This is a genomic window from Flavivirga rizhaonensis (assembly GCF_004791695.1).
In the GTDB taxonomy this organism is placed as follows: domain Bacteria; phylum Bacteroidota; class Bacteroidia; order Flavobacteriales; family Flavobacteriaceae; genus Flavivirga; species Flavivirga rizhaonensis.
On the sequence record NZ_SRSO01000001.1, the window covers coordinates 57672 to 173014 of the forward strand.

Here is a 115343-nt window from a genome sequence, read left to right on the forward strand (position 1 = left end):
GCGGGATGGCCGGCAAACCGCCTTGTAAAACTATTATCTCGGTGGAGTTTGTGTTCTGAAAGCAAAAATAATAAGGATACTGTCCCTATACCACATACCATGCAAGCAGAAAGGATAGTATATGCTTTTTTATGTATCATATGTGAAGTATTGTTATTCTTTTTTTGGTTTAATATCATAACGCCAATAAGGGCAAGAGCGACAAAGATGATATTGAATATTAAATGTTCGGTCCAACTTAATTTTTCCAAAACACCCCCACAAGAACAGGGAATAAAATCACTAAAATTTAAAATGATAAGAATATAGGATGTAAACATGATCATAAGTGTAAAGGCAGCATACAGGGCCAATAACTTAAATCGTGGAATGATTAACATTAACGAAATTACGATCTCAATAAAAGGGACTCCCCAAGCAACCCAGGCAGTATAAGTAGTAAGCACGGGAGATTGCCCTATTTGAATCTTAAATTGGTCAAAAACCAAAAGTTTACTTACTGCTGCATATACAAATAACAGTATGAGCAACATACAAATAAATTCTAATAAAATCTTTTTATACTTACTATAGGTTTTCATAGCATTTGTGGTGAAAATGATTTATTAACGGCATAAAATATAGCTAGGAATTCGTTTTTTTATGATGATTGATTGTACAAGAAATGTTTACAAATGTTGTTGGAAGTTGGTTTTCTGATACTCCTTAATGTTTAGATCCATTTTATCAATGAACCTTGTCGATTTTTTAGTAATATCATCATACTATTATAATACGGTTTTGAGTATTTGTCTATGTTGATATTTAAATACTTACAACAATGCAAATAAGAGGGTGGCTAAAAAGTAAGTTCGATGTCATATTGAGTTCTTCGACTACGCTCAGCACAGACTTTGTTGAAATATATTTAAATTGCTGATAATCAATAATTGGTTTCGACAGGCTCGACCTGACAAATAAAAATTATAAAGACTTTTTAGACACCCTCCATAGTAAGACTTTACAATTTTAATCTATATGCCTCCATACATATAAGACCCCAGGCTCTGGAATGCAGGTCATGGCTTATCCCTAAAACGGATATCGTGCAATTTGCCCCCCAATTGTCAAGTGAACAATTATAAGGTAATGACATTGTGATTAGATCACATTCAAGAGGACTACCTCTCTGGATATATACATCATCCGGTACATCATTTGGAGAAGGCTTAAAAGCAAAAGAAGCTACAATGGCCAGCGTAAAAACAAAGGCGTACAAAGTTGTTTTTAAAGATTGACGTTTCATAATATAAATATTTAAAAAATTAATGACCTACTCGTTTTTACAGGTTTTCGGTCTTACCCCTGACTATATATTATATCTTTATCTCGAATTTGCTATTCGTGAGTCCAATTCAGGGGTAGTTTTGAAGGGTAAAATGATTTTTAAAACAATTTCTGTTTATATTGACACTAATAAATCTTATAAATTTATCTTGAGTGCTTGAACTATTTTGATTTTTTCTTATACTTCGGCACTAAAGTTAAATAACTTGAATTTTGATATTGTAAACACCAATGGAGATTACGGTTTTGATGGTAGAACAATCTGGTTAGCTTGTCTATTTAAATATGTTTACCCCAAAGGTTTATATTATTTTATTCAAACATAGAAGAAAAAACTTACCTTAAAAGGAGGAAAACTTGTCTGAGAGGGATTAATATATTTAAGAGGAAACTGTTTTGGATAACGAATAGGTCTAAAAAGTAATATATTTTATCATCAGAGTTTAGTGAACCTGCCTGTCATGTCCTTGGCTTGATAAACCGGCAGGCAAGGAATCTTAATATTTTTTGTAAATACATTTCGATATTATCGAAATTTAGTAAGGTTTTAATATACTATGTAGAAAACGGTTTTTTATTTAATTTTTGTCATGTACTAAAATTCAATTGGTATTATCTGTGATGATAAGGTTCATTCTTTAAAATAGTAAAGCCTCTGTAAAGTTGTTCAATAATAAATAAACGTACCATCTGATGGGAAAATGTCATTTTAGATAATGATATTTTCCCATTTGATTTGTTATAAACATCTTCAGAGAACCCATAAGGTCCGCCAATAACTAAAACCAGCTGCTTAATACCAGAGTTCATATGTTTTTGTAGATAATTGGAAAATTCAATAGAATCTAATTGTTTACCGTTTTCATCTAATAAAATCAAAACATCACTCATATTAAGTTTATTTATAATGAGTTCACCTTCTTTTTGCTTTTGCTGTTTCTTACTTAAATTTTTAGCATTTTTTATATCAGGAATGATTTCTAACGAAAACTTAATATAAAAACCTAAACGCTTTGTATATTCATCAATTAGCGATTGAAGGTTTTTGTTATCAGTTTTTCCAATGGCGAGAAGTTTTATAGTCATAAAAGCAAAATTACTGTTTAGTATTTGTGAAAAACATATTTTAAATATGAAAAAAATAAAAATTTCATAAATGTAAAATTTAATTTAGTAAATCAATTTCTTATTTTTGTTGCAAACTGACTAATTATATGATAACACAAGAGCAATTTGATACAGAAGTTAAAGCAATAATTTCAAACGCTATAAGAGAAGATGTGGGTGATGGCGATCATAGCTCTTTGGCTTGTATTCCTGAAAATGCTAAAGGTAGAGCAAAGATTTTAGTTAAAGACAAAGGCGTTATAGGTGGGGTTAATTTTGCTAAAAAAGTACTTGCTTATGTAGATAAAAACCTAAAATTGGATGTTAGAATTGAAGATGGTACAGAAGTTACATATGGAGATGTGGTTATGTTTATTGAAGGGTCTTCACAATCTATTTTAAAAGCAGAACGAACGGTGTTAAACGCTATGCAACGTATGAGTGCGATTGCTACTAAAACAAGAATGTTTGTTAATTTATTAAAAGGAACTAACACTAAAATTCTTGATACTCGTAAAACCACTCCAGGAATTCGTGTATTGGAAAAATGGGCAGTAGTTATTGGTGGCGGAGAAAATCACAGATTTGCATTATATGATATGATTATGCTTAAAGACAATCATATTGATTTTGCAGGAGGAATTACAAAAGCCATTGAAATGACTAAGTCGTATCTGAGAGAAACCAATAAAGATTTAAAAATTATGGTGGAAGCCAGAAATTTAATGGAGGTTGAAGAAATATTAAAAATTGATGGTATTTATAGAATTCTACTAGATAACTTTGACTACGAAGATACCAGAAAAGCTGTAAAAATGATTGGGAATAAATGCCTTACAGAGTCTTCTGGTAACATAAATGAAACCACTATTAGGCATTATGCAGAATGTGGCGTAAATTATATTTCGTGTGGTGCTTTAACACATTCTGTTCATAACATGGATTTAAGTTTAAAAGCTGTAAATTAGTTTTTATTACTTTCAAATTAGTTTAGGTTTTTTGTGTATTAAACAATAAACTTTTAGACGTTTATACTAAATGAATGACCAAGCCCATTGAAGACAAACTTGATAAGATTCCAGTAATAAATGTCTTGGTGCGAGTTTTCAAGAAATTAAAATTACCAGGTCTTGAAGGTTTATCGTTTTACGATTTATTAGAACTTTATATTACGGGTATTGTACGTGGTGCTTTAACAACTCGTGCAAGTGCTATAGCCTTTAGTTTTTTTATGGCACTGTTTCCTTTTTTATTATTTGTTTTAATCATTATTCCATATGTGCCGATAGATGATTTTAAAATTGAGTTTTTAACCTTTTTAGAATCTTTTTTACCACCAAACACATCCGATTTTTTCTTTGAAAATATTTTTGAAAATATTGATCAATCACAACGAGGCGGTCTATTATCATCAGTTTTTATATTATCGATAGCTTTGATGGCAAATGGTGTAAACGCTGTGTTTTCTGGTTTTGAAAACTCATATCACCAGCAATTAAACCGGAATTTTTTTAAACAATATTTGTATGCATTAAGTATAGCATTAATACTAGCGTTTTTACTTATTGTCACTATAGCTGTTTTAGGGTATTTTCAAATATATGTCGTACAAGAATTATTAGATGTTTTAGAAAATAAGGGCTATCAGGTGCAAAGTCAAAATGTATTGTGGACAGATATTGCTAAATATGCATTTTTCGTTCTTATGGTATATCTGGCAACAGCAACTTTATACTATTTTGGTACTCAGGAAGGAAAACATTCAAAATTCTTTTCTGTAGGAGCATTATTTACAACATTACTCATTATTTTATCGTCTTATTTATTTGGGCTTTATATTGAAAATTTTGGACAGTACAATAAACTATATGGTTCTATTGGAGCGTTATTAATTCTGTTATTTTATTTGTGGCTTAACGCTAATATTTTGTTGTTAGGTTACGAATTAAATGCCTCCTTGAATAAATTGCGCAAACAATGTTAAGATTTAAAAAAGTTGTAATATGATTGTAGATTAAAGCTAACCAATAATCCTAATATTTTACAAGTAAGAGGGTATATTGCCTTTTTATATGCAACCCAATATTGGGAGCGTGTTAATTAATAATTAAAAAAAACAGACATTTTCTTTGAACTTTTTTATAGACGTTATAATTCCTGTTCCGCTTAAAAAGCTATTTACTTATAATGTAACAGCGTCTGAAGCTGATTTTTTAAAAGTTGGTATGCGTGTTGCTGTACCTTTTGGAAAGTCTAAAATTTATACAGGAATAGTTTATAAAATACATCAGGAAGCTCCCACAGCTTATGAAGCAAAAGACATTCAGCAAATTCTAGATGATTCCCCTATTGTAAATGAAAAGCAATTACAATTGTGGCAATGGATTTCTAACTACTACATGTGTACGCTAGGGGATGTGATGCGGGCTGCTTTACCTAGTGCATTTATTTTAGAAAGCGAAACCGTTATTTTAAAAAATACTATTAAAAACATTGATGAAGGCATATTAAAAGATGATGAATTTTTGGTTTATGAAGCATTACACCATCAATCGTCTTTAAAAATTCATGATATTTCTAATATCCTTGATAAAAAGAATGTGTTACCGGTTATTAAGCGATTAATTGAAAAAGAGGCTATTTCTGTAGAAGAAGAAGTCTATGAAAAGTATAAGCCAAAACTGGTTCGTTATGTAAAACTAGGTGCAAGTTTTTCTTCAGAAACGGCACTTCAACAATTATTAGAAGATCTAAATAGAGCGCCAAAACAACGACAGGTGATTTTAACTTTGTTTTCTGTTTCAGCTACTACAAAAAAGCCGGTGAAAGTTTCAGATTTATCTTCAGAAAGTGGCGCATCAACGGCGATTATAAAATCATTGATTGATAAAGGGATTCTTGAGGAATACTATATTCAAACGGATCGTGTTCAATATTCTGGAGAAGACAATGAAGCTACTAAAAACCTTAATGAGTATCAAGAAACAGCTCTAAAAGAAATAAAGAACGCTTTTGTTAAACACGTAGTTACATTGTTACATGGAGTGACTTCTTCTGGTAAAACCGAAGTATATGTTAAGTTAATTGAAGACGTTTTAAACCAAGGGAAGCAAGTACTCTATTTATTACCAGAAATAGCATTAACGGCGCAATTAATTACACGATTACAGAATTATTTTGGAGAACAGGTAGCTGTTTTTCATTCTAAATATTCATCTCACGAACGTGTTGAGGTGTGGAATCATGTTTTAAATAATTCCGTAAAAGCGAAAATAGTTTTAGGAGCGCGTTCTTCTATCTTTTTACCATTTGATAATCTAGGTCTTATTGTTGTTGATGAAGAGCATGAGCAATCTTTTAAGCAGTTTGATCCTGCACCACGTTACCATGCACGCGATACAGCTGTGGTATTAGCGAATATGCACGGGGCAAAAATACTTTTAGGCTCTGCTACACCAAGTTTAGAAAGTTATTTTAATGCTAAGCAAAATAAGTATGGTTTTGTAGAAATAACAAAGCGATACAATGATGTTTTAATGCCAGATATAGAGCTAGTTGATATTAAAGAAAAGTTCAAAAAGAAACTAATGAAAGGGCATTTTAGTGATAGACTTATCGAAGAAATGACAGAAACATTAAGGGAAGGGCATCAAATTATATTATTTCAAAACAGACGAGGGTTTTCTCCCATTGTAGAGTGTAATACTTGCGGTAATTCACCACAATGCCCTAATTGTGATGTGAGTTTAACCTATCACCAATACAGAAACCAATTACGTTGTCATTATTGTGGTTATAATTCGGCTATGATAAAAGATTGTATGGCTTGCGGTAGTTCCGAATTAGATACTAAAGGGTTTGGAACCGAACAAATTGAAGAAGAGGCGAAATTATTGTTTCCAGATTATAAAGTAGCACGTATGGATTTAGATACCACAAGAGGTAAATATGGATATGAAAAGATCATTACAGCTCTGGAGCAGCAAGAAATAGATATTTTAGTAGGAACGCAAATGCTAACAAAAGGACTGGATTTTAGAAATGTAAAACTGGTTGGTATTATGAATGCAGATAATATGCTTAATTTTCCTGATTTTAGAGCACACGAACGAAGTTTTCAATTGATGTTACAGGTTTCTGGAAGGGCAGGACGTACAGATAAGAGAGGTAAAGTATTAATACAAACCTATAACCCGTATCATAATATTTTGCAGCAAGTGTCTACTAATAATTATATAGAGATGTTTAACGAACAAATGAATGAGCGTTATAATTATAAATACCCACCTGTTTACAAACAAATAAAAATTACTTTAAAGCACAAAGACTATAATAGGGTAGATACAGCTTCGGTTTGGTTTGCAAAGTCTTTAAGACAATTTTTTAAAGACAATGTCTTGGGCCCAGAATCACCGCCAATTTCTAGAATAAGAAATCAATTTCATAAAAATATTCTAGTCAAGATCCCAAAGGAACATTCATTATCAAAAACAAAAAAAGCTATCATTAAAGTAAATAATAGCTTTTCAAGTATAAAAGATTTTCGGTCGGTAAAAATAATTTTAAATGTCGATAACTTTTAATTTAATTCGGTTTGTTGGTTAGGTTAGTTAGTAGATCTTAAATATTATTTAAAGCGTCAACTAACTGAGTCTTTTTATTTCTACTTAAAGGAATTTCATAAGCTCCAACTTCAACATTTTTACTGTTAAATCTGTCTATTTTATCAAGATTAACAATGTATGATTTATGGATTCTTAAAAATTTACCTTCAGGTAATTCAGCTTCGAAAGACTTCATTGTAGATAATACTACTAAGCTGGTTTCTTCTGTAACTAGTTTTACATAATCACCAAGTGCTTCGATCCATTTAATATCTTTAATATAAACTTTACGTTTTTTAAGATTACTCTTTACAAAAATATGTTCACCTTCCTCTTCGTTAAAGTCTAAAGTCAATCTATGTTGCTCTAAAGCTTTGTCAACAGAGGTGTTAAAGCGTTCTCTTGTAATTGGTTTATGTAAATAATCGGTAGCATCATAATTAAATGCTTTAAAAGCATATTCGGTTTTACCGGTTACAAAAATAATTTGAGGTTTGTTGTTTAATACGTCTAAAAGTTCAAATCCATTTAACACTGGCATTTCAATGTCTAAAAAAATTAAATCTACTTGATGCGTATTTAAACCATTTTTAGTTTCTAAGGCACTACTGTACTCCGCAATTAAGTTAAGTGAAGGATGATTCTCTACTAACTTAACTATAGAGAGACGTTGTATTGCCGAATCGTCTACTACTACACAGTTTAATGTCATAACATTTTATATTATTTCGGTTAAGATATCGACAATAGTACAAAAAATTCGGCTAAAAACCAAAAATCATCGTTAAAGCGTTTATTTTAACATAATTTTAACAATATTTTGTTAAGATATATTATCCTAGAATTATTGTTGTTTTATATGTATATATTAACTATTTTTGCACCCAATTTTTAACAATTAAATAGATTTTTATGAATCATTATGAAACTGTTTTCATCTTAAATCCCGTTTTATCTGAAGATCAGATAAAGGAAACAGTAAAGAAATACGAAGATTTTCTTGTTTCTAACGGCGCTAAGATGATAGCTAAAGAAGATTGGGGGCTTAAAAAATTAGCTTACCCAATTCAAAACAAGAAAAGTGGTTTCTATCACTTATTTGAGTACACTGTACCAGGAGAAGTTATTAATGCATTAGAAGTTGAGTTTAGACGTGATGAGCGTTTTATGCGTTACTTAACTGTTGCATTAGATAAACATGCTATTTCATGGGCAGAGAGAAGAAGAGTTAAACTTAAACAAAAAGCTTAATTATGTCATCGATAGAACAACAATCAAAAGGAAAAAAAGACGGAGAAATTAGATATTTAACGCCGTTAAACATTGAGACAAACAAACAAAAGAAATACTGTCGTTTCAAAAAATCTGGTATTAAATACATAGATTATAAAGACCCGGATTTCTTATTAAAGTTTGTAAACGAGCAAGGTAAAATTTTACCAAGACGTTTAACAGGAACTTCTTTAAAGTATCAAAGAAAAGTATCTGTAGCTGTAAAAAGAGCACGTCACTTAGCTTTAATGCCATATGTAGCAGATTTATTAAAATAAAATACCGATAACAATGGAACTTATATTAAAACAAGACGTTGAAAATTTAGGATTTAAAGACGATGTTGTAACAGTTAAGAACGGTTATGGTAGAAATTTTTTAATTCCCCAAGGACAAGCTATACTTGCTACTTCTTCTGCTAAGAAAGTATTAGCAGAGAATTTAAAGCAAAGAGCTTTTAAAGAGAAGAAAATAGTCGACGATGCTAATAAAACGGCTGAAGCTTTAAAAGCATTAGAAATTAAAATAGCTGCAAAAGTTGGTACTGGAGACAAATTATTTGGTTCTGTGAATAATATTAATGTCGCTGAAGCTCTAGAAAAAGAAGGACAGTCTATTGATAAAAAATTCATAACAGTAACTACTATTAAACGTACAGGAAAATACAATGCAATGATACGTTTACATAGAGAGGTATCTGTTGATTTACCTTTTGAAGTTATTGCTCAAGCAAACTAAAAGTATTAACAATTAGCTGATAAAACTTTTATATAATGTAAAGCCATTCTTATGAATGGCTTTTTTTTGTTTATTTTTGTTTGAATAATTACTATGCATGCATAGTTGACTAACTTAAACTAAACTCAAATGAAAAAAACTACCCTCACAATGTTTTTCTTGTTTTTTGGACTTCTTGCGTTTTCGCAGGTTACAACATCAAACATTAAAGGTCTAATTTTAGATAAAAATTCCGATCCTCTCCCTGGTGCGAATGTCGTAGCTATCCATACACCTACAGGTACTAAATATGGAGCAGCAACAAATTTTGACGGTCGATTTAACTTATTAAATTTAAGAGTAGGAGGGCCTTACTCAATTACTATAAGTTTTGTTGGTTTTCAGAATCAGACTTATAATGATATATTCCTAAGCTTGGGGAAAACTCAAAACCTGAATGTCGTTCTTATAGAAGACAATGAGCAGTTAGATGCTGTCGTTATTCAGGGAAGTGGAGGCACAGGAACTTTTGGTAGTGACCGTACAGGGGCTGAAACTAGTGTAGGGAGACGTGAATTAACACGTTTACCTACTATTTCAAGATCGGCTGCAGATTTTACTAGATTAGAACCATCTGCAAGTGGGAATTCTTTTGGAGGTAGAAACGATCAGTATAATAACTTCTCTTTGGATGGGGCTATTTTTAACAACCCTTTCGGTTTAGATGCACCTACTCCAGGGGGACAAACGGGGGCACAACCTATTTCGTTAGATGCCATAGATCAAATATCAGTATCAACGGCGCCATACGATGTTACGCAATCTGGATTTACAGGAGCTTCGGTAAATGCAGTAACTAAGAGTGGTACCAATGAATTTCACGGTACTGTTTATGGTTTCTTTAGGAATCAGGATTTAACTGGTGGAAAGATAAAAGGAGAAGATGTTACAAAACCTGACTTAGAACAAGTACAATATGGTGTTAGTATTGGAGGCCCTATAATTAAAAATAAGTTGTTCTTTTTTGCCAATTTTGAAAAAGATGATAGAACAGATTTAGGAACCAACGGATGGATACCTAATACAGGTTCTGGAGCCGTTAATGAATCTAGAGTTACTGCAAGCGACTTAATGAGTGTATCAAATGCTTTGGCAACATTAGGATATGATACAGGTGCTTACGAAGGATTTACTTATGGATCCGAATCTACCAAAGGAATTTTTAAACTAGATTGGAATATTAATGATAATAACCGTTTAGCTATTATCTATAACTTTTTGAATGCATCTAAAGAAAAACCAGCACATCCTACCGCTTTAGGGGTTAGAGGGCCTAGCTTTACAACACTTCAGTTTGAAAACTCAGGATACGAAATAAATAATGGGATACAATCAGTACAATTAGAGCTAAATTCGACATTATCTGATGAAATGACTAATAAATTACAGATAGGTTATACTCATTTTGATGATTTTAGAGCCCCATTGTCTGCACCAGCACCAGCCATTACTATTCAAGATGGAAGTGGTTCTAATTATATTATTGCTGGTCATGAACCATTTTCTATTAATAATAGATTAGATCAAAAAGTGATTCAACTTACTAATAATTTAAACGTAGTTAAGGGGAGTCACACATTTACAATTGGATTTTCTTTTGAAAAATTTCAATTTGATAACTCTTTTAATTTGGGAGCTTTTGGTTATGATGAAGATGGTGATTTTAATCAGGAAGTGGGAGCATTTGCAGCTTATCCTGACTTAAATGCTTTTTTAACAGATGTAAATGATGGTACACTAGCAGCTGCATTAGCTAATGCTGATAATGTTTTTAACGCTAATAATGCTTTGGCTGCTGGCGACGGATGGTCTTTAGCAGAAACGAATGTTGGACAATTAGCATTTTATGTACAAGACGAATGGAATGTAAACGATAATTTTAAATTAACTTATGGTATTAGATTCGATAAACCATTATATTTTGATACCAAAGATAAAATTGATGAAAATATAGCAAGGAAGCCTTTTACTTTCGATCCTACAATTCCTTATTTTAATCCTAACACAAATCAGGAAACTTTAATAGATTCAAGGAAATTACCAGACAATAAATTTCTTATTTCTCCGCGTTTAGGTTTTAACTGGGATGTTAATGGAGAAAGTAAAACACAAATACGAGGTGGTACAGGTGTCTTTACTGGTCGTTTTCCGTTTGTATGGTTAGGAAACCAGGTACAAGGCCTAGATTTCTTCTTTTATCAGGTAGTTGATCCAGAATTTAAATGGCCACAAGTATGGCGAACTAATATTGGGGCAGATCATAAATTTGATAATGGTATCATTTTAACTGGAGACGTATCTTATACTAAAGACATCAACGGTGCTCATGTGCAAAACTGGGGCTTAAGAAATCCATCAGGTACGCTTAATGCGCCTGGTGATAATAGACCAATTTATTTACCAGCCGATAGAGGTAATAATGCCTATGTATTTACAAATTCAGATAAAGGGCGTATTTGGAATGCTAGTTTAAAAGCTCAGAAGACTTTTGAAAATGGGATTTACGCTAGTGTAGCGTATAACTATTTAAATGCTAAAGATGTAAATTCTATAGAAGCTGAAATTACAGGTGATGCTTTCGATTTTAACCCTAATTTAGGTAATGCTAATAATGATGTGTTGTCTTATTCTAAATATGGAGACACACATCGTTTTATAGGTGTTGGAAGTAAAAATTGGACCTATGCAAATGATAAAATGGCAACTACGATTTCTGCATTTTGTGAATATGCACAAGGTGGACGTTTTAATTATACCTATGCAGGGAATATAAATGGTGATAGTTCTTTTCAGAATAATGACCTTATTTATATCCCTACGGCAAATGAAGTACAACAAATGCAGTTCTCTGGACCAGGACAAGCGGAAGCTTTTGAAAGATTTATTCAGCAAGATGATTATTTAAGCGATAACAGAGGACGTTATTTTGATAGATATGGCGCTTTATCGCCTTGGAGAAGTCGATGGGATGTTAAAATTTTACAGGATTTTAAATTTAATGTAAGCGGAGATAAAACAAATACACTACAGTTAAGTATTGATATTCTTAATTTTGGAAACTTAATTAATTCCGATTGGGGCGTGGTTGAACAACCAAACAATATGTCTCCTATAGGTGTTGATACATCTGGAGCCACTCCAGTTTATACTTTTGATGAAACTTTAACGGATTCGTTTGGGTTTGATTCTAGTTTAGCTTCCAGATGGCAAATGCAATTTGGTTTGCGTTATATATTCTAGAGATTATAACATATATATTCTTAAATTTGCGCTCTTAATTTAGGAGCGCATTTTTTAATGAAACTCAAGTTTTTGGAGTTAACAAACGAACTAAAACTTGTAAGTTGAATTAATCCCGCTGAAAAGCGAGATCGTAAAGCTACCTTGTAATTGATTTTAATTTAAATGAAATATTCAAGACTTACAAAAGAGCAATTTGAAGAATTACATCAGGAGTTTATAAACTTTTTAGCAACGCAGTCTATTACTGCAGATGAGTGGACAAACCTTAAAGCTAACAAGCCAGAATTAGCTGAAATGGAGCTAGATGTGTTTAGTGATCTCATTTGGGAAGGTGTTTTAAATAAAGCGGAATACTTAGAGCACATATCTCCGCAACATATGTATTTGTTTCGTTTGGCTGAAGATAAAATGTATGTTATAGCACTTACCTTAAAAAATGATGTGGATATTACCACAAAAGAGGGGTATAATTGGCTGCGTGAAAATTTAATGGACGAAAATGTTGAATTTTTACAAGCTGATAAAGAGTATACCGACGATAAAAATTTGGACAAATTTAAAATGATTGAACAAGGTGCTGTTATTACAAAAGGCGACTTGTTTAAGTATTTTGAAAAGTTGATAGGTTAATTGTCATTGTAACAAAGGCTATTGAGAAGCATTAAAGCTACTTTAGTTTAGAATATCGAATTTTTTGTAAGATAATTCTCTTATTGTTTCAAATAAACTCCCTATATTTAGATACATAATATAGATGCTAAACTAGTATGTTCATCTATGCGTTAGTTAGATGTATTTTGAAATACATTAGTTTTAGAATCAACTTAAATATTTAATAAAAATATGAATTGGACAAAGACTAGGAGTTGGATTTACAAAAATCTTTTTTGGTTGTTGATAATCATGTCTTTAGGGATATTACTATTAGCTGGAAGTAATTATATAACAAATTTGTGGTGGAAAGATGTTTTAGAAAAAATAGGAATTGCAATCTTGTCTTCTGGAGTATTTGCATCTGTTTTAAAATCAATTCAATTTACTGGTATTTTTAAAGAGGAGGTTGGTAAAGTAATGCTCGAAACTGATTTTATAAAAAACAGAAGAGATTTACCTGATTTATGGAGTAAAATATCTAAAATAATTTATGACAGAAAATTTAAAAAAATTAGTAAAGATTTAGAACAAATCATTTTAGATAACTATTTTCCGACTAACTCAAAGTTTTATTACAAAGATTATTTTGTAACAATTAATATCGATAAAATAAATAAAGACTTTGAGGTTTCATATACACAAACATGTAGTTATGATGTAATAGTAGCTAAAAATGTAGATGAAATCACACTAACTTTGGAGACTTCAATTACGCAAGAAGATGATGCAAAAAGTTCTACTATTGTAAATGAATTAGAATATTTTACAGTTAATGGTAATCCACAAAAAACTAAAGAAGATCCAGAAACAGTTAACAATAAGAACTTTTCGAGATACTTTATGGACATAAAAGGAAAAGGACCACATAAAATAGAGTCTAAGTATAATAGAAAATATTCACTTAAAAATGAAAATTACAAGTTATTTCGACTTAATCATTTCACAAAAAACATGGATGTTGCAATAAGTTACCCTAAAGATATATGCGTATCATTTTTTAATATTGGTTTAATTCATAAATTTGATCCAGTACATGTAGAAATTGAAAATCAAATTTATAGAAAGCATAGAAAAAGTTTAATCTTTCCAAAACAAGGCTTTGGTATGAGTTTTGAGAAGAAATAAATTAAGAATTAATTCTTTGATTTAATTGAATATTATTCTATATTTGAAAAAGGACGTTGGAGTATAATCAATTTTATTAAATAAAATAGTTATGAAAATTGAAAAAACAGGAATAGACGAATTATCTTAGTTGATATTTGAAATATAATATTAATAAGTTTAATATACAAGCCTATCTAAAATTTAGATAGGCTTTTTTTATTAAAAAACTTATAAAGACATTTTCATTATATATTTTGTCACTGATTTAAACATTAGGTTGTTTTGTCATTGCGAGGAGCTATGACGAAGTAAACTGTTAATTGTCTAATCATTTTTAATTTAAAAGTTAGCATTTTTTTCTATTGAAAAAGCTCGCTATAACAATTTCATTATATATTTTTGTCATTCATCATGATACTATTATATCTGTAATCGTATCGTGAGGAACCCATTTAAAAAATAATCATTAAATAAGATACCTGCCTTCGCAGGTACTAGATATGGCTCAAAAACCAAGCATACCAAAAGGCACCAGAGATTTTAACCCAGAACAAGTCGCAAAACGTCATTATATTTTTAATACCATTCGTGGTGCTTTTGAAACATTTGGATTTCAACCTATAGAAACACCTAGTTTTGAAAACTCTGATACCTTAATGGGTAAATATGGTGAAGAAGGTGATCGTTTGATTTTTAAGATTTTAAATTCTGGGGATTATTTGTCTAAAGCCAATACTGAAGCTTATGATACAAAAAACTCTAATAAATTAACACCAAGTATATCGGAAAAAGCCCTTCGTTACGATTTAACCGTACCTTTTGCGCGTTATGTAGTCCAACACCAGAACGACATAGAGTTTCCGTTTAAGCGTTACCAAATACAACCAGTATGGCGCGCTGATAGACCACAAAAAGGACGTTTTAGAGAGTTTTATCAATGTGATGCCGATGTGGTAGGATCTAAGTCTTTGTGGCAGGAGGTTGAGTTTATTCAATTGTATGATACTGTTTTTTCAGCTTTAAAGCTTGAAGGCGTTACCATAAAAATAAATAATAGAAAAATACTTTCTGGAATAGCCGAAGTTATTGGAGCGTCTGATAAGTTAATAGACTTTACTGTTGCGTTAGATAAACTGGACAAAATAGGCGAGGAGAAGGTAAAAGAAGAAATGATAAGTAAAGGTATTTCGGAAGCTGGTATTACTAAACTTCAACCGTTATTTAATTTATCAGGTTCTTTTGAATCTCAAATAGAAAGTTTAAAAAGTATTCTTAGTACTTCTGAAGAAGGTCAGAAAGGTATTGAAGAATTATCTTTTATAAATACCGCGATTTCTGAATTAGGATTATTGACTGCAACCTTGCAATTGGATGTCACGTTGGCTCGTGGATTAAATTATTATACGGGCGCTATTTTTGAAGTATCTGCACCGAAAGATGTGAAAATGGGTTCTGTTGGTGGTGGTGGACGTTATGACGACTTAACAGGCATTTTTGGTATGAAAAACGTGAGTGGTGTAGGCATTAGCTTTGGTTTAGATAGAATTTATTTAGTTGTTGAAGAATTGAATCTATTTCCAGAAACAGTTAATAAAAATGTTGACGTACTTTTTATAAACTTTGGAGATAACGAAGCTTTGTTTAGCTTAAAAGCTATTAACAAATTAAGATCACAAGGTATAAATTGTGAATTGTATCCAGATGCTGCTAAAATGAAAAAGCAAATGAATCATGCGAACAAGCGTGCCATTCCATTTGTGGTTTTAGTAGGTGATGAAGAGATGGCTTCTAACACATATACATTGAAAAATATGATTTCTGGAGAGCAGCATAAAGTCTCTTTGGAAGCGTTAATCGATCTTGTAAAATAAAAAAAAGTCCTGAACGTCAATTCAGGACTTGAAATATAGCTAAGTATAAGAATAGGTTTATGGTTTAAGTGACTAACTCAAATAACTAACTCAACTATATCATTTTATTAATACTTTTTTAGAAATGGTGCCATACTCGGTTTGTATTTTCAAGACATAATTTCCAGTTTTAATTTGACTTGCATTATATTTTAAATGTTTATTGTTGGTACTGGTTTGAAATTTGAACAGCGATTGTCCTAATATATTGAGCATTTCAACAGATTCTATTCGTTTAGAAGCTGGGTTGTTAATAACAATACGATTTTCTTCATTAGAGAAATAGACTTCTATCTGATTGATATTAATATCATTAACCCCTAAGGTTTTTTGAGCTTTAGAGAATGTGATTTCAAAACGATTTAAATATTCTCCAGCAGCTAGATAGGTTTTGTAATTATCTTGTTTTAAGTTTTGGTACATATCCAATTCCTTATCATGTAGATAAATCTCTAAATTATCAGGTGTATTTTCTAATTTATCAATTATAATACTATTAAACCCATCTTTTTTAGTATGAAGTCCTAATGGAATAATAGTTTGATCGTTAATGTCATCAATACCTTGAATGGTGAATTTTTCGTTATTAATTAACCAATACATATCATCTATCTGAGTGTCAATGTATTTTGAATCGTAACCCCAATCATAGTTAGCAGATGCATTTTCATCAACAGTAATTAATAACTGTCTATGAATTTCATTTATAGAGTTAAAACCAATTCTTAGTTTCATCCTGGTATCTCCAGTATTGGATTTGTTACTAGAATTTGCTTTGCTTTTTTTAGTATTCGATGATTTTACAAATAATGAGTTACTACCATCTTCAATTTGAAACACGCGCTGACCGTTGTTAAATTTAATTGTACCTGCGGCTTCGGCAGTAACAAAGAAGCCTTGAGCTACCGGGATATATCTTCCAGGTGTTTTAGTAGGAATACCTCCAGTCGCTACATCAGGATCATTAGTCCCTTTTGATGCTGCTGGTACACCTCCTGAGAGTGAGTACGTGGCATAGCCACCTTGATATTCACGAAGAATATGAGAACCACCTCCCCAATGTTCCCAGAAATATAATGTTCCTGTTGTAGAACCTGTACCAGCAATGGTAGGGCCATTATCTAATATAAACTGTACAGCATCTATAGCTGATGGATAAGGGTTGCCAACTAAATAGTCATTTCCAGAACTTATGCTTAGGTTTATATCTCCATTATTAGGTTTACCGTTTAATACATAATTTTGAGGCGTACTAATAGTACCAGTACCTGGGCCTTTCATAGTAAAACCTTCGCCTGCAAGTAATGTTCCTGTACTACGTACATGCTGCCATTTGGAGTAGTTATCACTTTGCTGATTACTAAACTTCCAAATCCAATAATCTGCAATTCCTATAGGGGAAGCTGCACCATTATATCCAGAGGTCAGGAAATTAACATTAGTAAAAATATCTGGTAATTTGTAACTATTATTATTAGAAGAACTATTGGCTAATCCCACTGGAGATGACCAATAATTATATGTAAAGGTGTCTGCGGTTCCTTGTTGATCTCTTTCTAATGTTCCAGAACTGGTTGCATCTAATATACTATCATCAGTTTGAATTAACTGAGATTCCCCTTCTAAATCGATGTCTCCATCTAATTTTAAATACCAGCTGTTAAACAATCCAGAATCTCCATTTATTTCTAATTTACTTCCACTATCCAGAATTAAGCCTACAGTAGAACGATCTGTGCTTGTCTGTATATTTCCTTTTATTTGTATAATAGCACAATCTGGAGCTGTACTGCTTATATCCCATATATTACCTTGTTCCCAATTACTAGAATTGGTCCAATCGCCATTACAAGAAGACGTAGTAACATAAGGCAGTGGCGCAGTTTGCCCTTCAATAATTTTAGAATTATAAATTCTGGCTCCCGTACTCACATCTATAGAAGCTGTTGTTAAATCATCAATAATATTGTCTTTGTAAGTATCTAATCTATAATAACGCTGTAATGAAGACCAATTTAGAGGTGTAATATTTGAAGTATCAACAAAATCTGTAATATCTAATGGAATAATAGTTCCTCTGGCTATCCCTGCATTATTTTCAATCTCCTGATGTATCATTTTGTGAAGTTCGTTTTCACTTAATGCCTTATTAAAAATTCGTACTTCATCTATATATCCATGAAAATAGTTGCTATCAGTATCTGGTTTTCTACCCATTGTAAAGCTTGATGTATCCGCATTCAGCGTACCAGAAGAAGTTCCAGTACTTGCTACTTCAGAACCGTTAACATATAATTTGAATACACCATCTATACAGTCACAACTATAAGTTGCAGCAACATGGATCCATTGATTAGTTAGTAAGCTAGAACTACTGGAAATAGTATAACCATCAGCATAGGAAGTTATTGTTTTATCTGTATTTAGTTGTAAATAAAATTCATCTTGACCGACTATTATTTGATTTCCGGAAGCTGAAGGATCAATTCTTATCCAACTCATTATAGTAGCTTCATCCCAACCATTAATTACTGAACTTTCAGCTGCATAATCATTACGACCATCAAAATACAACTGTAATTTTCTGTCTAAATCTCGTGGAGAACCAAAAATGGCATCATCTGTATCAAACAAATCAATAATGCCATCTCCTTCGGCATCATTGGTATCATCTATTAAACCATCATTATTTGCGTCTAGGCTGGCATATAAAGTATGTGAAATATCAAAAGTAGAACCATCTGATGTCACATCAATATAATCAGGAATATTGTCATTATCAGTATCTACCACATAATTTTCCCAACCAGTTCCGGTTGCTCCTTGGTTTGAATTACCATAGCCAGTGGCAAATGTTCCTCCTTCAAAGAAATCATATAAATCTAAAATACCATCGGTGAAATATTCTGAAACACCATCAGAGTTAATGTCAGTTTCTCTTACCGCATCTGTATCTGTTCCATCACCAACACCATCTCCGGTAATATCGCCATCACCGTTTTGATAAGTTGCACTACTTGAGTTAGTAGCTCCAGATTCATCTACATCAAAAATAGTATCATTATCAGAGTCTAGATCTAAGTAGTTTGGAGTACCATCACTATCTGAATCTAAAAGACTGTATCCTTCACTTAGATCGTGCATGCCATTATTGTTAGCGTCTACCCAGCTTCCGCTATTGGTTAGTGTAGCATTTCCATCGCTATAATTTCCTAAACCAATTTCTACTACGTCAGGAATACCATCATTATCTGAATCTAAATCAAAGACATCTGCAACGCCATCACTATCGGTGTCACATAAAGTCTGTGATATGACTATGTCATCTATGGCCAGGTCATTACCAGCACCACCAACTTCATTATTAATAAAATAAACATAAAATTCACTGACGTTAAAAGTTAGGTTTGCAGTAAACTGGTGCCAACTGGCCGCTGCATCTCCATTAACAGAAGGTGGGATATCTCCCGTGGTTATTGATGCTAGTATATTATTATTTACATCTCTAAATTCTACTAAAATATCAGGTCTTAGTCTGGTTGCTATACCTGGTGCTGTTGTTGTATCTAAATTCAGTACCCAAAAACTGTAAGTAACAGGAACATTTGGTAAGGCTCCTACAATAGTTGCCGTGTAAAAAGTTCCAGGGTCGTAGGAGGCATTAAACATAGCCATTCGTCCGTTAGTATCTCCAGGAGTATGATCTTCACCTGTATACCAATAGTTATCTGCCCAACTTGCTACTTCTGCGTTTGGAGTGTCATCTGTTCCATCGCCGTCTCCAGCTTTATAATATACAACGTATTCGCCATCGCTTAAATCGTCATTATTTAAGCTGGGGCATGTCGTTGTATTGGTTCCGTTAGTACCATCTTCATAACAATAAGTTGTTATGGCATCATAGGTTGTGTTAATGGTTGTTCTGTTTCCTTCTCCAAATGTTTCATTTAAGAATTTATAATTTGTTGTGGAAGATATAGAAGATGCGCTACAAGAAGACTCTTCATCTGAATCTGGTATGCCATCGTTATCATCGTCGATATCAACATTATCAAGAATACCATCACCATCGCTATCGAAAAAATTTTGCTCAGAACGTGCATCAATATCAAACTGGAATGTACTTTCATCTGAATCATTATTGGTAATGGTTACGGTACATGTTTTTGTTCCTAATGTAGCTGGGGTAAATTGAACAGTAAATGTTGTAGAACCGGTAGACGGAACAACTGGGGATGAATAAAATGGTGCTACAATTGAAAAGTCTGTGGTATTCGATAAAGTTATATTTGAAATAGTTAGATTACTACCACCTTTATTGTTGATAGTATATGTTCTTGTAACCAGGATTCCTGAGTTTGATGTGCCAAAGGCAGTGTAATCTGAAATGGCAGGAGTAACATCACCGTTAGAAAAGGATATGCCATTACCTGTAACATCTATTTCTGGTGCTGAAACTTTTATTAATATATCATCAAAATAACTGTATTCTCCATTAGAATTTGCAGTACTACTAAACCTGAATTGGGAATTAGAAGCAAGTCCGCTATTTATTGTTTGATAAAACGTATAAATATAATTATTTGAAGAAAAGTCTATTCCTAAAATGTACGTTTTAATAGTAGACCAATTCGATCCATTAAAATACTGTAGAGAAAAGCCTTCTCCAGAGTCTATGCCATGGCCTATAAACGAAAAAGAAAAGTCTACAGAACTATATGTAGAAAGGTCTAAAGTAGGCGATGTTGTATAGTTTTGTGATGTGTCATTATCTTTTGAGTAAATAGACCGAGATCCATTACTGGCATATATAGAGTTAGTATTTAAACCTGAATCTGAACCACCATCAGTCCAGCTTTGTAATCCACTTTCAAAATCATAGGAAGCAATAGTCTGCGATATAGCAGTAAATGAGGCTGTGCTAAATAGCAAAAGCATTAATGAATATCTTACAGAGATATTTTTCATAAATAGGTTATTAGTTTGGGACTAAATATTTGTTATGTATGATCTACAGGACAAATATACATTTTATTTTGATAAAAAAACGATGAAATGTATTAAAAACACGATTAAAAGCAATTTTATGTAAAAAATGTCAGATAGATGCGAAGAAGTGATGACGCAAAAAAAGAACCAGTTGTACATTTTGATAAAATTCATTTAACCAAGATACTTTATGTGTAAAATTGTAAAATACACAACTGGTAATTATTACTTAACTAATACTTTTTTAGAAATTTTTCCTTTTTCAGTTACTATTTTTAATATATAACTACCTGTTTTAATTTGAGGTGTTTTATATTCTAAATAGTTATTATTTGTTTTAAGTTCAAATTGCAATAAAGATTGACCTAGGATGTTTAACATTTCAAAAGACACGATATTACTTAACGTTGGATTATGAATAATGATGCTTTCTTTTTCGTTAGAGAAATAAACTTGTAATTTATTCTCTTCAGTATCATTAGTATTTAATAATGACCCATTTTGGAAAGTAATTTCAAAACGTTCTAAATGTATTCCAGCAGTTAGATACACTTCATAATGACTGGCTCTTAAATTATGATAACTGTTTAATTCTTTATCATTTAAATAAATATCTAAATCATTACTTATATTTTCTAAGTCGTCTATTTTAATTGAAGTAATGCCTTCTTGATCAATTTTAATACCTAAAGGTAATTTTTGTTCTAAATCGAAGTTATTTACTGTTTGAATAATATATTCACTATCTGAAAAAATCCAGAACATGTCTTCTTTGTTATCTTCCACTAGTGGTGCATCATAACCAATATCAAATCCGTTAGATGTATTTTCATCAACTCCTACCAATAATTGACGGTGATAGCCTTTTGGAGAATCAAGCATGAGTTTGATTTTTTGTCTATTATCTACCTGTACTTTTTGAGTTTCGCTTCTTGTCTTTTTTGTATTCCCTACTTTAAGGAAAGATGAAGAAGCTGTAGCTTCGGTTACGAAAGTACGTTGGCTATTTTTAAAAGTGATAGTACCTCCTGTATCTGCAACAACAAAGAAACCCTGACCAACAGGGATATATTGCCCAGGTACTTTGGTACCAGATGCTCCTGTGTTATTAATTCTAGTATCATTAGATATGGCAACAGTACTTCCTAATAGCGTGTATGTAGCATAACCACCCTGATACTCGCTTAAAATATGAGAACTGCTTGCGAAATGATCCCAAAAGTATAAGGCTCCATTAATAATATTGCTTGCCGCTCTACCCAGCCCGTCACTGGTATTATCTAGTATAAATTCATTGGCATCTATGGCAGAAGGGTAGGGATTACCAATTAAATAATCGTTACCTGCAGATAAACTTAAAGTAATATCCCCATTATTTGGTTTGCCATCAAAAACATAGTTTTGGGTTAGGGTTATAGTACCGCCTGTATCTGCAACGCCTTTCATGGTGAAACCTTCGCCTATATTAAGTAAACCAGTACTTCTAACATGTTGCCAGGAAGGATAATTGTCGCTCGGCCTATTGGTGTATTTCCAGATCCAGTAATCTGCTATTCCAATAGGAGTAACTCCTGCAGTTCCCGGTGTACCATCATATCCAGATGTTAAAAAATTAATAGTAAGTGGGTTAGATGAATCTAAACCATCATTAAGTATTTCTGGAAGGGTATAATTAACATTATTGTTTGATATATTAGTTCTTCCAACTGGAGAAGACCAATAATTATACGTGTATAAATCTTGCGTACCTTGTTGATCTCGCTCTAATGCCCCTGAACTACTGGTGTCTAGATCACTATCTGTAATTTGTATTAGCTGTGATTCTCCTTCTAAATCAATGGTTCCGTCAAGTTTTAAATAATGGGAAACAGTTAACCCATAGCCCGTGGTAGAAGCATTACTCCCATTTACCTGTAAATCACCACCACTATTAACAATTAAGCCTAAAACAGTTCTGTTGCCATTTCTAGAAGCAGGAATAAGTGTTGTGTTAGAATTGTCCATAGTAATATTATGATCTATTTGCACGATGTTATAATCAATAGTTTCCAATGCATCTAAATATGAATCAACTCCCGGTAAATATTGTACATCTCCATTTTCCCAAGTCGTAGAAGTGTCCCAGTCTCCGTTTTGTGTAGTTTTGTAAGGCAATGGAGCCGTTTGTTCATCAAGATTGTCATATCTTATCATAGAAGCATCATTACCACTATTAGATTCATCTTTCACACTACCAAAAACTAAAGTGTTCATTTTGTAATAGGCGATTAAGTTATTCCACGGAATGGGAACGATTTCATTTTTAGTTGTCATAGTAGGTAAAATGACGCCATCAGCAAAATTAGAATTATTCTCGATTTCTTGGTTCATGATGTATCTTATCTGGTTAGCAGAAAGAGCTACATTCCAAACACGTACCTCATCCACACTACCTCTCATCTTTTGTTGTCTTTTAATATGGTGTGCTGCACCTATTAAGAAATGAGAATCAGAAGGTGTATTAATTGGATCTAAAGTATCATCACTATCTTCTAAATAACCATCAATATATAAGCTCACCATATTAGTACTAGAGTCATACGTTGCTGCTATATGATGCCATTCATTTTCTGGGATGGTAGCCGATGTTTGCATGACATTGTTAGAACCGTCGTTAGGGTCTCTCCATACCATTCTGAATTGACTGGTTGAATTTATTCTAAACGAATAGCCATGTGTATAAGTTTCATTCGGTGGACCAGGTGCTTCATGATAATAATTTCTTTTAGAAATGATGTCAAACTTATTTTCTCCTACATCACGTTTTACCCAGGCACTTATAGTAAAATCTTTATTATCCAGATCGTTCACATCGCCTGCATCTAAATAGCTGTCTGTTGTTGTGTAATTACCAAAATAAGCTGAACGAGAATCTAGTACAGCTTCTGGCGTAGAACCGAATGTAATAAATTTGGTGCCTTCAAAATAGAAATCAACTTCTAATTCGGTACCAACATCTTCCATAGTGGCAGATGTTACATTGGTTGTAAATAGGGCATCATCAGCAACGATCATAACATATTCTTCACTACCTGCATTAGTTCCAGAAACCATAGATTCTGGAATAGAAAGCTTTATAGTTGGTATAGAATCTGTAACAACCATTTTCCATTTTCTGGTAATAGGTGTAACACTTACGCTACTTGTTACTCCCGTGCCTGCACTAAAATCTTTAGTAATATCTGTCGTTGCAGTAGTTGCTCCATTGTCATGCCCCCATATTAAAAATGTTTTATCGGCAAAAAATGAATTGGAATTTGCACTATTTGTGGCAGCTATATCTTTAATACCAACAGTGATATCGTCTGCAGTATTAATTGTTTTAGATTGTTTTTGATTCAATCCAGAAAGGTTATCCTGACCAATACCAGTAACATTATAATTAAATCCAACATTATCCGATTGATCCCATATTGCTCTTCCATCTGAATCTACATAATCCTGAGATGTTCCATTAGCTCCTAATGTAATCCCATACTTAATAGCCAAATAAGATTCTACTTGATCTCTCTCGGTGTTTGTTATTGAACCAGTATATACAATGACTTCAGCTATACCGCCATCCCATCTTTTTGCTGTATCTGAAGGGTGTCCTCCTATATTGGCAATTGGACTTGTTGGAGCATATGTGTTTGTGGCATCCGTTCCAACAGAAGCACCATTAATAAAGAGTTCGGAATTACTGCCTGAATATACATCGTAATTTGCAATAACGTTTATTCCATTTGTCACTGCGGTTGTAGTTTGTATTTCTCCTGTATTCGCTCCATCAAACATTCTTGCTCTAAATGCGGGTGTGGCATCTTCAAATTCTATAATAATATTATCACCACCGTTTAAATTTAGTATTTGTTTTTGGACACCACTTTGTCCTTCTCCAACAGTAAATACAGTCATGTCTGGATTAGAAGTTATCGCAGCAGTTTGTAAAAGGTCATCTCCATCAAAATCAATCGTTGGGTTGAAATTTATAGCGTCTTCATCAAAGACAGGCTGATTACCAGCTACAGCTTGTGTGGCATCATAGTTATTATCTGTATTGTCTAACCAGTTTAATACAGGGTCTGCATCTTCTGCACTATCATTGGCCAATTCTTCGACTCCAGAATCGGCTTTGAGCCATAATTCCAGGTTAGCAGCTATACCGCCAGGGCTTCTAGTATAGTCGAAATTTATAATTTGCATATTGGTACCTACAGTAGATGCTCCACTCCCTGCACGATGTACCCAGTGTTCGGCTTGCGTTAAAGAATTTAACTTATAATTTCTCCAACCTCTACCATAACCAGCGCCTGTACCACTATGGTATGTTGAACCAACAACCATGGCCTGACTTAAATCTGTTAGCCCGGCTGAGGTTATATCTCTAGTAAATGAAGCTGCAGTAGAAGTATCGCTATATCTTGTTACGACTACTTCAGAGTTATTTAGTACATGTATAAAATGGCGGTTGGTACCGTCTGAGTCATGAGAACTATCAAAGGTCCAATCGACGCTCCTAGTATTGCTTCCAGGGTCCATCATGGGCCAGTTATCGGCGTTAGCATCGTTAGTGCCTCCGGTAGCGGTGTCTCCTCTGTGTTGACTAAATATAATGGCATTGGTCCAATTACTTACATCTGTTGTTGAACCAGTAGCGTCAGATCTATCTTTTAGAGTAATAGTGCCTGTATCGTTAGCAGTTTCTCCAGAGTCTCCATGCAATACAGTCCAGTTTGAACCTGTAAATTCCACCAGAGTAATATAAACCCTCACATTGGGTATATTGGTTCCTCCTTTTTCTACTCTTAAGTTGGAGCCACTTGTTAAATAGGCTATTGCGGTTGCTGAATCGGCATCATCTGTATCAGAATCATTCATGATTCCTGTAATGAATGGGATACAGTTATCTTTGTTAGTAATTCCCGATATGGCTTGATCTACTGTGTAAGTACCTCCGTTAAGGTCTATAGTATATCGCCCTCTAACTATGAATTCGTTTTTTCCACCTGGTGTACCAATATACTCCCAAATTGAAGTTTCGAACCTTGTATTTTCGTTTTGAGAACCAGATTCCCGATAGTATGTAAGTGTTCCTGTTGTTGTTAAAACACGGCCTCCTGCCATATCATTACCTTCTCTGGCTACAGTAACACCATTGGATCCACCATGTGTTTTTCTATTGTTGTTGGCTAAAGCAACAGCATTATTTAATGAAGAAACGGCTGTGAAACTTGTGTTATTGCCTCCGCCATTTCCAATATCATCTTGTAAATGTTGTATTTTGAAGTCTTGTGATGCTGCGTTAAAACAGAAGCATAAAAGTACCCATGCGAGGATAAACTTAGAAAGAGTTAGAGTCTTTTTCATAAGCGGTTAAAATTTTAGTTTGGGACTAATTATTTGAAGCAAACATACTACAAAATTCCATGAAATGCAAAAAAAACCGACAAAATACAGAGGGTTTGGAGTATATTTTGATTTTTGTTAGTTTGTAATGCTCTGTTTATTAAGAGGTTGTGCGTAATTGATTTTTTGTAATATTTGTATGATACTATGTAATATTTGGTTGATATTTTGGAGTTATTTCATAAAAAAAGACAATCTAATTTGAACAAAATGAAAGTTTTATATGATTGGTTAATTGTGGCTTTTTTTTATAATTTAAATTCTATTGGAATGCTTTTTGTCGATGTATTTGATACTTTATTTTAATTAAAATGACGAAGTAGGAAGTGTTGTTTTATTCTTTCTGTTTTTGATTTATAGTATATTGAAAATCTGTCATTTATAATAAGAAAATAGTATAATATTTTTTAAAAAGTAAGATAAAATTTATTGTTTTTATTAGAATATTCGTATTTAAATTAAAAAAAAACATTAACTTGTTAAATACTAACCAATTCTTTTAAACATGAAAACAATTAAGAGTTTATGTTTATTGCTATTTATTTTATTCTTTAATTTTCTCTCTTCTCAAAATCCCAATGTTATAGTAATAATTGCTGATGATATGGGGTGGTCACAAGTAAGCACAGGACTAACAAATTTGAATAATCCAAGTGATTTTTACGAAACCCCAACCTTGGAAACATTGGCATCACAAGGCATAGCATTTCCATACGCCTATGTAAATGGGGCCAATTGCGCACCTACACGAGCAGCATTGCTAAGTGGTCAGTATGCAGCTAGACCGACTAATAACATTTTTAATGTTTATGATTTGAACAGAGGGAATACAAGTTCAAATTCTACATTAATTGGACCAGATATGGGTTTAGCGTCTAATAATAACATAGACGAAATACCTTCAAGCGCTATAACCATTGCCGAAACCATGAAAACTGCTGGTTATACCACAGCGCATCTAGGGAAATTCCATGTTGGAGAAAATGAGTCTTCCAATACGTCTAATAATGCACCTACCGATCAAGGTTTTGATTATAACTATGGAGGAGGAACCTCTGGAGCGCCGGGAAGTTATTTTGCATCAAGTAGTGCTCCTTATACTTTTAGTAGTAATATAGGTCCAGAATTGGATGTATATGCGGCTCCTTATACCGCAGCAGAATCTTTAATGTTAGCCGGAGATAATTCATTAGAGAATACGCCAAAGCATGTTACTGATGCTATGGCAGATGCAGCGATTGATTTTATGGAAGCAGAAAAAAACAATCCGTTTTTTATGCACTTTAGTAATTATGCTATTCACGGACCATTTAATCAGGCTAATGCCAGACCTGATCTATATGCCAAATACGATACTAAAACACCTAGTCAAATGGGGCATGATAGTAAAGGACAAGCAGCGATTGCCGAAGGTATGGATCAAACTATAGGTAGACTAATAGATTATTTAAAAACGACAGCAGATCCAAGAAACCCAGGTAGTATGCTGTCGGAGAATACATTGGTGTATTTTATTTCAGATAATGGAGGAGCCATTAGTAGTGATGATGCCGGTCCATTAAGAGGCATGAAAGGTGAATATTATGAAGGGGGTATTAGATCGGTTACCATAGTATGGTCTGAAGCTACTTGGTTAGCAAATAAAGGAACTGTTAATACGACTCCAATTATTGCGTTCGATTTATATCCCACTTTAGTAGAAATGGGAGGAGGAACACTTCCTGGAGGCGGGTATGAGATTGATGGTGCCAGCCAATGGCAAATGTTAACAAATGGGACTGCTATGACCAGGGAATCTATTTTTTGGCACTTCCCAGGGTATCTTATTGACTCGAATAGAGATCAAAGACCAGTGTCCGTAATAAGAAAAGGAGATTATAAATTAATTTATAATTACGAAAGTGAATCTTATGAGTTGTATGATCTTATAAATGATATTAGTGAAGCTACTAACTTGTTATCTGGTAGTCCAGATCAAGCTACTTTAATAATAGGAAATGATATGAGTATCGATTTACGTGATCATCTTATCAATACATCGGCACCTTTGCCTACCTATAGAAGTGACGGTACAACGGTTGCCTTACCATATATTATAAACACAAGTGGAGGTACTCCTAATTCGACAGATGGTTGTCAGGCTATAAGTGGTTATGACGCTTACTGGGATTTTGATATTGCCAGTGATGCCAATGATGCTTCAGCAAATGGTAACGATCCGAATCCAATAAATGGTACATTAATGTATGATGCTGTAGATTTTAAAGAGGGCGACCAATCGGTTGTGTTTGATGGCACTGTAGATATTAATTATAGCTCTGCTACATTTATGTCTTTAGCTACATCGGCCAGAACAGTTTCTGCTTGGATTAAACCGACAACTTTAAGCGGTATTCAGGAAATTTTTGATGAAGGAGGAAATACCGTTGGTATGGCCATGCGGTTAAATGGTTCTAATCTGGAATCTGTTGTTAGAAGCTCATTAACAGTCGCAGATAGCTTATCAACACCATTTCCGAATGATGGCGACTGGCACCATATAGCACTTATTTATGATGGCGCTAATACCAATCATAAATTGTTTATAGATGGTGTAGAAGCAGTGTCTAGTAATGCTGCACCAGCTTCTATTGGTTCTCATAATACTACAGGAGGAGGAATAGGTGGTGTTATAGGTAGTTGGGATAGTTTTGCAAATGCCGCCGATAGTTATTTTATAGGTAAAATGGATGCCTTTGCAGTGTATGATGCTGTATTGAGTGACACCCAAATAAATGATGCAGCATGTGTAGTATTAACAAATTCAACAGCGGGATGCCAGCCTACTAGTGGTTATGAAGCTTTTTGGGATTTTGATTTGGCAAATTTAAGCATTGGAGAAGACGCTTCAGGTAATTTACATAATCCAATTGCTACAGTTGGTTCTATTACAGCGGATACGTCAGATTTTAAAGAAGGCGATCAATCTGCTGTATTTAATGGAAGTTCAAGTATTCAATACTCACCTGGGTCACTGGGAGGTTTTATGGAAAGTAGTCTTAATGAAAGAACGATGATGGCATGGGTAAAACCAACAAATTTATCTGGATTGCAAAACATATTTGATGAAGGAGGAGGAACTATAGGTATTGCTATGAGATTAAATGGTAGTAATTTAGAAGCTGTAGTTAGAGATAGTGGGACGACTTCTATTGAAATAAGCTCAGTATTTCCAAATGATGGCGATTGGCATCATGTGGCTTTAATTTATGATGGTATAAACTCTAATCAAAAGCTTTATATAGATGGGGTAGAGGTCGCTTCTGGTGTCGCAGCTTCTTCTATTGGTACACATACAGGTAAAGGAGGCATAGGCGGTAAGATTAGTGGTAGTGATAGTTTTAAAAATTCAGCAGATGCTTTCTTTACTGGGAAAATGGATGCTTTTGCAGTTTATAATACCGTTTTAAATGCAACAGAAATTAACAATTCTGCTTGTGTAGTGCTATCACCAGCAGTTGTGGCAGATGCTGGACCAGACGTCACAATTTGTGAAGGCGATTCAACTACATTAACCGCATCTGGAGGTACCACTTATTTATGGAGTACTGGAGAGACTACAGCGAGTATTAATGTAGGTCCAACATTAACAACAACGTATACGGTCACTGTTTCTGATGGCATTACGTCTGATAATGATGATGTCATTGTAACGGTAAACCCATTACCAACTGCAGATGCAGGGTCGGATGTTACTATCGATGAAGGTAATTCGACCACATTAACGGCTACCGGAGGTGGTACATATTTATGGAGTACAGGAGAGACTACAGCGAACATTAATGTAAGTCCAACAGCAACGACCACTTATACCGTAACGGTTACACAAAATGGATGTAGTTCAAATGACGATGTTGTAGTAACTGTAAACCCTGTAGGTGGTTGTACATATTCTGTGATAAACTCTGAAGGGTTTGAATCTGGTTGGGGGATATGGAATGATGGCGGCTCAGATTCTTTTAGAGATTCAAATGCTGCTTACGCCACAACAGGTACTTATAGTATGCGACTACGAGATAATACTTCTAGTTCTGTGGGAACTACAGATAATTTGGATTTAACAGCATATGATGAAATTACAGTTGACTTTGGTTATTATTGTAGAAGTATGGATAATAGTAACGAAGATTTTTGGTTACAAATATCTACAGACGGAGGAGGAAGTTTTATTACCGTTGAAGAGTGGAACAGAGATGACGAATTTGTAAATAATCAGTTTTACACAGATCAGGTGATCATTGCTGGTCCTTTTACTGCGACAACACAATTAAGATTTAGAGCAGATGCGTCAGGGAACTCAGATTGGGTCTATATTGATGATATTGTTATTAATGGATGCAGTTCTGGAGGTACTTCAAAAGTTAATTTCAAAAAAGAAAATACAGAAGTTGTAAATATAGAAGAGGATGAAGCGTTCGATTTATCTGAAATTGAAGTTAAACTTTACCCTAACCCGTTTAGAGAGCAACTGACGATTAAAATTCAGGCTGATTATAATCAATCTAATGTTCAGGTGTTTAATATACTTGGCCAATTGATTATTGAAAAGAACTATTTCAAAGAAAGATTAATTAAGATCCCAGCTAATAAATTAGAAAGTGGTCAATATTTAATAAATATAAATGTTGACGGAGACATAGTTCGTAGGCGAATTGTAAAGTATTAAAATAAATAAAAACTATTGTTTTTTATTACTTAAAGAGAAGGTTTATTCCTTCTCTTTTTTGTTTTTTTAATCTATTTCTTTCTGTAAAAAGTTGAATTTTAATAAAAAATTCGACAAAACGCTTTTTATTTACGTCAAAATGCAATATTTTTATCAATACTAAAATGACTAACTCAAAATCTATGAAATCAATAAGTACTTATTTATTGCTATTATTTTTTATTGTAGTTAATAAAGTTTATTCCCAATCTCCTAACGTCATTGTTATTATCGCCGACGATATGGGCTGGTCTCAAGTTAGTACAGGTTTGACAAACCTTAATAACCCTAGTGACTTTTATGAAACTCCAAATCTAGCAACATTAGCCAGTGAAGGTATCGCCTTTCCATATGGGTATGTTAATGGTTCAAATTGTGCACCAACAAGGGCGGCACTTTTAAGTGGGCAATACGCCTCACGACCAACAAATAACATTTTCGCAGTAGATAATTTAAATAGGGGAGGTAACTCAACCCTTTTAATTGGACCAGATAATGGATTGCCTAGTGGTGTCGACGAATTGCCTAAGGAGGCAATTACCTTAGCAGAAACCATGAAGACAGCTGGCTATGCAACGGTACATTTAGGGAAATATCATGTAGGAGAAAACGAAGCGACAAACGTTTCGGATAATGCCGCTACAGATCAAGGGTTTGATGTTAATTATGGTGGGGGGACTAAAGGAAATCCAGGAAATTATTTTGCTTCCAATAGTGGCGCTCCATATACGTTTGGAAGTAATATTGGTCCGGAATTAGATCCTTATGCAGACCCTTACACTGCTGCCGAATCTTTAATGCTGGCTGGAGATAATTCTTTAACAGGAACAGCGAAACATGTAACCGATGCCATGGCAGATGCTGCTATGGATTTTATTGATACCCATATTAACAGTCCATTTTTTATGCATTTTAGCAACTATGCTATTCACGGTCCATTTAATCCAAGTGATGCCCGACCGGATTTAAGAGTAAAATATGAAGCTAAAGCCATTAGTAACCCTAGCTCCATGGGGCATGATAGAAAACCAGGGCAGGCTGCACTAGCTGAAGGTATGGATCAAACTATAGGGAGGCTAATCGATTATTTAAAAACAACTGCAGACCCTAGAAACCCTGGGAAGATGCTATCAGAGAACACATTAGTGTATTTTATCTCAGATAACGGTGGTGCAGTTCATAGTGACGATGCAGGTCCTTTGCGAGGTATGAAAGGAGAATGGTACGAAGGTGGTATTAGGTCTGTTAGTATTGTATGGTCTGAGGCTTCATGGTTAGTAAACAAGGGAACTATTAATTCAACGCCTATTGTTGGATTTGATATCTATCCAACATTTGTTGAGGCAGCCGGAGGAACGTTACCTGCTAGTTATGATATTGATGGCGTTAGTCATTGGCAATTATTAACTAATGGAACAGCTTTAAATAGGGATGCATTATATTGGCATTATCCTGGATATCTGATTGATTCTAATCGTGATGCAAGACCCGTTTCTATTATTAGAAAAGGAGATTATAAATTAATCTATAATTATGAAACGGAATCTTATGAATTGTACCATTTAATAAACGATATAAGTGAAACGACTAATCTGTTAGCAGGCAGTCCAGACTTAGCGACTTTAACTATAGGGAATGGTATGAGTACCGATTTACGTAATCATTTAATAAACATATCGGCTCCTTTACCGACTTACAGAAGTAATGGACAAACGGTTTCTTTACCTTATATAATAAGTACGACAGGAAGTGGACCAAATTCAACAGCTGGTTGTCAACCTTCAAGTGGATACGAAGCCTTTTGGGATTTTGATCTTGCAAGCAATTTGAATGATGCATCAGGAAATAATCATAATCCTACCTTATCGCCATCAGGAGCTATTACTTACGACGATATAGATTTTAAAGAAGGTGATCGATCAGTGGTATTCAATGGAACAGAGGCGATTCAGTATGCTACTAATTCCACATCGCCAGATAGCTTTTTAAATTTAATAACGAATTCCAGAAGTATTATGGCGTGGATTAAACCATCTTCTTTAACAGGTATTCAGGATATTTTTGATGAAGGAGGTCAGAATAGGGGGATAGCAATAAGACTTAATAATTCTAATTTAGAAGCCATAGTAAGAGAAACTTCTAGTGTTGCAGATCAAATAAGTGCATCATTTCCCGATGATGGGGATTGGCATCATATCACATTTATATATAGTGAAGCTAGTACACTTCAAAAATTATATATTGATGGTGTAGAGGTGGCTACTAGTAGTAGTGCTCCGGCACCAATAGCCAGTCATTATAGTTTTGGAGGCATTGGTGGTAAATTGAGTGGAAATGATAGTTTTCAAAATGCATCAGATGCTTTTTTTATTGGAAAAATGGATGCTTTTGTGGTGTATAACGATGTCGTTTTAACACCAACTCAGATATCAGATTCTGCCTGTTCTGGGACTTTAAGTGCCCAAGGTTTGGATGCTAATGTTACTTCGATATACCCAAATCCATTTGAGGATCAACTGCAAGTTGATATTACAGCGTTTACAAATGATGTAAAAGTCACGTTATTCGATATGCTTGGTAAAACAATTTTGATTAAAAATTATAAAGAAAAAACATTTAGCATTTCATTAGAGCATTTAGATAAGGGAGTATATCTATTACAAATGGAAGTGAACAATAAGCTAATAACTCAGAAAGTTATAAAAAGATAAAGGTTTTCAGTTTACTATAGTTAAAACTAGCATTTCTGTAAAGACAGGAACCTAAATATTTTATTAAATTTAAAGAGGCTGTCTAAAAAGTGTCATTCTGAATGGAATGAAGAATCTCTTTAAAATATATGGCTCTGATTATGAGTGAAATAAGATTCTTCGCGTTGCTCTGAATGACAAGATTAACCACTTTTCAGACAGCCTCTTTGTTTTTGGAAATAAGATTTGAACTCGTGTTATTATCCAGCTATTTATTTAATTAATACTTTTTTAGAAGTTTTTCCATTTTCAGTTTCTATCATTAATACATAACCACCAATTTTAATTTGGTTTGCATTATGTTCTAAATAGTTGTTGTTAGTTTTTGGTTCAAAACTTTAATAAAGATTGCCCTAGTAAATTAAACATTTCTACAGATTCTATATTTTTTAATGATGGGTTATGTATAATAATACGCTCTTTTTCATTAGAAAAATAAACTTGCAGATTTGTTTTTTCAACATCTTCTGAATTTAAAGATTGTTGTTGATTTGAAAATGCAATTTCAAAACGATCTAGGTATTCGCCAGGAGCTAACAACACTTCATAGTTGCTCTGTTTAATCATGTATGAGAATAAGTTAAAAAACTCTATTACATGGTCTACGTTAGGAAACTACGAATTAGTGAATTCTGAACCCAGGCTTCTGTTTGGAGGAACTAAAGCTTCAGGATATGGTAGATAATTGTCTAAAGAAGGAGTTTTAAAATTTGTAAACAAGAAAACAGTGTACATTAAATAAAGGTTTAATACCATTTCTTGTTTGGAATTACTGTAAAATAAAATAATGATTATTTGCTTTATACAAAATATAAAAATAAAGCATAGCCGTAAGTTACGGTTTCTTTTTCTATTGAAGTAGAAGGCGAAAAAGGGTGTTTTATTACGGTTATTTCATATGAGAATTGGTATAATTAAAAATACGTATTATAAAATTTGTAAAAGAAGAAAATAAAGAAAGAAGAGATTATATTTTTCAAAAAGATAAAGTAATCAAAATAGGTACGAAATTCATCATATTTGTTTTAATATTCTTAATTGTTGGAGTGATTATTTTTGGTGTATTTCTTGAATGTTTTTAGGTAGAAAAATAGCTATCATTTACGCTTATTTAACTTAACTTGTTAATATAATTCATTTATTAATCGTTAAATTTGAAATTCTTAAAATTAAATACTACTATTGCAAATAGTTAATTTAAAAAAATTTATCAAAAAATACAATCGATTGTATTTTTGAACTAATTTATCCTTTTGTAGTATGTTAAGTAAAATAATTTTAAAGTTTTCAGTAGTTTTTTTAATAGTATTCGTAATAATAAGTTGTTCTGGAAGTAAAGAAATAGCAAATACAACTAATATATCTTCTCCTAAAGAAGTGAAAGCAATAACCCAAAAAGTAGCTGATTGGCAAATCAGAACGTTTGAAGATATGGGGACTTACCGTGCGCTTTCATCCAAAAAAGAAAGTAGGCGCAATAGAGACAAATATCATGATTTGACGTGGCATTGTGGAGCACTATATGCTGGTATGTATGAATGGAGTAAGATAGCAGGAGATACAAAATATGTAAAATGGTTAAAAGAGATAGGCGATAGAAATGAATGGAAATTACATAGACTGCCTTATCATGCGGATGATCATGTTGTAGGTCAGTTTTATCTTAATCTTTATAGGCAATTTAAAGAACCTAAAATGCTTGAACCCACTCAAAAGCAATTTGATTGGATTTTAGATAACCCTAAAACAGGTTCGTTGAAATGGGAAAAAGGAACGGATGCTCATAAACGTTGGGGATGGTGCGATGCATTATTTATGGCACCTCCAGTGTGGGCAAGATTGGCGAAAATCACAGGGGATAAAAAGTATTTAGATTTTATGGATCAAGAGTATCGTGCAACATATGATTTGCTTTGGGATGAAAAAGAAGGTCTTTTTTGGAGAGATTCCAGTTATTTTATAAAGCGTGAAGAAAATGGCAAAAAGGTTTTTTGGGCACGAGGCAATGGTTGGGTTTTTGGAGGTCTGGCACTTATGATTCCAGATTTACCGACTGATTGGGAGAAAAGGGATTTTTATATTAAGCTCTATAAACAAATGGCTAATAAACTAAAAAAAATACAACGTAAAGATGGTACTTGGTCTATGGGTTTATTGGGAGGAGAGCAAGGTTATCCTATAAAAGAAACTAGTGGAACATCGTTTTATGTTTTTGGATTAGCATGGGGCGTAAACCAAGGATTTTTAGATCGTTCAACTTTTGAGCCCATTATATTAAAAGGATGGAAAGCATTGGAGGGTTGTGTAACTAAAGAGGGCATGTTAGGCTATGTACAACCTGTTGGAGCATCTCCTGGAGATTCTTTTGCTAATTATACCGAAGTTTATGGAACAGGTGCTTTTCTGGCAGCTGGAACCGAAGTGTACAAACTATTAAACGGTAAACTAAAGAATTAAAATAATTTATGATGAAGAGAAGTTTATTTATAATTCTGTTTTTAGTGACAGGGGTTTCTAAGGCTCAAGAATTCACTACCTATATGGAAGATGGAGGATGGTGTTGGTACCAAGACCCAAGAGCAGTAATTAAAAATGAAAAGCTTATTATAGGAGGACTGAGTGGTGAAAGTGGCGATGTTAAAGTAAGTGTTTATGATTTAGAAGCCAATAACAATTTAGGGACTGTGGTACTTAATAAAAATTTTCAAGCTGATGATCACGATGTGCCAGCCTTTCATGTAAGACCAGATGGTAGTTTATTGGCAGTATATGCAAAACACGGTAAAGAACGTATTCATTATTACCGTATTTCGTCATCAAAAGATTACTTACGCTGGGGCGAAGAAAAACAGTTTGTTCATGATTATGAATCGAAAGTAAAGGGAGGAGTTACTTACATGAATCTTTATTCTATGAAAAATGAAGGTCTGCTTTATAATTTTTTCCGTGATGGTCCTAATTATAACCCAGCTTTTATTACTTCTTCAGACCATGGGGAAACTTGGGGTAATGAAACCCATTTTATATCTGACGGACTAGGTAGTAGAAACCGGCCGTATGTACGCTATTTGCAGAGAGATGATAATACGATAGGCGTATCTTTTACAGAGGCACATCCTAGAAAATATGGAAATAGTCTTTATTATGCGGATTTTCGTAACGGCACATTTTACAATGTAGATGGCACTAAGATTAAAGATCTTTCAGAAGGTCCATTAACGCCTTCAGAATCTGAAAAAATATACCAAGGTAGTGCTATCCGTAGAAAAGGAGGACACGGTGCTAGTGCAGAAAATAGTGCGTGGACCTGTGCTATTGAAAAAGACAAAAAATCAAGACCCCATATTGGGTATACTCGTTATGTATCAAATGGTGATCATCGATATCGCTTAGCTTCATGGAATGGTAAAAAATGGGTGGATAGGGAAATCGCCTTTGCGGGTAAATGTCTTTATACAAATGAAAGTAGTTATACGGGGTTATTGGCTTTAGATCCAGAAGATCCGAGAAACGTATTTATATCTACAGATGTAGACCCTAATACGGGTAAAGATCTTGGCGGCACACATGAAATTTACAGTGCAAAAGTTAAAGAAAAAGATGATATAACTTCTATTAAATGGAAAGCTATAACATCAAATTCTAAGTTTAAAAATATTCGCCCCATAGTTGTTTATGGCGAAGGATATAAAGTTTTATTATGGTTAGGTGATGGTCATTGGAATACGTTTGTTGATTACAAGGTAAATGTAAAAGGCTTAGTATTGAAACGGTCTTAGCGTCTTTTTTTGATTTAGGTTTTGAAAAACAATTAAGCCTAAAAAATAGCTTTATAAATTTTTAATAATAATATAAAGTATCATAAAACATGTCAGTCGTGATGCCAATGCAACCACAGATACATGGAAAGGATACAGACCTATTGTTAAAGCTTAAAATATCAATCAAATTGAGAGTAATAAAGGATGAATTTTAAAACTTTACAACCTACTTTGATTCCTCAAATTAGATCATGGATTAGAACAGCGTATTCTTAGGTGAGTGATTATAATATTAATAGATATTTTAATGAGTTTTGTTTTAGAATTAATTGCTCTCTCAAAGTAAAACTACGATCTTTAACAAGTTTATAACTTAAAATGGTTAGAGTATAAAATCAATCAAAACAAATTATATGCAGCTAACTAATTATAGTTAAATCCATATTATTTTTGTCTTGATAACGCTTATTTCACAAAAGAAATGATGCTTTAGAGGCTATAGAACAAAAAGGGCATACTGTGGAATTCTTACCTCCATACATCTCTGATTTGAATCCTATAGAAAAGAAATGGGCACAAGCTAAGAGTATTAGACAGAAATTTAACTATACGGATGAACTCTTTTCTTATACAAAATTATGACGTTTTATTTAGCTATATCCCTATAAATTTATACATGTACGTAAACGAAATTAAACATTTTTCTCGTTTACGTATTAAAAAATAGCGATTTAATTTCTCAGGGTTTTAATAAAATATTGAGAAACTAAAATAATTGGAAACTCGAGTTAATTAGAAAAAGAAAACCCAAGATTAAAATAAAATCTTGGGTTTTTTCTTTGCTACTAGTTGAAAGAACAAGAATTAAATTCTGGTCATTTAAAAACTATTATTTGGCTAATATTTTTTTAGAAATGGTTTCTACACCCATTTTCATTTTGATAATATAAGTACCAGCTATAATATTAGGTGTTTTGTGTTCGATATAATTCTTATTAGATTCTGTACTAAATTCATAAATAGATTGACCTAAAATATTGTATATCTCTATAGATTTAATTTGTTTTAAAATGGGATTATGAATAATTATACTACCTTTTTCATTAGAAAAATAAACTTGCAGATTAGTTTTTTCAACATCTTCTGAACTTAAAGACTGTTGTTGATTTGAAAATGCAATTTCAAAACGATCTAGGTATTCTCCAGGAACTAACAACACTTCATAGTTGCTCTGTTTTAAATCATGGTATATGTTTAGCTCAATATCATGTAAATATATATTTTGATTACTACTAATATTTTTTAAATCATCAATTTTTATAGTAGCTATGCCTTCTTTATGAATTTTTACACCCAAAGGAAGCGTTTGTTCTTCGTTAAAGTTATCTACAGCCTGAATGATTAAGTTTGAGCTATTGACATTCCAATACATATCTTCGCTATTGGTTTCGATTAACAATGCATCATAACCAATGTCAAATCCTTTTGATGCGTTTTCATCAACACCAACAAGTAATTGGCGGTGGTAACCATCAGGTGAATCTAACATCAATCTAATTTTTTGTCTGGTATCTATTTGACTATTAGTTGCAGTTGTAGTTGATTTTCCTTTAGAGTTATTTTTAAGGAATAATGATCCAGTATTGGTTCCAGAAACCGTTTCTCTTTGGAATACACGATGGCTATTACTAAATGTAATAGTACCTCCATTAACAGGTAAAGTAATTCCAGGATCGTTTGGATCTCCAACTAAATCAGTATCTAATACAGCGGACACGAAAAATCCTTGACCAATTGGAATATATCTTTCAGGTAATTTTGTTCCAATTGCTCCTGTAGCATCAATTCTGGCATCATTTGAAATGGCAACTGCCCCCCCCATGAGGGTATAAGTTGCATAACCACCTTGATATCCTTTTAAGTTATGCGTATTATTGCTGAAATGATCCCAAAAATATAAGGCGCCATTAATAATGTTTTCGGTTGGGTCTGAGTAATTACCCCCTTCAGTAACACTAATATGATCTAAAATAAATGCATTGGCATCAATAGCTGAAGGGTAAGGGTTTCCAACTAGATAATCATTATTATCACTTAATGTTAAAGTAATATCTCCGTTATTTGGTTGTCCTAGTAGCTCGTAGTTTTGATTTGGAGTCGCTACGCCAGGACCTTTCATAGTAAATCCTTCTCCTGGCAATAAAGTTCCTGTACTTCTAACATGTTGCCACTCCGAATAGTTATCACTTGCTCTATTTGCATATTTCCATATCCAATAATCTGCGACAGCAACAGAGGGTGTAGCAGTACCATTATATCCAGAGCCCAAGAAACTAATATTATTAAAGACATTAGCCAGGGTGTAACTTCCATTACTTGATGGGGCAACTGGAGAAGACCAATAATTATATATGTAAGTGTTAGAAGTTCCTTGTTGATCTCTTTCTAAAGTACCTGTACTAGTAGCATCAAAATCACTACCTGTAGTTTGGATGAGTTGAGACTCTCCTTCTAAATCTATAGAACCGTCAAGTTTTAGATAATGTGTTATAGTTAGCCCATGTCCAGTATTTGCAGCGGTATCACCATTTATGGTAAGTTCGTTGGCATTCGAAATTAATGCTAAAACATTTAAATCTCTGTCAACAGAGATATTATGATTAATCTCAACAATATTCCAATCTACTTGCGTCCCATTAATTGTCGTATTAGGAGTGTATTGTACGCCATTATTTAACCAGGTGGTTGATATATCCCAACCTGTATTGTCATTAGATACAAATGGTAGAGGAGTCGTTTGATTTTCAATAGCACTGGTAGGTGTATTAAAAAGCCTTCCGTTTTGTGTCGTGTTTGAAGATTCATTTAATGCACAATTACCTCTTATGTGAGAGAATGGATAATATGCTAATAAATCTGCTGAAGGAATGCTGTTTATCTCGTGTTTAGTTGCAGTTTGCGGAATTAGTGTACCATAGACATTGCCTCCAGAAACTTCAATTTCTTGATTCATAATAAATCTAAGCTGATCTACAGTTAAAGCACGATTCCAAATCCTTAATTCATCCATTTCACCCGAGAAGAAGTTGCTGGGTGAACTTCCAGATGCGCCAATAAGGAAACTTTCTGAATTGGCAACAGGTGATGTACTAATATTAGCAGTACCATCTTCTATACCATCTATGTAAATCTTTGTGGTTGTTCCATTATAAATCACAGCAACATGATGCCAAATATTTTGTGGCACACTATTAGTTGACGTTACGGTTTGTGTACCGGAATTAAAACTCATAACCACATTTCCTGAACCATTAATACTAAGCTCATAGCCGGAAGCACTTCCTTTAGAAACTATGGTTCTACCATTAGTATTACTTTTTACCCATGCTGAGATTGTGAAATGTCCAGTTAAATCATTATTGTCTCCAAGATCAATATATCTTGTGGTACCATTAAAACTTAAATGATAATCATCTTGATAGTCTTCGGTTATACCCAAGGTGAAATATTCTGCATTTTCAAAATTTATACCAGTAAAAGTTAAAATATCTGTAGTTGCATTATAAGTACCTACAATATTTTTATAATTATTGAAACTTGTATTATCTGCTATTAATAATTCTAAATTTGCTCCTTGTGCATCAGTGATAGGAGAGGTGCTTAAATCAAATTCCAAGGTAACAGTTCCAGGGTCATTAGTACTTTCCCTAACGATCCATCTTCTTTCTAAAATATTTGTTGATCGTATAGGAAGGCTTGTAGTAGTAAGTGCTATATTATCACCATTATTACCAACTAGTAAATAACTTAAATCGGTATTTAAAGAGCCAGTCTCAGCTTCCATTGTTAAAATAGGTTCTGGTATAACATTAACGCTTTTAGACTTTTGCTGTAATAAGTTTGAATTGTCGTCTCTTGCAATACCAAAAACATTATATCCGTAACCAGCATTTAGAGCACCGTTCCAAAGTATACTGCCATCAGAAGCTATATAATCATTACTGGTTCCTGCATAACCAAATGGCGTTGATGTATTAGTTCCAGAATCCCAAAAAGCATCATTAGAACCAAGAGTAACACCATATTTTATAGATAGATAAGACTCCACTTTTTGACGCTCCGTAGAACTTAAGTCTCTATCGTACATTATAATTTCCGCAATATCCCCATTATAACGATAACCCGAACCGGAATTTGTACCATCCCTTCTTGCTCCAACTAAAACATCAGTAACAGAGTTTCCTGTAGAAGTTCCGTCATTTCTATCGGCAGGGTCAGCTACACCATTAACATATGGTGATAACCTAGTTAAACTATTACCGGTATTAGAAACAACACCAGTTGTAATTTTAGGTTCGTTTAACGCATAAATTGTACCCCAACGTACGGCTTGATTACCTCCTTGTCTTCCTAGGGTATGGTGTAATACACGATCTGTTGTCCCAAACCAAACTTGATAATTACGTGTTGAACTATTTGATTTACCAAATACAGTTCCGGTAGTTGCCCCACCAGTAACAACAACAGTAATGATGGTCATTTCATCTGTGTTTGGTTGTAAATCAAGTTGTGATGGATTACCTAAATTATAAAATGAATTTCCAGAAAATCGCAAAATAGGATTAAAGTTAAGTCCAGAAGCAACATATTCGGCGTCTGTACTTCCTTGAGATGCTCCGGTAAACCCATTGGCAGATTGGTCTGTCCAGGAATCAACATCTGTTCCTGTTAAAGCAATACCCTGGTCTGCACGTAACCACAATTGTAAATTAGAACCAACATTTCCTGGTGAATTGGTTAGTAGCGCAGAACCTTGTACAACAAAAGTATATGGGTTTTCATCAGTATCATCATTATCAATAGAAACTGTGGCTTGTAAATTAGAACCAACTACAGTAGGGGCAAACCTAACAACAAAAGTTAGATCTCCTCCACTGGCAATAGTATTAGCGCTTGGCTGCGTTAAAATAGAAAAAGCAGCATTGCCACTAATATCTACAATAGGAGTTCCTCCCGTTAAATTTAAGGTAGAGGTGCCTGTATTTTGAATGGTAAATGTATGATCAATTGTTGTTGAGGTTATGGCTGCTCCAAATTCGGTATCATCGCCAAAAGCTGGTGTTGTATCTCCAGAAGCAATATCAATTGAGTTTCCTTGTATGTTTATTTCTGGATTCGTGTTAAATGAAGAGCCTTGTACTGTAAAAGTATAAGGGTTTTCATTACTGTCATCATTATCTATAGAAATAGTGGCTTGTAAATTAGTCCCAATCACAGAAGGAGCAAACCTAACTACGAAAGTTAGGTTTCCGCTGCTGGCAATAGTGTTTGAACTTGGTTGTGTTAAAATAGAAAAAGCAGCATTACCACTAATATCAACTATGGGTGTTCCTCCTGTTAAATTTAAGTTAGCTGTACCTGTATTTTGAATAGTAAATGTACGGTCTAAAGTTGTTGCATTAAGAATAGCTCCAAATTCGGTATGATCTCCAGCAATAGGTGTTACATCTCCTGAAACAATATCTGTTGAGTTTCCTTGAATATTTATTTCTGGAGCTGGTGTAAATGAAGAGCCTTGTATCACAAAAGTATAAGGGTTTTCACTGCCTGTAGTATCATTATTATCAATAGAGATCGTAGCTTGTGCATTCGTTACATCGGTTGTTGGTGCAAATCTAACTACAAAAGTTAAATCCCCGCCACTAGCAATAGTATTAGCACTTGGCTGTGTTAAAATAGAAAAAGCAGCATTACCACTAATATCAATTATAGGTGTACCTCCTGTTAAATTTAAAGTAGAAGTACCTGTATTTTGAATGGTAAATGTACGATCGAAAGTTGTTGAATTAGCAATAAAACCAAATTCTGTATGATCTCCAGCTATAGGAGTGGTGTCTCCAGAAGCAATATCAGTTGAGTTTCCTTGAATATTTATTTCTGGAGCTGGTGTAAATGAAGAGCCTTGTATCACAAAAGTATAAGGGTTTTCACTGCCTGTAGTATCATTATTATCAATAGAGATCGTAGCTTGTGCATTAGTCACATCGGTTGTAGGGGCAAATCTAACTACAAAAGTTAAATCCCCGCCACTAGCAATAGTATTAGCACTTGGCTGTGTTAAAATAGAAAAAGCAGCATTGCCACTAATATCTACAATAGGTGTTCCTCCCGTTAAATTTAAGGTAGATGTACCTGTATTTTGAATGGTGAATGTGCGATCTAAAGTTGTAGAATTGGCAATAGAACCAAATTCTGTATGATCTCCAACTGTAGGTGTTGTGTCCCCATTTGCAATAGTTGTAGCATTGCCTACAAGATTAATTTCTGGGGCAGATGGCGCAACAATATTAACAGTATAATCTTCTACTTCTCCAAAGGCAAAGGATTCACAGGATGTAGGGATTCCATTGTACTTCATAGATACTCTCATTCTGGTATTTCCAGTGGTTGCAGTACCCGGAATTGTAAAAGATCCAGATACTGGTGTGGTTTGAGAAGCAGCTTGAGACCATACTTGTTCACCAGGATCAGTAAAATCATCATTTTGATTATAATCTATCCAAACAGAATAGCCTTCGTCGTATATTGTACCCGTCCAGGTTGGCGTGATAGTAATAGTATAATTTGTACTCGTATTTAAATTAGTTGATATTGCTGTAAAATCTGAATAACCAGCACTGGCGCCTGATGTATTATCAATAGTGCTTAATTGCACTCTTCCTATATACTCATCAGAAGTATTATTACCGTCTGATGAGCAATGTTGAGAGTGAGAGAGAGTTGTTGATAATAGCAAAAACAAACATGTAACATATTTAATTTTTGAAAAATCTAAATTTTTCATAGTTGGTTAACTTTTAGCTTGGGGCTAATAAATTTGTTCCAAATGTATATGCTAACTCCATGAAATGCAAAAAAAATCGATGAAATACATTTTAGGTGTAACTTATTGATTTTCAATTGAATAAAAAGACAGATTTTTCAACAAACCTGTCTTTTTGTAGGTGTATATTTAGTGCTTGTAAGTGTAAGTTTATAGGTTAAAATCGAATTAACCTTTTAAGAATACTGATTCCTGTTTCTTTATTAATGATTTTTATCAGATAAACAGCTTGTTCTAAATTGTCCAACTTTGAAACTTTAATAATTCCATTGTTACTCAAAAGAATTTTATTGAATATACTCCTTCCGTTTAGGTCAAATATTTCGATATTAAATTCATTATTATCCAAACTTGAAGGCAGTCCAATATTAATAAAATCGTAAAAAGGGTTTGGGGATATTGTCACATTGTCCAAATCTATATCGTCTATTTCCAAAGTGGTTTGAGCAATACCATCACAATCTTCATCAATGGCGTTATTAAGTATTTCAGTTGCATCTGGGTTAATGTTGGGGGCATCATCATTACAATCGTTACTATTTATAGAGTATCCAGACGGTGCAGTAGGGCTGCATAACATGATACTAGTTGTAGAACCATATCCATCTAAATCGTTATCTATATAATACAGTAGACCTGTATCTACCGTCAAGTTCAATACCTGATTGGCAGTACATCCATCATTGACAATGGTCGTTCCTGTTTGATTGGTCGTATAATCGTTACCGAACCATGTAAAAGTCTCTCCCGAGCAGATGGTTTCGTTGGTAACAACATCCGCAGGCTTGTTAGGTTGGGTAACAGTTACTATAGCAACACAAGAATCTGTATTTCCAGGGTTCCCAGGATCTGTAGCAGTTAATGTTACATTATTTGCACCAAGATTAGCACAAGTAAAACTATCTATATTTATAGACAAATTACCAATACTACTACCATCATTAATATCGGCAGCCGTAATCGTAACATTGCCAGCTCCATCTAATAGAGCATTAATATTTTGGCACGATGCCATTGGAGTAAAGCCTGTAATTTCAATATTTTGAGTTTCTTTATAATAACCGCAAGTACCGACAGCATAGGTGACAACATAATTTCCAACTGTTGAGGCAGAAACATCAATGACTCCTGAAGAACTATTTATTATTAAGCCTGAAGTACTGGAAAAACTTCCTCCAGAAACTCCAGTAATACTTGGGGTTGGGTCACTACCATTAGTAGCATAACTATTTGAACTGTAAGTGAACTTTGCAAAATCATTATAATGTGTATCAATATAATCAAGTATTACAGCAGCATAATCTTTAGCAAAAGGAACTAAGGTTTGCGGTTTTGAATCAAAAAAGTTGCCTTTATAAGTGCCTAAATCCCTAACACTTCTATTTACTTCACTCATTATACCATCTATGTGTCCACCACCGCCAGTTCCGTCGCTGGCTGTTGGTCCGGAACCATGTCTTAAGTTATTGTAAAAATCGCCAGCGAAATAAAAGTTACTAAAGGGTCTTGTATCATCGCAACTATTAGATGCGCCACTATCAAAATTACTAGGAATGGCTCTGTATCCTGATGTTACTCCACAACCTGGGTTTACATTATTATTGTAAAATGTAGCAGTCGTAGCTTTTAATTTAGCACCCAGACTTTCACTACCTCTTACTAATTGCTCATGATTTAAAGAACCCAAATTGTTAGAAACAAGGTTTTTTATTGTAGAATTATTAATAATAGATGCTTCATTTAAATCTGAGCTATTTAATTCAGAAGAAGAGATGTTATAGCCTAATTCAATTCTTGCTATAGAATGGCTTTGCCCGTGTAAATCTATATAAAGGCCTTTTCCCCAATTGGCTTCGACAGCTGTACTAGCCTGGTCAATAAAACTGTGCCAGGCATTCCAATGGTCTATGGCATCTGAGTCCCCGCAAGTCGCTTCACCTATTGCTCGATTTGGATCTAGTTTTGTTCGATGTAAATTATTGATAATAACATGAGCATAACACCCTGTTAAGTTAAAAATTTCTTCTTGAATTTCTCTAACCAAAATTTCAGTATTATCATCTCTTACATTAGTTCCACCACAATTTCTATCTGGTAAAGAAGAATCATTATCTGGATAAAAAACACTACCAATAGTACTTCCAGATTGCTTTACCCCTCCATGTGGTGCAGATATAATTATAGGTAAATTACCTGGAATATATTCTATATACTCTCTAGTATCTCCAGGGCTTTGTTCATAAAAAATTGAAACACCTGGTGTTTGAGCCTGTGTATAAAATACAATTAAACAGATTAGTAGGCAAAGTAGATTTTTTTTCATGAATCATTGATTTTTAAGAAATATTTGGGTTAGGTAAAATCGTGTGTGCTAATATAAAGTATATACTTTATGAATTCTATGAAATGCATAAAAAACTGATTAAAAGCATGTTGTTTTTTCTTTATAATATGTTATGTGTTGTAAATGAGTTTGTTATGTTTTTATTGAAAGTGAGAAATTAATGAGGGATTTTACTTAATTGTAGTAATTAACTTATTCTAAAAATCAATGAATTAAAAATAATTTAGTGCTTTTCTTACGTGATAATATCAGATGATGACAATTAGGTTGTTTTTTTAGAAATTATAAGTGAATTTTTCAATTATAGTAATTTATTTAAGAAAATGGAAGTTATCAATTTGTGATAATTATTCGATTTGAAAACATCATCTTTTAAATTGGCTGTATACTGAAGTCTTAACAGTAATGTAAGGTTTTTTTATTATGTCTAGTACAAAGTAGACACAACAAATTAAAAACCTTGTACTTGAAGGTGATAGTTGCGATTCCAATCCGAGGCAAAAAAGTTTGGGTTGAATTCACGTAAAAGAGCTTATTGACGGTGGACAGGAGCTACAGGATAAAATGCAGGATGCGCTTAAAAAAGAGTTAAAATTGGTTTCTGAAGAATAACGTTATCTTCTTATGAAATGAAACAATTAAATATTCCAATACTGTTAGTCTTATTCATTTTTATACTCTATAAAGTGGAGTTAAGCAATATTTTTCATTTTGCTATAAAAATTCAGCTTTGCTATTTAAAAACTTAAGATTTCATATAAACTACACTCCTTCGAAAGTTTATTCCTAAATCATTTATATTAGTGAGTATTAAAGTATATTTAAGAGAGATATTATTACGGCAAATTAGATTAATTACCAGATTTCTTAATCATCCTCACGCTGTTATTAAAATCAAGTTCCTCGCTTTTAGAGTTATAGCGCATATTATAAAGTTAGAATAATGATTTAAAATTTTATCTAATAAACGCGCTAACTTAATTGCTTAATATTCATTTGATATTATTTTATCAGAAATTGAGACAGCCTTATAATTTTAATTGTATTTGTTAAGCTTAATTTGTAAAACAAACACAGAACTATTCTAAACATTTGTATTTGGAGATGAAGTATGGTTTGCAAAGAATACATTAGATGTTAGAATGATACCTAACTTACAAACAGGTCCAGTATTATATAATTGTTAAGTCTCTCCTTAAATAGTAGGTGATTTAATATTTTTAATTTAGTTTATTTGAGTTAGTTTTTTTAATTAAAAGGATTCTGTATACATACGCTTGTTCTCTTTGATTGGTTTGTTATTAGCTTTGCTATAATTGTACATGATATGAGTAATTTAGAGTTGTATGCGGAAGCCTTTTTTAACAAAGAACAACAGAATGATAGAGAAAAGTACATTTCTGATGATTTATAATTTAAGGTATATTTTATGTTTGGATTAACCATTAACAACAAAATCAAATTGTATACAATGATTTTCAATACAAATAACGTGATAATTAAATACGTTATAATTGGATGGTGTATCCTATTATTTTCAGGTTGCACAGAGAAGAGAATCCAAACACCATATGAGAAAGCTTCTTATGACTTGCTGAACAGGCTTTTGCCAAACCATACAGACCATTTTTACTTCGAGGAGAGTATGGATAGCTTAGTGGAGAAGGACTATTTTGAAATCAGTAGTGAAAATGGAAAGGTTGTGATCAAAGGAAATAATGCTGTTTCAATGAGCTCCGGTCTTTACTGGTATCTTAAAAACTATTGTAACGCCCAAGTATCATTAAATTATAATCAGCTTAACTTACCAGAGGTTTTACCAATAGTGTCAGAAAAAATCACTATTGAAACACCTTTTGAATATCGCTATTTGTTTAACTATTGCACGTACGGATATTCTATGCCCTGGTGGGACTGGGAAGAATGGGAAAAAATGATCGATTATATGGCAATACAAGGCGTAAATATGCCATTGTCAATTATTGGTCAGGAAGCCGTTTGGTTAGAAGTTTTAACCGAACTGGGGATGTCTGAAAAACAGATAAATGAATTTTTTGTAGGCTCTGCTCATCTTCCATGGGGTTGGATGGGAAATATCGATGGTGTTGGAGGACCATTACCTAAAAATTGGATTAAACAACGGGTAGTCTTACAAAAGAAGATATTAGCAAGAATGCGTTCTTTAGGAATGAAACCCGTATTACAAGGATTTACAGGACACGTTCCAAAATCTTTAAAAGAACTATACCCTGAATCAAATATTTTTCAAATTCATGATTGGGCAGGCATTTCGGGAACTTGGTTTTTGGATCCTACAGACGAACTTTTTCAAAAAATAGGAAAACTTTTTATAGAAAAACAAACTGCATTATTTGGTACCGATCATTTATACGACGCAGATTGTTTTATTGAGGTTGACCCACCATCTAATGATCCTGAGTTTCTTAAAAAAGTCAGTCAATCAGTATATCAATCCATGGCTTCAGCAGATCCAGAAGCAACATGGGTTATTCAAGGATGGTTCTTCTTTTTTAGAAAGGATTTTTGGCAACCAGAACAAGGGCGAGCGTTTTTAAATGCAATACCTAAAAATAAGACCATAGTTCTTGATCTATATGGAGAAAAAAATCCAACTTGGGATAAGACAGAAGCTTTTTATGGACAACCTTGGGTTTGGAATGTTATATGTAACGAGGATCAAAAAGTAAATATGAGTGGAGACCTTCAAACTATGCAAGATAATTTTCAAGAAGCATTTCAACGAGAAGGGAAAAATAATTTAAAAGGCATAGGAGTAATCCCTGAAGGAATTGGTTTCAACCCTATAATTCAAGAGTTTATTTATGAAAAAGCATGGAAAACAGAAAATGTTGATCTAAATAGCTGGATCGGTGATTATGCACAGCGCAGATACAATACCAAGAATCAGGAAGCTCAAAAAGCTTGGCAAAATTTATTGAATACGGTTTATGGCAGAACCCGCACGATGTGGTCTCCATTAATTACCACACCACGCTTATTGAAAGTAGACCAAACAAAAGAAGATATTAGGCATGTTAGAAAGGATTTTAGCATATCGGAGGAGGACCCGTTTGCATGGGATTTTGATGTGAATAAGTTTAATGAAACTGCCCGAATGTTTTTAGAATTAGCTCCAGAATTAAAAGAAAATGAAGCATTTCGTTTTGATTTGACACATATATATCGCGAATTAATGCATGCTTTTTCTCATCGCTTTATATACGATGTAAGCAAAGCGTACCATGACAAGGATTTGACTGCTTTGGAGAAATCGGAAAACCAACTTTTAAAATTACTTGACGATATGGAAGCAATTACTGGTACTAATGAAAATTTCATGTTAGGAAAGTGGTTGGAAGATGCAAAAGACTGGGGACTTACCCCAGAAGAAAAGAAATATTATGAATGGAATGCCCGCACAATTATCACCATATGGCAACCTTGGAAAGAGGGGTATTTAAGGGATTATGCAGGCAAAACATGGAATGGCATGTTCTCTGGCTATTATAAACCAAGGTGGGAATTATTTTTGAATACTCTGAAAGAAAGCCTTAAAAATAACCGCCCATTCGATCCAAGTGCTTATGATAAAGCGGTTCGTGAAATTGATTTTAACTGGACACATTCAAATGAAACCTACCCTACCAAACCAACGGGAAATGTGATAGAGGTTTCAAAAAGATTGGAAAAAGATTATCAGCAATATTTTAATGGAAAAGACTAATAAGGGACATAGTATGACCATGTATAACTTTAATTATTTAACTAAACGAGCAATGACACCTGAAAATCAAATGAATCTTCACAGTTACTTAGGCCTGTGCAAAATAAAGGAACTGAAAAATAGCATCCTTTTGTTCACCTTGGCACTAGTAGTTTTTGCCACAAGTGCTCAGGAAAAACCTGTTCAAGTTAAGATTAAAACAACTACTGGTATAAATAGTGAATCTTATAAGTCATTAACCTTTAACGGATCCTGGTGCTGGTTCACAGACCCAAGAGCGGTTTATTTTGAAGGTAAACACAAACGTACATATTCAGGGTGGATAGATAATTATGGAAACATTGTTGTTGGAAGTTATGACCATGATACAAAACAAATAACAACCCATATAGTAAAGAAAAACCTAGAAGTAGATGACCATGATCATCCTTCAATTTTATTCGATGACCAAGGAAAACTATTAGTTTTCTTTAACCGCCACGGGTATGGAACTTCTTCGGTAGCACCACCTGGGTATTTAATCAAATCCAAGCATGCAGAAGACATTTCAGAATGGCAAGACGTTCAGGAATTATATTTAAATGATGAAGCACTTAAGCCTGCTCCAAATGCGTCAATGTCCCAAGACTATAGCCACCCTATTCGTTTAAAATCTGAAAAAGGAAGAATTTATCTTTTCTGGAGAGGTATAGACGGCAAACCAAGTTATTCACAAAGTGATGATAATGGCGATACATGGTCAAAAGGTCGTATAGTGATGATGCCAGATCCTATTTATAGTTTTAGACGCCCTTACACAAAAGTATATTCAAATGGTGATAGTAAAATACATTTCACATTTACCGATGGGCATCCCAGAAATGAAAAAAATAACAGTATTTATTATACATACTATGAGAATGGAGCATTTTACAAAGCGAATGGTGATAAGATAAAAAACATTGCTGATCTACCTCTTAGACCAGAGGAGCTTGATATGGTATATGATGCAAAAAAAGGTGGAGCAAAAGCATGGAATTGGGACATTGCTGAAGACGAAAAAGGGAATCCGGTTATAGCCTATGCCAAATTTCCTTCAGATACTTCTCACTACTATTGTTATGCTAAGTGGTCCGGAAAAAAATGGATAAATCGCACTCTTATTAATTCCGGATCCTGGTTTCCTAAAACGGCAAAGAATGAAACAGAAATGGAACCGCACTATTCTGGAGGTATGAACATCGATCATGAGAATACTAATGAAATATACCTTTCCGTAAAACGAGATTCTGTATTTGAAATAGAGAAATGGGTCACTAGTAATAATGGAAAATCATGGAAAGTAGATTTTATAACCAAAAATTCTGAAAAAGATAATATTCGTCCTTTTGCAGTAAGAGGAGCGAAGAAAAATAATCCCTTACAAGTATTATGGATGCAAAACACAAGTTATCAGTTTTATGGCTATGCGTCCTGGACTAAAATACCATGGGAAGAACGTTTTCATAGTGCTATAAAAATGGATTTGCAATCTCCAGAAATAACAAACCCATTAGAGCCGAATCAGATCATTGATATTATGCGTCAAACCGCAGATTGGCAATTTGCAAATCCATATGATCTTAAAAGGCTACTTGAATGGCAATGGGGAACTTATTTTGTTGGAGTGCAAGAATTGTATGAACTCACGGGAGAAGATCGCTATAAGCAAGAAATGGTAAATATTGGACAGCATGCTAATTGGAAACCACTTGACAATATTTTTTATGCAGATCAACTAAAAATCATCTCAAATTGGGCGTGGTTGTATGATTTAGACAAAGATCCTAAGATGATAGAATATGGTAAGTGGGCTATGGATATACATTTGTCTACAAGACGAGCATATATGGCTGATGTTCGCTTTGCTAACAACCCATATTTTGTTGAGTGGTGGACTTGGTGTGACGCCTTATTTATGGGGCCGCCTGCTTTTGCTCAAATGGCAAAAGTAACGGGAGAGAAGAAGTATTTGGATTATATGGATACCATGTTTTGGATTACTGTGGATTATCTTTATTCCAAAGAGGATTCATTAATATTTAGAGATGATCGCTACTTCGATAAGCGTTCAGATAATGGAAAGAAAATATTTTGGAGTAGAGGTAATGGTTGGGTTATGGCTGGAATTACTAGAATATTAGAAGAGATGCCCGCAGATTACCCAAGCAGAAGTAAATATATAAAGCTATATAGTGAAATGGCTGCTAAATTACTGGATTTGCAAAGCGAGGATGGTATGTGGCGCGTAAGTCTTTTAGATCCTGCGCATCATGATGTTGGAGAAGTAAGCGGAAGTGCCTTCTTTGTATGTGCTATTGCATGGGGAATTAATAATGGGTTGATAGATCAAAAATATAAATCACAAGTATTAAAAGGTTGGGAGGCACTATGTGCTAATGTAAATAAAAATGGACGTTTAGGAAATGTACAACCAGAAGGTATAGATCCTCGAAAATTCACTCCTGAAAATTGGCATGTATATGGAACAGGTGCTTTTTTAATGGCTGGTTCTGAAATATACAAATTAATGGGAGGTGACCAATAGAATATCTTGAATACACAAATATGATAAAACTATTTAAAAATATTGTTTACGGTTCTTTCTTGATTTTATTTGTTGCGTGTAATGCTCAGAAAGAAGATAGTGGTGATGTTTTGCAAACAGGAGCCGAAGACAGGGAGTATTGTATAAAGCTCATGCAAAAAATAGTTGATCCTGTTTTAATAGCGGTAGGTGAACAGAAATTGAATGAAGTACTTCCCCGCAAGGATTGGGAAACCAGCAATAAAAGATGCGATATTCGTACCACAAACATACAAGCTGTTGGACGTACATTATCAGGTCTATCGCCTTGGTTATCTCTGGGAACAGACAACACAAAAGAAGGTAAGTTAAGAGCCAAATACATTGACCTGTCATTGAGCGCATTGATCAATATTACAGACCCTACTTCTACCGATTATTTATTTGATAAAGATTCTGAAACGTATGAACGCATTGTACATAACGCCTACTTAGCTTATCCATTGTTAATTGCTACTAAACAATTATGGGAACCCTTAACCACACAGCAAAAAAATAATGTAATAAATGCATTAAAGTCACACAGAAAATACAAGCCTTTCGAAAATAATTGGCTACTATTTGCCTCTGTAATAGAAGCTGCAATCTGGAAACTTACCGGTGAATGTGATATGGAAAAATTAGAATATGGTATCAATAAGCATATGGAATGGTATGTTGGTGATGGTATATATGGTGACGGTCATCAATTTCATTGGGATTATTATAATAGCTATGTAATTCACCCATTATTGTTAGAAATATTGAAAGTCTGTAAGGAAAAGAACCACCCACTTAAAGAATTATTTCCAGTTGAATTAGGGAGAGCTAAAAGATATGCTGAAATACAGGAGCATTTAATCTCTCCTGAAGGAACATTTCCTGTAATTGGTAGATCAGGAGTATATAGAATTGCAGCATTTCAATTATTGGGTTATGTAGCTTATAGAAATGAATTGCCCTCTATATTGGCCCCTGGATCAACTAGAGCAGCGCTTATGGCAGTAACCAAGAGAATGATGGAAGTTTCGGGTACTTTTGATGAAAATGGTTGGTTGAATGCGGGTGTTGTTGGTAAACAACTGAATGCACGAGACGTTTATACTGTTACAGGAGCGCTTTACATGTGCACTATGGGATTAACACATTTAGGATTACCGGCAAATGATCCGTTTTGGACACAGCCTTCCGGTAAATGGTTTCAACAAAAAGTATGGGATGGAGATGATATTCCTAAGCAGCATGAGTATTATGGGAAATAATATTGATATGGAGGTATTTCTTTAAAATAAAGAAATGCATTACACTAATAATGAAGATATGAGAATTATTAGAATACTGTTTTTAGTTACAATTTTATTTTGTGGATAGAGTTCTAACAAGCCAGCTACGGAAAATTGAAGCACTTTGGCACTGGCATCCAGATTGCACTGTTATGAAGGATGGTACCGTTGTTAAAACAGATAATGCTTTAGGTAATCTGGCGGTTGTTCCAGTTAGTAGTCAGTCGTTTAAAATTGATTTGATAAAAGGGCAGGAAGACCCAGTGCAAGGATGGTATAGTTCTGAATATAATAAAGTCGAAGCCAGCACTACAAGTAGCTATTCAACCGAAATTGACAATGATGAAACCCTGGTGTGGATGCTTATACCTGGAGAGAAAACAATACCGAATCTATCTGTTAAAATTATATCAGAAACAGCAAATGGAGTGCAAATAAAAGTAACATCTCCACATAAAAAATGGATACTTGATATACCTTATCAAAATAGCTCTAAGGCAAAACTTACTAAGCTAGAAAATCCTTAAAATATATAATGAATAGATAAACTTGACTGCTTCATTATCTGAAGCACTTGAAAATTAAAAAGCAAAAAATAACTAAATGACGTATAATACCTTTCTAAACTTATTTAAACAGTTTATGCTGCTATTTACTATAATAATAGTATCGGTGTCATGTGATAGAAGCACGGAAAAAAAACCATTTTCGGGAGATATTACAATACTTCCTTCACCTAAAGAAATATCAGAAACATCGAGCCAAGTATTTCTTTTAGCGCAAAGTGAAATGTATTCATCTAATGCCGATGTGAAACCATTACTTGAAATATTTCAAGAAGAGATACATGATCTTACAGGTGTTAATTTAGAAATTTCTGAAGAAAAAAATAAAAATACAGATGTTCTTTTTGAAATTGATACTAAACTAGCTAAGGAAGAATATCATGTAAATATTCATAAAATTATAGAAATTACAGGAGGAAGTTATCAAGCGCTTGCTATGGCACGAACAACACTTTTACAATTAGCAACAACGCAAGATGGGTTGTTAGGGTTTCCTATGCTAACTATAAAAGATTATCCAGATGCTAGTTATAGAGGGCTTATGATAGATTTAGCTAGAGGTTGGCATCCCATGGCTTCTATTAAGAAGTTTATCAAGATGGCATCATTTTATAAGTCTAATTATGTGCATTTACATTTCACAGACTATCAATCATATACATTGCCTTCATATAAATATTCAAAATTATCAACTCCAGAGAGATCATATAGTTTTGAAGAGTTAGAAGAGCTAGAAGCTTACTCTCAAGCTAGAGGCGTGACCATCATTCCGGAAATTGATATACCAGGGCATTCGAGTCCACTAGTGGAAAAGTATCCTGAAATATTTGCAATTAAAGATGTTAAAGAAAACCCGTGGATTATTAATATGGGTAATGAGGAAACTTATGAGGCTATAGAAGTCCTTATAAGTGAACTTATGACTGTTTTTAAAGCCTCTCCTTATTTTCATATAGGAGGAGATGAAGCCATTTTTTATAAAGTAACAGACGATCCAACGGTGAAAGCATATATGAAGAAACATCAGTTGGGTGATGATGTGCACGAATTATATCGTCACTTTATAGTACGTCTTAATGAGATAGTAAAGAAACATGATAAGCAAATGTGTGTTTGGGAAGGTTTTAGAAGAGAGGGAAATATAGAAATACCCAAAGATATAATTGTGTTTGAGTTTGAAACTAATAGATACCTGCCTAATCATTTGGTTGAAGATGGTTATACTGTAGTGAATACCTCTTGGAAGCCTTTGTATGTAGTTAACCAGAAAAAATGGGAGCCAAAAACTATTTACAATTGGAATATGTGGCGCTGGGAAAATTGGTTCGCAAAAGCTCCATCCATAGTTCCTATTCAATTAAAGGAGACACCCTTGGTAATTGGAGCTCAAATGTGTTCTTGGGAGCAACAGGACAAATTAGAAATTCCTAGTTTAAGAAAGCGATTACCCGCACTCAATGAGCGTATATGGAATACCACTAAAAAAGTGTCTTATGATGCATTTATGAAATATCTTAAAGTCACAGATAAGCAATTGTCGGTACTAATCAATGATAGTAGACAGGATAGCTTACTGCTTGGTTATAATTTTAAGAAGGAAAAAAACTAGTAACTATATGGTACGCCCATTAAGCATATAAAAAAGATGAAGTTCTACACTATATACCTTGCCCTTTTAATTCCTATTGTCTTTATACAATGTAAACAAACCGCTACTCATGAGATAAACATTATTCCAAAGCCACATGAATATGTGGTTAGTAAGGGAACGTTTAAGATAAATAATAAAACGAAAATTGTTGTTTTAAATAATTCTTTAACACCTTTAGCACATTTCTTAACAGATCAAATATACAAGGTATCCGGATTAACATTAAATGTAGCTGCAGAATACACTGAAAATAACAATAATATAATCTTAGGTTATGATAATAATTTAGGAGAAGAAGAGTATAAACTCATCATAGAGAAAAAGGTCCACATTGAAGCTTCAAATTACAATAGTGCTGCAATGGCAGCCGCAACATTAATGCAGCTTATTAATATTACCGAAGATCAAGTGGGTTTTCCTAATATTTCAATATCAGACAAACCAGATTATAAATACAGATCAGTAATGCTTGATTTGGCTCGTTTTTGGCATCCAATGGAAACTGTAAAGGAAATTATAGACCTTCTATGGTTTTATAAGATAAAATACTTGCATTTACATTTGTCTGATAACAGAAGGTTTACATTTCCTTTAGATGCATTTCCTAATTTAAAAACAGTCAACGAAGATGGGTCTCGTGAGTATTATACACTCGAAGAATTAGAATATTTAGTTGAATATGCCAGAAAAAGAGGTGTCACTATTATTCCAGAGATTGATTTGCCAGGACATTCTACACAGCTTTGGAGTAAGTATCCGGAAGTTTTTGGAAGTATCGATCCGAAAACCAATAAGCCTAAAACCTTGTATGTAATAAATATGGCTAAGGAGGAAACGTATAAGGCAGTAGAATTAATTATCAACCAATTGGCCAAAGTATTTTATACCAGTCCATACATCCATATAGGTGGAGATGAAGTATATCTTCAACCAATTAAAGAGCTTCCAGAATACAAAACCTATTGTAAAAAACAGGGTTTAAAAGCAGCTCTTGCTGGAAATGCAAACGAATTATTTTGCCATTTTATCAATCGTTTGAATGGAATGGTAAAGAAAACAGGAAAGAAAACAATTGTATGGGAAGGTTTTCATAATACAGGTGCCGGAGATGTTCAGATCGATAAGGACATTACAGTTATTGTTTGGAATACCACATACAATCATCCTGAAAACTTATTGAATAACGGATTTGAAATAATCAATTCTACATGGATTCCTTGGTATCAGGTAGAAGCTATGAATTTTGCACCCAATCCTGAAATCGCTTACGACTGGGATTTAGGAGATTGGACACATTGGGAAGATGATATAGAAGATATTCAACTTAGCAGTAAAAAAGGAATCCTGGGAGCACAAATAAGTTTTTGGGAACAAAACTATAACAAAGTAATTGAAGTGTTAAAAGACCGTGTTCCAGTATTGTCCGAGCGACTTTGGAACAATGAAAACTCAACAGATTATATCAACTATCATAAACGCTTTATCAGCACAAATAGTACCTATGATAAGTTATTTATGCCAATTGAAATTAAAGGAACCCAACTTATTAATAAAGAAGGTTTTCATTTTGAAGATAAAACCGATATCATCATTTCTGCTAAAGGAAAAGGGTATATTAAATATGCTTATTCCAATCAATGGGGGCTGCCATCCGAGTATTTGACCTACACAGAACCCTTTGAAATAAAAAATAGCGGATTAATTACGGCACAATTATTTGATGAAAGCAATAAAGCTATTGGTTATCCAGTGCAGCAATACATTACTAAGATAGAGCCCATTTATAACTACAAAGTCTATGAATCTACCCATGAGGCTAACAAGATACCTGATTTCAGTACAAGCCGATTGTTAAGGGAAGGCGTAACTGGAAAGATGAACAATGTCCGTTTAAAAGAAATTAATAGAGACCTGTTTGCAAAAGTAAAAAAGGAAGGCCATATCGATACCCGATTTGAAGGTTTATATAACCCTTATGGATTGGAGTTGTTGGGTAATTTAGAGATACCATCAGACGGAAGCTATCAGTGGCAACTCCAAACATGGGACGGTCTGGCTGAATTGTATATTGATGGAAAATTAATATGCAAAGGCGAAAATTTTAAAAATGAACCAGAGTTTTTTACAGTCAATTTTAAGGAGGGCAATTACCCTTTTCAAATAAAATATTTTTATAAAAACATCCAAAATCAATTGAGCATATTGTATCGTAAAGAAGGAGATGGGAATTACAATCATTTTGAAGAATTAGTTGTGCCTCTTAAATAAAATCATAAAACAATGAAACTTAGCAAAATAGTATTAACACCTCTTAGCCTATTAGTATTTGGGCTTATGTTATTTGCTTGTAAAGGAGAAAAGAGCCCTTATAAAAACACTATAGGTTCTAAACCAAACATTATTTTCATTTTGGCAGACGATTTAGGTTACGGAGATTTAGGATGCTATGGACAAATGGAAATTAAAACGCCTAATATAGATAAGTTTGCAAGCCAGGGGGTACAGTTTCTGCAACACTATGCTGGGGCGACCGTTTGTGCCCCTTCTCGAAATTGTTTAATGACCGGGCAACATAATGGGAATGCGACTATTAAGACTATGGAAAAACCAATTAAGGCAGAAGATATAACTGTAGCAGAATTATTAAAAACTGCAGGATACTCTACCGCGATGATAGGTAAATGGGGATTAGGAAATGTTGGGACTACAGGATTTACTAATGATCAGGGTTTTGATTACTCATTTGGATATTATGATCAAATTAGGGCGCATAACTATTATCCCGATTACCTTATGGAAAATTCAAAGCAATATCCTTTAGAAAATAAGGTGATCTATATCGAAGACTCTACACATTACGCTGTTGGTATTGGTAATGCTGCAGTCGAAAAGAAACAATATTCAAATGATGTTTTTACTGAAAAGGCCTTAGACTATTTAGATAAGACTGATTCAAATCCATTTTTTCTTTATCTCGCATACACGATACCTCATGCCAATAATGAAAGCTGGCTTATTAAAGAACATGGCATGGAAGTTCCAGATTTGGGTATGTATGCCAATAAAGATTGGGCAGAAGAGAAGAAAGCAGGAGCCGCTATGATTTCAAGATTAGACGGTTATGTGGGAAGTATCATGAAAAAGTTACTAGAAAAGGGAATTGATAAAGAAACGATAGTCATATTTTCATCAGATAACGGCCCTCACGGTGAAGGAGGATGGAATCCAAATTTTTTTAACAGTAGTGGAGGGTTAAAAGGAATGAAACGTGATTTATATGAAGGAGGAATAAGAGTTCCATTTATTGTCCGATGGCCAGATATAATTACTCCAAGACAATCAAATCATATATCTGCTTTTTGGGATTTTATGCCAACAGCTTGCGATTTAGCGGGTGTGCAACTTCCAGATAGTAGCGATGGTATTTCTTTTCTGTCTACTCTTCTTAATGAAGACAAAAATCAGCCTGTTCATGATTATTTGTACTGGGAGTTTCGTATTAGCAGTGTAGATAGACAAGCTGTACGCAAGGGAGATTGGAAAGCTGTGAGAATAAAAAAAGGAAATCCATTAGTAACTAAAGTAGAGTTGTTTAATTTATTAGAAGATAAAGCCGAAAAAAATGATCTTTCAGAAGAACATCCTGTAATTGTAAAAGAATTAGTGTCTATTATGAATCAGTACCCAAAAGAGTAATAGAAAATTATTAAACATAGAAAAAAACATTAAATATGCGAAGGCATTTTTATCATCAGATATGCTTATTTGGATTGATTTTGTACATAGTTTCTTGTTCAGGAAATAAAAAGAAACAAAACATTGAGAGCCAGGATTTATTAAATCTAACCCAATATGTAGATCCTTTCATTGGAACAGGCGATCATGGACATGTGTTTATGGGAGCTAATGTGCCTTTTGGAGCGGTACAATTGGGACCTACTCAGTTTTCTCAAGGATGGGATTGGTGTTCTGGTTATCACTATAGTGATTCGACCATTATTGGGTTTTCTCATACTCATTTAAGTGGCACAGGGAGTCCCGATTTAGGAGATATTTCTTTGATGCCAGCTGTGGGCGATGTGAAATTAACCCGGGGTAATCTTGAAGATGAAACATCGGGAATCTATTCTAAATTTTCACATGAAAATGAAGTCGCCAAAGCAGGTTACTACAAAGTTAGTTTGGATCGTTTTAATATTGATGTGGAGCTTACCACCACTCAACGTGTAGGGTTTCATAAATATACGTTTCCAAAAACTGATGAAGCTAAGGTAATTATTGATTTAGAACATGGTATAGGAGATGAATCTACGGAAACGTACATTGTCCAAGAAAATGACACAACTATTTCTGGGTATCGTTCTTCACGGGGGTGGATTCGGGATCATCGTTTATATTTCACAGCAACATTTTCTAAACCAATGACTTCTTTTTATACTTCCGATTCAACCAGTATGCAAAAAGGAAAAGCATTAAAAGCAAAGAAAGTGTATGGTTTAGCTCATTTCAAAACGCAGGAAAAGGAGGCTGTTCTAGTTAAAGTAGCTATTTCTGCCATTAGTATTGAGAATGCAAAAATGAATATGAAAGCCGAACTATCTGGTTGGGATTTTAATAAAACAAAACAAGATGCAGATGAAGCATGGAACAAGGCATTAAATAAAATAAAGATTACTTCCAATGATAATCATATAATGCGCTCATTTTACACATCGTTTTACCATACTATGGTAGCACCGTCAGTATATAGTGATGTAAATGGAGATTATATGGGTACCGATAAAAAGGTACACAGCAATAATGATTTTATGAGTTATAGTACATTTTCCTTGTGGGATACCTATCGTGCCGCACATCCATTAATGAATTTGGTTCATTCAGAGATGGTACCCGATATTGCTAAGACCATGATGCATATTTATAATGAACAAGGAAAACTCCCTATATGGCATATGATGTCCTATGAAACGTATGCCATGGTTGGTAATCCAGGAGCAGTGGTTCTTGCCGATATTGTACTGAAAGGATATGATGTTGATAATCATGATGCATTTGAAGCAATGAAAGCTTCAGCTATGTTAGATGAAAGAGGATTAAAATGGTTAAAACAATACGGATATATCCCATATGAAAAAGAATATTCATCAGTAGCAAAAGCTTTGGAATATGGTCTAGCAGATTGGTCCATAGCCCAAGTTGCTAAAAAACTAGGCAAACAGGAAGACTACAATTATTTTATTAAAAGAAGTAAAAGCTATAAACACTATTTCGATCCGGAAATGAAACTTTTAAGACCGATAGATTCCAATAAAATATTTAAAAAGCCTTTTAATCCAATGAGTTTGAGTGATTACATAGAAGGCAATGCATGGCAATATACTTGGCTGGTGCCTCATAATGTTAATGGTTTGGTTAATCTTTTTGGTTCAGAAAAAGCGTTTATCACGCAATTAGATTCCTTATTCTCGGTAAATGAGAAATTGGGGCATGCGCCAGATGTAACGGGATTGATTGGGCAATATGCACATGGCAATGAACCCAGTCACCATATATTATATATGTATCCTTATGTAGGACAACCTTGGAAGACAGCCGACAAAGTTAGAGAGGTTCTTAACACATTGTATTCTGATAAGCCAGCTGGTATTTCTGGTAATGAAGACGTAGGACAAATGTCTGCATGGTATATTTTATCATCTCTTGGAATGTATCAAGTAGCTCCTGCAGGTGGAGACTATGTATTTGGGAGTCCTATTATCGATGAAGCTATTTTAAACGTAGGGAATAGCAAAACGCTAAAAATTATAGCTAAAAACAATAGTGTGAATAATAAATATATTCAAGGAATCCTCTTGAACGGAGAGGATTATACCAAGTCGTACATTAGTTTTAAAGATTTAAAGGCTGGTGGAACACTTGAGTTTGAAATGGGAGCGGTGCCTTCTAAAACATTTGGTGTAGCTAAGGCGGACCGACCGGCTTCTAAAGATTGATATTGTGCATGAATTATACTAGAATAAACCAAATATTAAAACATAAATAAATTAACCAAAAAGTGAAAAAATATCATGAAAAAAAATAAAATACTAATACAAATTATATGTGCAGTATTATTTATTTATAGCTGTTCAAACCAGTCAAACCAAAAAAAAAATAAGAAAGATTCAATCATGAACGAGACTGTAATAAATAAAAAAACATTAAATATATTATATAAAGACATTCATACAGAATTTTCAAAGTTAAGCCCTAAAGTAATACAACCAGCTGAAGGATATTTAAAATATCCTTATTTAATTCCTGCTGGTTTTTACAAACAAATGTGGGATTGGGATGGGTTTTTTATGGGCAATTTTTTTGTCAGTCAAGGGAAACCTGAATATCTAAAATATTGGGCGTTAAACCTAATAGAAGGTATTGATGAGGATGGTTATGTTTCGGGTTGTGCTACTACTAAAGGTCCACGTCCAATTTTTGGTAAGTTTGCAATGAAACCATTTTTATCTCAAGGTGTTTATTTTGCATCGACTAGTATGAATGACTTTTCTTGGGTTAATAATAAATACGAAGCATTGAAAAAAGTTTTAGCTTATCGTGAACAAACCCAACAGGATGAAAAAACAGGACTTTTCTTTTGGGAGTTGGCTATGCAAAGTGGCGCAGATAATAATCCAGCTTTAAATTATTTTCAAAAAGATACCCGCTCTTTTCTAGCTTGCGATGCAAGTGCTTTTCAATTGAAAGAATATTTGGCGCAGGCAAAAATAGCTGAAAAGCTTGGTAAAACTGAAGATGCAAAGTTTTATCAAGAAAAAGCTGAAAAGTTAAAAAAGGCAATTAACGATGTTTTATGGTGTGATGAAGATAAGATTTTTTATAATGTGGATAGAGAGACAGGAACTTTTTATAAGCGAGTAAGCTATTCATCTTTTATTCCTTTAATTGAAAAAATAATTTCTGAAGAAAATGGTAAAGAAATGATAAATCGCTATTTGCTAAACCCCGATCATATGAAAGCCAAATTTGGTTTTCGCTCATTATCAAAATCAGATCCCGATTATAACAATAAAAATATTATTAAACCTTTTTCAAATTGGCAAGGACCGGTATGGCCAATTGCAAATTATCTATATTCAATAGCTTTAAAAAATTATGGGTTTGATCATGAAATAACTTGGCAAGCCGAAACTTTGGGTAATTTATTGTTAAATGATATTAAAGAATGGGATAGTATGCATGAAAATTATCATGCAGATACTGGTGAGCCTTTAGCTCCAGCTGCTTCGTATGTAGATGAGAACGGAAAATTTGTTGGTTTTATCAGTTGGAATTTGTGTATTCAAAATGTACTGGATGGTGTTGTTAATGATAGGTGGATGCTTTTGGAGCTAGAATAAAGTAATCAGCTTTGCTCTTTTGTGGCTGAGGAAAAGGTATCTAATTCTTAATGCTCTAGGTACTATTTAAAATCAGTTTGGCACAAAGAGCTAAATTTGTTAAGAATTGTAACGAATCATTAATTGTGATTTAAAATATATTTAATATGAAATTCAAGATTTTTGTTTTAACGTGCTTATCGGTTTTTATCATACAAAATTCAGTCAAGGGTCAAACTCCTAAACTTGACCCATATAATATTGTATGGACCGAACAAAGTAAAAATGCAAGTGAGTCGATGCCTTTAGTTGGAGGTGATATTGGTTGTAACGTGTGGGTAGAAGATGGCGACATACTTATGTATGTGCAACGAAGTGGAAGTTTGAGTGAAAATGGAGAATACCTTAAAATGGGGCGAATTCGCATACAATTGTACCCAAATCCATTAACATCAAATACATCTTTTAAACAGGAACTTAAACTAAAAGATGGATTTGTAGAGATTGTATCGATTGGTGAAAACGGTGATAAAAAGCTAAATACGAGACTTAAACTTTGGGTAGAAGTAAATCGGCCTATTGTTCATGTCGATGTTGATGCAAATTCTGAAATTGAGGTCGTGGCCTCGTATGAAAGCTGGAGGACAGAAAAGAGAGAGATAAAAGATAGCCCTGGCAGGCGCGAAAGATTTACCATATTCAATCTCGAAGGCTACCGCGGTGAAGTTTTTCGAGTTAAGGATGAAATTGAATTTACCGACAAAGGAATTCTTTTTTATCATCGTAATCCTGAAGAAAAGCTAGTGCCTGATATTCTTATCAAACAACAAGGTTTAGGGGCAAGTGCTGATAAAATTTATGATGATATAAAGAATAGGACTTTTGGTGGTTTATTATTAGGGGAAGGCTTTGTTAACGCAGGAAATGGTAAAGGAAAATATGAAATAACTCCCTTTAAGTCATGGAAGATTAAAAGTAAGACTCCTAGAAAAAAACATCAAATAGCTATTGTTACTCATATCGATCAGACCGAAACTATTGAAAAATGGAAAAATCAACTGTTTAAATCGGCAAATAGTTCGCTAGAGAATAGTCAAAAATTATTTGAAAAAACGATTACTTGGTGGCATCAATTTTGGGACAGAAGTCATATTATGATCTTCCCAGAAAATGCAGATCCATCGAATCCGATTTGGCAAATGAGCCGTAATTATCAACTTTTTCGATACCAACTTGGTGGAAATGTATATGGCGAATATCCGACCAAATTTAATGGTGGAAATTTGATTTTCGATCCAGTATTAGTAGCCGAAAAATTTAAATACGAACCTGATTGGAGACAATGGGGAGGCGCTGTGCATACAGCCCAGAATCAACGTTTGCTATATTGGCCAATGTTAAAAGCAGGAGATTTTGATGCAATTTTACCACAATTCGAATTATATAGAAAAGGATTACCAGCAGCAGAGGCACGAGTAAAAAAACATTTTGGACACGATGGAGCTGTTTTTAGTGAATATATGAGTGCATCAGGCGTTGCTCTAGGTTCTGGCTGGGGATGGGAAGGTAATGGTCATCGCGGTAGAGGAAAAGAGATCCCTTTTGGTGATCCGTTAGCTACTGGTGCTCGTGGTTACAATAGCTTTGCTGAGGCAGGTGTTATGGCAAACCAATCTGTGGCATACCATTGGGAATCACAAGTTGAACATGCATACATGATTTTAGAATACCATCGCTTTTCTGGGAGAGATATAACGCAGTATATGCCATTTATAAAGGCAGCCTTGTTGTTTTTTGATGAACACTATCAATTGCGTCAGAAAATGCGCAATGGTAAAGCATTGGATGAAGAAGGTAAGCTTGTTATTTATCCATCAACTTCTTGCGAATCTTATAGAGGTGCAAATAATCCTACGGATATAATTGCAGGACTTAAAGCTTGTTTGCAAAGTATGTTGGTTTTAGATGAGAAATATGTTTCCGTTGATGAAAAAAAATATTGTGCCGAATACCTGCAAAGAGTGCCTGATTTTGCATTTGATGAGGTCGATGGTTTGCGAATTATAAAGCCTGCAAAAAAATGGTTGAAGGAAGATAACTTGGAGTTACCACAATTTTATCCGCTTTTTCCTTTTGATCAGTTTAAGTTAGGTGATGAAGAATTACAAACGTTCAAGAACACCTATAAATTAGCTCCACCATATCGAAAAGGGACTATTATAAGCTGGCATCAGGATGGAATATTTTTTGCCAGAATGGGCATGACAAACGAAGCTGCCGATTATAATACAAAAAAATTGCAGGATAGCCCACGTAGATTTCCAACCTTTTGGGGACCAGGACACGATTGGGTTCCTGACCATAATTGGGGTGGTTCTGGTATGATCGGTCTGCAAGAAATGCTCATGCAAACTAATGGAAAACAGATTCTTTTATTCCCTGCTTGGCCTAAAGAATGGAATGTTGATTTTAAATTAAATGCGCCTTATGAAACCACTGTTGAGGCAACTTTAAAAAATGGAGAACTTATCAAATTAAAGGTAACTCCAGAATTCAGAAAAAAGGATGTAGTTATACACTTTAAATAAATCTGTTTAAGGGTTTTTTTATGTTTTTTAAAGAAAAATTTATAGTAAAAACGGATTGAGAACTTATTATACCAATACCAGTTTTATAGCATTAATTCTAAGCAAAGGTCAAAATTTTATGAGAAAAACATTAATACTATTTGTTGCATTCATAATGAATGCTTTACTTTTTCCATATTTACTTGCTGGACAAAATAGCCAGAAAAATTATTGGAAAATTACCGACAAAAACGAAATTCAATTCGATTTTACTCAAAAAGGCAATTTACCTTATTCCGATAATATCGAAATGGCAGGAAAAAGAGTTGCAGGTATTGTTTCTTATGCCGTTGATACTTTAGGCAAGTTAACTCTTGAAAGAGAAATTTTCTTTCCTCAATTGCACGAGTTTAAGAATTCAGAAGACACATGGTTTCATGATTACCGTGCATACCTGCAGGGAATCTATTCCGATGAGTTATTACCTAAACTATATATCAATAATGAAGAATTTGTACCAGGATCGTTAAGTAAAATTGCTATCAATGGAATTCTAAATTTTGAACATAAAACCTCAAAAAATGGTATAGCATTAACTCGAGCCTTGTTTCCATCAATGGATGAGAGACTTTTTGTAGAAATGTGGACTGTCAAGAATACAACAAATTCTACATTGAATATAACATCAGGTAATAGTAGCCTTTCTTTTGAAGACTTTGGAGCGAAAGGGAAGTACAGTAGAAAGGTAATTTCAGAAGCACCAGATAATTTCACTCTAAAAGCAGGTGAAGAAAAGAGTTTTGCCATAAAAATTATGGCAAAGATGGAGAATGAAGAATTTCCTTCAGAAAAAATTGAAGCGGTTTTAGAAAAGCGGAATGATTTTTTAGCTGAAATGAAGAAAACCTTGCAATTAGAAACTCCTAATGAGGCATTAAATACTTTATTTGAGTTTTCTAAAATTCGAGCATCTGAAAGTATTTTTGAGTCTGAACTTGGTTTAATACACTCTCCAGGAGGAGGACGATATTATGTGGGCATTTGGGCAAACGATCAGGCAGAATATATAAACCCGTTTTTCCCTTACTTAGAATATGATATAGGCAATCAATCTGCTATGAATACGTTTAGGGCATTTGCTAAAGAAACGAATCCTGAATTTAATAAAATACGTTATTCCTTTGAAATTGAGGGACTGGTAAAACCCTTTTTAAAAGATAGAGGCGATGCAGCGATGATTGCCTATGGGGCAGCTCATTATGCCATGGCTTTGGGAGATATTGAGATTGCAAATGAATTGTGGCCATTAATCCAATGGTGCCTTGAATATTGCCATAGACAGCTTAATGAAGAAGGCGTAGTATTGTCTGAGTCTGACGAAATGGAAGGACGAATTGAAACTGGAAATGCTAATTTATCAACGTCCTCGTTATATTATGGAGCATTAGATTTGGCAGTGCATTTAGGACGTTCTTTAGGTAAGCCTAAATCGGTTTTGAAGAAATATAAAGATAACGCTAAAAATTTAAATCAATCCGTCGAAAGTTATTTTGGAGCCAATGTTGAAGGTTTGGATACATATAAATATTATAAAGAACACAAATATCTTCGACACTGGATTTGTCTTCCTTTAGTTGTAGGTATAAATAAAAGAAAAGAGGCAACTATAGAGGCTTTATTTGATAGGCTTTGGACTGATAATGGTGTACATGTGGAGAAGAATAGTGATAATGAAGAAATCAGTAAAATATTTTGGGATCGAGGTACTTTGTATGCTTTAAGGGGAACGTTTTTTTCTGGTGAAGTTGAGCAATCATTAGAAAAACTTGTGCAGTTTTCTGAGAAAAGGCTCATTGGTAATAGAGTTCCGTATGTAGTTGAGGCATACCCTGAAGGGGGGATGGCTCATTTATCAGCGGAAAGTGCTTTGTATTGCCGCGTATTTATTGAAGGTATGTTTGGAATTGTACCTACTGGATTAAAAAGCTTTAAATTTACACCTAGACTACCTGAAAGTTGGAATTTTATGGAATTAAATAATATTAAAGCTTTTGGTGAAGATTTTAGTATTAAGGTGACCAGAAAAAGAAGGAAAATGGGAGTAAAGGTTATTAAAAGAGATGGTGTGCTACTTTTTAATGAGACCATATCTACTGGAAGCTCAATAAAAATTAAATTTAAGAAATAGAAATTAACAACGAAGCATTATCCATATTTTTAAATTAATTTTCAATTGTAATTATCTGGTTTTTAGCTTTTATAAGCTTAGTTTTGTTGTAAATAAAGGGAGTTCGATTTTAATGATGAAACTATTTTGTTAAAAATCAATAGGTTCCGTTCTTTGTGTTAGGTTGAGCTTTTCGGCTCCACTCAAGACAAGCTAAAGTTGAAACCCATTTAAACTTGTAGGTTTTTATTACCTTCCGACTTTAGTTTATACTGACCGTAGACGAAGTTACTCAAGGCGACAAGCGACGACAATTTGTAAATTAGTGCTTAAAATAAGCTTATAGTTACTTCGAACTCACGTTAAATAATATTATTTTAATTTATTGAAAATTTAAATAATGTTTCATTTACAAGGTTACTAAATAATTGTAATTATAAATTTTTACGTTAATTTAATGCGTGAGGGTTTGATTGTTAAAATGCTCCCTAAATATTATATAATGATTCTTTCTCAGTTCAAAAAAAAATATAATTATTTAATTCATGATGTAAGTAGCACCAAAATAACAACATTTTGTGTGTTATTTACTTTCATAGTAGTTTGCAAACAAGGTTTTACACAAAATTTCAATTATAAAATAGGGGCACTCGCTAACCAATCTAATATTACGCAGAATGTTGTGTCGTCAGTTTATGTTGATAGTATTGGAGTCATGTGGTTTGGCAAAACGGATGGTTTATATAAATACAATGGGTATGATTATGAAATTTTTGTACCTACTTTTGATAGTGAAACCGGACTTAGCAATCCCTGGATAACAGATATAAAGGATTTTGATAGTTATTTAGTGGTTGGTACTAATAACGGACTGAATTTTCTAGATAAGAAGACTCAAGTTTTTACCTATGTATTTCCTTCAGACTATAATTCTAATTACAATAATAATATTACCTGTATTAATGTTGATGAGAATAAGGAAATCCTTGTAGGCACTGGAAATAAACTTTTAGAGATATCTCCCAAGAAAGGAAAAGAATATGCTATTCGTGAGATTTATTTTGAAGGATTCCGCAGGCAGAATGAAAATATTAAGATCTTTCAAATTCTTAATATTCCAGGAGGAAACCTAATCCGTACATCAAGAGGGGTGTTTTTTTTAGAAACATCTGTTCAGCTAGCCAAGAAAGTATTTCTTAAATCAAAAAGCAATGTAGAATTGAAAAACTTCAATACTTTATACTTGACAAGGTCTAAAGTATTGTTAATAGCTACTGATGAAGAAGAATATTATATTAGTCTTAACCGTAATCAATTAAAACAAAACAATGAATATCTGGCAAAACCCTTATCTCAGTTATATCCGAATTTACCTAAAACAAAGAAAACAAATGTTTTTTTAGAGGACAACAATGATAATGTATGGATTGGCACTGAAGGAAAAGGTTTGTTTGTTTATAATAGGAAGACTTACACCTGGCAAAACTACAGCCGTAAAATGAATCTCGTAGGTGTTCTGAAAAATGATTTTATCAGAGTACTTTATCTAGATCGGTCTGGGATGATAATTGTAGGTACAGATGCCGGAATCAATACACTCAACCCTCAAGAAAATGGTTTTCAACTTATTAATAGTATAAATAGCAATGATAAAGAAGAGGAGATATTAAATGTACACTCGATTTTACAAGATCACGATAAAAATTTATGGATTGGTACAAGGGGAAAAGGACTTTTTGTAATTAGTAATAATAATAAAAATCAAATTAATATAAAACGTACTGGTAGTGTTTCTTTTGATCATATTAGATCGATAACTCAAGATAAAAAACAACAGATTTGGATCGGTACTCAAAAGGGTGTTTTTGTTATTAAAGAGTTGAAAGATAATTTAAATAACCTAGGTAGACAATTTAATACTTTGAAGCCAGAAGTTTTACCCGATGATTATATATATGCTATTTTGGAAGATAGTAATGAAAACAAATGGATTAGTACGGATAGCGGACTATATATTTATACACCCGATAAGCAATTACTGAAGATAAATAACCTCCCTGCTTGGAAACAGCTAAATAATAAAACGATATATACTTTAATACAGGACAGTGAGCAGCGCATTTGGTTTGGGACATTAAATGGGATACTGGGCTATATAAATCCTGAAGACTATATAAATAAAGGTATATCGTTGATGAATCATTTAAAAACTGTCAATTTTAATATGATTACAGTTGTATCAAAATATAAAAAGTTCTACGAAAATTATTCGGTTTTTTCAATTATTGAAACTAATAATAATGGAATATTGGTAGGAACTAATTTAGGATTGGGCAAAATAGACCTAAAACAAAATAAATTAGCCCCTTTTTTCGATACACCTATCTCATTTAATTCCAGAACGATTCAATCCAGTTATGTATATGGATTACTTTATGATAATATAAATAATATATTATGGGTTAGCTCTAATAAAGGTTTGTTTTCATATAACTTTGATAATAGTGAAGAAAATAATTACACCTTAAAAGACGGTCTACAATCTTTAGAATTTAATGGGAATGCTGTCTATAAAGGTATAGATGGGAATCTTTTTTTTGGAGGAGCAAATGGTGTAAACATTTATAATACATCCCTTGAATTAAAGAAAAGTGAATTTCAACCTAATTTAGTGCTCACTAAACTTTATGTAAATGGGAAACCTTTGTCTCCTAATGGATCTCCAAAAGAACTAGAATCAAATATATCGTATGCAAAAAAAATAGTTTTGGGCGCCAAAAAAAATACTATTGGTCTGGAGTTTGCCTCTTTACATTTACCCTATTCCTCTAATAATTTTTATAGATGTAAACTTTTAGGAGTAGATAGTGATTGGATTGATCTAGGACATAAAAGATCAGTAAATTATGTTAACCTTCCTAAAGGAGAATATACTTTTCAGTTAATGGGGACTAATAATGATGGTGTATGGAATGCTCAGGAACTGAATTTTGGAATTGAAATTTTACCTGCCTGGTATGAAACCTGGTGGATGAAAACCTTATGGTACTTAAGTATATTATTAATTATAAGTGCTTTTATTTGGATATTATTGAAGAATAGGGATAATATTAATGCATTAAAAATCAAAGAAATTGAGCGTAAAAAACTTCATGAGATTTATGAATCTAAGTTGGTGTTTTTTACGAATTTGTCACATGAATTTAGGACACCATTATCCTTGATATTAGATCCAATAAACAGTTTAATTAAGCAAAATCGTATTTATAAAAGTAATAAGGAACTATTTGACATTGTTAAGAATAATGTAGATAGGTTACGCAGGCTTATTGATCAAATAATGGACTTTAGAAAGTTTGAGTATGGAAAATTGTCTTTGAATTTTACAGAAAGTGATATTGTTTCTACCTTAAAAAATATTAGTGCCTCATTTACCTACTATTCTAAGGTTAAAAACATTGACTTTAAGATACAATTCCCTGAAAAGGGTATATTTATGTTCTATGATCAAGATAGAATTGAGAAAATTGTATATAATCTTTTATCTAATGCTTTTAAAGCTACGGCCAATGGTGGTAAAGTGAAAATTTCAATGGGCGAATTAAATGAACAGAGCATATTATCAAATTACAGACGCTACAAATTGATATGCGGAGAAAAAAACTATAAGAACCTTATAAACCATGTTTATATTAAAGTTGTTGACAATGGTATAGGGATTAATAAGGTCAATTTAGAAGATATATTTACTCGTTTTTATCAAGATGATGGTGTAGATTCAGGAACAGGAATTGGATTATACATGGTAAAACAATTTACTGAAATGCATTATGGGTCTATACTGATAAAAAGTAAAAAAAACAGAGGCACTTCGTTTATTATTGTGCTACCAAAAAATAATGACCTTTATAAATCTGCAAAAGAGGGTGATTTAGAAACACCAAATATAGAGACGAAAAAACAGCAGATTCCTCAGATAACTGAACAAGATTTGATTGTCGTCAATAAATCAAAAGATCATACTATTGTGGTCGTTGAAGATAATGATGAGTTACGTGCATATTTGAAATTAATATTAGGCAATTATTACAATGTTTACACAGCGAATAATGGACAGGATGGATTAGGGTTAATACAGGAAGAGAATCCAGATTTAATAATAAGCGATATAGTAATGCCAGAAATTAACGGATTAGAACTCTGTAAAAAAATCAAAGAAAATTTTGAAACAAGTCATATTCCAATTATCCTGTTAACAGCTAAATCCTTTGATAATCAAATTGTCGAAGGAATTGATTCAGGGGCTGATGCCTATATTACTAAACCATTTAATAAGGATATATTAATTTCAAAAATTAACAATTTAATTCAAGGAAGGGTAAAACTTCGCTTAATGTTTCAAAATGCTCAAATATTAGAACCCTCTAAAATTACAGTAACGTCAATTGACGAAAAACTACTCTATAAATTGAAGCAGACCGTAGAAGATAGGATACAAGACCAAAACCTTACACTTGAAGTATTGGCAGAAGAAATAAATGTGAGTAGAGCACAATTATTTAGAAAAATAAAGGCCTTAACAGGGTTGACGCCTAATAATTTTATTAAATCGATTCGTATCAAATATGCTGCACAGCTTTTAGAAAACGAAAGTTTTAAAATAGCGGAAATAGCTTATCTAGCAGGATTTAAAGAAGCAAGTTACTTTTCTAGGTGTTTTAAGGAAGCATATGGGTGTAGTCCAAAAGAATATAAAAACTCTCATTAATCTAAAAATTCTCCGACCCTTGGGTCGGGGTTTCCCATTCACCTTTCCTTCGAAGAGGAAAAATACAAAATTTCGATTTTTGAGCCTAAAGTCAAAACCTGTGCTCAACTTAATTGGGTATGAAACTGACGAAATACCCCTATGACTTGTCTCGGACTTGACAGCAGACAGGGATAATGGGTTTAAGGGTTTTTTTGATATTATTTTGTTAGTATTTAGTACTATTTCATAAGAGAAGTTTAAGATGGTCTCTGTACTTTTATTAATAATTTATGTTTAAAGTGATTGAACTATAATCAGGCTAGCCTCGGAATAGTCTAGTTTTGAGAAATTTTTTATTACCAATGAACCATGTTTGTTTGATAGCTAATGATAGATTTAGATAGTGTTTTTTGTACGTTTATGTGTTTTAAATTATTAGTAGTAGAACATAATCTTCATAATTGATATTATTTCATAAGTAATTGATACATGGTTATAATTATTTAACCTATACTTAAGAGTACTTTTACTGGATAGTGCTAGTGCTCCGGTCTTAACTAACAACAGGAGATATTATAATTTAAAAGAATCAATTCAAAGGATAAAAAGGGCTGTCTGAAAAACATAATATATTTATATTCATAAACAGTAATTTAAGTAATATGCCAAATTTAAAAAATGTATCAGTTAAGAAAAACAATTTAGTGCCTATTGCTATTATAGCTGGACTCTTTTTTGTTTTTGGGTTTGTAACTTGGATTAATGGAGCTTTAATCCCATTTATGAAAACTATAAATGAGCTAACAGATGCTCAATCATATTTAGTAGCATCAGCATCTTATATTTCTTTTGTGGTCATGGCTTTACCTGCTTCCTATATTATAAATAAGATTGGTTATAGAAAGGGGATGTCTCTGGGATTATTTATTATGGCTATAGGTGCTCTGGTTTTTATTCCAGCAGCAGAAGCAAGAACCTATTGGGTGTTTTTAACAGGAATATTTATTCAAGGTCTAGGAATGACATTACTGCAAACAGCAGCAAATCCTTATATTACTATTTTGGGACCCATAGAAAGTGGTGCAAAGCGTATTGCTATTATGGGAATAGCAAACAAAGTTGCTGGAGCTTTAGGCTCTCTAGTTTTTGCTGCCATTTTATTATCAGGAATCGATGAAGTCAAGAAAAAATTAGAGAATGCTTCTATAGAGGAAAAAGGAGTTCTTTTAGATACCATGGCAGATAGTATTTTTATGCCTTATTTAATTATGGCAATTGTGTTGTTTGCGCTTGGGATGTTAATTAGGAAAGCACCATTACCGCATGTTGAAGCTTCAGAATTTAATGAAACAAAAGATGGTGCTAGTACAAAAACAAATATTTTTCAGTTCCCTCATTTATGGTTGGGTGTTTTTACCTTATTCGTTTATGTTGGAGCCGAAGTGATTGCTGGAGATACTATAATAGCTTATGGGATATCCTTAGGATTTTCAGCATCAGATGCAAAATTCTTTACCACGTTTACACTTTTGGCAATGGTTGTAACCTATGCATCAGGTGTTATTTTGATTCCAAAATATTTAAATCAAGGAACAGCATTAAAAATCAGTGCCTTTTTAGGAATTGTTTTTAGTATCTGTATTTTATTTACCACGGGGTTTACCTCGGTGTTATTTGTGGCAGCTTTAGGTATTGCTAATGCTTTGGTATGGCCTGCCGTATGGCCATTAACACTACAAGGCTTAGGTAAATTTACAAAAACAGCTTCTGCCTTATTGATTATGGCAATTTCTGGGGGTGCCATCATACCTCCATTATATGGGAGAATGGTTGATGCCAATAAACATGAACTTATAGCAAGTGGATTAAACGATGCTGATTCATTAGCAACAGCGGCAACTAATAGCTATTGGGTTTTAATTCCTTGTTATGTAATGATACTCTTTTTTGCTATTTGGGGACATAAATACAAAAGCTGGTCAAAAAACAATTAAAAATACCCATAAAATAATATTAGATTTTTTGAAATAGATTATAAATTAAAGCCATGTTAAAGAGTAGTATAGACAAAGCAACAGGATTTGAAAAACGGTTTGAAAACATTGGGACGGTAGTTTTTGAAAATTCAACTGCTGCATCTAAGGCAGTTGCCAAAGAAATAGCAGATCTTATTAGAGTTAAACAAGCTCAAAAACAACCTTGTATATTAGGGTTAGCAACAGGTTCTTCTCCAAAAGGTTTGTATGCTGAATTAGTACGCCTACATAAAGAAGAAGGTTTAAGTTTTAAAAATGTCGTGTCGTTTAATTTGGATGAGTACTATCCCATGGAACCAGATTCAGTGAATAGTTATGTGCGTTTTATGAAAGAACTATTGTTCAATCATGTAGATATATTACCAGAAAACTGTCACGTTCCTGATGGCTTGTTGTCTAAAGAAAACATTGCTGATTATTGTGAGCAATATGAAGCTAAGATTGAAGCTTTAGGAGGTATCGATTTACAAATACTAGGTATTGGAGGTAATGGACATATAGGTTTTAATGAATCAGGGTCGCTTAAAAACTCAAAAACACGATTAGTAGCCTTAGACCATATTACAAGAGTTGCAGCAAGCGGTGATTTTTTAGGTTTAGAGAACACCCCAAGAACAGCTATTACATTAGGAGTAAAAAAGATTATGGAAGCCAAAAGAGTGATACTTATGGCTTGGGGAGAAGGTAAGTCAAATATCATCAAAGCATCTACCGAAGGTGAGGAGACTAGTAGTGTACCAGCATCCTATTTACAAGAACACAATAATGCCACTTTTGTTTTAGATAAAGAAGCAGCTTCCAAACTAACAAGGATTAATACACCTTGGCTAGTTGAAAAAATTGTATGGACAGATAAATTAATCAGAAAAGCTGTATTGAGTTTGGCGCTTAATTTAAAGAAACCGATTTTAATGCTTACAGATGCCGATTATATCGAAAATGGTATGAGTGATTTATTAGCAGATTCAGGACCAGCATATAATATCAATATTAAGATATTCAATAAATTACAAAACACGATTACGGGTTGGCCTGGAGGCAAACCAGATGCCGATGACACTAAACGTCCAGAACGGGCAGAACCAGCTAGAAAACGTATACTTATTTTTAGTCCCCATCCTGATGACGATATTATTAGTATGGGAGGAACCTTTAAACGTTTACAAGAGCAAGGACACGAGGTACATGTAGGCTACCAAACCTCTGGGAATATAGCAGTAGCTGATGATGAAGCCATACGTTTTGCAAGTTTTGTTTGTGATTATAATGATAAATTTGGTATAAAAAATGATGAGGCAGAAACTATTTATAAAAAAGCTGTTGAATTTCTTAAAAACAAAAAATCTAGTGAAATTGATATTTCAGAAGTTAGGCATATTAAAGGATTGATAAGAAAAGGTGAAGCACGAGCTACTTGCCATTTTGTTGGTGTTCCAAATGAGCAAATTCATTTTATGGAATTACCGTTTTATGAAACAGGAACTATCGAAAAAAATCCAGTAGGTGAGGCAGATATAAAAATAACGAAGGATTTGATTGAAAAAATTAAACCTCATCAAATATATGCCGCAGGAGATTTAGCTGACCCACATGGTACACATAAAGTGTGTTTAGATGCTGTTTTTGCAGCAGTGAAAGAACTTAAACCTAAAAAGTTCATGAAAGACTGTTGGGTTTGGTTATATAGAGGAGCTTGGCAGGAGTGGGGTATTGATGAGATTGAGATGGCTGTGCCAATGGGACCAGATCAAGTATTGGAAAAACGAAAAAGTATATTTAAGCATCAATCTCAAAAAGATGGAATGGTGTTTCAAGGGGCTGATAGTAGAGAGTTTTGGCAGCGAGCAGAGGATAGAAATAAAGAAACAGCAGATTTGTATGATGAACTAGGTTTATCACACTATGCAGCTATGGAGGCCTTTGTTAGATGGGAGTATTAGGAGTATTATAAATAGAATATAGATTAAAACAATATGCACTTTTATGTGTTTTTTGACGAATAGCTAAAAACAGAAAACCCTTTAAATATCAATGTTTAAAGGGTTTTGAAATTTTATGTTTCTTTTGAAACATCGTTTCAGCGGAGAAAGAGGGATTCGAACCCCCGGAGGTGTGACCCTCAACAGTTTTCAAGACTGCCGCATTCGACCACTCTGCCATTTCTCCAGTGTCTTTTGCGTTTGCCTTTTAGCGGGCTTGCCCGCCGAAGGGAAATTCTTTTCCCGTAGGCGGGTGCAAATATAGAACCCTTTTTTAATTCTTTCAAATAAAAAGCTAACTTTTTGGAAAAAATAATTTTTATTCACTTATACCTGTTTATTTTTATCTGTTATTATTGTAAAAAACAAAATTTCAAACCTTATTTTTGCACACATATTAATATGAAATGAGCCATAAATAAGTTAATACCAATCGAAATGATTATTGGCAAATTACATCTATAAAAACAATAAAAATTTAAACAGATGAAATGGATACTATAAAACAGTTACAATGGCGTTATGCTACTAAGAAATTTGATAAGAGTAAGAAGCTTTCGAATAAGAAGCTTGATGTTTTAAAAGAAGCTTTTAATTTAACAGCAACTTCTTTTGGATTACAAACTATTAAATTACTCATTATTGAAGATGAGGCTACGCGAATACCATTGGTTAAACATTCATTCAATCAGAAACAGGTTTTAGATGCGTCGCATTTGTTTGTAATTTGTATTCAAAATGATATTACTGAGAAGGATGTTAATATGTATTATGACAATATTAAGTCTATTAGAGACACGCCAGATAAGGTTTTAGATCCTTATAGATTAGATCTTATTAATACCATGAAAAACATGTCTGTTGAAGAACGTCAACGATGGTCTAAAAACCAGGCTTATATTGCATTAGGTAATTTAATGACAGTTTGTGCAATAGAAGGGATCGATTCATGTCCAATGGAAGGTTTTTTACCAGAAGCATTTGATGACGTTTTAGAATTAGATAACATAAAACTAAAATCAGTACTATTATTACCTGTTGGTTATAGAGCAGAGGATGACATGTTTTCTGAATTTGAAAAAATTAGAAAGTCAATTGATGACGCAATTATTGAATTATAAACAATGCCATTTCTTGTTTGGAATTACTGTAAAATAAAATAATGATTTTTTGCTTTATACAAAATATAAAAATAAAGTATAGCCTCAGCTACGGTTTTTTTCTATTGAAGTAGAAGGCGAAAAAGGGTGTTTTATTACGGTTATTTCAAATGAGAATTGGTATAAAATACAACTATATTATTTATGCCTGGATTTGAATTATTTGGAGAATTAGAACGAGCGCAAGTTAATGACGTCTTAGATAATGGCGTTTTAATGCGCTATGGTTTTGATGGAATGCGGAAGGGACATTGGAAATCAAAAGAATTAGAAGCAGAATTACAAGAATCTTTTAAAACGAATCATGTACAACTTGTTTCGAGCGGCACAGCTGCTGTTTCCGTAGCACTGGCTTCTGCAGGAGTAGGGGCGGGAGATGAAGTTATCATGCCAGTATTCACTTTTGTAGCGAGTTTTGAGGCTATTATGATGCTAGGAGCTATTCCTGTTTTAGTTGATATTGATGATACGCTAGCAGTAGACCCTAAGGCTGTTGAAGCTGCAATTACTCCAAAAACGAAAGCAGTTATGGTAGTACAAATGTGTGGCAGCATGGGGGATATGAATGCTATACAAGCTGTTTGCGATAGGTATAATCTATTATTAGTTGAAGATGCTTGTCAAGCAATAGGAGGGAGCTATCATGGTAAACCATTAGGTAGTATTGGAGATTTAGGTTGTTTTTCTTTTGATTTTGTAAAAACAATTACTTGTGGTGAAGGTGGAGCAGTGATCACTAATAATAAAGAGTACTATATACATGCAGATCATTATAGTGATCATGGTCATGACCATATTGGTAATGATAGAGGAGCAGAAACTCATCCTTTTTTAGGATATAACTTTAGAATTTCAGAATTACATGCTGCTGTGGGATTAGCACAAATAAAGCGATTGCATGAGTTTTTAGGAATTCAAAAGAAAAACTATACAATTATTCGAAATACACTATCTCAAATTCCTGAAGTAACCTTTAGAACAGTTCCTGAAGGCGGGGAAGAGAGTTATGCGTTTTTAAATTTTTTCTTACCTGATTTAAAAAAGGCAAGAAAAGTGTCTGAAATGTTTAAGCAACATGGTGTTGATGCTTGTTTTCATTATTATGATAATAATTGGCATTATATTAGAAAATGGGATCATTTAACAAATTTGAAATCGTTATTTCCTATTTCTTCGGAGGTAAAAAAAGGACTTGATTATTTGAAAACAAAAGAGTTTGCACAGTCAGATAGTTATATCGCTAGAAATATTTCTTGTTTAATAAAACTTTCTTGGACAGAAGAAGAGGTAAAAGAAAGAGCAATTAAAATGGTGAAAATTATTAATGAGATACTATAATTTCTGCTTTAGATATTTTTGAAAGATCCCGATTAATAAACCATATAGATTTTTTTAATTCATCTATTGAATTTTAATCAAAATAATTACTTGACGTTTTGCGTCGGGGTTTCCTATTTTACCCCTCTTTTGGAGAGGTTAGAGCTGGTTTTTTTGTAGTTCTGGGTGGGGTTATAGAATATCTTAACTTAAATAGATTGACCCCGACACTTCGTAAGAATAAAGAACAAAAGCTTCGAAACTTAGGAGCGTAGCATTTAATGGCGAAGTGTTATGCAATCACTATATTAAACACATTACAAGAATCTTCAAAAAGTATTGAAGTAGGTATAAACCAATAGACCTGTTTTATATTGAAAAATCTATTTCTGAAAACTTTGCAACAAAGAAGCGCTAATGCCCAAAATGAGTTGAAAAGAGGAGAGTATTGTTAAAGAATTCTTTTATATTTAGTTTAATACTTTACATATTCAATAATCTCAAGCCCATAACCAATCAAACCAACACGTTTAGTTTGTTCAGCATTAGAAATGAGTCTTAGTTTATGAATATTTAAATCGTGAAGTATTTGTGCACCAATACCAAAATCTCTTGCATCCATATTTATTCTAGGAGCTTTATATATTTTACCAGAGCTTTGGTTCTCTTTTAAAACAGATAAACGCTTTAAAATATTCATAGATTGAGATTCCTGATTAATGAATATGATAGCACCCTTGCCTTTATCATTAATTACTTTGAACATATTAACTAATTGTTTGTCAACATCATTAGTTAATGTTCCAAGAATATCATTATTAACTAGTGTTGAGTTTATTCTTGTAAGGACTTCTTCATTATCTTTCCATTGTCCTTTTGTTAAAGCTATATGCACTTGATTATTAGTAGTTTGTTTATAAGCTCTTAATCTAAAACTTCCAAAGCGAGTTTCGATTTGAAAATCTTCTTTTTTATCAATTAAAGAGTCATGTTGCATTCTATAAGCCACTAAATCTTCTATAGAAACAATTTTAAGATCTAGTTTTTTAGCAACCTCTATAAGTTCTGGTAGACGTGCCATACTACCATCTTCATTCATAATTTCTACAATAACACCAGCAGGTTGTAAACCAGCTAGTCTCGCAAAATCAATTGCAGCTTCTGTATGCCCAGTTCTTCTTAAAACACCACCTTCTTTAGCTACTAAAGGGAAAATATGCCCAGGCCGTGCTAATTCAAATGGTTTCGTATTTGAGTCGATTAAAGCTTTTACCGTTTTTGCTCTATCTCCTGCTGAAATACCAGTTGTAACTCCACCGCCTCTTAAGTCCACTGAAACAGTAAAGGCTGTTTCCATAGGGTCGGTATTATTACGTACCATCATATTAAGTTCAAGCTCTTTACACCTATTCTCTGTTAGTGGCGCACATATAAGACCTCTGCCATGAGTTGCCATAAAGTTTATCATTTGTGGTGTTACCTTATCGGCGGCGGCAACAAAATCCCCTTCATTCTCACGGTTTTCATCATCAACAACTATGATCACTTTTCCATTTCTAATATCATCAATGGCTTCGTGTATTGTATTTAGTTTGAATTTTGGGGTAGTTTTTTTTGTCATCGTATCTGCTATCATAGTGCAAATATATTGCTATTTTAAAGAATTTAGACAATTTAGCTTTAAGTCTTCCTTGATTTTTACATTCAAAAAAGCAAATGAAATTATATATAAAGGGAGCCCGATTAATAAAAGTAAAAAATCAGGTTTTTTGTCTTTCTTTTTAATATGCGTATAAAACTTGAAGGTGCTAATCAAAAGCCTTACATAATAGAAAGCAAATAAAATGAATGCACCAATACTAATTTTAATTAATATAGAGGCTAGTGATGGTAATTTATTGTTATTGCATATAAAGTATAAAATAAGTAATACAGCTCCTATACTATATGAAATAATAGCAAACTTAGCTTGATTTTTATATTTTTTAGCAATGTGTTCTGAGACATCATAATCATCATCTATATGAACCCCATTCTCTCTAATTTGTTTTATTGAAAGCCCTCGACTATTTAATAATTTTATAGCTTCATAGCGGATATTTTCGTCATGCCCAAGCGTTTCGTAGTTATTAATTAGATTGTAGAGTTCTTCATTTTTATAAGGAGAAAGAAACTTATAGTCGACAGCATCTTTTTCCTTGATATTCAAAACTTTCTTTAACGGTTCGATAATATTACCTAATTCAAATATACCTCGATCTTCGGTTGCTCTTTTAGTCAAAAACACACCTAATGGAAGCATCATTAATGTTGAAAACCAGCTAGCCAAAATTGGATTAAGATTTCCACTTTTAGCACTATTAGTAGCAAAAATACCTATAAAGTGATATGTTAAAAATAATAGTATAGCTATTACCATAGGTAGGCCAATACCTCCTTTACGTATTAAGGCTCCTAGGGGGGCGCCAACAAAAAATAAGATGATACAGGCAAAGCCTAGTGCAAATTTTTCATGTAATGAAATGATATGCTTGTTAACTAAAATTTTAGCATTTTTCCTTGTTTTTTCTTTAGAAATGACGATTTGTTTTGCACTGGTTATTGATTTTTCAACCTCAACAACAAGTTCAGATTTTTTTGCAGGACTAAAAAGTTCAAAAAGATTATCAGTATTAATGGAATCATTAGAAATAGACTTTTTAGTTGCTTTGGTTCTAATATTTTTAGAAACGCCTGATCGATGAAATAGGTTTTTTGAAAACGATTGATAATCATTTTGCCTTTTTTCTGTAAGAGAATCAATAGTTTTGTTTAGACTACTGATGTTGAGCATGCTGTATTTGTCTGTTTGTGATTTTTTGTCGAAATCTACTTTATTAAAATCTGATAAATCTATATTAATAATGTACTTTTCGAAGGTGCTTTTAACAAATGGTTTTTTGTTTTTTGCTTTTGGAGTTTTTGGTAAAAGATCCTCATAATAATTACCATCAAATAATATAAGTTTTAAAGTATTAGAGTTTTTTTTACTAACAAGTTCTCCTGTTTTTGATTTTATTGTTTTTAAGTTTAATCTATTACGGCTACCTCCTTTAATATGAATGGTTACATTGTTAAGGATTTGATCGTTATCGCCACTTTTTTTGTCCACTTTAATATTAAAGTCGTCTCCTATGGGGTTAAACTGACCTTCTGCAATTGCCATTGCAGGCTTCGTGTTTTTTATGTTTATTCGTAGATTGAGTATATTATATTCGGCCCAGGGAATAACATTGTTAGAAAATAAAAATGTAACAAATCCTAGTACGACAATAAAGACACTAAGGCCAGACATGGCACGTTGTAAAGAAATACCTGTCGATTTCATTGCTGCAAACTCATAATTTTCTGCAAAAGACCCAAACACCATTATAGATGCAAGTAATATGGTAAGAGGCAATACCAACGGAATTAACTTGGGCATAAAGTAAATTAAAAACTTAGCTATAACTACAATATCTAAATCTTTACCTGCAAGCTCTTTAATATATAACCAAATAGTTTGTAAAATAAATATCAGCATGAGGATTACAAACACACTGATAAAAGTTTTAAGATATGTAGTTAGTATGTATCGGTCTAATATTTTCATCTGCTCACACGTATTGTTTTTTTATAGCCAGATGTAACATTTATATAATAATTTTCGTTAGCGATTAAATTTTTATTCATAAATGTTTCACACGTTTAAATTTTATTAATCATTTGTTTAACAAGCTAATTATAAAATTAAGAACGCATGTAAGCACTTCGTTCTCATATTAAAAATTTTTAAAAAAAGGATAAAATATTTTTTAAAACTTCGTTAATACTTGTTTTATTATTATTTACCTAATCTAATTTATTAATGTAATAATCTTCATATTTATTAGCATCAAAGGTAAATAAGGTTTTTGACAAAGGCTCATTTGTTTTAAAAGAATTAACAGTGAGTGTTGTTTTCGTATTGTTTTTTCCAAGTTGAATTAAATTGTATATATGCTTAGTTTGAGAATCAATACCTAGTAAAATATATTTTATTTCAGATTTAGAATCTATAGGTATTAATTTAATGTATTGTATTTTTCTACCTTTTATACTTTGTTCGATATCTGTTGAATAAATGTAACCATCTTCATAAAAAGACAACATTTTACTTGGTGTAATAGCATCTTCTTCGTTATCATTTTCAGATGTAATTGTTACTTCTTCATCTTCAGGGCTTATGGTATAAAGTGTTTTACCATCAAAAAGACGTATAACTCCAAGAATATTCAGTTTATATTGGTCACCTTTCATAATAACATCTCCTCGAGTTTCTTGTTTTATGTTTTCTGAAGTATTTTCAAGTGTGTATTTAAAGTCTATGGATATATTTTTATAGCTTTTTACTTTTTTAGAAACTTCATTTAATAATGTCTTGGCTTTGTTTTGAGCGAAGCCTGTAAATGTAAAAGCAATAAATAAGTATGTAATAATATGTTTCATTTTCAAATTTAAATTAAATCTCATTTTCTAAATGTTGCTCTAAAGCTATTAAGTCTGTAATTAAGACTTGTCTAGCTTTACTACCTTCAAAAGGACCTACTATTCCAGCTGCTTCTAATTGATCTATTAATCTTCCTGCTCTGTTGTAACCTAATTTTAATTTCCGTTGCAATAAAGAAGCAGAACCTTGTTGTGCTGTTACAATAACGATGGCAGCATCTTTAAACAGTTTGTCTCTATCTGATATGTCTATATCAATACCTGTGCCACTTTCTTCACCAACATATTCAGGCAATAGGTAGGCATCTGGATATGCTTTCTGAGAACCTATGTAATCTGTTATTTTTTCAACTTCTGGTGTGTCAACAAAAGCACATTGTACACGAATAACATCATTACCTTGCGTAAATAGCATATCACCACGACCAATTAATTGATCAGCACCAGAGCCGTCTAGAATAGTTCTTGAGTCAATTTTAGAAGTTACTCTAAATGCGATACGAGCAGGAAAATTCGCTTTTATTATACCAGTAATTACATTAACAGAAGGACGTTGTGTTGCTATGATTAAGTGTATGCCGATTGCTCTGGCTAATTGTGCTAAACGAGCTATAGGTGTTTCGACCTCTTTTCCCGCTGTCATAATTAAATCAGCAAACTCATCAACTACAAGGACAATATAAGGTAAAAATTGATGTCCATCATTAGGGTTTAATTTACGACCTTTAAACTTAGCATTGTATTCTGCAATGTTTCTACACATGGCATTTTTTAGAAGCTCGTAACGATTATCCATTTCAATACATAAAGAGTTTAATGTATTGATAACTTTAGTATTGTCGGTAATGATGGCATCTTCACTATCTGGTAATTTTGCCAAATAATGACGTTCAATTTTATTAAAAAGTGTTAGCTCTACTTTTTTGGGATCGACTAAAATAAATTTAACTTCTGCTGGGTGTTTTTTATATAATAATGATGTTAAAACGGCATTTAAACCTACCGATTTACCTTGTCCTGTTGCACCTGCCATTAATAAGTGAGGCATCTTAGCAAGGTCAACCACAAAAGTTTCATTACTAATAGTTTTTCCTAAAGCTATTGGAAGTTGCATTTCTGAAGTTTGAAACTTTTTAGATGCAATTACCGAACGCATTGATACGATGGTAGAATTTTTATTTGGAACTTCTATACCAATGGTACCTTTCCCAGGAATAGGAGCGATAATACGAATACCAAGAGCAGATAATGATAACGCTATATCGTCCTCTAAATTTTTAATTTTTGAAATACGAACACCTGCTTCAGGAACTATTTCATATAGAGTAACCGTTGGACCTATGGTAGCTTTTATACTAGCAATACCAATCTTGTAGTTGCTTAAAGTTTCAACAATTTTATTTTTGTTCTCTTCTAATTCTTCTTGATTGATGGTAATACCCTCAGAGTTATATTTTTTTAAAAGATCAAGAGGAGGGAATTGATATTTGGCCAACTCGAGTGTAGGATCAAATTGTCCAAAATCCTCAACTAATTTATTAGCTAAATTATTTGTTTCTGAAAGCTCTTCTGCAACTTTTTCAACTTTCATTTCAAGATCTAATTCTTCTTCCTCTTCTTTTGGAGCAACCTTAACTTCAAGCGGTGCTATTTCTTTAACAGGTTTAGTGTCCTTCTTTAATGCAAGTTCATCATTTTGTAAAGGAATTTCATAAGCAGTTTTAAAAGCTTCTGCTTCTTCAGACAAGTTATTGTCTAGCGGGATAATTAAATCATCCTTTAAATCAGAAATCTCATTTTTAATATCCTTTTTCGCAGACTTAAAAATATTCGCTAAACTTTCAAAAGTGACTCTAAAACGAATTGCTAAATATGTGATTAGTCCTAGTAAAAGAAGGAGGGATGTACCTATTTTTCCAATATAATCTTGCAAGAAAGAGTTTATCTCAAAACCAATAGTACCTCCAAGAATATCAGTCTTATTTTTAAAGAATCCGAAAAGAACAGACAACCAGATAGATATCAAAATCCCCCAGAACCAATGTTTTCTTAGTTTAGTTTTATTGAGATTCATTAAAACATAAATACCTGATAAAAAAATTAGTCCAGAGTATATAAATGAAGCAACACCAAAACCACGTTGAATAAATAACTCACCTACCCAAGCTCCAAATTGGCTTACCCAATTCTGAGTATCTGAAGTTCTAGAAGGAAATGTGTCGATAATGCTTTGATCTGCTTCTCCTGTAAAAAAATAGGAAACTAAGGCTATACATAACCAAACACCACATATAACAAGTAAAGTACCATATACCAACTTTTGTTGATTTGATAATTTAAAACTTGGTTTTTTAATTTTTTGCTTTGGTGTTTTTTTAGTCTTAGTTTTTCTCTTCGCCATTAATGCGTTGTTAGTTTGAACAAAAATACAAATTACTAACGTTTATCCTAAAGTAATAGTATTTTAAAAAATCTTTGGAAAATATATAATAAAACCAATAATTGTGGCAAAGGTAGAAGCAATAAAAACTGCTCCAGCAGCTATATCTTTTATTAGACCTATTTTACTATGGTGTTCTGGGTGAATAAAATCAGCTACAGCTTCTATAGCTGTATTTACACCTTCAATGCTCATTACTACACCTATACATAATAGTTGAATAATCCATTCTGTAGATGAAATTTCATAATAAATCCCAGCAATTGTGAGTATCACTGCAATTGCAAACTGAATTTTAATACTAGCTTCTGTTTTTAAAAGTAATAAGGCTCCTTTATAGGCATAACCAACACTTTTTATCCGATTTACTATAAAGGAGTCTTTCTTTGCCATATTATAAAAGAAGTTTAAAAAATTTCTTTATAATGCTTCAAGAGCAGCTTTATAATTTGGTTCATCAACAGTTTCAGAAACCTGTTCTGTATATTTTACTAAACCATTTTCATCTACTATTATAACACTTCTAGAATGTAAAGCTTCTAATGGGCCTGTCGTGAAATCCAATCCGTAAGCTTTTCCAAAGCTACCATCTTTATAATCAGATAAGGTAATAACATGTTCTAAACCTTCTGCACCACAAAAACGTGCATGTGCAAATGGTAGATCGTGAGAAATACATAAAACTTTCGTATTTTCCAGTTGGCTTGCTTCTTTATTAAACTGTCTCACTGATTGTGCGCAAGTCCCTGTATCAATACTAGGAAAAATATTTAATACTAATTTTTGTCCTCTAAAATCGCTTAAAGTTTTAGTTGATAAATCGGTTGCTGTTAATGTGAAATCTGGAGCTAAACTTCCTATTTGTGGTAAGTTTCCAGATGTTTCTATTGAATTTCCTTTTAAGGTTACTGTTGCCATTTTTATTTTTTTAATTAAACTTTAAAAGTAAGCATATAAAATTGTTTAAAAATGCTAATTATAAAAATTATTAACATCATTATTAAAAATTATAATTTGTTTTTTTTAAATAAGTTTTGATTATGGTTTTATAATTCATAAGTATAAAAAATAGGTTAAACTTTATTATTTAAAAAGTAAATTTGGATAAATAAGCCAAAGAAACTTAATAAATTACAAATATAAATGGATACAAACGGAGGAGACATAAGCAAATGCCCATTTATGGGTGGGACTCAAAAAGAAACAGCAGGTAGTGGCACAAGAAATCGAGATTGGTGGCCAAATGAACTTAAATTAAATATCCTCCGTCAACATGGGGTGAAATCTAATCCAATGGGAGAAGGTTTTAATTATGCAGAAGCTTTTAATAGTGTTGATTTTCCAGTTTTAAAACAAGAGGTTATTGATTTAATGACAGATTCTCAGGACTGGTGGCCAGCAGATTATGGACATTATGGACCATTTATGATTCGAATGGCATGGCATAGTGCTGGAACCTATCGTGTTGGAGATGGACGTGGTGGTGCAGCAACAGGAAATCAGCGTTTTGCACCATTAAATAGTTGGCCTGACAATGGGAATTTAGATAAGGCGCGTTTATTACTTTGGCCTATAAAAAAGAAATATGGAAAGAAAATTTCTTGGGCAGATTTATTAATTCTTGCTGGTAATTGTGCATTAGAATCAATGGGTTTTAAAACATTTGGTTTTGCTGGTGGCCGTGAAGATGTTTGGGAGCCAGAACAAGATATATATTGGGGTTCAGAAACCGAGTGGTTAGGAAATAAAGAGCGACTTGAAAAAGAAGAAAATATAGAAGGTCATTTAGGAGCAGCTCATATGGGATTAATTTATGTAAATCCAGAGGGACCTAATGGAGCTCCCGATCCATTGGGTACTTCCAAGCTTATGAAGGAGACCTTTGGACGTATGGCTATGAATGATGAAGAAACCGTAGCTCTAACTGCTGGAGGGCATACATTTGGAAAAGCGCATGGAGCTGCAGATCCGAATAAATATGTAGGAGCTGAACCTGCAGGAGCTTCCATTGAAGAAATGAGCACAGGTTGGAAAAATACATTCGGAACGGGTGTTTTAGATGATGCTATTACGAGTGGTCTTGAAGGTGCTTGGACACCAAACCCGTCGCAATGGGATCATGATTTTTTTGATGTATTATTAAATTATGATTGGGAGTTAACCAAAAGCCCAGCAGGGGCTAGTCAATGGACTCCAACAAAAGAATCGCAAGCTAAAATGGCTCCCACTGCAGGAGATGCTTCAAAACGTCAAGCTTTAATGATGACGGATGCAGATATGGCTTTAAAAATAGATCCAACTTATCTGGAAATTTCTAAGCGTTTTCATAAAGATCATAAAGCATTTGAGGATGCGTTTGCTCGTGCTTGGTACAAATTAACCCATCGGGATATGGGGCCAATATCTCGTTATTTAGGCCCTGAAGTACCAGATGAAGAATTATTATGGCAAGACCCGATACCTTCAGTAGATTATAAATTAAGCAAAAATGATGTATCGTCTTTAAAAAATATGATTAGTACTTCTGGATTATCAATATCACAATTGGTAACAACAGCTTGGGCATCAGCATCTACATTTAGAGGTTCAGATATGCGAGGAGGCGCAAATGGAGGACGTATTCGTTTAGCACCTCAAAAAGATTGGGAAGTGAATAATCCAATAGAACTGTCAAAAGTACTTGCAGTGTATGAAAGTATTCAGAAAGATTTTAATGGAACTATTTCCATAGCAGATTTAATTGTTTTAGGTGGAGCTGTTGGTATAGAATTGGCAGCTAATAATTCAGGTTACAATATTACAGTGCCTTTTCAAGGAGGTAGAGGAGATGCTTCTCAAGAGCAAACAGACGTGGAGTCGTTTAACTATTTAGAACCTCAAGCCGATGGTTTCAGAAATTATATAAAACCTAATTTATCTGTATCTGCAGAAGACTTATTAATAGATAGGGCGAACTTATTAACGCTTTCTATTCCAGAAATGACCGTATTAATTGGTGGGTTACGAGTATTGGAAACAAATTATGATGGTTCAAGTCATGGTGTTTTTACAGATAAACCTGGTAGTCTGACCAATGATTTCTTTACTAATCTTCTGGATTTTACTTATACATGGAAAGCAACATTAGATAATGATACGTTGTTTGAAGGAAGAGATCGAAAAACAGGTGTTGTAAAGTTCACAGGAACTAGAGCGGATTTGATTTTTGGCTCAAATACTGAATTAAGAGCAGTTGCAGAAGTTTATGGAGCTGATGATGCTCAAGAAAAGTTTGTAAATGACTTCGTTAAAGCTTGGACAAAGGTTATGAACTTAGATCGTTTTGATTTACACTGATTTTTAGTTTTTGATATTTAAATTGGGGTATGTATTTTATTATGCTTATCCCAATTTTATTTTAAAGTAATAACATATGAATGATACAAATATTTTTTTCAGTATAATTCAATCTGGTAATAGGGGGCAGGTTGAGGAGCAGCTTAGGTCTAACCCAAATTTAGTTAAGACTAGAGATGCAAGAGGTTTTACACCATTAATTTTTGCAGCATATTTTGATAAAGAATCTATAGTTAAAACTTTAGTAGAAAATAATGCACCAGTAGATGCTACTGATGCTTCAGGAAATACCGCTTTAATAGGTGTGTCTTTTAAAGGCAGTGAGCCTTTAGTTGAATATTTAATACAAAACGGAGCAGATATAAATGCTAAAAACTCAAATGGAATGACTCCCTTAATCTTTGCTTCCACTTATAATAAACAAAATATTGTCGAATTGTTACTGAAACATGGGGCAGATAAACATGTTAAGGACAATGAAGGAAATATGGCGTTGGATTATGCTGAAGAAAAGGGGTTTGAAATTATTATCGAGCTTTTGAAATAGTATTATATTTCCTTTTATTTATTGGTCTCAAATTCTAAAAACTTTTGACACGAATTGCACGAATTCATTTTTACAATGTTTATTATCTTATACTTCGGTATTTCATGAAGCAGGCTTTCAGTCTGTTAAAGAGAACCTATGGACTTAACTTTAATTCAAACAAAAAAACCACTCTGTTTTTGCAAAGTGGCTTTTTATTAGTAATTTTTCTTTTTCAACTATTTATCTATAGAACCTAAAACACGTTTCATAAAACTATTTAAAGCTTCTTTTTTTTCTGTACCATTTTTTATCATTTTATTGACTTCAACGGCACCATACATATTAGAAATAAGTTCCCCAATAACATCGAGTTCTTCGTCTTTTAAAGAAGGAACTTCTGTTAAAGCTTCAAGGGTTTCGATAGTTTCTATTACAAAATCCTCATCGTTGTCTTCAATAAACTGTGTAAGGTGCTTAATTACTGGTAACTTCATTTAATAATGTGTTTTTTTATTTCCGCGAAAGCAGAAATCTCATTTAAATGACTTCGTTAATTAGTTCTTTTAAAACTTCAAATTTGTTAGTTTGAACTTGTTTTACAAATTCACCACCTTTAAAAGTAGCAAAGGTTGGTAAATTATCAACAGTTGCTAGCTTTCTTGATTCTGGAAATTTTTCCGCATCAACGATAACAAAAGAGACCTCTTCGTTTTCTGAAGCTAGTTTCTTAAACTTAGGTTTCATAATACGGCAGTTACCACACCATGTTGCAGAATATTGTACAACAACAATGTCATTACTAGCAATTAATTCGCCTAAATTATCTTGATTCAATTCTTGTACCATCAAACTAGTTTACATGAGCAGCTAAATACTCAGCTGTTCCTTTAGCATTAGGAGCCATAGCTTCTTTACCTTCTTCCCAGTTTGCTGGACAAACTTCTCCTTTTTCTTGAACATGAGTTAATGCATCAACAAGACGAATATATTCACCAACATTTCTACCTAAAGGCATGTTATTGATACTTTCATGTTGTACAATACCATCTTCATCAATAATATAAGTAGCTCTGTAAGTTACATTGTCTCCTTCAACTTGAACTGTACCAGTTTCTTCATCGTAAGTTTCATTAGTGATATCTAGAATACCTAAAATACTTGATAAATTTCTATTGCTGTCAGCAAGAAGCGGGTAGGTAACACCTTCAATTCCTCCATTGTCTTTTGCAGCACTTAACCAAGCAAAATGAACTTCTGGTGTATCACAAGAAGCTCCGATAACAATAGTATTGCGTTTTTCAAATTCTGGTAAAGCAGCTTGAAATGCATGTAATTCTGTTGGACATACAAATGTAAAATCTTTTGGATACCAAAATAAGACTACTTTTTTCTTGTTATTTACAGCTTCTTCAAGAACGTTTACTTTAAAAGTATCGCCCATATCGTTCATTGCGTCAACGTTTAAATCTGGAAATTTTTTTCCTACTAATGCCATGTGTTTTTTATATTTTTATTATTATTAATTTTCAACGATGCAAATATAAAATAGAATAGTGATTTTAATAGGAATAGAAATTTTTATTATTTATTTTGTTATAGATTTTGCCTATTTAAAAAACAAATAACAATAACTTAATCTTATTTTTTTACAAGTTGCTTAATTTTGATTGAAAAGCCTGCGAATAATAATGTAACGAATGGACTAAGAATACTAAAAAAGACATATGGAATGTATGCAGTAGCTCCAGCATATCCAAATAACACCTTTGAATGATAAGCACCACAAGTATTCCAGGGAATTAGAACCGAAGTTACAGTACCAGAATCTTCAAGTGTTCTACTTAAATTCTCTGGAGCTAACCCTCTATCTTTATAAGCTTGTTTAAACATTTTTCCTGGAACTACTAAAGCTAAATATTGATCGGATGCTGTAAGGTTTAAAGCTAAACAACTAGCAACAGTACTTGCAAATAAGCCAAATGTAGTAGTCGCTAAATTGAGTAAAGATTTAGTGATTCTTGATAAGGCACCGATAGCGTCCATAACGCCTCCAAAAACCATAGCACAAATAATTAACCAAATAGTACCTAGCATACCTTTCATACCTCCAGATGTAAATAAATCATTTAATTCTTTACTCGGAGTTTCTACAGCTGTGTCTACGGTTAAAGCATTCATAACACCTTGGTAGGCAGATTGCAACGATAACGATTCTGCTCCAGCGATCTTTATTATAATATCTGGTTGTGCTATAAGTGCAGTAATACCTCCAAGTAAAGAGCCTATTAATAAAGCAATTAACGGGGGAGTTTTCTTAACAATCATAATAATAACTAAAATTGGAACAATGAATAACCATGGGCTTATATTAAAGGCATATTTGATAGCAGATAGTTTATCTTCTATTTGTGGTGTACCTGTTATATCAATATTTAATCCTATTATTATAAAAATGATGAGCGTTACTAATATAGTAGGTACCGTTGTTAATGCCATATATTTTATATGGCTAAATAATTCGCTTCCAGCCATAGCAGGTGCTAAGTTTGTAGTATCACTAAGAGGGGACATCTTATCTCCAAAATAGGCTCCAGATAAAACAGCCCCTGCAGTCATACCTATAGAAATACCTAATGTTTCTCCAATACCAACAAGGGCGATACCAACAGTAGCAGAAGTGGTCCAGGAACTACCTGTAGCTATCGAAATAATAGAACAAATGATGACGCAAGCAGCCAAAAATATTGTAGGGTTTAGTATTTGTAGACCATAATAAATCATTGTTGGTATAATACCACTAACTAACCAGGTTCCTGCCAATGAACCCACCATTAATAATATTAGTAAAGCCCCCGTAGTAGATTTTATATTTTCTGCAACTTCTTCAAGCATTCTTTCATAAGGCACTTTGTTTCTAAAACCAACAATAGCAGCAACAGCAGCGCCTAATAATAGAACAAATTGATTACTTCCACTTAAGGCATCATCACCATAAACATATATATTATAGGCTAGCATTCCAACTAATGCTAACACAGGAATGAGTGCTTCCCAGATATTAAGTTCTTTGTTTTCTATTATTTTTTGGTCTTCTATTTTTATTTCTGAAAGATTGTTTTCGTCTTGCATATGAAAAGTTTTAGTCACGTAATGTTACAACAATACTTATCTTTTAGCAAATTGCTGAGCTTCGATTTTTAAATGTTTATTAAGAGTTATTGTGAATGTGTAAAAAATCGCGTGACTTTTCTGTAAAATTTGTGTCATAATAATCAACGCATAGTTAATCTTTGTATTTATAACAAAATTATGCAATTAATTATTTTGATTTTTTGCAAGTACACTACTGTTTTTAATATAATTGATTTACAATTTAAAATTTTTTCATTTAGAGTTAGCTTTGCCTTCTAGCTTATTAGTAAACTCTCTCGCTTAGGCTTAAATTAAATAGACTTAGTAACAATGAAACACACTGTTGTATCAAGTAAAAATGCAGACCTTGACGTTAAAGATGTGGGGGTAAAACTTAAAAAGCATAATCGGCAATTATCTAGAAGTTTAAAAACTCTAGAATATATTTACGTGATAGAAATTAATTATGAAGAAAAGCATGAAATGAATCGTTTTGAGGAACTTTTAAAATTCAAAACTAAAATTCAAAAACATATTATAAAGACTACTCAAAAAATAAATTATTACAAGTCTTTGCAAAATAAATTAAAATATTGAAGTATATAATGCGTGTTCTGGTTTAAATTGTATTTTTATCGCATACATGGATTCATTAACTCAAATCGTTTTAGGAGCAGCTTGTGGAGAAGCGGTTCTGGGAAAAAAAATAGGAAATAAGGCTTTATTGTTTGGAGCTATTGGTGGTACAATTCCAGATTTAGATGTATACATTGGTAGTTTGCTTTATAATAATGAAATTGATGCTATGTTGTTTCACAGAGGTTTTATGCATTCTATTTTGTTTTCTGTTCTTGCAGCATTTCTTTTTGGTTGGGTTACCTATAAATTATATAATTCTGGTAAACGTTTACATACAACTACCAAAAATGATTGGATGCGTTTGTTCTTTTGGTCTTTATTCACACATCCTATCTTGGATTGTTTTACACCTTACGGGACTCAATTATTTACGCCGTTTAGTAATTACCGCGTTGCCTTTAACAATATTGCGGTTGTAGACCCTATTTATACGCTACCATTTCTAATCTGTATAATTGTTCTCATGTTTTTTAATAGAAAATCAAACAGAAGGAAGTTTTGGTTAAAGTTAGGTTTAGGAATAAGCTCTGTTTACATGTTACTAACCATAGGTAATAAGTTCTATATAGATACTATATTTAGAAAATCTATGGTAGAAAATTATATTAAATTTAATCGCTACAGTACACAACCAGCCATATTTAACAATGTGTTATGGTATGGAATAGTAGAAACGGATTCTTTATATTTTATTGCTAATTATTCTTTGTTAGATAGAGAGCATAGGTTTTTGAATTTTAAAGAATTACCAAAGCAACGTGATTTAAAACCTTCAGAGTTTAGTGATATTAAAAACTTAGCATGGTTTAGTAATCATTATTATAGTGTTTATAAGGTTACAGATAACGAGTATCAATATAATGATTTGAGGTATCCCATTTTAGATGAAAACAATCCAAATTCTTCTGTTTTTAGTTTAACATTATACAAAGATGGTAATCGGTTAAACATAAAGCCGTTTGAACCTCAATTTGATGATTTTCAAACTGCTATATCCAATCTGTGGGAACGAATCAAAGGGATTTAACTGCTTTTCGTTTAGAATCGAGAATATTGAGTGTCTCCATACATGCTCGCATTGTTTTATAAGTGCGTTCAATATCTGCATCTAAACCTATTGAAAAACGAATTAACCCGTCACTTAAACCCATTTCTTTTTGTTCATCCTCTGGAATTTCAGAGGATGTAGAACTTCCAGGGGCACTAAACAGGGTTTTGTAAAACCCTAGACTTACTGCCAAATATCCTAAGTTTTTGTCTTGCATCATTTCCATAAGTTCGTTTGCTTTATCTAATGAGCCAACATCAATTGTTAGCATGCCTCCAAAACCATATTTTTCATTCATCATACTTTTAAATAATTCATGTGATGGATGAGATTCTAATCCAGGATAAACAGTTTTTAGACCGTCTGCTTCGAATTGTTTAGCTAAATAGATAGCATTATGGCTATGTTGTTGCATTCTAATATGCAATGTTCTTAGGTTTTTTAATACGGATGAAGCTCTTAAGCTATCCATTGTTGAGCCTAGTAGCATGGATGCACCATCATTCACATTACGTAAATCATTTATAAATTCTTGAGTACCACAAACAACACCACCAACGGTATCACTAGATCCATTAATAAATTTTGTTAGACTGTGAATAACCACATCAGCACCTAGCATTGCTGGTGAAATAGAGAGCGGAGAAAAGGTATTATCTACGATTAGTTTTAAATTATGTCTCTTGGCAATATTGGCTAACCCTCTAATGTCAGCAACTTCTAAAAGTGGATTACTAACAGATTCACAATACAATACTTTTGTGTTTTTTGTAATGGCGTTTTCGACGATTTCCAAATTTGTAATATCTACAAAAGACGTGTCTATATTAAACCGTGGTATAAAATTTTTCAAAAAAGCATAAGTACCACCGTAAATAGTTCTGCTGGAAATAATGTGGTCTCCAGCATCACACAGCTGTAGTAGTACAGGTGTGATAGCTCCCATACCAGATGCCGAAACATTCGCAGTTTCGGTACCTTCCATAGCCGCTAAAGCTTCTCCTAAGTATAGATTTGAAGGTGAAGAATGCCGCGAATATAAATAGCAACCGTCTGCGTTACCTTCAAAGGTATCAAACATGGTTTTTGCAGATAAGAATGTGTAGGTAGAGGAATCCGAAATAGAAGGATTTACACCTCCAAATTCACCAAAATATTGTAAGTCTTGTATACTATTTGCAGGTTTAAAAGCCATGACATCTTAAATTTAATTATATAACAAAATTCAATATTATAAGACTATAAAACAATGAATTATTAATTATTTAGAAAATAAAACTAAATTATTGTAATAATTTAGATAATTATATTGTTGTTTGCATGTTTTTATATATTTTAATGAAAAATTTTCAATTATGGTATTTGATGATATTGATAGGAGGCTATTAGATTATTTACAGGTAGATAGCAAACAAACAAATAAAGAGCTTTCTAATAAGTTGAATCTTTCTGTAACAGCGGTTTATGAACGTATAAAAAAACTTGAAAGGGAGGGATATATTGATGGATATGTAGCATTAGTTAATAAAGAACTTGTAGATAAAGCCTTTGTAGCATTTTGCCATATCAAGCTCATACAGCACAGTCAGGATTATGTCGTGAAGTTTGAAAAAGAGGTTGCTAATATAGATGAAGTGTTAGAATGTTATCACATTAGTGGCGATTACGACTATTTATTAAAAGTTTTAGTAAAAGATATACAGGCTTTTAGAGAATTTATGGTTAAAAAGCTAACCACAATCAATCACATAGGTAGTACACATAGCATGTTTGTGATAAATGAAGTAAAGCATACTACAGCAATTAATATGTAATTATGAATACAACAATCTATAAGGGTATTGAGTTTTTAATTATTTTTATTCTACTACCAGTTAGCTTTGCCATTGACTATTCTATAAAATTAAAAATGGGTATTGGTATCATTGGTTTTATATATATCATTTATGTTTTATTATGGGTTGAGGAGAAACAATTTAAGATGGCTCCAAACTTGAAATGGTGTATATTTTGGAAACAAACTATTTTTAAACTAGCTGTAATTGCTATACTTACCACATTGTTCGTATGGTTAACTGATAGTAAGTTACTTTTTGATATATTAATAAATAAGCCCAAACTGTGGCTTTTTATATTGTTTGTTTATAGTTTCTTTTCGGTATATCCACAAGAAATAATCTATAGAACTTTTTATTTTCAACGTTACAAAGGTTTATTTAAAAACGAAGTGTTGTTTATTTTTGTAAATGCCATTATATTTTCTTTAGGTCACATTTTTTTTAAAAATAGTTTAGTGGTCGTGCTGACATTTTTTGGTGGGGTGCTATTTGCTATAACTTATAAAAACACGCAATCTACATTATTAGTTTCCTTAGAACATGCTGTTTATGGTTGTTGGCTCTTTACAGTAGGCATGGGAGGTATGCTTGGATTTCCAGCATAATTTCTTTAAAGGCTTAGGAATTGAATAAAAAGACTACGTTATTAAATCTTTTTCTTATTTTTAGCCTCTTATTTTATTAACCATTAACCAAACAAAACAAAAGATGAAGAAATTAAGTTACATTATTTTAGGGCTTATTATTGGAGCCGTATTAACGTATTATTTTTGTCCAAGAAATCCAGAATTGGATGCTATGGAGACAAAATTGAATACTGAAGCTAAAATTGTAAAGCCCCAAGGGATTATTGATCAAGCTTACGCTAAGAAATTAAACAAGAATTGGACTAAGTATAGAAAACCAGCAGTAGATTCTTGTGCTGCAATGGGAGGACACAAACAAGATGACCGTTCTGTATGGTGGTCTGCTAAAGAACTTAAAAATTATTTGAGATACTCAAAAAAGCAGGCAGATAGTTTAAATTATAAAATTACGGGCTACCGTGTTTATTTAGGTGTTTATGGACAAGAAGCTGGACCTGAAAAATGTGATTTAAGTACGATGTTCCTTGTACCTACGGGCGAAAAAAGACATGCTGAAGCTAGTATGAGTCCATTTAACTTTGTAGGTAATGAAACTGATCTTCCTGTGTCTCCTTTAAACAGAGGAAATGGAGGAAATGGAGGTTATCCAAATTAATTCTTAGTGGAAGAATTTCTAAAAGAAAATTATCATATACTTACAACTATCACAGAATCATTAGCAGCTGTAACTGGTTTGTTACTTTATAATAAGTACAGATTAACAGCTGCTAAATATTTTATATATTTTTTAATATATCTTACTATTTGTGATTTTATTAGTTCTTATTCCATGTATGTCCATCCAGATAAACTTTTTGGATTTCTCATAGGAACTATTTTTGAAAAGAATCATTGGTGGTCAACGCTCTATTGGCAGATAGGGGCTATTCTATTTTTCTCTTTTTATTATCGTAAAATTTTAAAAACTAAAAGGTTTAGAGTCATTATTAAACTTTTTAGCTATGGATATTTCTTTTTTTCCATTATCTACATTATTTTAAATTGGAATGCATTTTTTTATAAGTTTTTCCCAATCTTGAATGTCTTCGGAGCGGCCATTATATTATTATGTACAGTATTCTATTTTATTGAAATTCTACAAAGTGATAAAGTTTTAACTTTTTACAAATCCATAAATTTTTATATCAGTTTTGCCATATTTATTTGGTGGCTCATCATAACACCTATAGACTTTTATGATGTATATTTTGCTTATGATTCAGGTAGTCCTAACCGAGATTGGGATTTTGTTTTTTTACAATTAGAAATTTTTTTATTTGCTAATATATTTATGTATTTAACTTATACTTTTGCTTTAATATGGTGCAAACCGGAAAACGACTAGTCAGTACAGCTGCAGAACGCTATTTACTTATATATATGATTACTGTTTTAGTAGTTGTAACATTCTTGGTTATTATCTTTTTTATTGTATTTCAAAAAAGAAAAAATAAATTGTTGTTAGATAGGATTAAGCAACAACAAGCTTTTGAAGAAGAAATAGCCCAGGCTCAAACCGAAATACAGGAACAAACACTTAAAAATATAGGATGGGAATTGCATGATAATGTGGGTCAATTGTTATCATTTGCTAGTATGCAGTTAAGTATTTTAAAAATGCAGGTAGCAGATGATGTAAAGGAGAAATTTAAAGATACGAGTGAAGCTCTTAAAGATAGTTTATCTGAAGTACGCGCACTTTCAAAAACATTAAATAATGAGGTGGTTTTAAATATAGGTTTTGAAAAATCTATTACTAATGAATTAAATCGACTTAAAAAGATGAAATTCGCTTCTGCCGAACTTAAAACAGTAGGTAAGAAAATTGATTTTACAAATAGGAAACACGAAATCATTATTTTTAGAATTATACAAGAGTTTTTATCTAATTCTGTAAAATATTCTGAGGCTGAAAACTTAGTTATTACCATAGAATATAAAACGCAAAGCCTAAAAATCACAGCTATTGATGATGGTAAAGGTTTTAATATGAGTGATATAGAAAAAGGGTCTGGATTAATAAATATGAAGAGTAGGGCAACTTTAATTAATGCAGTATTTAAATTATCATCTAAAGCTAATGAAGGCGTACGATTAGTATTAGATTACCCGATTTCCTAATTAACGTGGGTTTAACAAACAATTATTAGTAAATTAAATTTGCCTGTTTAAATTGCACTTGCAGTAATTAAGAGAAGTATTTAAACATTTTTTTTAAAAGATCTAATTTTCCTTTATATGGTGCGTATCTTACACCTGGATCAGACCAATTTCTTCGCTTAGAGATTGCTTTATTATGTGAAAATGTATCGAATCCTGTTTTTCCATGATAAGCTCCCATACCACTAGCACCTATTCCTCCAAATGGCAATCTGTGATTTCCAAAATGGATTAATAGATCGTTTACTACACCGCCACCAAAATTATATTTTTTGATTGTTTGCTCAACAAAAGTACTATTGTTTGAAAACACATAAAGGGCTAATGGTTTTTCATAATTCCAAATAATATTTTCTATATCCTGTTCTGTATTATAAGTTAGAATAGGTAAAACAGGTCCGAAAATCTCGCCACCCATTATTTTATTATCTAAATTTGGAGTATCAACAAGGGTAGGTGCTATATAGCAATTTTCTACATCTATCTCCCCTCCAAAAATTACTTGAGAATCTTCCAGCATGTCTGTTATTCTTAGCACATTTCTTTTGTTAATAATTCTTGGTAAATCAGGAGATTCTTTTGGGTCTATACCATATCTTTTTGTTATTTCGGTTTTTAAAGCTTCAACAAAAGCATCCTTAATATTAGATTTTATAATGATGTAATCTGCAGAAATACATGTCTGTCCAGCATTTAAAAACTTTCCCCATGAGATACGTCTGGCAACCAGTTTTAAATTAACTGTTTCATCAATAATACATGGTGATTTACCTCCTAATTCTAAGGTAATAGGAGTTAAGTGTTTTGCAGCTGCGCGAGCAACAATTTTTCCAACAGGTACGCTACCAGTAAAGAATATATAGTCCCATTTTTGAGCGAGTAGTTGTGTTGCTGTTTCAACATCACCTTCAATGGATGTTACAATTGTTTTAGGAAATACTTTTTGAATAATGTCGGTAATGAGTTGAGAGGTATGTTTAGTTAGTTCGCTAGGTTTTAAAACAACCGTATTTCCACTAGCAATTGCCATAATTAAAGGTTCTATAGCTAATAAAAAGGGATAGTTCCACGGAGCAATGATTAATACATTTCCGTAAGGTTCTTTATAAATATAATCTTGAGATGGAAATGTGAGCATCGACGATTTTACCCGTTTTGGTTTTGCCCACTTTTTGAGATTTTTAATAACTAAATTCAGTTCAGAAATAACCAATCCAAATTCACTAATAAACGTTTCAAACTCTGGTTTTTTGAAATCTTTTTTTAAAGCATCGTAAATAGCTTGTTCGTTAGAAACGATTTCCTGTTTTAAGGTCTTTAAAAGCGATAATCTATAAGAGACATCCTTTGTTTTTTGTGACTTAAAAAAATCTTTTTGTTTTGAAAGTATTTCAGGTATAGTATCCAAAAGTGTTTTTTATAAAGATATTTAAATTATGGGAAACAAGCGTCCCAAATAGCATCTTTTGGCAGTGGTGCAGAAATAGTTATAGGTTCTTTTTTTACTGGATGAACAAACTCTATATGTCTTGCATGTAAATGAATACTAGCGTCTTTATTACTTCTGTTAAAACCATATTTTAGGTCTCCCTTGATGGGGCATCCTATATTAGATAGTTGAGATCGTATTTGATGATGCCTACCAGTTTCTAAATTAACTTCAAGCAAATAATAGTTGTCTAGTTTCTTTAATAATTTATAATGAAGAATGGCTTTTTTACTGTCTTTAACCTCTTTAGTATACGCGGTTGATTTATTGTTTTTTGGATTCTTTTTCAACCAATTTACTAATGTGTTTTCAGGTTTTAAAGGCATATTTTTTACAACAGCCCAGTATGTTTTTTGTATATCCTTTGAAAGGAATAATTTATTAAGTCTGGGTAGTACTTTACTTGTTTTTGCAAATATAACAAGCCCTGTTGTTGGTCTGTCTAAACGATGCGCCACTCCTAAATATACATTTCCAGGTTTGTTGTATTTATCTTTAATATATTCTTTTACAACATCGCTTAATGGTTTATCACCAGTTTTGTCACCCTGTACAATGTCTCCTGCACGCTTATTAACTATAATAATATGATTGTCTTCGAATAAAACTTGAAGATTATTTTTATTTGAAAGTGTTTTTTTAGTCACAAATACACGAATAATTTTTCCCAAAGTTATAGTTCTATGTTATTAAGCTAAAAGATTGAAGAATGTCAGTCTGAGCGCGTAGTTGAAGACATTAAATCTTTATTTTTTAAAGCATTTCGACTGTGCTCAATGCGACAAATAGAACAAATTTCTTTACTTACATGCCATTGGTCTATAACCGGTTGTTGAGATTAATAATTAATATTGCTCACTATCATTTGGAAAATCAAGCGTTTTAACATCGTCTACATATTGAGAGATCGCATTGGTCATATCTTCATATAAATTCATGTAACGACGCAAGAAACGAGGATTAAATTCGTGAGTCATTCCCAGCATATCATGTAATACCAATACCTGACCGTCTACACCATTTCCAGCACCAATACCTATAATAGGAATACTCACACTATCAGCTACTTGCTTAGCTAGTTTGGCAGGTATTTTTTCAAGCACAATTGCAAAACATCCAATGCGTTCCAGCATTTTTGCATCTTCCATAAGCCTTTGAGCTTCTTCTTCTTCTTTGGCTCTTACTGTATAAGTTCCAAATTTATATATAGATTGGGGTGTTAAGCCTAAATGCCCCATTACAGGAATCCCTGCATTTAATATACGCTTAATGGAGTCTTTTATTTCTTTACCACCTTCTAGTTTAACCGAATGCGCACCACTTTCTTTCATAATTCTAATAGCAGATCGTAAGGCTTCTTTAGGATCACTTTGATAGCTTCCAAAAGGTAAATCTACAACTATAAGAGCACGGTAAATAGCACGAATTACAGAAGAAGCATGGTATATCATTTGATCTAAAGTAATTGGTAATGTGGTTTCATGTCCAGCCATCACATTACTAGCAGAATCTCCAACAAGTATAACATCTATACCGGCACCATCAACTATTTTTGCCATGGTGTAATCGTAAGCCGTTAACATTGATATTTTCTCACCATTAGCTTTCATATCAACTAATGATTTAACTGTAATGCGTTTATATTCTTTTTTAGCTACAGACATTTTTTTTCTGATTTTAAATAGTATGTAAAAGTAATGAATTAAGTATATATGTTAAACTTTTCTTTAAGCAACATCAACATTACATATCTTATTTTACTTTAGATAAAATTTAAATATTATGGCTCGGACAATATTCTATTTATTCGTTTTAATTACATCTACGATTTATGCCCAAAATGATGAGCAAGCTGAAGTAAAAGAAGCAGTAGATACCTTTTTTGAAGGATTTCATAAGGGGGATACAACACTTATGAAGTCTGTTATTGCGGATAAAATAATCATGCAAACAGCTTACAGAAACAAAGAAGGAAAAGATATTTTAGTAACAGACGAACCAGGAAAACTTATAAATGCTATTGCAAATAGATCTGATGACCAGAAATGGGATGAACGTTTATTAGACTATAGTATTCAGGTTGATGGTAATATGGCTAATGCCTGGACGCCTTATGAATTTTGGTTTAATGGTACATTTAGTCATTGTGGTGTTAATTCTTTTCAATTGTTTAAAGATGGGGGTCAATGGAAAATTATTTATTTGATTGATACTCGGAGAAAGTCTACTTGTGATAAATAAGATATTTAATCTTCAAATGTTTTGTTTCACGAAGACGCAAAGACGTTAAGATATGAAGTTTAAGCTTGTTTAAATATGTTTTCTCGTTAAGGTACAGAGATGTAAAACTACTTTATTGTAACGCGCAAGGGATAGCAGAGGAAAGCCCGCTGTGAGAAATGAGTGAGGATTTGTATCATATATAGCCCGACCCCAATGTCATTAAGTTAAGGAAAATTATTCCCTTTTTGTCACATTGAGCGCAGTCGAAATGCCAATGAAAACTAGAACTCCAATAGGTCTTCGACTGCGCTCAGACTGACATCACAGTTTTAACTTAATGACATTGAGCCCGATCCTACAGGGGGGCGCAAAAAAATTAGTTTAACAATCAGACATATTAACACCAATAGCTAACCCACCTTCAGACGTTTCTTTATATTTTGTGTGCATATCTTTTGCTGTTTCCCACATGGTAGCAACCACTTTATCCAGAGGAACTTTTGTGTTTTTCGGATCAGTATCTAGAGCCATTTCTGCGGCATTTATAGCCTTAATAGCCCCCATGGCATTACGTTCAATACATGGTATTTGCACCAATCCACCAATGGGGTCACAGGTTAGGCCTAAATGATGTTCCATAGCAATTTCGGCAGCGATTAGTACTTGTTCTGGAGACCCTCCTAAAAGCTCACAAAGCGCACCAGAAGCCATGGCTGAAGATACGCCTATTTCTGCTTGACAGCCTCCCATGGCAGCACTAATTGTTGCTCCTTTTTTAAAGATGCTACCTATTTCGCCAGCAACTAATAAAAAGCGTTTTATGTCCTCAAAATTGGCATCGTGATTTTCAATTACTAAATAGTACAGTAAAACAGCAGGAATAACTCCAGAACTTCCATTTGTTGGAGCAGTAACCACTCTTCCTAAAGAGGCATTGACTTCGTTTACAGCAAGCGCAAAACAACTAACCCATTTTAATATTTGTCGAAATTTAACTTTGGTATCTCTTATAGCATACAGCCATTCAACAGGGGTGTTATAGGCAGTTTGTCCTTTTAAATTCTGATGCATATCAAAAGCACGACGTCTTACATTTAATCCTCCGGGAAGATTCCCTTCTGTATGACAGCCAATATATATACATTCAAGCATGGTGTCCCAAATACGTTTTAACTCTATGTCTATTTCTTTTTCTGAACGAATTGATTTTTCATTTTCTAAAACAACTTCAGAGATTGGTTTATCTAAAATTTTACAAAACTCTAGAAGTTCTGTGCCTTTATCAATAGGATAAGGGAAAGAGCATTTAATTTCAAAATTTTTCTTAGAGTTTTCAAGGGCTTCCTTAACCACAAACCCTCCACCTATAGAATAAAAAGTTGACTTTTTATTTTTTCCATTTATAATCGCAGTAAAAATTAATCCGTTTGAATGAAACGGTAAAAATTCCCTATTAAAAATTATATCGGTTTCTATATTAAAAGCTATAGGTTTCTCATTGTTAAAGTATAATGTTTTTGTTTTTTTGATTTCAGAAATAATAGTAGCGATGGTTTCCGTAGGAATAATTTCAGGATCAGAACCATTTAATCCAAGTATGACAGCATAATCTGTTGCATGACCTTTTCCTGTTAATGATAAAGAACCATAAAGATTTACAGATATTTTTTTGACCTTATCAAAGTTATTTGAGTCTTTTAGTTCTTTAATCCACCTTTCGGCTGCTCTCCAAGGACCCAATGTATGCGAACTAGATGGTCCTATACCAATTTTTAACATGTCAAAAACAGAGATACACTCCATATAACTATATCGTTTTAGTAGAGCAAATATAGATTGTTTTATTACATAATTAGAGATATTATTTAATATATATATATGAGTAAATGACAGCTTGTCAGTATTTTTCAAATGGCATAATGATTGACTATTACAAATCGAGTTTAAAAATGAACACAAATAAAGTATAAAATATTATGAGTAAAATTATTGGAATCGATTTAGGAACAACCAACTCTTGCGTTTCTGTAATGGAAGGTAACGAACCTGTTGTTATCCCAAACGCAGAAGGTAAGCGTACTACACCATCTGTAATTGCTTTTGTAGAAGGAGGTGAGATTAAAGTTGGTGATCCAGCAAAACGTCAGGCAGTAACAAATCCAACAAAAACAGTTTATTCTATTAAACGTTTTATGGGTAATAAATATTCTGAATCTAAAAAAGAAGCAGAACGCGTACCATATAAAGTAGTGAAAGGAGATAATGATACACCTCGTGTAGATATTGATGGTCGTTTATATACACCACAAGAATTATCTGCTATGATTCTTCAAAAAATGAAGAAAACTGCTGAAGATTATTTAGGAACAGATGTAAGTGAAGCTGTAATTACAGTACCAGCTTACTTTAATGATTCGCAACGTCAAGCTACTAAAGAAGCAGGAGAGATTGCAGGTTTAAAAGTTCGTAGAATTATTAATGAACCTACTGCAGCAGCTTTAGCTTATGGTCTAGATAAAAAAGGACAAGACCAAAAAATAGTTGTTTTTGATTTTGGTGGAGGAACACATGATGTATCTATCCTAGAATTAGGAGATGGTGTATTTGAAGTACTTTCTACAGATGGAGATACACATTTAGGTGGTGATGATGTAGATGAGAAAATCATCAACTGGTTGGCAGATGAGTTTAATGCTGAAGAAAATATGGATTTACGTAAAGATCCAATGTCTTTACAACGTTTAAAAGAAGCTGCTGAAAAAGCGAAGATTGAATTATCTTCTTCTGCACAAACAGAAATTAACTTACCATATATTACGGCTACTGCAAGTGGACCAAAACACTTAGTACGTACATTAACGCGTTCTAAATTTGAGCAGTTAATTGATGATTTAGTAAAGCGTACTATCGATCCTTGTGAATCTGCTTTAAAAGCTGCAGGGTTATCAAAAAGTGATATTGATGAAGTTATTTTAGTAGGTGGTTCTACACGTATTCCTGCTGTACAAGAAGCTGTTGAGAAATTCTTTGGAAAAGCGCCAAGTAAAGGTGTAAATCCAGATGAAGTAGTATCATTAGGAGCTGGTATACAAGGAGGTGTATTAACAGGAGATGTAAAAGATGTTTTACTTTTAGATGTAACACCATTATCTCTTGGTATTGAAACTATGGGTAATGTATTTACAAAGCTTATTGAAGCGAATACAACAATACCTACTAAGAAGTCACAAGTATTCTCTACAGCGGCAGATAATCAACCATCGGTTGAAATCCATGTATTGCAAGGAGAAAGAGCTATGGCCGCAGATAATAAAACAATTGGACGTTTCCACTTAGACGGTATTCCACCAGCAAGACGTGGTACACCACAAATTGAAGTGACATTTGATATTGATGCAAATGGTATCATTAAAGTTTCTGCTACGGATAAAGCGACTAATAAATCACAAGATATTCGTATAGAAGCATCTTCAGGTTTAACGGAAGAAGAAATCCAAAAGATGAAAGCTGATGCTGAAGCTAATGCTGAGGCAGACGCAAAAGCAGCTGAGAGTGCTCAGAAATTAAACGAAGCAGATTCTATGATTTTCCAAACGGAAAAGCAATTAGAAGAGTTTGGTGATAAATTATCAGATGATAAAAAGAAGCCAATAGAAGACGCTTTAGAAGAATTGAAAAAAGCTTATGAAACTAAAGATTTAGAGGTTATTACGCCTGCTTTAGATAAAATAAATGAAGCTTGGAAAGTCGCTTCAGAAGAAATGTACAAAGCACAAGCTGAAGCTCAAGGCGGCGCACCAGGTTCAGATGCTGGAGGAGGAGAACAAGCTCAAGCTGAAGAAGGAAGTGACGTAGAAGACGTAGACTTCGAAGAAGTCAAGTAGCCTGTCCTGAGCGAAGTCGAAGGGTAGACTTCGAAGAAGTCAAGTAAGTAGCGAATCAATTTTGTATAGCAAAATTGTATGAGTCACTTATCCTGAGCGGAGTCGAAGGATCTTAATAGATTAAAAAAAACGCAGTCAGAAATGATTGCGTTTTTTATATAAACGTATTTAATTTCTTCATCAAAGTACAAGCGTTTAAGTATACAGTTTTTTTATCCTTATAAAAGGAATACTTTTGACATAAACTTTATCAAAATATGTCTTTTTCACCACAAATAAAATCAAATTATAAACCCAAAAATTTAGCAGTAAAGCTTAATGCAAAAGGCGAACAATTTGTAACTCAAGGGCATCCTTGGGTGTTTTCAAATAATATTTCTAAAATAAATGATACTGCGAGGTCTGGAGATTTAGCTATTATATTTGGTAAAAATAAGAATCGTGTTATTGGTTTAGGTCTTTATGATGCTAATTCCCCGATACGTATTAAAATGTTACACCATGGTGCAAAAAAAGTAACTATTGATGATCTGTATTTTGAAAAGCAAATCCAAGAAGCCTATTCTAAAAGATTACATTTACTAAAAACGAATACTAATAGCTATCGTTTATTATTTGGTGAAAATGATGGTTTTCCTGGATTAATAGCCGATGTCTATGCGACTGTGTTAGTAGTGAAAATTTATTCTGAAATCTGGCTACCTTATTTAGATACTATTATTCCAATTTTACAGGAAGTAAGTCATGCAGAAACAGTTGTAATACGTTTAAGTAGGGCTTTAGAGCAATCTAAATTACATAAAATAAAAAATGGTGATGTCGTTTTCGGAACTTTAGAGAATGAAGTTGTTCAATTTATAGAGCATAATGTAAAGTTTTCAGCAAATGTTATTAAAGGACATAAAACAGGTTATTTTTTAGATCATAGAGCAAACCGAAAACAAGTAGGTGAGTGGAGTAAAGGTAAAACGGTTTTGGATGTTTTTTCCTATGCAGGAGGGTTTTCTGTACATGCTTTATACAATGGAGCTAAATCGGTTACAAGTTTAGATATAAGTAAACAGGCATTAGAAATTGCCTATCAAAATGGAAAACTAAATGATTATTCAGGGAAGCATGATATCATTGCTGGAGATGCTTTTGTAGAGCTTAAAAAAATGATTAAAAGTAAACAAACTTTTGATGTTGTGGTTATTGACCCACCGAGTTTTGCTAAACAACAATCTGAAATTGATCTTGCTAAAAGAAAATATGCGCAATTAGCTGAATTAGGAATTCAATTAACTACTAGTAAAGGGCTTTTAGTTTTAGCATCTTGCTCGTCAAGAGTTCTAGCACACTCATTTTTTGATATTAATCTACAAGTATTAAATAATCAATCACGACAGTTTAATAATATTTTAAATACGTATCACGATATAGATCATCCAATCAGCTTCCCTGAAGGAGCTTATTTAAAATGCGGATATTATAGGTTTTCAAATTAGCTTTTAAAAGAATAAATTTTAAAGAAAAATCCCTTTTTCATCGGTTTTTATCATAATAGTCTTATCGTCATTTTTTATTTTGACTTTATATTCTTGGGTTAAAGAATCTTTATTATAATGATATTTGATAAGATAGGTATCTTCAATGATTCCCCAATTAGGAAAGCGTTTGGAAATCGATTGCATAACAGCTAGTGGTAATTTTACATTTTTATATTTTTCGTTAGTTCTTATTATTTTTCCAGTTTTATCATATGCAGCAATTATTCTTCCTTCTGGAACAGAAAAAGATATTTCGTAAATATCATCTATTTTATCATAAAGCTTAGAGAGTTCTTTGTGGTCATAATTTAGAATTTCATCTTCTAATTTTTTAACGCGTTTAGGCGTATGATCTAAACCTGTTGCATCCAAATATTTGTAATTTACTGAAATTACTGTGTTTGACAGTTCAATTGTTTGAGAATTGATTTGGGTGGTTAATCCAAAAATTAAAAAACCAAATAATATTTTTTTCATGGCTAACAATATTAAGTTAAAGCAGTTAAAATTAACTATGCATGCATAATAAAACTATGATAAAAGTCATACTGCCAAATATTTATGCTAAATATTACCTAATAATTTGATTTTCATTTATTAGAATGTTAGTGTTAAGGCTGCAATACTAATTTACTAGTTTGTTACAAATTTTTAATGCAATCATTTTCGACATAATGTGAAGTGTTACTAATTCAATAGTTTTTTCTTTAATATATTTGAATATCAAACATTTACTGTCTTTTTTAGATCCGTTAGTATCGAACATTACTTTTTAAAGCGTTGTTTTTTAATTAATAAGGTAGGATTTTTTTTTAGTTACTTGTTTAGTAAGTAACAAATCTGAATAAATACCTACTTATGAAAAAATCACTACGCTTCCCGTTACTTTTATTATATATCTTTTTCAATATAAATGTTTTTGCTCAGCAAGACAAAACGATGTACGTTTTTGGGCATAGTTTAATAGTACATGCTACGTCTAGCGATGAAACTACCGTACCTCATTGGGTATATCTTTTAGCTGAGGAAGCTGGAAGTTCAGTTTCTGTCAGCGGACAATATGGTTTTTTGCCTCAGCACGATAATTTACCACCTATTGCACAATGGGGTTTTGACATTGTAACTCCTGCTTGGGATTCTGATACTCAAAACTTCTCTGAAGCAAATTTTGATACTATATTATTAACAGCTGGTAATTTTGTTCAGGGTCAACCGTCAAATATGTTATATTATGGAGATCCGGATACGTCACCGTTATCTGCTACTTTGACTATTTTAGATTGGATAGAAAATGAAGCACCTAATGCCATTACCTATATATATGAAAATTGGCCTGATATGGCTCCATTTATAGCAGGGGAATCTTTTCCTCCAAGTGTATCGGAGTTTCAAAATTATAATACTTATACGGAAGGTGATTTTCATGATTGGTGGATTGAATATCATGATTTTGTGCAAGCAGAAAGACCAACTGAAGATGTTAGGATGATTCCTGTAGGTCCAATACTTAGCAAATTGCTTAGTCAGTCTCCTTTAAATCAAATTCCGATTCTTGATTTATACGAAGATAATGCTCCGCATGGTAGACCAACCCTATATTTCCTTGCTAGTTTGATAACTTATATGGCCATTTATGAAGAAAAAGCACCAGTAAGTTTTAATATTCCTAATACAGTTAATGCCTTAGTAGAAAATAATTTTCAGAATACAATAGATTTTATTTGGGGTGAATTACTACGTTTTAATGATACTTCAGGAAATAGTCGTGTTTTTGTGAATTCACTTTTAAGTGTTTCTAATAATGAAAGCAATCAAGTAGTAAATGTTAGACCAAACCCAACAAAAGGCAAGATTGTGATTGATGCTGGTATAAATGCAATTTCCTATGAGTTATACGACTTGAATGGAAGACAAGTTAAAACAGGTAATCATCTGGCTAACAATGATCTAGACATCACAAATATTTCCAAAGGATTATATCTTTTAAAAATTAAAGATGGTAAAGGTAAACTTTATAATAAGAAAATAGTTAAAGAATAGTTTTACATAAGCATAAATATATTATGCATGCATAATATATTTATGCTTATATTTGTATAGATTAATTTTAAATATCTATGCAAACTAAATTAACAGAACTTCTTAAAATAAAACACCCTATAATACAGGCTCCCATGTTTTTAGTATCTAATGTAGCTATGGTAAAAGAAGCGATGGAAGGTGGTATTGCGGGCTGTATACCTGCATTAAACTACAGAACACTTGAAGAATTACGAACAGCTATAAAAGAGTTGAAGGCTAATAGGGTAGAAGGTGGGGCTTTTGGGTTTAACTTAATAGTTAACAAATCTAATGTAAAGTATAAAGGTCAATTAGAGGTGCTTTGCAAAGAAGGTTGTGATTTCATTATTACATCTTTAGGAAGCCCAGAGGAAACAATTAAGCAAGCACATAAAGTAGGAATTAAAGTGTTTTGTGATGTAGTTGATTTAAAATTTGCAAAAAAAGTAGAGGAACTAGGGGCCGATGCTATTATAGCTGTAAATAATAAAGCTGGAGGTCATCGCGGTGATAAATCACCAGAAAATTTAATTAAAGAGCTAAGTACAAATTGTAGTATTCCTATAATTTCAGCTGGAGGTGTTGGTATTAAAGCAGATATTGATAACATGCTAAGTTATGGCGCTGCAGGTGTATCTGTAGGAAGTCCTTTTATAGCCTCTATAGAGGCTAGTGTTACCGATGAATATAAACAAGCCTGTGTTGACTATGGTGCAAATGATATAGTTATGACTGAACGCATTTCAGGAACTCCATGTACAGTAATAAACACACCTTATGTTAAAAAAATTGGAACTAAACAGACCTGGTTAGAATCGGTTTTAAATAAAAACAAAAAGCTTAAAAAATGGGTGAAAATGATTCGTTTTTCAATTGGGATGAATGCCACTAAAAATGCAGCAACTAAAGCAACTTATAAGACTGTTTGGGTTGCTGGTCCTAGTATTGAATATACTAAAGAAATCTTACCAACTAAAGAAATTATTAATCGTTTAGTTAATTAACTAAGGCGATTTTGGCTTTTCTTTTATTCTTCTTTTTTCCAACAAATAAGCTAAGTGTTGTACTAACTGTTAAACCTCCTATAGTTGTAGCAATAGCCTCACCAATATCAAACCTTTCATTTTGTATGCCTCCATCGTAAACTTCTTTAGCTATACCTGCTAATGCAGAAGTTCCTAAACTATACCAAAAAGCTTTTTTCTTATTTTTTGTAGTCGTGTAAACTAAAGTATAGGTGGTTGCCGATATTAATGCACCTGCACCTAGATGTAACTTGTCATCTGCCGAAATAAATTGTGCACTGCATAGTCCTGTAAAACAGAAGGTTAAAATAATAGCTAAAGTTTTCATTAAATATTTGGTATTTAGTTTGTTGATTGTAATTTTATATAATATTTACTATAGAATTAATAAATACTTGTTGAAATACAGTTTTATTTGATTACAGGGTATTTTTATCGCCAGATTAGTTATTTTTGGTAAGCGTTTTAACCTATTATTGTGCAAATTAAAACAGAGTTACAACTTCGTGAGTTATATGGTTTTCCTAAGGGTAGATCCAAGGAAAAAATACTTTCTGGTTTAGAAAAACATGCTATTCATTTTATTGAAACATCACCGTTTTTGGTTATGTCTACATGTAATAGTGAAAGCAAATTAGATGCGTCTCCAAGAGGTGGTACTCCAGGCTTTGTAAAAGTAACTAGTAATACAGAAATAGTAATTCCCGACGCTAAAGGGAATAATATTGTTGATAGTATTAGTAACATTGTAGAGACTGGTATGGTAGGTTTGTTGTTTTTAATACCAGGTGTGGATGAAACGCTTCGTGTTAATGGTCATGCCTCTATTAGTACAGATGCTGAATATTTAGAATTATTTACTTCGGAAAGAATGTTACCAAAAGCGTGTATCGTTATCACTATTGAAGAAGTGTTTTTGCATTGTGCAAAAGCCTTTATGCGTTCTAAGTTATGGGATGAAGCATCAAAAATTGATAGAAACTCATTCCCAACAATGGGGCAAATGTTAAAAGATCAGTTGAGATCTGATGAAGATCCAGAATCCAGAGAGGATATGATTGAACGTTACAAAAAAGACTTATAAATTCATTTAATGAAAACAAGAAAAATAGGAGATAAGGGCTTTGAGGTAAGCGAAGTTGCTTTAGGTTGTTGGCAATTAGGGGCAGATTGGGGAACCTCAATAAATAAAGAAAATGGGTTAGCTATATTAGAAGAAGCCGTGAATAATGGCATTACTTTTTTTGATACTGCTGATATTTATGGACATGGTAAAAGTGAAAAACTCATAGGCGAATTTTTAAATAGTACAGATAAACAAATACGAGTTGCAACAAAGTTTGGTAGAGGAGGGGATGTCTATCCAGATAAGTATTCCAAAGATGTTTTGCGTAAAGCTATTGAAAGTTCATTAAAACGTTTAGATGTTAATGCGATAGATTTACTCCAATTACACTGTGTTCCCAAGCAGTTATTGCTGGAAGAAAATATATTTGGCTGGCTTCGTGATTTAAAAGCGGAAGGTTTAATTAAAAATTTTGGAGCAAGTGTTGAAACGGTTGAAGAAGGATTAATATGCTTAAAGCAAGAAGGGTTGCTTTCGTTGCAGGTTATATATAATGTTTTTAGACAAAAATTAACTAAAGACTTATTGCCACAGGCAGAGGAAAAAGGTATAGGTATTATTGTAAGGTTGCCATTGGCAAGTGGTTTGCTATCTGGAAAATTTAATAAAAACACGACGTTTCCAAAAGATGACCATAGAAATTACAATAGAAATGGTGAAGCCTTTAATGTAGGAGAAACGTTCGCGGGTTTACCTTTTGAAAAAGGCTTAGAATTTGTTGATACAATTTCTAATAAGATTTTACCTGAAGGTCTATCCATGGTAGAATTAGCATTACGTTGGATTTTGGATCACCAAGCAGTTAGTTGTGTTATTCCTGGTGCTAGTTCAACGAAACAAGTTTTATCAAATGCAAAAGTCTCTAATATAGAACCTTTATCTACTGAAACACATCGTTTACTATCTAAATTGTATTCTGAAGACATACAACAATATATTCGTGGAGTCTATTAACTTCAAAATCTTTATATTTGAGTATTATTTAAAGGTTTAGCTCATGCTAAATAATAAGGAATTGTGTTAAAATCACAAGCTGTCGCGCAACTGTAAGTAATATAAAATATTATGAGCCAGATACTTTCCTTTAAAAAATGACAAACGTGCTTTCGCGATAAAAGGCAAGTCAAGACTTTCATAGTTACAACATGCTTAATTAAATTAAGAAATGTTGGAGTCTTTGCTTCTTTATTTCTCAGCACAAAAAATACAGAAGCAATGAAAAAGAAATCACAAACATTACAAGGACCTTTAAAATGCTGGGATATTTACTCGATGCATTTAGCAAAACAAGCTACTAACTTTAATAAGCAGATAGAAATTGAAACCTTAAAGATTTTCAAGAATAAGTTTAATTGGTTTCTTGATATTGAAGCATTAATCACCAATAATCAATTTGAAGCTTTAGTGCTTACCAATTTTGAACAAGAAATTCAATGGGTAAACAAAGGTTTTACAAAAATGACAGGGTATTCCTTTAAATATACCATAGGAAAGACACCTAATTTTTTGCAAGGTAAAAATACATCTCCCACAACTTTAAATAATATGCGTAACTATTTAAAAAGAGGCACTCATTTTAAAGAAAGTATTGTAAACTATAGAAAAAATGGAGAGATGTATAATTGTAGTATTGAAGTCTATCCACTAAGAGATGGTAATAATACGATTACACA

73 protein-coding genes, 1 tRNA gene, 2 pseudogenes and 1 riboswitch (2 of these 77 cut by a window edge) are annotated in these 115343 nt (G+C 33.0%); of the genes and pseudogenes, 49 read left to right on the forward strand and 27 right to left on the reverse strand.

From position 1 onward, the window contains the following. The 3 genes from EM932_RS00205 to rlmH form a co-directional block, all read right to left on the reverse strand. A protein-coding gene (locus tag EM932_RS00205; RefSeq protein WP_135874279.1) for a MauE/DoxX family redox-associated membrane protein crosses the window boundary here: on the reverse strand, positions 1-581 show its beginning. Its footprint begins 1006 nt before the window's first position; 581 of the gene's 1587 nt are visible here — the first part of the coding sequence; it begins with the start codon at positions 579-581; its stop codon lies off the left edge, out of view. Between the two features lie 419 nt (positions 582-1000). Further along, positions 1001-1285 (reverse strand): hypothetical protein, encoded by a 285-nt coding sequence (locus EM932_RS00210; protein WP_135874281.1) that lies wholly within the window; start codon positions 1283-1285, stop codon positions 1001-1003. A gap of 653 nt (positions 1286-1938) precedes the next feature. Continuing rightward, entirely contained in the window at positions 1939-2412 is a 474-nt protein-coding gene (gene rlmH, locus EM932_RS00215) for a 23S rRNA (pseudouridine(1915)-N(3))-methyltransferase RlmH (protein WP_135874283.1), read from the reverse strand. A gap of 128 nt (positions 2413-2540) precedes the next feature. Between rlmH and nadC the strand changes: the two genes are divergently transcribed. From nadC to priA, 3 genes are all read left to right on the forward strand, one after another. Then, positions 2541-3401 (forward strand): carboxylating nicotinate-nucleotide diphosphorylase, encoded by an 861-nt coding sequence (gene nadC / locus EM932_RS00220; RefSeq protein WP_135874285.1) that lies wholly within the window; start codon positions 2541-2543, stop codon positions 3399-3401. A 74-nt stretch (positions 3402-3475) separates the two neighbouring features. Continuing rightward, positions 3476-4417: a YihY/virulence factor BrkB family protein gene (locus EM932_RS00225; RefSeq protein ID WP_135874287.1), complete on the forward strand. Its 942-nt coding sequence runs from the start codon at positions 3476-3478 to the stop codon at positions 4415-4417. Between the two features lie 145 nt (positions 4418-4562). Next, on the forward strand, positions 4563-7016 hold the full coding sequence (priA, locus tag EM932_RS00235) for a replication restart helicase PriA (RefSeq protein WP_135874289.1): 2454 nt from the start codon (positions 4563-4565) through the stop codon (positions 7014-7016). A gap of 37 nt (positions 7017-7053) precedes the next feature. Here priA and EM932_RS00240 read toward each other — a convergent pair whose 3' ends face one another. Continuing rightward, positions 7054-7749 carry a LytR/AlgR family response regulator transcription factor gene (locus EM932_RS00240; protein ID WP_102754690.1) on the reverse strand — a complete coding sequence of 232 codons (696 nt, stop codon included), beginning with the start codon at positions 7747-7749 and terminating at the stop codon, positions 7054-7056. Positions 7750-7949: 200 nt separating this feature from the next. On the opposite strand from EM932_RS00240, the gene rpsF reads away from it, so the two are divergent. The 7 genes from rpsF to hisS all read left to right on the forward strand — a co-directional run bounded on the left by rpsF (position 7950) and on the right by hisS (position 15961). Then, entirely contained in the window at positions 7950-8288 is a 339-nt protein-coding gene (gene rpsF / locus EM932_RS00245) for a 30S ribosomal protein S6 (RefSeq protein ID WP_135874291.1), read from the forward strand. 2 nt (positions 8289-8290) lie between these two features. Continuing rightward, complete coding sequence (gene rpsR, locus EM932_RS00250) at positions 8291-8587, forward strand: 30S ribosomal protein S18 (RefSeq protein WP_019388303.1); 297 nt, start codon at positions 8291-8293, stop codon at positions 8585-8587. A gap of 13 nt (positions 8588-8600) precedes the next feature. Continuing rightward, on the forward strand, positions 8601-9047 hold the full coding sequence (gene rplI, locus EM932_RS00255; protein WP_135874293.1) for a 50S ribosomal protein L9: 447 nt from the start codon (positions 8601-8603) through the stop codon (positions 9045-9047). Between the two features lie 129 nt (positions 9048-9176). Beyond that, positions 9177-12326 (forward strand): TonB-dependent receptor, encoded by a 3150-nt coding sequence (locus EM932_RS00260; protein WP_135874295.1) that lies wholly within the window; start codon positions 9177-9179, stop codon positions 12324-12326. Positions 12327-12491: 165 nt separating this feature from the next. Beyond that, positions 12492-12959: a DUF6495 family protein gene (locus EM932_RS00265; protein WP_135874297.1), complete on the forward strand. Its 468-nt coding sequence runs from the start codon at positions 12492-12494 to the stop codon at positions 12957-12959. Positions 12960-13172: 213 nt separating this feature from the next. After that, positions 13173-14108 carry a hypothetical protein gene (locus EM932_RS00270; RefSeq protein WP_135874298.1) on the forward strand — a complete coding sequence of 312 codons (936 nt, stop codon included), beginning with the start codon at positions 13173-13175 and terminating at the stop codon, positions 14106-14108. Positions 14109-14590: 482 nt separating this feature from the next. Beyond that, positions 14591-15961: a histidine--tRNA ligase gene (gene hisS / locus EM932_RS00275; protein ID WP_135874300.1), complete on the forward strand. Its 1371-nt coding sequence runs from the start codon at positions 14591-14593 to the stop codon at positions 15959-15961. A 99-nt stretch (positions 15962-16060) separates the two neighbouring features. On the opposite strand, the gene EM932_RS00280 is transcribed toward hisS, so the two are convergent. Both EM932_RS00280 and EM932_RS00285 read right to left on the reverse strand, forming a co-directional pair. Then, positions 16061-20968, reverse strand: coding sequence for a LamG-like jellyroll fold domain-containing protein (locus tag EM932_RS00280; RefSeq protein ID WP_135874302.1), 4908 nt, complete (start codon positions 20966-20968; stop codon positions 16061-16063). A gap of 246 nt (positions 20969-21214) precedes the next feature. Next, complete coding sequence (locus tag EM932_RS00285; RefSeq protein ID WP_135874304.1) at positions 21215-26377, reverse strand: LamG-like jellyroll fold domain-containing protein; 5163 nt, start codon at positions 26375-26377, stop codon at positions 21215-21217. 544 nt (positions 26378-26921) lie between these two features. Between EM932_RS00285 and EM932_RS00290 the strand changes: the two genes are divergently transcribed. Both EM932_RS00290 and EM932_RS00295 read left to right on the forward strand, forming a co-directional pair. Beyond that, complete coding sequence (locus EM932_RS00290; protein WP_135874306.1) at positions 26922-31121, forward strand: sulfatase-like hydrolase/transferase; 4200 nt, start codon at positions 26922-26924, stop codon at positions 31119-31121. A gap of 182 nt (positions 31122-31303) precedes the next feature. Beyond that, positions 31304-33871 carry a sulfatase-like hydrolase/transferase gene (locus EM932_RS00295; RefSeq protein WP_170179678.1) on the forward strand — a complete coding sequence of 856 codons (2568 nt, stop codon included), beginning with the start codon at positions 31304-31306 and terminating at the stop codon, positions 33869-33871. Between the two features lie 369 nt (positions 33872-34240). Here the strand turns inward: EM932_RS00295 and EM932_RS00300 are convergent, their stop codons facing one another. Continuing rightward, on the reverse strand, positions 34241-34477 hold the full coding sequence (locus EM932_RS00300; RefSeq protein WP_135874310.1) for a hypothetical protein: 237 nt from the start codon (positions 34475-34477) through the stop codon (positions 34241-34243). Positions 34478-35170: 693 nt separating this feature from the next. Between EM932_RS00300 and EM932_RS00305 the strand changes: the two genes are divergently transcribed. From EM932_RS00305 to EM932_RS21370, 4 genes and pseudogenes are all read left to right on the forward strand, one after another. Then, positions 35171-36367: a glycoside hydrolase family 88/105 protein gene (locus EM932_RS00305; RefSeq protein ID WP_135874312.1), complete on the forward strand. Its 1197-nt coding sequence runs from the start codon at positions 35171-35173 to the stop codon at positions 36365-36367. Between the two features lie 8 nt (positions 36368-36375). Beyond that, positions 36376-37689 carry a BNR-4 repeat-containing protein gene (locus tag EM932_RS00310; protein WP_135874314.1) on the forward strand — a complete coding sequence of 438 codons (1314 nt, stop codon included), beginning with the start codon at positions 36376-36378 and terminating at the stop codon, positions 37687-37689. An 82-nt stretch (positions 37690-37771) separates the two neighbouring features. Then, positions 37772-38048: pseudogene (locus tag EM932_RS00315) on the forward strand (IS1595 family transposase); the annotation flags it as partial. 103 nt (positions 38049-38151) lie between these two features. After that, positions 38152-38313, forward strand: a pseudogene (locus tag EM932_RS21370) (transposase); the annotation flags it as partial. A gap of 247 nt (positions 38314-38560) precedes the next feature. Here EM932_RS21370 and EM932_RS00325 read toward each other — a convergent pair. Both EM932_RS00325 and EM932_RS00330 read right to left on the reverse strand, forming a co-directional pair. Beyond that, positions 38561-44515: a choice-of-anchor D domain-containing protein gene (locus EM932_RS00325; protein WP_135874316.1), complete on the reverse strand. Its 5955-nt coding sequence runs from the start codon at positions 44513-44515 to the stop codon at positions 38561-38563. Between the two features lie 196 nt (positions 44516-44711). After that, entirely contained in the window at positions 44712-46877 is a 2166-nt protein-coding gene (locus EM932_RS00330; RefSeq protein WP_135874318.1) for a T9SS type A sorting domain-containing protein, read from the reverse strand. A 1492-nt stretch (positions 46878-48369) separates the two neighbouring features. Here EM932_RS00330 and EM932_RS00335 point away from each other — a divergent pair. The 14 genes from EM932_RS00335 (at position 48370) to nagB (ending at position 77563) form a co-directional block, all read left to right on the forward strand. Continuing rightward, positions 48370-50643 (forward strand): alpha-N-acetylglucosaminidase, encoded by a 2274-nt coding sequence (locus EM932_RS00335; protein WP_170179679.1) that lies wholly within the window; start codon positions 48370-48372, stop codon positions 50641-50643. Next, positions 50630-53209 carry a glycoside hydrolase family 88 protein gene (locus EM932_RS00340; RefSeq protein WP_135874322.1) on the forward strand — a complete coding sequence of 860 codons (2580 nt, stop codon included), beginning with the start codon at positions 50630-50632 and terminating at the stop codon, positions 53207-53209. The genes EM932_RS00335 and EM932_RS00340 overlap by 14 nt, the downstream gene beginning before the upstream one ends. A gap of 20 nt (positions 53210-53229) precedes the next feature. Then, positions 53230-54489, forward strand: a complete 1260-nt coding sequence (locus tag EM932_RS00345; RefSeq protein WP_135874324.1) for a DUF2264 domain-containing protein — start codon at positions 53230-53232, stop codon at positions 54487-54489. 101 nt (positions 54490-54590) lie between these two features. After that, entirely contained in the window at positions 54591-55037 is a 447-nt protein-coding gene (locus EM932_RS00350; RefSeq protein ID WP_135874326.1) for a hypothetical protein, read from the forward strand. Between the two features lie 76 nt (positions 55038-55113). Further along, positions 55114-56685 (forward strand): family 20 glycosylhydrolase, encoded by a 1572-nt coding sequence (locus EM932_RS00355; protein ID WP_135874328.1) that lies wholly within the window; start codon positions 55114-55116, stop codon positions 56683-56685. Positions 56686-56721: 36 nt separating this feature from the next. Beyond that, a complete protein-coding gene (locus EM932_RS00360) occupies positions 56722-58995 on the forward strand; it encodes a beta-N-acetylhexosaminidase (protein WP_135874330.1) in 2274 nt (757 codons plus the stop codon). Positions 58996-59007: 12 nt separating this feature from the next. Then, positions 59008-60423, forward strand: a complete 1416-nt coding sequence (locus EM932_RS00365) for an arylsulfatase (protein ID WP_135874332.1) — start codon at positions 59008-59010, stop codon at positions 60421-60423. 35 nt (positions 60424-60458) lie between these two features. Then, positions 60459-62720, forward strand: coding sequence for a GH92 family glycosyl hydrolase (locus EM932_RS00370; protein WP_135874334.1), 2262 nt, complete (start codon positions 60459-60461; stop codon positions 62718-62720). A 75-nt stretch (positions 62721-62795) separates the two neighbouring features. Continuing rightward, on the forward strand, positions 62796-64124 hold the full coding sequence (locus tag EM932_RS00375; RefSeq protein WP_135874336.1) for an MGH1-like glycoside hydrolase domain-containing protein: 1329 nt from the start codon (positions 62796-62798) through the stop codon (positions 64122-64124). A gap of 146 nt (positions 64125-64270) precedes the next feature. Continuing rightward, entirely contained in the window at positions 64271-66691 is a 2421-nt protein-coding gene (locus tag EM932_RS00380) for a DUF5703 domain-containing protein (protein ID WP_135874338.1), read from the forward strand. 118 nt (positions 66692-66809) lie between these two features. Beyond that, positions 66810-68858 (forward strand): six-hairpin glycosidase-like protein, encoded by a 2049-nt coding sequence (locus EM932_RS00385; protein WP_135874340.1) that lies wholly within the window; start codon positions 66810-66812, stop codon positions 68856-68858. 481 nt (positions 68859-69339) lie between these two features. Further along, the gene (locus EM932_RS00390) at positions 69340-73605 is read left to right on the forward strand and encodes a hybrid sensor histidine kinase/response regulator transcription factor (protein WP_170179680.1); all 4266 of its coding nucleotides are present in this window, start codon (positions 69340-69342) and stop codon (positions 73603-73605) included. 644 nt (positions 73606-74249) lie between these two features. After that, on the forward strand, positions 74250-75581 hold the full coding sequence (locus tag EM932_RS00395; protein ID WP_135874344.1) for a sugar MFS transporter: 1332 nt from the start codon (positions 74250-74252) through the stop codon (positions 75579-75581). A gap of 53 nt (positions 75582-75634) precedes the next feature. Continuing rightward, positions 75635-77563, forward strand: coding sequence for a glucosamine-6-phosphate deaminase (gene nagB, locus EM932_RS00400; RefSeq protein WP_135874346.1), 1929 nt, complete (start codon positions 75635-75637; stop codon positions 77561-77563). Positions 77564-77704: 141 nt separating this feature from the next. Here the strand turns inward: nagB and EM932_RS00405 are convergent. Further along, positions 77705-77789 (reverse strand) — tRNA-Ser (locus EM932_RS00405). 304 nt (positions 77790-78093) lie between these two features. Between EM932_RS00405 and EM932_RS00410 the strand changes: the two genes are divergently transcribed. Further along, positions 78094-78723, forward strand: a complete 630-nt coding sequence (locus EM932_RS00410) for a nitroreductase family protein (RefSeq protein WP_135874348.1) — start codon at positions 78094-78096, stop codon at positions 78721-78723. A 183-nt stretch (positions 78724-78906) separates the two neighbouring features. Next, positions 78907-80100: a DegT/DnrJ/EryC1/StrS family aminotransferase gene (locus EM932_RS00415; RefSeq protein ID WP_135874350.1), complete on the forward strand. Its 1194-nt coding sequence runs from the start codon at positions 78907-78909 to the stop codon at positions 80098-80100. A gap of 454 nt (positions 80101-80554) precedes the next feature. Here the strand turns inward: EM932_RS00415 and ribB are convergent, their stop codons facing one another. From ribB to tpx, 6 genes are all read right to left on the reverse strand, one after another. Continuing rightward, positions 80555-81715 (reverse strand): 3,4-dihydroxy-2-butanone-4-phosphate synthase, encoded by a 1161-nt coding sequence (gene ribB, locus EM932_RS00420; protein WP_135874352.1) that lies wholly within the window; start codon positions 81713-81715, stop codon positions 80555-80557. A gap of 15 nt (positions 81716-81730) precedes the next feature. Then, a complete protein-coding gene (locus EM932_RS00425; protein ID WP_135874354.1) occupies positions 81731-83710 on the reverse strand; it encodes an LptF/LptG family permease in 1980 nt (659 codons plus the stop codon). Between the two features lie 239 nt (positions 83711-83949). Continuing rightward, a complete protein-coding gene (locus EM932_RS00430; protein WP_135874356.1) occupies positions 83950-84585 on the reverse strand; it encodes a LolA family protein in 636 nt (211 codons plus the stop codon). Between the two features lie 13 nt (positions 84586-84598). Then, a complete protein-coding gene (locus tag EM932_RS00435) occupies positions 84599-86986 on the reverse strand; it encodes an FtsK/SpoIIIE family DNA translocase (RefSeq protein WP_135874358.1) in 2388 nt (795 codons plus the stop codon). 63 nt (positions 86987-87049) lie between these two features. Then, positions 87050-87418 (reverse strand): diacylglycerol kinase, encoded by a 369-nt coding sequence (locus EM932_RS00440; RefSeq protein ID WP_135874360.1) that lies wholly within the window; start codon positions 87416-87418, stop codon positions 87050-87052. A 27-nt stretch (positions 87419-87445) separates the two neighbouring features. Next, entirely contained in the window at positions 87446-87943 is a 498-nt protein-coding gene (gene tpx / locus EM932_RS00445; RefSeq protein WP_135874362.1) for a thiol peroxidase, read from the reverse strand. A 225-nt stretch (positions 87944-88168) separates the two neighbouring features. On the opposite strand from tpx, the gene katG reads away from it, so the two are divergent. After that, entirely contained in the window at positions 88169-90361 is a 2193-nt protein-coding gene (katG, locus tag EM932_RS00450; RefSeq protein WP_135874364.1) for a catalase/peroxidase HPI, read from the forward strand. A 76-nt stretch (positions 90362-90437) separates the two neighbouring features. Further along, on the forward strand, positions 90438-90908 hold the full coding sequence (locus tag EM932_RS00455; protein WP_135874366.1) for an ankyrin repeat domain-containing protein: 471 nt from the start codon (positions 90438-90440) through the stop codon (positions 90906-90908). A 218-nt stretch (positions 90909-91126) separates the two neighbouring features. Here the strand turns inward: EM932_RS00455 and EM932_RS00460 are convergent, their stop codons facing one another. From EM932_RS00460 to nhaC, 4 genes are all read right to left on the reverse strand, one after another. Then, the gene (locus tag EM932_RS00460) at positions 91127-91384 is read right to left on the reverse strand and encodes a DUF6952 family protein (protein ID WP_135874368.1); all 258 of its coding nucleotides are present in this window, start codon (positions 91382-91384) and stop codon (positions 91127-91129) included. A 43-nt stretch (positions 91385-91427) separates the two neighbouring features. Beyond that, the gene (locus EM932_RS00465; RefSeq protein WP_135874369.1) at positions 91428-91736 is read right to left on the reverse strand and encodes a thioredoxin family protein; all 309 of its coding nucleotides are present in this window, start codon (positions 91734-91736) and stop codon (positions 91428-91430) included. A 4-nt stretch (positions 91737-91740) separates the two neighbouring features. Further along, entirely contained in the window at positions 91741-92385 is a 645-nt protein-coding gene (locus EM932_RS00470) for a peroxiredoxin (protein ID WP_135874371.1), read from the reverse strand. A 143-nt stretch (positions 92386-92528) separates the two neighbouring features. Further along, entirely contained in the window at positions 92529-94019 is a 1491-nt protein-coding gene (gene nhaC / locus EM932_RS00475) for a Na+/H+ antiporter NhaC (protein WP_135874373.1), read from the reverse strand. 333 nt (positions 94020-94352) lie between these two features. Here nhaC and EM932_RS00480 point away from each other — a divergent pair, with 333 nt between their 5' ends. Both EM932_RS00480 and EM932_RS00485 read left to right on the forward strand, forming a co-directional pair. Next, positions 94353-94619, forward strand: coding sequence for a hypothetical protein (locus tag EM932_RS00480; protein ID WP_135874375.1), 267 nt, complete (start codon positions 94353-94355; stop codon positions 94617-94619). Positions 94620-94665: 46 nt separating this feature from the next. Continuing rightward, positions 94666-95688 carry a metal-dependent hydrolase gene (locus EM932_RS00485; protein WP_135874377.1) on the forward strand — a complete coding sequence of 341 codons (1023 nt, stop codon included), beginning with the start codon at positions 94666-94668 and terminating at the stop codon, positions 95686-95688. Here EM932_RS00485 and EM932_RS00490 read toward each other — a convergent pair. Continuing rightward, positions 95675-96904, reverse strand: a complete 1230-nt coding sequence (locus EM932_RS00490; protein WP_135874379.1) for an aminotransferase class I/II-fold pyridoxal phosphate-dependent enzyme — start codon at positions 96902-96904, stop codon at positions 95675-95677. The two genes, EM932_RS00485 and EM932_RS00490, sit on opposite strands and share 14 nt — an antisense overlap. Positions 96905-97064: 160 nt before the next feature. On the opposite strand from EM932_RS00490, the gene EM932_RS00495 reads away from it, so the two are divergent. The 5 genes from EM932_RS00495 (at position 97065) to EM932_RS00515 (ending at position 100294) form a co-directional block, all read left to right on the forward strand. Continuing rightward, on the forward strand, positions 97065-97523 hold the full coding sequence (locus EM932_RS00495) for an Lrp/AsnC family transcriptional regulator (protein ID WP_135874381.1): 459 nt from the start codon (positions 97065-97067) through the stop codon (positions 97521-97523). A gap of 2 nt (positions 97524-97525) precedes the next feature. Next, positions 97526-98152 (forward strand): CPBP family intramembrane glutamic endopeptidase, encoded by a 627-nt coding sequence (locus EM932_RS00500; protein WP_135874383.1) that lies wholly within the window; start codon positions 97526-97528, stop codon positions 98150-98152. Positions 98153-98255: 103 nt separating this feature from the next. Further along, positions 98256-98789, forward strand: coding sequence for a hypothetical protein (locus tag EM932_RS00505; protein WP_135874385.1), 534 nt, complete (start codon positions 98256-98258; stop codon positions 98787-98789). 6 nt (positions 98790-98795) lie between these two features. Continuing rightward, positions 98796-99518 (forward strand): hypothetical protein, encoded by a 723-nt coding sequence (locus tag EM932_RS00510; protein ID WP_135874387.1) that lies wholly within the window; start codon positions 98796-98798, stop codon positions 99516-99518. Continuing rightward, positions 99494-100294 carry a sensor histidine kinase gene (locus EM932_RS00515; RefSeq protein ID WP_135874389.1) on the forward strand — a complete coding sequence of 267 codons (801 nt, stop codon included), beginning with the start codon at positions 99494-99496 and terminating at the stop codon, positions 100292-100294. Before EM932_RS00510 ends, EM932_RS00515 begins: the two co-directional genes overlap by 25 nt. Positions 100295-100361: 67 nt before the next feature. On the opposite strand, the gene EM932_RS00520 is transcribed toward EM932_RS00515, so the two are convergent. The 3 genes from EM932_RS00520 to panB form a co-directional block, all read right to left on the reverse strand. Beyond that, complete coding sequence (locus EM932_RS00520) at positions 100362-101741, reverse strand: aldehyde dehydrogenase (protein WP_135874391.1); 1380 nt, start codon at positions 101739-101741, stop codon at positions 100362-100364. A gap of 26 nt (positions 101742-101767) precedes the next feature. Then, a complete protein-coding gene (locus EM932_RS00525) occupies positions 101768-102493 on the reverse strand; it encodes an RluA family pseudouridine synthase (RefSeq protein ID WP_407925208.1) in 726 nt (241 codons plus the stop codon). A gap of 174 nt (positions 102494-102667) precedes the next feature. Beyond that, a complete protein-coding gene (panB, locus tag EM932_RS00530) occupies positions 102668-103486 on the reverse strand; it encodes a 3-methyl-2-oxobutanoate hydroxymethyltransferase (RefSeq protein ID WP_135874393.1) in 819 nt (272 codons plus the stop codon). A 118-nt stretch (positions 103487-103604) separates the two neighbouring features. Here panB and EM932_RS00535 point away from each other — a divergent pair, with 118 nt between their 5' ends. Then, positions 103605-104063: a nuclear transport factor 2 family protein gene (locus EM932_RS00535; RefSeq protein WP_135874395.1), complete on the forward strand. Its 459-nt coding sequence runs from the start codon at positions 103605-103607 to the stop codon at positions 104061-104063. Between the two features lie 363 nt (positions 104064-104426). Here EM932_RS00535 and EM932_RS00540 read toward each other — a convergent pair whose 3' ends face one another. Then, positions 104427-105848: an L-serine ammonia-lyase gene (locus EM932_RS00540; protein ID WP_135874397.1), complete on the reverse strand. Its 1422-nt coding sequence runs from the start codon at positions 105846-105848 to the stop codon at positions 104427-104429. Between the two features lie 173 nt (positions 105849-106021). Between EM932_RS00540 and dnaK the strand changes: the two genes are divergently transcribed. Both dnaK and EM932_RS00550 read left to right on the forward strand, forming a co-directional pair. Further along, positions 106022-107929 carry a molecular chaperone DnaK gene (gene dnaK / locus EM932_RS00545; protein WP_135874399.1) on the forward strand — a complete coding sequence of 636 codons (1908 nt, stop codon included), beginning with the start codon at positions 106022-106024 and terminating at the stop codon, positions 107927-107929. Positions 107930-108186: 257 nt separating this feature from the next. Further along, positions 108187-109416 (forward strand): class I SAM-dependent rRNA methyltransferase, encoded by a 1230-nt coding sequence (locus EM932_RS00550; protein ID WP_135874401.1) that lies wholly within the window; start codon positions 108187-108189, stop codon positions 109414-109416. Between the two features lie 18 nt (positions 109417-109434). Here EM932_RS00550 and EM932_RS00555 read toward each other — a convergent pair whose 3' ends face one another. After that, positions 109435-109935, reverse strand: a complete 501-nt coding sequence (locus EM932_RS00555) for a nicotinate-nucleotide adenylyltransferase (RefSeq protein WP_135874403.1) — start codon at positions 109933-109935, stop codon at positions 109435-109437. A 381-nt stretch (positions 109936-110316) separates the two neighbouring features. Here EM932_RS00555 and EM932_RS00560 point away from each other — a divergent pair, with 381 nt between their 5' ends. Together EM932_RS00560 and EM932_RS00565 are read left to right on the forward strand one after the other, a co-directional pair. Continuing rightward, the gene (locus EM932_RS00560) at positions 110317-111498 is read left to right on the forward strand and encodes a T9SS type A sorting domain-containing protein (protein WP_135874405.1); all 1182 of its coding nucleotides are present in this window, start codon (positions 110317-110319) and stop codon (positions 111496-111498) included. A gap of 77 nt (positions 111499-111575) precedes the next feature. After that, complete coding sequence (locus EM932_RS00565; RefSeq protein WP_135874407.1) at positions 111576-112523, forward strand: NAD(P)H-dependent flavin oxidoreductase; 948 nt, start codon at positions 111576-111578, stop codon at positions 112521-112523. On the opposite strand, the gene EM932_RS00570 is transcribed toward EM932_RS00565, so the two are convergent. Then, positions 112516-112872 carry a hypothetical protein gene (locus tag EM932_RS00570; protein ID WP_135874409.1) on the reverse strand — a complete coding sequence of 119 codons (357 nt, stop codon included), beginning with the start codon at positions 112870-112872 and terminating at the stop codon, positions 112516-112518. The genes EM932_RS00565 and EM932_RS00570 overlap by 8 nt on opposite strands. Positions 112873-113022: 150 nt before the next feature. Between EM932_RS00570 and EM932_RS00575 the strand changes: the two genes are divergently transcribed. The 3 genes from EM932_RS00575 to EM932_RS00585 all read left to right on the forward strand — a co-directional run. Beyond that, positions 113023-113628, forward strand: a complete 606-nt coding sequence (locus tag EM932_RS00575) for a pyridoxamine 5'-phosphate oxidase family protein (RefSeq protein ID WP_135874411.1) — start codon at positions 113023-113025, stop codon at positions 113626-113628. 9 nt (positions 113629-113637) lie between these two features. Beyond that, the gene (locus tag EM932_RS00580; protein WP_135874413.1) at positions 113638-114624 is read left to right on the forward strand and encodes an aldo/keto reductase; all 987 of its coding nucleotides are present in this window, start codon (positions 113638-113640) and stop codon (positions 114622-114624) included. A gap of 15 nt (positions 114625-114639) precedes the next feature. Then, positions 114640-114770, forward strand: a riboswitch (cobalamin riboswitch). Positions 114771-114885: 115 nt separating this feature from the next. Further along, positions 114886-115343: the 5' portion of a PAS domain-containing protein gene (locus tag EM932_RS00585; RefSeq protein WP_135874415.1), read on the forward strand. The gene runs 34 nt beyond the window's last position; only the first 458 of its 492 coding nucleotides appear in the window; its start codon is at positions 114886-114888; its stop codon lies beyond the right edge, outside the window.

Coding starts and splice junctions, on each gene's coding strand:
- EM932_RS00210 (WP_135874281.1), bottom strand. CDS start 1,285: ATGAAACGTCAATCTTTAAAAACAACTTTGTACGCCTTTGTTTTTACG.
- rlmH (WP_135874283.1), bottom strand. CDS start 2,412: ATGACTATAAAACTTCTCGCCATTGGAAAAACTGATAACAAAAACCTT.
- nadC (WP_135874285.1), top strand. CDS start 2,541: ATGATAACACAAGAGCAATTTGATACAGAAGTTAAAGCAATAATTTCA.
- EM932_RS00225 (WP_135874287.1), top strand. CDS start 3,476: ATGACCAAGCCCATTGAAGACAAACTTGATAAGATTCCAGTAATAAAT.
- EM932_RS00240 (WP_102754690.1), bottom strand. CDS start 7,749: ATGACATTAAACTGTGTAGTAGTAGACGATTCGGCAATACAACGTCTC.
- rpsF (WP_135874291.1), top strand. CDS start 7,950: ATGAATCATTATGAAACTGTTTTCATCTTAAATCCCGTTTTATCTGAA.
- rpsR (WP_019388303.1), top strand. CDS start 8,291: ATGTCATCGATAGAACAACAATCAAAAGGAAAAAAAGACGGAGAAATT.
- rplI (WP_135874293.1), top strand. CDS start 8,601: ATGGAACTTATATTAAAACAAGACGTTGAAAATTTAGGATTTAAAGAC.
- EM932_RS00260 (WP_135874295.1), top strand. CDS start 9,177: ATGAAAAAAACTACCCTCACAATGTTTTTCTTGTTTTTTGGACTTCTT.
- EM932_RS00265 (WP_135874297.1), top strand. CDS start 12,492: ATGAAATATTCAAGACTTACAAAAGAGCAATTTGAAGAATTACATCAG.
- EM932_RS00270 (WP_135874298.1), top strand. CDS start 13,173: ATGAATTGGACAAAGACTAGGAGTTGGATTTACAAAAATCTTTTTTGG.
- hisS (WP_135874300.1), top strand. CDS start 14,591: ATGGCTCAAAAACCAAGCATACCAAAAGGCACCAGAGATTTTAACCCA.
- EM932_RS00280 (WP_135874302.1), bottom strand. CDS start 20,968: ATGAAAAATATCTCTGTAAGATATTCATTAATGCTTTTGCTATTTAGC.
- EM932_RS00285 (WP_135874304.1), bottom strand. CDS start 26,377: ATGAAAAAGACTCTAACTCTTTCTAAGTTTATCCTCGCATGGGTACTT.
- EM932_RS00290 (WP_135874306.1), top strand. CDS start 26,922: ATGAAAACAATTAAGAGTTTATGTTTATTGCTATTTATTTTATTCTTT.
- EM932_RS00295 (WP_170179678.1), top strand. CDS start 31,304: ATGAAATCAATAAGTACTTATTTATTGCTATTATTTTTTATTGTAGTT.
- EM932_RS00300 (WP_135874310.1), bottom strand. CDS start 34,477: ATGATTAAACAGAGCAACTATGAAGTGTTGTTAGCTCCTGGCGAATAC.
- EM932_RS00305 (WP_135874312.1), top strand. CDS start 35,171: ATGTTAAGTAAAATAATTTTAAAGTTTTCAGTAGTTTTTTTAATAGTA.
- EM932_RS00310 (WP_135874314.1), top strand. CDS start 36,376: ATGATGAAGAGAAGTTTATTTATAATTCTGTTTTTAGTGACAGGGGTT.
- EM932_RS00325 (WP_135874316.1), bottom strand. CDS start 44,515: ATGAAAAATTTAGATTTTTCAAAAATTAAATATGTTACATGTTTGTTT.
- EM932_RS00330 (WP_135874318.1), bottom strand. CDS start 46,877: ATGAAAAAAAATCTACTTTGCCTACTAATCTGTTTAATTGTATTTTAT.
- EM932_RS00335 (WP_170179679.1), top strand. CDS start 48,370: ATGATTTTCAATACAAATAACGTGATAATTAAATACGTTATAATTGGA.
- EM932_RS00340 (WP_135874322.1), top strand. CDS start 50,630: ATGGAAAAGACTAATAAGGGACATAGTATGACCATGTATAACTTTAAT.
- EM932_RS00345 (WP_135874324.1), top strand. CDS start 53,230: ATGATAAAACTATTTAAAAATATTGTTTACGGTTCTTTCTTGATTTTA.
- EM932_RS00355 (WP_135874328.1), top strand. CDS start 55,114: ATGACGTATAATACCTTTCTAAACTTATTTAAACAGTTTATGCTGCTA.
- EM932_RS00360 (WP_135874330.1), top strand. CDS start 56,722: ATGAAGTTCTACACTATATACCTTGCCCTTTTAATTCCTATTGTCTTT.
- EM932_RS00365 (WP_135874332.1), top strand. CDS start 59,008: ATGAAACTTAGCAAAATAGTATTAACACCTCTTAGCCTATTAGTATTT.
- EM932_RS00370 (WP_135874334.1), top strand. CDS start 60,459: ATGCGAAGGCATTTTTATCATCAGATATGCTTATTTGGATTGATTTTG.
- EM932_RS00375 (WP_135874336.1), top strand. CDS start 62,796: ATGAAAAAAAATAAAATACTAATACAAATTATATGTGCAGTATTATTT.
- EM932_RS00380 (WP_135874338.1), top strand. CDS start 64,271: ATGAAATTCAAGATTTTTGTTTTAACGTGCTTATCGGTTTTTATCATA.
- EM932_RS00385 (WP_135874340.1), top strand. CDS start 66,810: ATGAGAAAAACATTAATACTATTTGTTGCATTCATAATGAATGCTTTA.
- EM932_RS00390 (WP_170179680.1), top strand. CDS start 69,340: ATGATTCTTTCTCAGTTCAAAAAAAAATATAATTATTTAATTCATGAT.
- EM932_RS00395 (WP_135874344.1), top strand. CDS start 74,250: ATGCCAAATTTAAAAAATGTATCAGTTAAGAAAAACAATTTAGTGCCT.
- nagB (WP_135874346.1), top strand. CDS start 75,635: ATGTTAAAGAGTAGTATAGACAAAGCAACAGGATTTGAAAAACGGTTT.
- EM932_RS00410 (WP_135874348.1), top strand. CDS start 78,094: ATGGATACTATAAAACAGTTACAATGGCGTTATGCTACTAAGAAATTT.
- EM932_RS00415 (WP_135874350.1), top strand. CDS start 78,907: ATGCCTGGATTTGAATTATTTGGAGAATTAGAACGAGCGCAAGTTAAT.
- ribB (WP_135874352.1), bottom strand. CDS start 81,715: ATGATAGCAGATACGATGACAAAAAAAACTACCCCAAAATTCAAACTA.
- EM932_RS00425 (WP_135874354.1), bottom strand. CDS start 83,710: ATGAAAATATTAGACCGATACATACTAACTACATATCTTAAAACTTTT.
- EM932_RS00430 (WP_135874356.1), bottom strand. CDS start 84,585: ATGAAACATATTATTACATACTTATTTATTGCTTTTACATTTACAGGC.
- EM932_RS00435 (WP_135874358.1), bottom strand. CDS start 86,986: ATGGCGAAGAGAAAAACTAAGACTAAAAAAACACCAAAGCAAAAAATT.
- EM932_RS00440 (WP_135874360.1), bottom strand. CDS start 87,418: ATGGCAAAGAAAGACTCCTTTATAGTAAATCGGATAAAAAGTGTTGGT.
- tpx (WP_135874362.1), bottom strand. CDS start 87,943: ATGGCAACAGTAACCTTAAAAGGAAATTCAATAGAAACATCTGGAAAC.
- katG (WP_135874364.1), top strand. CDS start 88,169: ATGGATACAAACGGAGGAGACATAAGCAAATGCCCATTTATGGGTGGG.
- EM932_RS00455 (WP_135874366.1), top strand. CDS start 90,438: ATGAATGATACAAATATTTTTTTCAGTATAATTCAATCTGGTAATAGG.
- EM932_RS00460 (WP_135874368.1), bottom strand. CDS start 91,384: ATGAAGTTACCAGTAATTAAGCACCTTACACAGTTTATTGAAGACAAC.
- EM932_RS00465 (WP_135874369.1), bottom strand. CDS start 91,736: ATGGTACAAGAATTGAATCAAGATAATTTAGGCGAATTAATTGCTAGT.
- EM932_RS00470 (WP_135874371.1), bottom strand. CDS start 92,385: ATGGCATTAGTAGGAAAAAAATTTCCAGATTTAAACGTTGACGCAATG.
- nhaC (WP_135874373.1), bottom strand. CDS start 94,019: ATGCAAGACGAAAACAATCTTTCAGAAATAAAAATAGAAGACCAAAAA.
- EM932_RS00480 (WP_135874375.1), top strand. CDS start 94,353: ATGAAACACACTGTTGTATCAAGTAAAAATGCAGACCTTGACGTTAAA.
- EM932_RS00485 (WP_135874377.1), top strand. CDS start 94,666: ATGGATTCATTAACTCAAATCGTTTTAGGAGCAGCTTGTGGAGAAGCG.
- EM932_RS00490 (WP_135874379.1), bottom strand. CDS start 96,904: ATGGCTTTTAAACCTGCAAATAGTATACAAGACTTACAATATTTTGGT.
- EM932_RS00495 (WP_135874381.1), top strand. CDS start 97,065: ATGGTATTTGATGATATTGATAGGAGGCTATTAGATTATTTACAGGTA.
- EM932_RS00500 (WP_135874383.1), top strand. CDS start 97,526: ATGAATACAACAATCTATAAGGGTATTGAGTTTTTAATTATTTTTATT.
- EM932_RS00505 (WP_135874385.1), top strand. CDS start 98,256: ATGAAGAAATTAAGTTACATTATTTTAGGGCTTATTATTGGAGCCGTA.
- EM932_RS00515 (WP_135874389.1), top strand. CDS start 99,494: ATGGTGCAAACCGGAAAACGACTAGTCAGTACAGCTGCAGAACGCTAT.
- panB (WP_135874393.1), bottom strand. CDS start 103,486: ATGTCTGTAGCTAAAAAAGAATATAAACGCATTACAGTTAAATCATTA.
- EM932_RS00535 (WP_135874395.1), top strand. CDS start 103,605: ATGGCTCGGACAATATTCTATTTATTCGTTTTAATTACATCTACGATT.
- EM932_RS00540 (WP_135874397.1), bottom strand. CDS start 105,848: ATGGAGTGTATCTCTGTTTTTGACATGTTAAAAATTGGTATAGGACCA.
- dnaK (WP_135874399.1), top strand. CDS start 106,022: ATGAGTAAAATTATTGGAATCGATTTAGGAACAACCAACTCTTGCGTT.
- EM932_RS00550 (WP_135874401.1), top strand. CDS start 108,187: ATGTCTTTTTCACCACAAATAAAATCAAATTATAAACCCAAAAATTTA.
- EM932_RS00555 (WP_135874403.1), bottom strand. CDS start 109,935: ATGAAAAAAATATTATTTGGTTTTTTAATTTTTGGATTAACCACCCAA.
- EM932_RS00560 (WP_135874405.1), top strand. CDS start 110,317: ATGAAAAAATCACTACGCTTCCCGTTACTTTTATTATATATCTTTTTC.
- EM932_RS00565 (WP_135874407.1), top strand. CDS start 111,576: ATGCAAACTAAATTAACAGAACTTCTTAAAATAAAACACCCTATAATA.
- EM932_RS00570 (WP_135874409.1), bottom strand. CDS start 112,872: ATGAAAACTTTAGCTATTATTTTAACCTTCTGTTTTACAGGACTATGC.
- EM932_RS00580 (WP_135874413.1), top strand. CDS start 113,638: ATGAAAACAAGAAAAATAGGAGATAAGGGCTTTGAGGTAAGCGAAGTT.